The sequence below is a fragment of the Devosia rhodophyticola genome (assembly GCF_028816475.1).
Classification (GTDB): Bacteria; Pseudomonadota; Alphaproteobacteria; order Rhizobiales; family Devosiaceae; genus Devosia; species Devosia rhodophyticola.
Window position 1 is genome coordinate 1 of the sequence record NZ_CP118247.1, and the last position, 114305, is coordinate 114305.

The window sequence follows — 114305 nt, forward strand, 5'->3', positions numbered from 1 at the left end:
ATTGGCGTTCAAACCATTGATGCTGGTTTCGATGCCAACATTGCCGAATTCGTACTTTTCGCCCTCATTGACCGTAAAGTTAATGAAATAGGCGTTTTTCGACGCATCAAATTCACCAACCGAGGTTACCTGCGCATCGGGAAAGCCACGATTGGCATAATATAGCCGAACCCGTTCGCGATCGACAGCGAGCTTTTGTTCGTCATAGGTGTCATCGCGGAACAACCAGCTCAGGAAACCGGTTTCCTTGGTGGCGATAGCGCTTTTGAGATTGCCACCGTTGATTGAATTATTGCCGGTAAAATTGATGGCCGCGATGCCTGCCCGATCACCTTCGTCAACAACGAACGTTACGCGGACGCGTCCACTTTCCTGCGGCTCCAGCCGGGTCGTAACCGAAACCTTGTTGAAACCGTCGCGGTCGTAGGCTTGGCGAATGCTCTCAACATCTGACTGAACGCGCTGCTGGCTGAAAATCCCTGAGCCGGAAACGTCAACCATGGTGAGCAGCTGCGCGTCTGAAAAGCGCCTGTTGCCCTCGAACAGCACCGAAGACACAAGCTGATCCTGCGCCATTGTTGCCTGCGTGCCTACCAAGGGAACCGCTGCTCCAACAAACGGTGCAGCCCCCAGGATTGCAAGCGCCAGAACCGCGCTGCGCATCAACTTGGTTGGTTTGATCATATTTTTATTGCCTTCTGCGACCGCGCCCCGAGAATCGCCATGCACAGCACTTCCCCCGAGCAGACTCCGTTGCACCTTTTTACTGCATTTTTAACTAAGGGCAAGGCGGAAGCGCCGCTTGGGTTAGTAAATGATTGGCGTGCTTGTATTCGTGCAACACCTCAAGAACTAAAGTTAACAAGGTCTTAAGCGACGCTGCGCAGATAGGCGAACAACGTATCGTTGAACAAGGTGAACACCATTAGTGCCAAAACCAGCGCAAATCCGATGCGGAACCCGGCCTCCTGCACCCGCTGGCTCAGCGGGCGCCCCCGAATGGCCTCGAACAAATAATAGACAAGATGGCCGCCATCGAGCATCGGCACCGGCAACAAATTGAAGATCCCGATATTGAGCGAGAGCAATGCCGTCAGGTTTATCAGGGCAATTATGCCCAACGACGCGACCTCCCCCGACACTTTGGCAACCTTGACCGGGCCACCCAATTGCTCGACATCGCCCCTTCCGACGAAAAAATCGCCAAGGAATGCGCCGGTTCGGTTGACGATGAAGTGGATTTCTTCAAACGTCATGCCGAACGCTTCGATGGCATTGGGCCGGTATAGCGTTATGTCAGTATTCTCGACATCGCGGCTGACCCCGATCCGTCCGATGCGCTGATTGTTACCAAAGCGGTCCTTGACCTCAACTGCCTCGGGCACAATCGCAAGTTCTTCAGTTCGTCCGTTGCGATCAAGAATGACATCAACATTGCGGGCCGGGCTTGTTGCCACCAGCCGCTGAAAGTCCTCAAAGCCACGAACCTCGTAGCCGTCGACCGATAGTATACGGTCGCCTGCTTCAAAACCGGCAGCTTCGGCGACCGATTGAGGCACAACGGAACCAATCACTGGAGGAATTGTGTAGCGACCATATCCGAGCAGCAGGACATAAAGGATAACGAAGGTCAGAATGACATTGGCCACGGGGCCGGCCAAAACTACCGATATTCGCTGCCACACATTTTTGTTCACAAACAAAAATGGCTGCAACGCCGGATCGATCGCTTCGGCCGAAGCAGGATCGGGGAGGCTGGCGGCATTCATATCGCCAACAAATCGCACGTAGCCACCAAGCGGGATGGCGGAAATACGCCATCGGGTGCCATTGCGATCATAGCGGCCCCATAGTTCGGGTCCAAAGCCCACCGAAAAAGTGTGGATAGCGATGCCATTCCAGCGAGCAACCAGATAGTGGCCCATTTCGTGGACAAAAACGATAACCGTCAGAACCGCGAGAAACGGGATAACGAAAGACAGCAGCCAAGGGATGAATTGCAGCATTTCAGTCCTATTCGTCGCCTGGATAAGGCGGCAGTATTACCAATACAACAGTCCCGCCGCGACATTGGCCAAGTCTGCATGAATCAAACCCAGCACAAAGACGAACAAAACGCCGAATGTGAGGCTATCCAGGCGATCCATCAGACCGCCGTGTCCAGGAATTATATCGCCACTGTCCTTGATACGGAAATGACGCTTAATGGCGCTTTCGCTCAAATCCCCCAACTGCCCCAGAAGCGAGATAATTGCAGACAACAACAGGCCGACCCACCACGCCGACGGGCTAATGAGAATCCAGGCGATGGTGCCACATGTGGTGCCCAAAGCCAGTCCGCCCAGTGCCCCGGACCATGTCTTTGAGGGCGAGATATCGGGCGCCAGTTTTTCGCCGCCGATTTGGCGCCCTGTAAAAAACGCTGCTGAATCCGTGGTCCAGACAACAATGCCCAGATAGATACCAGCAAACATTCCCGCGGTGCCGGTTCCACGCATCGCCAGAACGGCCATGATGACCAGCCCGAAAAAGGCCAGTCCGGACGCACGCCACCAAACGCCCTCCCCGCCAAACGCCACGGCAATACCAGCAGCCACAGCAATAACGGTGGCAACACCGACGATGCCGAATGCGGGAAACGCCAGTGCCGACAATCCAACCAGGCCGATCAATACCATGCCAACGGAGCTGAGCGGCGCGCGGGTAACCATCGTTTCCCACTCTCGATAGGCACCGGCGAAGACTGCGCCCACGACGAGCGCGAACAGATAGCTGCCAAAATACAGTGCGCCAACGGTCAGGATGACGAGAACCAGAGCTGACAACAACCGCGGGCGTAGGTCCGCCCATATGTTGCGTCGCTCTGTCTGCGTTTGGGCCACGGGTTCTTCGGGCTGGCTCAACTCGATTGCGCCTTTACGCTGCCGAACCGGCGTTCTCGCCCGGAGTAAGTCTGCAACACGCGCAGGAAACTGGCCTCGTTGAAATCTGGCCAGTTCTCTTCAACAAAAACGAACTCGGCGTAAGCCGACTGCCAAAGCAAGAAGTTGGAAAGACGCTGTTCGCCGCTGGTCCGAATAATCAGATCCGGGTCGGGCAAGCCGCTCGTGTAAAGCTCTCTTTCGATTGTGGCTTCGGTGATTTCATCAGGGGACAGTGTGCCCGCTTCCACTGCTCGCGCTATGGTCCGACAAGCCTCCGCAATCTCTGCCTTGCCGCCATAGTTGAACGCTACAACCAATGTCAGTCCATTGTTGTGCCGCGTCTTGCATTCGACATCCTCAATCAGCCGGATCAGAGAAGGTTCAAGATCAGATCGTGAGCCAATAATCCGAACGCGCACATTGTTTCGTATCAACCTTTGCAGGTCGGAAACTACAAATCTTCGTAAAAGATTGAAAATAAACGCTATTTCATCCCTGGGGCGCGTCCAGTTTTCTGATGAAAAACTGAAGACCGTCAGGTTGGCCACGCCATGGTTAATACAAAGTTCAACCAGGTTTCGTAGCGCCTTGACGCCCTCCTTATGCCCTTCGGTCCGCATTTTACCGCGCGCCTTGGCCCAACGACCATTGCCATCCATGATCACCCCGAGGTGAGCAGGAATGCGCAAAGGTCCGCCTTGAGCAATAGTGGCAGTTGCAGCTGGATCCATGGACATCCACGCCCTCCCGGCGCAGCCAGAGTTGCGGGCTAAACCTGCATGATTTCTTGTTCTTTGGTGGCCAACACCACATCAATATCCTGCACGGCAGAGTCAGTGGCTTTCTGGACAAGATCAGATTGCACGCGGCTCTCATCCTGACTCAGGTCACCGTCTTTTTCGGCCTTTTTCAACACATCCATACCATCACGGCGAATGTGACGAACGGCAACCCGCGCCTGCTCGGCATATCCATGAGCCACCTTGGCTAGTTCGCGTCGGCGTTCTGCATTCAGTTCAGGTAGGGGAACACGGATCACCTGACCTTCGGTCATCGGATTAAGACCCAACCCGCAATCACGGATGGCCTTTTCAACGGCGCTCGCCATGCTTCGGTCCCAAACCTGAACGCTGAGCATGCGTGGTTCTGGCACCGTTACGGTTGCTACTTGATTCAGCGGCATGCGCGAACCATAGGCTTCCACAGACACTGGCTCCAACAGGCTGGCGCTGGCCCGGCCGGTACGTAATCCAGACAGTTCGCTGTGCAGCGATTCAATCGATTTTGCCATTCGGGCTTTGAGATCATTCAGATCGAATTCGGCGGCCATTGTACTCGTCCTTCTATCTTAACCAGGCTTGCCGACCCGGGTACTGCGGGCACGCCCGGACAGTACGCCAGCCAAACCTTCTTTATCGTTGAGCGCATAGACAATTATGGGCAGCCCGTTGTCGCGGGCAAGAGCAAAGGCTGCAGTGTCCATGACGCGAAGATCTTGCCCAATAACTTCATCGTAAGTCACGGTGTCATAACGGGTCGCCCCCGGCACCTTCATGGGATCAGCCGAATAGACGCCATCAACCTTGGTGCCTTTGAGCAGAACATCACAATCCAACTCAATGGCCTTGAGCGCTGCAGCAGTATCGGTGGTAAAAAATGGATTGCCCGTACCGCCGGCGCAAACCACCACAAATCCCTCTTCGAGCGCAGCTTTTGCAGCACGCGCTGTAAAACTGTCAGCAACGGAGGGCATGTTGAGGGCGCTGAACACGCGCGACTTTACGCCTTGGCGCGAAATGGCATTGGAAAGGGCGAGCGAATTAATGACGGTACCGAGCATGCCCATCATGTCGGCCGTCACGCGATCGGTGCCGCCAGCGGCAACGGCCATGCCGCGGAAAATATTGCCAGCCCCAATCACAATGGCGATCTGGGATCCTGCCTTGGCGGCATCAGCAATTTGTTGGGCTACCGAATGGAGAAATTCTGGCTCGATGCCGAAAGACTGATCGCCGGCAAGCACTTCGCCCGAGACCTTGAGCAGAATACGCTTATAAGCAGGCGCCATCGGCAACCCCTTCCTGAAATAAACTGGGGCGTCGAGATCCGTTGACGCCAGCGGAACCCTAAATCATTTGCCACAAAAGTGGAAACCGGAACACCGCAGGAAAGCGTAACTGGTCAGCTATATTTGTCGACGACAACAACGCTGAACGAAAATGGGCGGACCATGAGGCCCGCCCAACAAATTTATTGCTTGACGCCCGAAGTCGCCGCTACTTCAGCGGCAAAATCGTTGACAGCCTTTTCGATGCCTTCGCCAAGACCGAAGCGCACAAATTTGGTGAGCTTGATTGGAGCGCCGGCGTCCTTTTCGGCAGCCTTGATCGCATCACCGACTTTGGTCTCGCCGTCAATTACGAAGGTTTGAGCCAACAAGGTGACTTCTTCATAATATTTGCGTACCCGACCTTCGACCATTTTCTCTACGATTTCAGCGGGCTTGCCCGATTCACGCGCCTGCTCGGCAAAAATGGCGCGCTCCCGCGCAACAACGCTCTGGTCGAGATCGTCTGGCGAAATCGACAGCGGGTTGGTTGCTGCAATGTGCATGGCCAACTGCTTGCCCAAACTAGACAGCACTTCCTTGTTGCCGGTCGACTCAAGGCCGACCAGAATGCCGATCTTGCCCAGACCCGACCTGACGGCAGAGTGGACATAGCTTTCCACGACGCCGTCCTTGACTGAAACCACGTCAGCGCGGCGCAGGTTCATGTTCTCACCGATCTTGGCAATTGCCTCGGTCAGCTCTGCCGAAACGGAATGACCCGAGCCTGGGAATGGCATTTCGCCAAGCTTTACAACGTCGCCCTCGCTGTCGATCGCAAGCTTTGCAACATTGCCGACAATCGCCTGAAACTGCTCGTTGCGGGCAACAAAGTCAGTCTCGGAATTGACTTCCACTATCGCGGCAGTGGTGCCGCCCGTTGCGATGCCGACCAGACCTTCGGCAGCAACGCGATCTGCCTTCTTGGCGGCTTTGGCCAGGCCACGCGTGCGCAACCAGTCAACGGCCGCTTCCATGTCGCCATTATTTTCGGCAAGGGCTTTCTTGCAGTCCATCATCCCCACGCCGGTGGAGTCGCGCAATTGCTTGACCAATGAAGCTGTGATTTCCATGATTCACCTCTCGGCGGCCCCGCATCGGGGCCGCATGGTTCATATCAATAGTGACAATCGGATGATCCGATTAGCTGGTGGCGCTCTCTTCAGCCAACGCTGGCTCTTCAGGTGCCGTTTCAGCAGCGCCAAGGTCCGCGCCAAGATCGGACGAAGAACGACCAATTCCGTCGATTGCGGCCTTGGAGATCAGCGAAACATAGAGCTCAAGTGCGCGCGACGCATCGTCATTGCCGGGGATGGCAAAGTCGACAACGTCGGGATCGCAATTGGTATCAACGATCGCAATTACAGGAATTCCCAATCGCCGGGCTTCCTTGATCGCGTTGGCTTCCTTGTTGGTATCGATCACGAAGAGAAGGCTGGGCAGATTGCCCATATCCTTGATACCGCCGAGGTCGCGCTCAAGACGTTCCTGCTCGCGGCTCATCATCAAACGCTCTTTCTTGGTGCGGCCTTCAAGCCCTTCAGCACCCATTGCCTCGAGCTCGCGCAGGCGGGCAATCGAATTGGAAATGGTCTGCCAGTTGGTCAGTGTGCCGCCGAGCCAACGAGAATTGACGAAATACTGAGCCGAAGAGCGCGCAGCTTCTGCGACCAGTGGTGCCGCCTGACGCTTGGTACCAACGAAAAGAACGCGGCCGCCATCTGCAACGGTGTCGGAAACCAGCTGCAGCGCGCGGCTGAGCATTGGAACCGTCTGGCTCAGATCCAGAATGTGAATGTCGTTACGCACGCCGAAGATGAACTTTTCCATCTTTGGATTCCAGCGATGCTTTTGGTGGCCGAAGTGAACCCCTGCTTCGAGCAGTTGGCGCATAGAAAAATCGGGCATTGCCATGGGGCAATTCTCCTTTACCGGTTGATGCCGCCACGAGGCCTTGCGACGGAAACCGTCACCGGTTGGACGTCTGATCCAGGATCAGATGGCCTGCCTCGTGTGTGAAATCGCGCTGACACGCAGTCAAACGCAGGCGGCATATAGGCGATAAAACGTCAAAGCGCAAGGGTGATGCCTTGCGATACAGACTAATTCAGCCGCACATCCATCACGCCCTCGAGCGCCTTGATGCCGCCGGCAATCTCGGCATTGAGCCGAAAATTGCCCGGCAGTTCAATTTCGTACTCGCGTGCGCCACCGTCACGAATGACAACGAAGCTAACCGCCCCCTCCCCGCCCCGTTTGAGCTGGGCGCTGATCGGGGGCAGACATTTCTGGTCAGCAGCAAAAACCGTCATCCGCCGCTCCACTTTTTCTGCCGCCTCTTCGATGGCTTGAGCATCCAGAAGCCTGATGCTAACGCCATCGGGGCGTTCGTCGGCTCCCACCTGCAAGATCACCGATTTCCCAACCTGCAAAATGCTCCCGAACTCGTTTATCTGCTCGGAAAAGGCGATGCACTCAAAACTGCCGCTCTGGTCAGACAAATTGAGAATCATCATCGGCGTGCCCTTGCGGGTTCGTCGATCCTGACGACCGGAAATCGTACCCGCCAGCCGTCCAGCCGACGCTCCATCCTTGACGGCGCGCTCAAAATCCATCCAACGCTGCACGCGGAAACGATCAAACAATTCGGCGTAGGCATCAAGCGGATGAGCAGACAAATGAAAGCCGATTGCCGAGAACTCACGTTCCGCCCGCTCCGTCGTGCTCCATGCGGGGATACCTTGCGGCAGTTTAATTGGCTCGGGCGTACCCATGTCGAACATGTTCCCCTGACCTTCAGTGCGTTCTGCTGTTAGCGCCTGAGCCATGCCGATTACCGACTCGATAGCGACGAACGCTTCCTCGCGCCGATCGACGATCTCGTCAAATGCACCCGCATTGACCAGAGTTTCCAACGTGCGCTTCGACAACAGCCGGGGGTCAACGCGCGTTGCAAAATCTCCCAAATCCTTGAAAGGCGTATCGCCGCGCACCTCGACGATATGCTCGGCGACCTGCCGTCCAACCCCTTTGACAGCACAAAGTCCGTAGTGGATGCGCCTGTCCTTGACCGAGAACACGGCTTGCGACCGGTTTACGCAGGGTGGCACGATCTCGATTTCACTCTTGGTGGCTTCGCGCCGGAAATCTGCGAGTTTGTCGGTGTTGCCCATATCGAGCGTCATTGACGCGGCAAAGAACTCATGGGGGTGGTGGGCCTTGAGGTAACCTGTTTGATAACTGACCAAGGCGTAGGTCGCTGCATGGCTCTTATTGAAGCCGTAATTGGCAAACTTGGCCAGCAAATCAAAGATCGTATCAGCCAGACTTTGCTTGAGCCCGTACTTGATTGCCCCTTCGCGGAAACGCTCGCGTTGCGCGTCCATTTCCGCCTTGATCTTCTTGCCCATGGCGCGCCGCAGCATGTCGGCTTCGCCCAGCGAATAGCCCGACAGCAACTGGGCGATCTGCATCACCTGCTCCTGATAGACGATGATGCCATAGGTTTCATCAAGCACCGCCTTAAGCGCCTCGTGGGGATATTCAACGTCCTCGCGCCCATGCTTTCGGTCGCAAAACAGTGGAATGTTATCCATCGGGCCGGGCCGATAGAGCGCCACCAACGCAATAATATCTTCAAATCGGTCAGGCTTCAGATCAACCAGCGCCCGCCGCATTCCCGGACTTTCCACCTGGAAGACGCCAAAGGTGTCGCCCTTTGCATAAAGTTTGTAGGTCGCCTCATCTTCAATCGAGATGTCCTCGATGCGGAAATTGCCGCCATCGCGGTTGATCATCTGGACGGCATATTCAATCGTGGTGAGCGTCTTGAGACCCAAGAAGTCGAACTTAACCAGCCCCGCCGCTTCCGACCATTTCATGTTGTACTGGCAAACAGGCATGTCCGAACGCGGATCACGATAGAGAGGCGCCAGATCCTGCAAAGGCCGGTCACCGATGATAATTCCGGCCGCGTGGGTCGAGGCGTGGCGAAACAGACCTTCAAGATTGCGGGCAATGGCAATCAGCTCGGCGACTGTTTCATCGTCCTCAGCCATCATCTTGAGCTGCGGCACTTCCTTTACGGTACGTTCCAGCGTCCAGGGATCGGCAGGGTTTGCTGGCACCAGCTTGCAGATCCGGTCCACCTGTCCATAGGGCATTTGTAAGACGCGACCGACATCGCGCAAAACCGCACGGGCCTGCAACGTTCCAAATGTGATTATCTGGGAAACCTGATCCGAGCCATATTTTTGCTGGACATAGCGAATGACTTCTTCGCGCCTGTCCTGACAAAAATCGATATCAAAGTCGGGCATCGATACACGTTCAGGATTGAGGAAGCGCTCGAACAGCAAATTATAGCGCAACGGGTCGAGATCGGTGATGGTTGTTGCATAGGCCACAAGCGAACCCGCGCCCGAGCCACGGCCCGGCCCCACTGGAATGCCCTGAGACTTCGACCAGCGGATAAAATCCGCCACGATAAGGAAGTAGCCGGGGAACTTCATGGATTGAATGATGCCCAACTCAAATTCCAACCGGTCGCGGTAGTCCTGTTCGGTCTTGCCCGGCCCTGGCCCGACTGAGGCAAGGCGTCGATCTAGGCCCTCGACGGCCATGACCCGCAATGCCTCCGCTTCAACCGCCACGGCTTCGTCGTCGGTCAGATCCGGTGCCGCGGCAAACTTGGGCAGGATCGGCTTACGCGTGTGCGGCCGATAGCCAATGCGCTGGGCTATTTCGATTGTATTGTCGAGCGCTTCTGGCAGGTCGGCAAAAAGCTCGACCATTTCAGCGCGCGTCTTGAAATAATATTGATCGTTGAGCTTGCGCCGCTCGGTCTGGGCCAGTACCGTGCCTCCGGCAATCGCCAACAGTGCATCGTGCGCCTCAAATTCGGCAACCGAACGGAAGAACGGCTCATTGGTCGCGACCAGAGGCAGCCCCTGCCGATAGGCAAAGTCGATCAACCGAGGTTCGACTCCTGCTTCAATCGGACGGCCATGCCGCTGAATTTCGATATAAAGTCGATCATCAAAGGCCTCGCGCAGCAGGTTCAGACGCTTGATCGCCTGGGCATCGTGTCCCGCTGCAAAACAGGGGTCAATCGCGCCCTCTGGCCCGCCTGTCAGACACAGAATGCCTTCAAGACCTTCGCGCGTCAGCCATTCAAGTCGGGCTCGCGCTGCGCCCTCCCCACCCTGTAGATAGGCCTGGCTAACCAACCGCGACAGGTTACCAAACCCCACTTCAGTCTGCGCCATCAGCACCAGACTGCTTTTTGTGGAAAAACTGTGATTGCCCCGCTCGCTGGTGCGTTCTTCGGCGGCTGCGAAATCGACTGACATTTCAACGCCGACTAGCGGCTGAATGCCTTTCTTTACGGCCTTTTCGGAAAATTCGAGCGCGCCAAACAGGTTGCCGGTGTCAGCAATGCCTAACGCAGGCTGCTCATCCTCCTTGGCCAGTCCCAGAATTTTTTCGAGCTGCAGCGCTCCCTCGAGCAGGGAATATGCTGAATGCACGTGCAGATGGATAAAACCGGGACCGTTCATGATGGACCTTTCCTAGGCCGTCTTTGTGACAGTCTGCGGGCCAGAGGGAAACCTCCGCAGCGCCGCAATCCACAACAGGCTCAACCGAGTCGGGTCAAGACGTCCATCCAGGTCAGAGAGCCCACAGTAAAGGCGCCAATGGTAACGAACGCAGCGAAATCCTTGAGGAAGGTCAACATCTTCTTCTCCTGTGTTTTCGATATGTTCTTATACGTTCCTTGTTTGTTCCTGTCTAGGGATAACAATGAGAATAGCGGGGAGCAACGCCACTTGGTTAAGACTTCGTTAGGTGGTGATTGTCTGGTTGGTCCGCCACCTATAGGTCGTGATCGACAACCAACCCGCCCTTTAAGGTGACGATCCGGTCGGCGCGGCGCGCCAAATCGTGGTTATGCGTCGCGATAAGCGCCGCGGCCCCCTCTTCCTTGATCAGCGTTTTGAGCGCTTCGAACACCAGATCGCTGGTTTCTGGATCAAGATTACCTGTTGGCTCATCCGCCAATATCACACGGGGACGATTGGCGGCCGCTCGTGCAATCGCAATACGTTGTTGCTCCCCGCCCGACAGTTCGGCGGGTCGGTGTGAAGCACGAGGTGCAACGCCCAGAATTTCGAGCAATTCAAGCGAGCGAATATCAGCTTCCTGTTGCGATTTACCGGCAATCAATTGCGGCATCGAAACATTTTCGAGCGCGGTGAATTCGGGCAATAGGTGGTGGAATTGATAAACATAACCCACCGTGCTGCGCCGTAACTGCGTACGGCCACGATCACCGAGCTTGCTGGTCTTGGTGCCAATGATCTCGATTTCACCTGACTGGGGACTTTCGAGCAGGCCACTCAAATGCAGAAGAGTCGACTTGCCAGCTCCGGAGGGGGCGACGAGCGCCACCAATTCACCGCTCAGCACGGTCAGATTGGCCGCTTCCAGTACCCGCACCAGTTTGTCGCCTTCGCCGTAATGCCGGTGGACATCGCGCAGAACCAAATGTGCCTCATTCATAGCGCAATGCCTCTACCGGATCATATTGGGCGGCCCGCCACGCGGGATAAAGCGTTGCCAGAAAGCTCAGACCCAGCGCCAGACAAACAACGACGGTCACTTCCGTCGGGTCAGTTTTTGAAGGCAGCGAGGAAAGGAAGAACACCTCAGGTGGGAAAATGGTGACACCGAGGAAATTCGACACCGATGCTCGCAAACTTTCGGCATTGGCGGCGATAATCAACCCCATCACCAGGCCGCTCAAGGTGCCAATGACGCCGATCGCGGTTCCGGTAATCGAGAAAATCCGCATGATTGATCCGCGCGTCGCCCCCATGGTGCGCAGCACAGCGATATCGCTGCTCTTGTCCTTCACCAACATGATAAGGCTGGAAATAATGTTGAATGCAGCAACCAATATGATCATCGACAAGATGGTGAACATGACGACTCGCTCTACCTGAAGGGCGGAGAAGAACGTCTCATTCCGCTGCTGCCAGTCGGTCAAAACCAGCGGGCGCGTAGAAAAATCGCTTTGCAGCTTCGCGCGCATCGCCGTGACATCGTCTGGATTGTCGATGAATATTTCCGCCGCCGACGCCCGATAGACACGATCATATGCCGCGTCGATCTCCGCGTCCGTCGCCATTGGGTCCAGCGGCTTCTGACCCGGCTTCAGCACGTCTTCATAAAGCTTGAAGTACTCCTGAGCCTCTTGCAACGGCATGTACATGAAGTAGCTATCAAACTCGACCATGCCGAGATTGAAGATGACGCTGACTTTGTATGAGCGAATTTGCGGGGTGGTACCGAATGGCGTTTTTGCGCCATCGGGATTGATGATGGTAACGGAGTCACCGAGGCCAACGCCCAGCGTTTGTGCGAGACGATAGCCAATGGCGACGCCTTTTGAATTGTCCCAACTGTCAAATCCGCCCTGCCCGGCGCCGTTGTAGAGCAGGTCGAGCTTCTTGATATTTTCCTCATCCATCCCGCGAACGGTGACACCGGTCGACTGCCCTGCTCCCGAGGCCAGAACCTGACCCTCGACAAAATAAACAGCAAACTTGACGCCATCCACTTGTTGTAAAGCGTCGATGGTCTCCTGGTAGTCGGTGAACTTCTCTTCGATTGGATAGGCTGTGAAATGCCCATTGAGGCCAAGTATCTTGGTTAGCAGCTCGGCTCGAAAGCCGTTCATGACCGACATCACCACGATCAATGTGGCAACGCCGATGGCAACGCCAACCATGGTCAGGCTGGCAATCACCGAAATAAAAGCTTCCTTGCGCCGGGCGCGCAAATAGCGCCCGGCAATCATCCATTCGAACCGGGAAAAGGCCTTGGTGCCTCGGCTGTGACCCGGCATTGATTGCTCGCTCAAATGTCTGTCCGCCTTTGGGGTTCGATAAGGCCCGTGATGCGGGCCACGGCGTCGCCAATCGGCAGCGTTTCGCGTTCACCGGATTGGCGGTGCTTGATTTCGACTTCGCCGGATTTGATGCCGCGCGGTCCCAGAATGAGCTGATAGGGAATACCGATCAAATCGGCAGTGGCAAACTTGCCTCCGGCGCCCTGATCACGGTCGTCATACAGCATATCAATGCCCGCCGCATTCAACTCACCATAGAGCGCATCACAGGCCGCAGTGCAATCGGCGTCGCCAGCCTTGAGATTGATCAGCACAGCTTCGAATGGTGCGACACTGACCGGCCAGATGATGCCGTCATCGTCATGGAACGCTTCGATAATCGCCGGCACCAGACGCGTTGGTCCAATGCCGTATGACCCCATGTGCACGGTGATTTCCTTGCCATCGGGGCCGGTTACCGTCGCTTTCATCGGTTCGGAATATTTGGTGCCGAAATAGAAAATGTGGCCTACCTCGATGCCGCGAGCAGAAACCCGCTTTTCGGCGGGCACTTCGGCCTCAAATTCGGCCGTATTGACCATTTCCTCGGTCGCGGCATAAAGCGAGGTCCAATCGTCAATGATTGGCGACAGGTCACCGCGGAAATCAGTTCCGGGCGCAGGGATTGGCTTTTCCAGCAGATCCTTGTGGCAGAAAACCTCGCTCTCTCCGGTATCGGCGAGAACAATGAACTCGTGGCTCAGGTCACCACCAATGGGTCCCGTGTCAGCTCGCATCGGGATGGCGGTCAGGCCCATGCGCGCATAAGTGCGCAAGTAAGCCACGAACATCCGCTGATAAGCCTTTACAGCGGAATCCTTATCCAGATCGAAGGAATAAGCATCCTTCATCAGGAACTCACGCGAGCGCATCGTGCCAAAGCGCGGCCGGATCTCATCCCGAAATTTCCACTGGATGTGATAAAGGTTCAGCGGCAAGTCCTTATAGGACTTCACATAGGTACGGAAAATGTCGGTGATCATTTCCTCATTGGTCGGGCCATAGAGAAAATCACGCTCGTGCCGGTCCTCGATGCGCAACATTTCCTTGCCATAGGCATCGTAGCGTCCGCTCTCGCGCCATAGGTCGGCGGATTGAATCGTGGGCATCAACAGTTGAATTGCGCCCGAGCGGTTCTGCTCTTCCTCGATGATCTTTTGCACCTTCATCAGGACCTTGTAGCCGAGCGGTAGCCAGGAATAGAGACCCGAAGCCTGCTGGCGAACCATACCGGCGCGCAGCATCAGTCGATGCGAAACAATTTCTGCTTCCTTGGGCACGTCGCGCAAGACTGGCAGGAAGTACTGGGACAGGCGCATGGCGACTCCAAAAACAGACTACGACTCAAGGCTTTTGTTGATGCCCACTCAAATCCTACTCGTCCATCTGTTGCAAGCATGGATGCTATGCAGATTCTGCGTGACAGCAAGAATTCTTGTGATATGGTCCCCTCAACAAAACAACGGTGGCACGTAAGCCATCGGACGTCGACAACGTCTAGGGAGGAGCGTTGGCTGCCACTATGTGTGCCTAAGACCAGCGTAATTGTCGAACAAACTCATTCTAGCAGGGCTTCGTGCCCTGCTTTTTTTATTTGTTTCTATATGTTTGACGTGAAGTGACGATGTAATGGATGAAGCAGGCCACCCATTGACCTCAATCATTTGAATTAGCTACTTCAGGTGCGACGAGCGCCCTGTTTGTGGCGACGACTTTCCGGACAACGGTCTGCCTGAGAACCAATGCCGGTCATTCGGGTAGTGGAATGACTGGGCAACAAATTTGAATGATGCAGCGAACTTTATGAGAGCCGCGAGCGTTCTGCACTTGGCCGACATTGCTGTGTTTAGCACCCCGGAATCCCGAAACCGAAATTAATGCCAGTATGCCTGAAGCCATGGATTGGTCAGTGCCCAAAACAAGGCCAGGGTGACAACGACCGCGAGGACGGAGGTCATGCCGATTTTGGGCAGCATCCGGGTTACGGTTGGGGCACCCGGCTCAGTGCCAGGGACAACATTGCCGTCTTCAAGCTGGCTGCGCACGCCAATCGGGAGCACGACGAAAAAGCAAAGCCACCAGACGATGAAGTAGACAGCTATGATGCTCGCGATTGGCATGGTCGGTCCTTTCAGACGCGGTGAACGAAGATGGTCACGTTAGGCTTGCGGCCCCAATAGGCGTTAACCTCATTGCGAATGGCCTTGAACAAGGCCGAGTTGAGCACTTCGGTGTCACTACGTCGCTTTGGTGGCACGCTTTTCAGAACGCCGCCGATGGTGTTCTCAAGCAGCTCATTGAGTGACTCGTCCTCCGTTTCGGGCAACCCCTCGATAACGAAATCTGGACCAGCTACGACCTGTCCGCTGCCATTGACGCAAATGCTGACGACAATATGCCCCCCAAACGACAGGCGACGGCGTCCTTTGACGCCACTTTCCTCAGGCGTGCACAGCACCAAGCCGTCGAGATATAGTTCACCCGTGCGCACTTCAGCAGGGAATGCCATCGGCTCGGGAAAGAGCCGCGCCATATCACCATTGCGAATGCTCAATATATTGGCGATGCCTTCGGCCTTGCCAAGTTCGGCATGAGCCTGCAGATGCATTGCCTCGCCGTGAACCGGCACCAGCACGTCGGGTTTGACCCACTCATATAGACGCCGCAACTCGCCGCGCCGAGGATGCCCGGTCACATGCACCATGGCATCATTGCGGGTGATGACGTCAACACCGCGATCAATCAGCAGGTTTTGAATGTCGTTCACTTCACGCTCATTGCCCGGTATGGCCCAGGACGAAAAAATCATCCGGTCGCCTGCATTGAGATCAATCACGGGATGCTCGCCGCGTGCAATGCGGGCGATCGCCGCACGTGGTTCACCCTGACTGCCTGTACACAGCAAGACGACCTTGTTGCGCGGTAACGAGCGATACATGTCTTGATCATGCATTGGTGGCACGCCTTCAAGCATGCCCAATTCGCGTGCAATGCCCGTGATGCGATGCAACGACCGCCCGGACAACACAATTTCTCGTCCCGCCTTGGCTGCCGCCCGCGCCACCGAAATTACCCGCCCCACATTCGAGGCAAACGTGGTGACAGCGACACGATGGGGGGCGCTAGCAATCAACTTTGCCAGATTATCCCCGACTTCACTTTCGCTGGGGCTTTCGCCCTCTTTCATGGCGTTAGTGGAATCACAAACGAGCGCTAGCGGTGTCGAGCGGTCAGCGCCAATCTGCTGTAGACGGGCAATATCGGTCGGCGCGTTTCCTACCGGAGTTGCATCCAATTTCCAGTCGCCAGTGTGCAGTACGCGGGCGACGGGCGTGCTGATTAACAGTGCGTTGCTTTCCGGAATGGAATGGCAAACGTTGATGGCCTCGACGGTGAACGGGCCAACATCGAGCGCCTTACCCGGCTTCATGATGGTAACCGCGACATTATCGATTATGCCGTCGCCTGCCCTTTTGGCCGCGAGCATTGCCGCAGTGAACGGTGTCGCAAAAACCGGACGGTCAAAGCTGGGCCACAGGTCCAGAACGGCGCCATAATGATCTTCATGACTGTGAGTCAGTACCAGCCCGACAACGTCCTCCGCCCGTTCCTCCAGGAATTCGGGATTGGCCATGATCAATTCGATGCCCGGCAGGCTAGGGTCGCCGAACGAAACGCCGCAATCGACAACCAGCCATTTGCGTGATTTTTCCGGGCCGAAACCGTAGGCACCCATATTCATGCCAATTTCGCCGACGCCGCCGAGCGGCACGAATACGAGTTCGTCCCTTTGTGCTTTCGCCATGGGTTTAGATCGTCCTTGTATAATGCGGCAGGCACGCCGGGAAACTGCCCGGTTGCGTTACTGCTACGGTGTTGTTTGGTCAGCTTCGGGCGCTGGCCGTTGCCCCAAAATGTACGTCACCAGCAGTAATTGCGATCCGCGCGTCATTATCAGCGCGCACGATCAGCCGTCCGGTGTCGTCAATTGTTTCAAAAATTCCGCGCACGATTTGGCCATTCTGATTAATGGCCACGGGAGAGCCAATGCCAGCTGCGGCCTCGCGCCAATATTGGAGCACCTGGGCCGTGCCCCGTCCGTCGGCCCAAAGACCAAAGACTTCGACCCAACAATCGCTCAGCGTCTCGAAGACCTGTTGCGCCGTGCGGCCAGTCCCCAATTCGGTCAGGCTGGTGGCAGGATAGGGCAATCCATCTGGCGCCGCGAGGGCGTTGACGCCGCATCCAATCGCAATCGCATGGCGGCCGTCGTCGAGCTTTTGGGCCTCTAATAGTATTCCTGCGAGCTTTGCGCCATCGGCGAGCACATCATTGGGCCATTTAAGCGCAATTCGTGTACCCTGACTTTGTCCGCCGCCATCAGCACCATCTACTCCGATACGGATCGAAGTTTCAGGCAACAGCTGGCAAAGCGCCCGGTTAAGCGCCACCCCAGCGACAAAACCAAGAGTAGCTGCCGCAGAGGCATCAGCATCAGGAATGATTAGCAGCGTTGCCGCCAAGTTGCCATAAGGGGTAGACCATTGGCGTCCGCGACGACCGCGTCCCGCCGTTTGTTGCAGTGCGGCAAACCAGATACCGCCCGGATCGCCAGACGCTGCAGCAGCCAAGGCCTCGCAGTTGGTCGAACCAACAGCATCGAAACCGCGAAGCCGATAGCCTGCCGCGCGCGCCTTGGCCCCGAGGGCAAACGCGGTCACCTAGAACAGGCTTCCCGCTGCCATATGGGCAACGCTGGCAAGCGGTCCACCGACAGTGAAATAATAGGTGACCAGCAAGAATCCCGATATTGCCATGATAATTCCCAACTCGTTGGGCACGGCCGCAAATGTCTGGCGTGGTTCATCAAAATACATCAGCTTGACGATCCGCAAGTAATAGAACGCGCTCACGGCACTGGCCAGCACGCCGATGACGGCCAACAGATAAAGATGCGCGTCGATGGCGGCGAGAAATACATGCCATTTGGCAAAGAAACCCGCCAGCGGTGGCATACCGATCAATGAGAACATGACCACAGCCATAATGGCCGCCACAAAGGGACGGGTCTGTGCCACACCAGCGAAATCCTCAATGGTCTCGATTTCCCCCGCCTCGGTGCGCAGCGAAAGCAAACAGGCGAACAGGCCGACAGTCATTGTCACGTAGATTGCCATATAGATGGCGACGCCCTCGACACCGCCCTGGTTTGCCGCGGACAGCCCAACGAGCGCAAAACCGACATGACCGATGGACGAATAGGCAATCAGTCGCTTGATCGACTTTTGACCGATAGCGGCAAACGCGGCCAACACCATGGAGGCGATTGAAAGGAAGATCAGGATCTGCTGCCAATCATGGGCAATCGGGGCAAAAGTGTTCGACACCAATCGCACCAGCAAGGCCATTGCAGCAACTTTTGGGGCGGTTGCAAAGAGGGCTGTGACCGGCGTCGGGGCGCCTTCGTAGACGTCCGGCGTCCACATGTGGAATGGAACAGCCGAAATCTTGAACGCGACACCAGCCAACAAGAACACCAGGCCAAAAATCAGCCCAATGGAGCGGTCCTCGGCGGTAACTTGAGCCAAAATGGCGGGCAAATTGGTCGTCCCAGTAAACCCATAAATGAATGAGGCACCATAAAGCAGCATGCCCGATGCCAATGCGCCGAGAACAAAATACTTGAGGCCTGCCTCGGTGGCGCGACTATCGTCACGCTTGATTGCCGCAACAACATAGAGCGCCAGTGACTGCAACTCCAGACCGACATAAAGGGTCATGAGATCGTTGGCCGAAACCATCATCATCATGCCAAGCGTCGCCAGCAGCACGAGCACTGCATATTCGAACTTGTGAACGCCCTGCTCTACCGCATTGGGCAAAGCCAACATCAGCGCAAAAGCTGATCCACCCAAAACCAACGCCTTCATGTAACGGCTGAAACCGTCAGCAATGAAGGTGCCATTGAACAATATGCCGTCCTGCCCCTGAAACACCGTCATCGCTGCAACAACCAAAAGGAGCACGATTGCGGCATAGCTGATGCCTACAGAGCGTTCCTTGTTGATAATCACACCTGCGAGCAACAGGACAACCGCACCAATCGCAATTGCCATTTCAGGAAATATTGGTGCCAGGCTGGCAAATGAGGTGACGTCGGAACCCATCTTGGCCCCTCCTAATGCGCTACAGCCGCAGCAACCGCCGCCGGAGCGTCAATTGCAGCACTATATTGGGAAACGAGCGCATTGACCGAGGCCGCAGTGGCATCGAGAATTGGCGCTGGATAGAAACCGAAGAAAATGATCAACACGATCAACGGGTAAAGAGTGAGCTTTTCACGCAAATTCAGATCGAGAATGCTCATGAGGTTTTCTTTGGTCAACGAACCAAAGATGATCCGGCGATAAAGCCACAGGGCATATCCTGCCGAGAAAATCACCCCGAAGGCAGCGCCAAAGGCAACCCATGTATTGATCTGGAAAATCCCGATCATGGTGAGGAACTCGCCGACGAAACCCGATGTGCCAGGCAAGCCAACATTGGCCATGGTGAATACCATGAAGGCAAAGGCGTAACGCGGCATGCGTTCAACGAGGCCACCATAGGCCGTAATATCACGGGTGTGCATGCGGTCATAAATAACGCCAACACTCAAGAACAGCGCCCCAGAAACAATCCCGTGCGAGATCATCTGGAACACGGCGCCCTGAATGCCCAGTGCATTGCCCGCAAAAATGCCCATGGTCACAAATCCCATGTGGGCAACCGACGAATAGGCGATCAGTTTTTTCATGTCCGTCTGAACCAGAGCGACCAACGAGGTCACAATGATTGCGGCGACCGACAGCACGAAGACAAAATTGGCAAAATAGAGCGAAGCGTCCGGGAACATCGGCAGCGAAAAGCGCAGGAAGCCATAGCCACCAAGTTTAAGCAGGATTGCTGCCAGAATGACGGAACCAGCGGTGGGAGCCTCAACGTGCGCTTCTGGCAACCAACGGTGAAACGGCCACATCGGCATCTTGACCGCCAACGAGGCAAAGAAGGCCAACCAAAGCCAAGTCTGCATGCCCGCCGGAAATTCATGGGTCAAAAGCTTGGAAATGTCGGTAGTGCCCGCATTCCAGTACATGCCCATGATGGCCAGCAGCATCAACACCGAGCCGGTGAAGGTATAAAAGAAGAACTTGTAGCTGGCCTGAATACGCCGCTTACCACCCCATATCCCGATGATCAGGAACATCGGCAGCAGCGTGCCTTCAAAGAACACATAGAACATGGCCAGATCGAGGGTGGTGAATACCCCGATCATCAGCGTCTCCAGGATCAGGAACACGATCATGTATTCGCGTACGCGAACCTGAACAGATTCCCAGCTGGCCAGCACACAGAACGGCATCAACAACGCCGACAGCACGACGAACAGCACAGAAATGCCGTCGACACCGACACGGTAGCCGATGCTGTCACCGATCCAGGGTTTGTTGACAACAAATTGGAAACCGGGATTGGAAGCGTCAAATTGCGCCCAGACCATCAGCGACAGTAGTAGCGTCACCAAAGTCGCAATCAGGGCAATCCAACGGATTCGATTGAGCGAGCCTTCATCCTTGCCGTTGATGAACAGCAAGATCAGAGCGCCCAATAGCGGTAGGAACGTGGTGAGCGTAAGGATGGAGTTATCGAAATTCATCAGATCAATCCCCCGGCCGCGATGGCCCAGGTCAAAAGAGCTGCCACCCCAATGAGCATGGCGAAGGCATAATGGTAGAGATAGCCTGACTGCAGGCGAACCACCCAAGCGGTAACATTCTGCACCCGCCGGCCTAGACCTTCAGTGATCGTTTGATCGATGAGTTGATCGTCGAACCGTTTCCAGAGCAAGCGACCAACCCACAAGGCTGGGCGGACAAATATCCGATCGTACAGTTCGTCAAAATACCATTTGTTCAACAGGAACTGGTAGAGGCCCGGATTGGTGTCGGCCAGCCTTTTGGGCGTGCTTGGATCGCGGATATACATATACCAGGCAATGATAAAGCCAAAGACCATGGCAAGGCTTGCCGACCATTTCGCCCATATTGGCGCGGCGTGGGCGCCTTCAAGAATTTCATGATCAATAACGATCGCACCGTTGAAGAAATGCTCGATGTGCTCGATGTCGTGGAAGAATATGCCATAGAATACAACGCCGCTGAGAACAGCACCCGCCGCAAGGAAATAAAGCGGCACCAGCATGACGTTGGGGCTTTCATGGGCATTATCATAGGCGCTGCCATGATCGTTGGCATGCTCATCATGGGCATGATCCTGGCTGGGTGCGTCGTGGCGCGGCTTGCCATGGAAGGTCATGAAAATGAGGCGCCACGAATAGAAGCTCGTGAACAGCGCCGCGATAACCAAACTCCAGAAGGCAAAAACGCCCGCATTGCCGCCAACCGCATAGGCGGCTTCGATGATCGAATCCTTGGAGAAGAATCCGGCAAACCCGAATGAAGTGCCCGGAATACCGACGCCCGTGAGTGCCAACGTGCCGATCAGCATCATGGCATAAGTCACCGGAATCTTGTGGCGCAATCCGCCCATATTCCGCATGTCCTGCTCGTGGTGCATGGCATGAATGACGGAGCCGGCACCGAGGAACAGCAACGCCTTGAAAAAGGCATGGGTAAAGAGGTGAAACATACCGGCAGAATATGCCCCTGCCCCGAGTGCTACAAACATGTAGCCAAGCTGTGAGCAGGTCGAATAGGCGATCACGCGTTTGATGTCGTTTTGCACCAGTCCGACAGTCGCGGCAAAAAAAGCCGTGATGGCGCCGATAATCAGGACAAAAGTCATGGCGGTGGGCGACGCTTCAAACAGCGGCGACAAACGCGCCACCATGAATACGCCGGCCGTCACCATCGTTGCCGCATGGATCAGAGCCGAAACTGGTGTCGGGCCTTCCATGGCATCTGGCAGCCAGGTGTGTAGCAAGAACTGAGCCGACTTGCCCATCGCGCCCATGAACAGCAACAGGCAGACGACCGTCATTGCATCAAGATTCCAGGAAAGAAAATTGATGTTGGTCCCTTTTGCGCCCTCAACCGCGTGGAACGCACCATCGAAATCGATTTGGCCGAGCACCATGAATGCGCCAAAAATGCCGAGGGCAAAGCCAAAGTCACCGACACGGTTGACAATAAAGGCCTTCATGGCAGCGGCGTTGGCTGACGGTTTTGTGTACCAGAAGCCAATGAGCAAGTACGATGCAAGACCTACGCCTTCCCAACCAAAGAACATCTGGAGAAAGTTGTCGGCAGTCACCAGCATCAGCATGGCAAAGGTAAAAAGCGAGAGATAGGCAAAGAAGCGCGAACGATGCGGATCGTCGTGCATATAGCCGATCGAATAGACGTGCACGAGGCTTGAAACTGTATTGACGACGACCAGCATGATGGCGGTCAGTGTGTCAACGCGCAGCACCCAGCGCAAATCCATGTCACCGACCTGGATCCAGCGCATAACCTCGACCTTGGTGGCCTCGACGTGAGCGGCCCCTTCAGCAACCTCGCCGCCGCTAAAGGCGATGGGCAGGAAGATGATCCATGACAGCACCGCACCAACGATCAGCAAACCGGTGGTTATATATTCACTGTTTCGGTGACCAATCTGACGGCCAAAGAGGCCAGCAATAAGCGCGCCGATCAGAGGCAAAAAAACAATCGCTTGAATCATGGCGAGCTACTAGCCCTTCATCATGTTGACATCGTCAACCGCAATCGAGCCGCGGTTACGATAGAAAATTACAAGTATTGCCAAGCCAATCGCAGCCTCGGCAGCTGCCACCGTCAGGATCAAGAGGGCAAAAACCTGCCCTTGGAGATCATTGAGTGCAGACGAGAACGCGACGAAATTGAGGTTCACCGCCAACAGGATCAGCTCGACCGACATCAGGATAATGATGACGTTCTTGCGGTTGAGGAAAATGCCGAACACGCCCAGCGTGAACAGGATTGCTGCTACGGTCAGATAATGACCGAGCCCGATTTCCAAGCCCATGTTCGCCCCCTACAGTCCTTGACCGCTTTTGACTTTGACAATCTTCATCGCATCGGCTGGCCGACGCGCTGACTGAACGGCAGGATCTTGCCGCTTGACGTTGACCTTGTGGCGCAATGTCAGAACGATGGCGCCAATCATGGCGACCAGCAAAACAGCCCCGGCACCCTCAAACAGGAAGGCGTAGCGCGTATAAATCACCAGACCGAGTGCCTTGGTGTTCTGTACACCCATATCTATTGGTACGGTTGCAACGCCACTGAGTTGCGGCGCTATCACAAAGCTACCTGCGACCAACAATAGTTCGAGCAGGAATATGATGCCGATGACCACGCCGATGGGCATGTATTGCAATATGCCCTGTCGCATAGATCCAAAATCAACATCGAGCATCATCACAACGAACAGGAACAGCACCATCACCGCGCCGACGTAGACCACGACCAGCAACAGGGCCAGAAATTCAGCGCCTGCCAGCAGAAACAGGCCCGATGCGTTCAAAAATACCAGGATCAGGAACAACACCGAGTGAACCGGATTGCGCGAGGAAATCACCATCAGTGCGGAAATTACCGCGATAGTTGAAAAGACATAGAAAAAAATTGCGGAAGGCTCATCGTCTTCCCTCTCAGCGATAAGGTGCGTCGGCGAGCAGATTGTGCGCAATCTCGCGCTCCCACCTGTCACCATTCGCCAAGAGCCGCTCTTTGGAAAAATAGAGCTCTTCGCGTGTTTCTGTTGCAAATTCGAAGTTCGGACCTTCAACGATGGCGTCTACCGGGCAGGCTTCCTGACAGAAACCACAATAGATGCATTTGACCATATCGATGTCATACCGAACCGTGCGGCGCGTACCGTCGTTCTGGCGCGGCCCGGCTTCGATAGTAATCGCCTGAGCCGGGCAAATGGCCTCGCACAGCTTGCAGGCAATACAACGCTCCTCACCGTTGGGATACCGACGAAGCGCATGCTCGCCGCGAAAACGAGGGCTGACGTGCCCCTTTTCGAAGGGATAGTTGATGGTCGGCTTTGGCTTGAAGAAATAGCGCATCGACAGAAAGAACGTCGAAACGAATTCCCTGAGCAGCAGCGCGTTAAGGAATTGGACAGCACGCATCAGGCAACCCCTCCGTGCCAGCCCCAGCCGGTCAACTGAAGAATGAAAGCTAAAATGATGACCATCGCCAGCGACAGCGGCAGGAAGACTTTCCAGCCCAAGCGCATCAGTTGGTCGTAGCGATAACGAGGAACGAATGCCTTGACCATGGCAATCATGAAGAACACCAGCGAGGTCTTCAAAATGAACCAAATTGCTCCCGGTATCCAGGTAAAGGGCGGCAAATCAATCGGTGACGCCCATCCACCTAAAAACAGGATGGTGGTCAAGGCACACATCATGATGATCGAGATGTATTCGCCCAGCATGAACAGCAGATAAGGTGTTGAAGCGTATTCGACCATGAAACCGGCAACCAGTTCAGATTCGGCCTCAGGTAAATCGAATGGAGGACGGTTTGTTTCTGCCAGTGCGGAGATGAAGAACACAACGAACATGGGGAACAACGGCAGGAAGAACCAGTTGAGGAACGCCAGTTGCGGCAACCCGATCAAATGAGCCAGCCCCATTTCCTTTTGGGCAATCACAATGTCGGTCAGGTTCAATGAGCCAACGCAGAGCAAAACCGTGATAATGACGAGGCCAATTGAGACTTCATAACTGACCATCTGCGCTGCAGACCGCAGTGAACCCAAGAACGGATATTTCGAGTTGGAGGCCCACCCCCATTATGACGCCGTAAACACCAAGCGAAGAGATTGCCAAGAGATAGAGAATGCCCACATTAAGATCGGTAAGGGCCCAGCCTTCATCAATCGGGATCACGACCCACGCTGCGAGCGCCAGCATTGCCAGCACAAATGGCGCCAATAGGAAGACCGCCTTGTCCGACCCCGCCGGAATTACCGGTTCCTTGAGTACAAATTTGAGCAAGTCGGCAAAAGACTGCAACAGGCCGAATGGGCCGACTACGTTGGGGCCGCGCCGAATTTGCACGGCGGCCCAGATCTTGCGGTCAGCCAGTAGTATGTATGCAGTGAAAATCAGCAGGGCAACGAGCAGTAGAAGGCCCTTGTAGACAAAGCCGATCTGTGTGCCGCCCAAGCCGGGCACACCTAGCAGATAGTCGAGCACTGAAAGAATAAAGTCCATAACGCTCCCCTACTCCGCCGCCTGTCGCAGACCGGCAGCGGTCGCGGCGCACTCACCCATTGTGGCCGAAGCCCGGGCGATCGGATTACTCAGATAAAATTCGCTAATCGGCGAAGCAAAACTCGCCTTACTGACCTTTGCCGACGCATTGGCAAGCTTTTTGACCTGCGCCAGTTTGCCTGGCTCGATAGTGTCGATGCGTGCGAGATGCGGGAAGGTCGCATAAATGGCGGCGCGCAGCTGGGCCAACGAGTTGAATGGCAACGGATTGCCCAACACGCCGGACAGCGCCCGAACGATTGCCCAGTCTTCCTTAGCTTCACCGGGCGGAAACACGGCTCGGGCCGTCATCTGAACGCGACCTTCGGTATTAACGTAAGTTGCGCTTTTTTCGGTGTAGGTTGCGCCGGGCAGAATGATATCGGCGCGGTGAGCCCCGTTGTCACCGTGCGTGCCGATATAAACAACCAGCGTGTCGCCAAGCGTGCTCAGATCATATTCGTCTGCGCCCAACACAAAGAGAACGTCAGCGTCGCCTTTGAGCAAGGTTGCGGTGTTCATTCCGCCCTTGCCCGGCACAAAACCAATATCGAGTGCGCCTACGCGAGCAGCACCATTGTGGAGAATAGCCAGCCCGTTCCAATCCTCGGCGATGTCATTGCCCGACGTTGCCAATGCTGCGGCTTGCGCCAGGACTTCGGCCGTTGCAGCGCCTTCCCCGACGATCACGAGCGGGTTCTTGGCCTTCGCCCAGGATTCCGCGAATTCTCCTTTGCCAGCGGCCAGGTCGGCCAAGCTCTGCCCGCCGACACCCAGATGCGTGTAGCTATAGGTCAAATCATTGGCCTGCCCAATAACGCCGATTGGCAAGTTGCTAGCGCGCCAGGCCTTGCGAATACGGGCGTTCAACACGCTTGCTTCGTGGCGTGGGTTGGTGCCAATCAAAAGGATCGCGTCAGCCTGTTCAATTCCAGCGATCGTCGGATTGAAAATATAGCCAGCACGTCCCTTGTTGGGGTCAAGTGCCGAACCTGCAGGCCGTGCGTCTATGCTGGTGGAACCGAGCGAGGCGAGTAACGCCTTGAGCGCGAACATTTCTTCTACACCCGCCAGATCGCCTGCGATCGCGCCAATTTTTGCGCCCGGCTTCTTAACGGCCTTGGCAATGGCCGCAAAAGCCTCGTCCCAACTGGCAGCGGCAAGTTTTTTGCCTCGCCGCACGTATGGACGATCCAGACGCTGGTTTTTCAGGCCGTCCCAGATATAGCGGGTCTTGTCAGAAATCCATTCTTCGTTGATCGCTTCATTGACGCGCGGCAGGATGCGCATGACGGCGCTACCGCGGCTATCAACACGAATGCTGGAGCCCAGAGCATCCATCACATCGATGGATTCTGTCTTGGTCAGTTCCCAAGGGCGGGCATGAAAGGCATAGGGCTTGGACGTCAGTGCACCAACCGGACAAAGATCAACAACATTGCCTTGCAATTCGCTCGATAGTGCCTTTTCGAGATAGGTGATGATCTCCATGTCTTCGCCACGCCCGATTGCGCCCATTTCGGCGACACCGGCGACTTCGGTCGTAAAGCGGACGCAACGCGTGCATTGAATGCAGCGCGTCATGGAGGTCTTGACCAGCGGGCCCATATATTTGTCTTCGACGGCGCGCTTGTTTTCATCAAAACGCGAGCCGGAAACGCCATAGGCCATGGCCTGATCCTGCAGATCGCATTCACCACCCTGATCGCAAATCGGGCAATCGAGGGGATGGTTGATCAACAGGAATTCCATCACGCCTTCGCGGGCCTTCTTGACCATGGGCGTGTTGGTGAACATTTCGGGCGGCTCGCCGTTCGGGCCGGGCCGCAGATCCTTGACGCCCATGGCGCAGCTTGCCGTCGGCTTGGGCGGTCCGCCCTTCACTTCGACAAGGCACATGCGACAGTTGCCAGCCACGGACAGACGTTCGTGATAGCAAAAACGCGGAATTTCTGCGCCCGCAGCTTCAGCCGCCTGCATTAGCGTATAGTGGTCTGGAACCTCGACGAGCTGGCCGTCAATCTTGATTGAAGTCATGAGCCTTACTCCGCCGCAATCGAGGGCACGGCGCCATCGGAGGTGGAACTATAAGTGTATTGGTCGATCCGCTCCTCGATCACATGCCGAAAGTTTCGGATCAACCCCTGGATCGGCCACGCCGCGGCATCGCCCAAGGCACAAATGGTATGGCCTTCGATCTGTTTGGTTACTTCGAACAGCATGTCGATTTCGCGCTTTTGAGCGCGCCCTTCGACCATGCGCGCCATGACGCGCATCATCCATCCGGTCCCTTCGCGGCAAGGCGTGCATTGACCGCAACTCTCATGCTTGTAGAAAGCCGACAGGCGCCAGATGGCTTTGATGATATCGGTCTGCTTGTCCATGACGATCACGGCAGCCGTGCCCAACGAAGACCCCACTTCCTTAAGGCCATCAAAATCCATGACCGCATGGCGAATTTTTTCGCCTGGAACGCATGGTACCGATGCACCACCCGGGATCACGGCCAGTAGATTATCCCAGCCGCCGCGAATACCGCCGCAGTGCTTTTCAATCATTTCCTCGAAGGTGACACCCATGGCCTCTTCGAATGTTGCTGGGGTATTTACGTGACCCGAAACGCACATCAGCTTGGTGCCGGTGTTGTTGGCGCGGCCAATGGAAGCGAACCAGGCACCCGAGCGACGCAGGATTTCGGGAACGACGGCAATTGATTCAACGTTGTTGACGGTTGTTGGATTACCATAAACGCCCATGCCCGCCGGAAACGGTGGCTTGAGTCGTGGCTGGCCTTTTTGCCTTCCAGTGACTCCATAAGCGCCGTTTCTTCGCCACAAATATAGGCGCCAGCGCCGTGATGGACGATAATATCCAAGTCCCAGCCATGGATATTATCCTTGCCGATCAGCTTGGCCTCATAGGCCTCTTCAACGGCACGCTCAAGGTTTTGCCGCTCACGGATGAACTCGCCGCGGACATAGATAAACGCCAGGTGCGCATCCATGCCGCGCGCCGCCAACAAACATCCCTCGATCAGATGCTGAGGGTCGTGCCGCAGGATTTCGCGATCCTTGCAGGTGCCCGGCTCGGACTCATCGGCATTGACCAGCAGGTAATGTGGGCGTCCATCATTGACCTTGGGCATGAATGTCCACTTCAGGGCGGTTGGAAAGCCGGCACCGCCGCGTCCGCGCAACCCCGAAGCCTTGACTTCACTGGTAATCCAGTCGCGTCCGGCGTCGATAAATTCTTTCGTACCGACCCAGGCACCGCGTTCGCGTGCGCCGGCCAGGCTCCAGTCACCACGACCATAAAGATTGGTGAAAATGCGATCTTTGTCAGCGAGCATCGTTCACTCCTACCGTGGCTTCTTGCCGAAGACACGGACATATTCGGCCTCACCACCCCGAGCGAGCGCGTCGGCCTGCTTTAGCCAATCGTCGCGGGTAATCCGACCTTTGAAACTCAAAACATCTTCAACCCGAACCAAATCGTCGGGCGTAAAAGCTGCAACCTGCGACCATTTGGTAATGCCCAATTGGTTGAGTTTGCGTTCCAGCACCGGCCCCACGCCTGAAATCAGCTTGAGATCATCGGCTGGCCCCTTTGGCGCTGCAAACAGCGGCGCGGTCGTCGATCCAGCTTTTTCCTGGCGCATCGTCAGAACTTGCCGACTGCCTTGCCACCATTGACTTTACCGGCCTTGGACTCGGCACCAACTGTCTTTTCGCGCATCGCCTTGTTGGGCTTGCCGTTTGCCTTTGCGCTGGCGGCGCTGGCCGCCCGCTCGCTCTCGGCCTTTGTCTCGGAAACCTTCGCCCGCTTCGGTGTTCCCTTTAGCGCGGGGGCTGATTCTTCAGTGACTGCCTGCTTTTTTGTCGATACCGCAGCGCTTGGCGCAGCAGGTATTGCTGGCTCATTTCCGCCCGTTGCAGGTGGCACAAATTTGCTTCGTTTGGCGCTTGGCTTTTCCGTCAGCGTTGTTGCGCCACCCAAAGCTGCCGAATACTGCCGATCAACTTGCGGTCCAGGCTTGATCGTATCGCCCTTGCCAGCAGCAAAAGCATCGACGATTTCATCGAAGCGTTCAGCGGACAGATCCTCGTACGTGTCGTGGAAAATCGCCACCATAGGCGCATTGACACAGGCGCCCAGACATTCAACCTCTTCCCAACTCATGGTGCCTTCGGCATTGAGATGGTGCGGTTCGGGATGGATTTTTGACTTGCAGATATCGATCAGTGCTTCAGACCCGCGCAGCATGCACGGGGTCGTGCCGCAAACCTGTATGTGGGCTTTGCTGCCCACCGGTGCCAACTGGAATTGCGTATAGAATGTAGCCACTTCCAGAACACGGATATAGGCCATGCCCAACATGTCGGCGACAGTCTCGATCGTGGCGCGGCTGATCCAGCCATCCTGATCCTGCGCCCGCATCAAAAGCGGGATGACAGCCGACTGCTGACGACCGGCGGGATAGAGCCCGATTTTCCATTCAGCCCATTTGGCATTGTCATTACTGAAAGCGAATGCAGCCGGTTGAACCGACTCATCTGCAAGGCGACGCGCAACCATCAGCGATCAACCTCTCCAAACACGATATCGAGTGAGCCAAGAATGGCGGCGACGTCTGCCAGCATGTGGCCACGACAGAGGAAGTCCATGGCAGCGAGATGGGCGAAACCGGGGGCCCTAATTTTGCAGCGATACGGCTTGTTAGTGCCGTCCGAGACAAGATAGACTCCGAATTCTCCCTTGGGTGCTTCGACGGCGGCATAAACTTCGCCCGCTGGCACCTTGAAACCCTCAGTATAGAGTTTGAAGTGATGAATCAGGGCTTCCATCGACTGCTTCATTTCAGAGCGCTTGGGCGGCACAACCTTGCCGTCGGCCGACGATACCGGCCCCTTGCCCTCTGACTTGTTCAGCTTGGCGATGCACTGTTCCATGATGCGGACGGACTGGCGCATTTCTTCCATGCGAATGAGGTAGCGATCATAGCAGTCGCCGTTGGAGCCGACTGGAATGTCAAATTCCATCTGGTCATAGCAATCGTATGGCTGGCTCTTGCGCAAATCCCAGGCAGCACCGGAACCGCGAACCATGACACCCGAAAAGCCCCAGGCCCAGGCTTCCTCAAGAGTAACAACACCAATATCAGCATTGCGCTGCTTGAAAATACGGCTCTCAGTAATGAGCCCATCGATATCTTCAAGCGCCTTGGGGAAGGTCTTGCAGAAATTGGCTATGTCGTCGACCAGATCCTGCGGCAGATCCTGGTGCACACCGCCGGGACGAAAATAGGCTGCGTGCATGCGCGCGCCCGATGCCCGCTCATAGTAGCCCATGAGAATTTCGCGCTGCTCGTAACCCCAAAGCGGCGGCGTCAGAGCGCCAACATCCATGGCCTGCGATGTCACATTAAGCAAATGCGACAACAGGCGACCTATTTCCGAATATAGTACCCGGATCAATTGGCCGCGCATCGGCACTTCCAGGCCCAGCAGACGCTCAACGCCAAGCGCAAATGCATGCTCCTGATTCATCGGAGCCACGTAATCGAGGCGATCGAAATAGGGCACTGCCTGCAAATAGGTCTTGTGCTCGATCAGCTTTTCGGTGCCGCGATGCAGCAAACCGATATGAGGATCGACCCGATCAACAATCTCGCCATCAAGCTCCAGCACCAGTCGCAACACACCGTGGGCAGATGGGTGCTGTGGACCAAAATTGATATTGAAGGTACGGACTTCAGCTTCTGCGGTCATTGCTTCGCCTTCTCGTCACCGGGCAGCACATAGTCGGTACCTTCCCAAGGTGACAAATAGTCAAACGAACGAAATTCCTGAGCCAATTTCACCGGCTCATAAACAACCCGCTTGCGCTCTTCGTCATACCGCACTTCAACGTACCCGGTCAGCGGGAAGTCCTTGCGCAATGGATGACCATCGAAACCGTAGTCAGAAAGAATACGACGCAGATCAGGGTGCCCCGAGAACATCATCCCATAGAGGTCATAGGCTTCGCGCTCGAACCAGTCCGCACCGATAAAAACACCGGTAAGGCTAGGAACCGGGTCCACGTCGTTGGCGGCCAGTTTGACACGTACGCGTTGGTTCTTCTTGGGGCTGAGGAAATGATAGACAACCTCGAAGCGCTGATCACGCTCAGGGAAGTCCACCCCGCAAATATCGATGAAATTGATGAACTGACATTGCGAGATCGTCGCGCAGGAATGTTGCGACGTCGACAATGGATTCACGAGTGACCGTGACCGTAAGCTCACCAAAGCTGATCCTGTGATCGAGAACCGCCTCGCCTAGTGCGCTAGCGATATGCTCGCCGAGCGCGGCTAGCGGATCGACCTGAACTGCCTCATCCATGGGCCGAAATCCTAACGCTCAATGGTGCCGGTGCGGCGGATTTTCTTTTGCAAGAGCAAAACGCCATACAACAGGGCTTCCGCCGTCGGGGGGCAGCCCGGCACATAAATATCGACAGGCACAACGCGATCACAACCGCGAACCACCGAATATGAATAGTGATAATAGCCGCCGCCGTTGGCGCAACTTCCCATCGAGATGACATAGCGCGGCTCGGGCATCTGGTCGTAAACCTTGCGCAGCGCAGGTGCCATTTTGTTGGTCAGCGTGCCCGCCACAATCATCACATCAGACTGACGTGGGGAAGCACGTGGAGCGAAACCGAAGCGTTCCGCGTCATAACGCGGCATCGACATCTGGATCATTTCAACGGCGCAACACGCCAGTCCAAAAGTCATCCACATCAAGCTTCCGGTGCGCGCCCAGTTGATCAAATCGTCGGTTGCAGTAACCAGAAAACCCTTGTCGGCCAGCTCGTCGTTGATGTCGGTGAAGAACGGGTCGTTAGCACCAATTGGCTTGTTTGTGCGCGGGTCGATAATGCCCTTGGACTGTGGGGCGACCAACGTGCCGGTGTGTTCGCTCAATCCCATTCCAGGGCTCCCTTACGCCATTCATAAATAAACCCGACTGTCAGCACGCCGAGAAAGATCATCATCGACCAGAAACCGAACCAACCCACGTCCCTGAACGCAACTGCCCACGGGAAGAGGAAGGCGATTTCAAGATCAAAGATGATGAAGAGGATCGACACCAGATAGAATCGGACGTCGAATTTCATGCGGGCGTCGTCAAACGCATCAAAGCCACATTCGTAGGCGGATACTTTTTCCGGATCGGGGTTTTTGACCGCGAGGATAAATGGCGCCACCAGCAGGGCTAGCGAAATCAGCCCGGATAACCCAAGGAAAATGACAATCGGTAGATAGTCGCTGAGCAAATCAGTCATGCGGCAGCCCATGTTAAATGCCGGCCTGGCGACCGGGGCGCGGCCAGGCGAGCAATTGGGGCAAGCCGGGCGATGCAAATATGTTGGGTAGGGCTTAGCCCTTCCCAAACCGTGTTTCAAGGGAAAGAATATATGACAAAAATTATCATGTTAATTTCCGAACTGGGGGTAGCATTTCGTTGCTATGGTCGACGGAAATCCGGCACATAATCATGCCACCGGCTCCTTATGGCGAAATCTCGGCCCTCTGCTCCGTCCTCGCGGCGCCTGATTGAACTCAGCGCCTTCAGTATCGCACAAAACAAAACGGCCCCGCCGTGGCGGAACCGTTTTACTTCAAACCATTTCGACGAATCGCCGCGGCGATTCGTCGAACGGAGTTTGCAAGACATCATGGTTTTGACCCCGGCAATCAGCCGAGGTCAGAATTGCGTTGTCGCAAATTAGAAGTGGTAGAATACACCGACGGTTGCCTTGGCGGATTCAAAGAAGTCGTCGCTGCCGCCGTCAAAGTCGCCGAGGCCGAGGATTTCGCCACGAACCGACACGCTGTCGGTCACAGCAACATCAACACCGCCGCCCAGAGCATAAACGCCAGTCGAAGTGCCTGAATTGGTGACTGCACCAGCACCGGCTGCCGCGTAAACCAGCACATTGTCGGTCGCTACAACGCCAACATGCGCGAGAGCCAGGAACAAGCCAGAGTCGTTGCCGCTGCCGAAGACGTAGTCGCCCTGAACTTCGAGGCCGAGAACGATTGGATCAGCAACGATGAAATTCACGCCGACGATACCACCGATAACACCTTGGGTGTTACCTGCAGAAAGACCAACAACACCGGGAGTGCCGTTGAATACGCCGCCAGCTTCGATACCAGCATAGAGGCCTTCCCAGCTAAAACCGTTAGCCTGATAAACTGGCTGCGGGGTAGTTGGGATCATCAGATCTGCAGCCTGAGCGCCGGAGACCATAAGTGCTGCCGCAGCAACACCAAACGAGAGAGAACGTACAAACATATCTTGCACTCCATAGATTTAATCGTAGTCGTCATGATAGATGACTCAGCAGCCCCCTGCATGCAACCCCGCGCGAGCCCAAATTGAGTAGCGCGGATAACATTTTGTGACCATTTCGGGGTGGGTGTTGCGCGAATGAAACGCATTTGGCCCAATTTGAGACAAACTTTATCAAATGGCTCACCCAACACGCCTGTTTGCGTGATCATTTTGGATGGTGAACCACCTTGTAACACACGCAATGAATCGAAAGATTCGGGCACCGTGGCCGACCGTTACGCGCTAGAAGTGGTATGCGGCACCGATGGTAAATTGATCCTTGGCGATGCTGCCCTCTCCTGGGAAAGCGTGCACATACTGCCCGCGGAGCGAGAAGTCGTCTCCAACCGCTATTTCAACGCCGGCACCTGCCAACCAATCCTGCTCGTCAGGCACGCCCAGATCGACGCCATATCCGGCCGCGCCGTAGACCAGCACGTTGTCGGCAACTATCACGCCCGCGCGTCCTAAAATTTCCGCATAACTTGTGGACCCTGGACCGCCGGTCAGACCTTCGATGTTCACTTCACCGCCCACCAGATAGAAACCGAATGCGGCATTGACGCCCAGATTGACGCCCAGTCCATATTGGGTTCCGCCAATCGCATTCGTCTGGATGCCTGTAAAGATACCGGAATAGAACCCGTTCCAGTCAAAAGCTGGCTTCGAATAGTTGGAAACCTGCACTGGCAAGGTTACGGGAATGGAACTTTGCTCGGCACCAAGCCCTGAAGCCCCAGAAAAACTGGCCACCAGTACAGAAAGCAACACTGCTCCGAACATCCGCACGGCTGTTCTCCATCATTCCACAGCGGCCCAACGCATCTTCGCAATGGCGGGTTCCGCTTCTTCGCATACTCCCAGTTTCGCCGACCTTTGTGAGTGAAGTGAGGTCAGCCGACGGCAGAAAAGTGATAGTGTCAGCCCAAAGATGGCCCACTCTCAAATCAAAGCAAAGTGATTAGCGCTTCAGAGGCACTATTCTCTCACTCGTGACTTGATCTGCGCTCACCGAGAACTGCGACCTTGGATGGCTGGTTGCGCCGGAATTGACCAACGCCGCGCATTGAGTCGCTGCAAGCTCGATCCGCGCCAAAATCGTTGGGTCCGTCGGCTCCCCGCCGGTGAAGCTGGTATCTTCCGCATAGATGGCCGTGGGGATGGTCAACGCAGAGAAAAATCCGAACAACGGGCGCAACTGATGTTCAACCATCAGGGAGTGCCGCTGCCCGCCCCCGCTGGCGGACAAGATGACAGGACGCCCGATCAACGCCTCGAATTCAACAAAGTCGAACAGATGTTTGAAGAGGCCGGTATAGGAACCCTTGTATACCGGACTTGTCACAACCAAAATATCGGCGCGCTCGATGGCTTCGATTATCTCCAACGCTTCGGACCCAAGCTGATTGCGCAGATAAGCGCCAGCCAGTCCCGCGCCCGCATCGATTATGTCGTAGTGGATGATATTGGCGGGCACATGCGCCTGCACCCTGCGGGCGATCAATTCAGCCAGGTTCCAGGATCGTGAAGGTCTGTGAGTATTGCCGCTAATTGCTACGATCTTGAGCCGGGCCGATGGCACTGCCGCCATAAAGAAATTCCTGTACTTGTTCGACAGTACAATAGGGACGGTCCGACCCTAAACCAAGCCTTGGTAACAAAAATGTCCGGCAACGTATTGGCGGTGCCGGACACAGATCTGGTACGAAATTGAACTCTATCGCTGGCTGACCAGTACGGGCTTGACTGAGTACGCGTTCGGGAACATCGCCTTGAGGTTCTCGATTTTCGGCAGATCGTTGTAAACGATATAGGGGTAGGTTGGATTGTTGATCAGGAAGTCCTGATGATAGTCCTCAGCCGGGTAGAACTTTTTGCCAGTTTCAATCGTTGTCACGATTTTCCCCGGAAAGGTGTCAGTGCCGCCCAGCTGATCAATGTAAGCCTTGGCGACCTTTGCCTGTTCACCATCAACCGCGAAAATGGTCGACCGGTACTGCGTGCCGCGATCCGGCCCCTGATAGTTCAACTGCGTTGGATTATGCGCCACCGAGAAGAAAATCTGCAGCAATTCGCCATAGCTGACCTTGTTTGGATCATAAGTGATCTGCACAGTTTCGGCGTGCCCGGTGCGACCTGTCCCGGTGGTTTCATAGTTGGCCGTGTCCGCGCTTCCGCCTTCATAGCCTGAAACCGCATTCTTGACGCCAACAACATGCTGAAAGACCCCCTGCACGCCCCAGAAACAACCGCCGGCAAATGTTGCAACGGCCGTTGATCCGCTCGCCGCGATATCCATGCTAGGCGCCGGGATTTCGTACGCCGGCTCTGCCGCTAAAACCGAGACCTGATTAATCGAGAGCGTCACGACAGACACCAACAAAAGCCCAGCCAGCAATTTGGTTATTTTGGTGTGCCCCTGGGCAGCACTTTGGGGAATCTCAACCGTTGTCATCACATTCTCCTCTGGCGACAATTGGGGTAAACCCGCCTTGCCGCGTTCTGACCGACATCGCGTCGGCAGGTGTTGTTAATCACTGAATCATATTGACCGTCAGCGCCCAATAAGATCACGCCGAAATGAAAGCGTCTCCGCGTTCAGATCTTGTTATGACTGACCATTCGTATCGAAGTGAGGATTGGTTACAGACCACACGGACCTGTTACATTGAGCACCGTATGGCGACGTGCTGTTCCCTCAATGAGGGCAGTAGCAATGTTTGAATTGCAAAATTCAACACCCCGTCCGGGCGGCGCGACCACTTTTCAGAAATTGCAATAATTTCAATGAGAAAAGTGGCGCGAGAGACGGGGCTCGAACCCGCGACCTCCGGCGTGACAGGCCGGCACTCTAACCAACTGAGCTACTCCCGCAGCGGCAAACTAGGCGTCTGCGCAACGTGGGTGTCGTGTACCGATGCCCCAGAATTAAGTCAAGCACACATGTGCATTCTTTATGACATTTATTGCTTCGTCCCCCGATCAACGCATTGCGGGATCAGGCGAGCATGCGCATCGGTCATAAAATCCAGCCAACAATGTCTACGGCGCTAATCCACCGTTCAAAATGGTGATGTTGGGAGAGGATTGGTTCTCACCGAGGAAAATGGCGGGCGGTGACGACCTCGAACCGCCGAAATCTTCGTTTACAAGAGTTCCCTTATTTCATCAGTTGAAACTATGCCGGATCGAAGACACGGAGAGCTGCTGATCATCCCCGCGCTGGCTCACCATGGAGTTGGCGTTGTGATCTTCGGGCTTAGGCGCGGACGATGTACCAGGCTATGCCGCCTCCATGAAGGACTTACTTCATTCTCACTTCGAGGGCTTTGCGCCACTAGGCCATGGGAACTACGCCCTATATCGCCTTTTATATCGCGCCAGTTTCCAATATCCATGCATGCGCGAAGTTAAGGCGCTTGATTGACACACAAAGCCGCGACAATATGCAAGAAAAGGCAAGTCTATTTGGCAATGGCAATGGATGGAAACAATATGCGCTTTGCAATCTACCTGCTTACGTTGGTATTCGGTCTTCTGTTTTGTGGCACGGCATTCGCCCAAACTGCGACACCGATGGCCAACCCCAGCGAGGCGCTGGACACGATGATTGCAGCAGTCGCCGCGCGCGACGCCGATGCGATTGCGGCGCTCTATACCGACGATGCCCTGTTGCTTGGTTCAAACTCCAATGCACTATCTGGACGAAAAGCGATCCGAGACGTGTGGGCGAACAATTTTTCTGGCGGGTATTCCGTTCTCGAAACCGGCAACCCGCGCACGGAACGCGGCACGGATCGGGCGGCAGTGATCTTTGTCTGGCAGGCGACCATCCGCCCGAACGGAGCGGCCGAGACATTCATCCAGGGTCGTACGATGTTATATTTCAGGCTCGCTGAGGGCGGATGGTTGATATCCGCGGATATGTGGCAGCCTACGCCTTAAAATCAGTGACCTTGGTATTTTTTCGGATGGGGTAATAAACTTACCGATACCTGTTTCTACAACGTCACCAAAAAGTGGGTAGGAATGATGAAAACAAAGGTGGGATAATGGTGGGCGATGACGGACTCGAACCGCCGACATCCTCGGTGTAAACGAGGCGCTCTACCAACTGAGCTAATCGCCCGAAGCACCATCACTGCTGTTCGGTGGCTCTGATTAGGGCCAGCGCCGCGCGGCGTCAACCCATCAAAATCAGGAAAAGCAATGGCCCCGGCTTAAATCGCTCGGGGCCAATCGGCACGTCGCAATATGACGTGCTCAGTCTGGAAGAATATCAGGGGCAAAGCTCGTCTGTTGTGCGGCCTTGCACCAGATTTGGATACAGGCCAGATTGGCAGCGCCGCGGTCGATCCTGAATAAATTCTTCCAAGTCTTCTTAGTTGATAGCGTCTTTAAGACCCTTGCCGGGCTTGAATTTTGCCTGGTTGGAAGCCGGGATCTGGATTTCTGCGCCGGTAGCCGGGTTGCGGCCGGTGCTGGCCTTGCGAGCGGAGACGGCGAAAGTGCCAAATCCAACCAGACGAACTTCTTCCTTTGCTTTGAGCGAAGCGGTGATTGCCTCAAATACCGCATCAACGGCTTCGGCAGCCTGAGCTTTGGTCAGGGTTGCCTTTTCGGCAACGATGCCGATCAGATCATTTTTGTTAGCCATAGTGTTTTCCTCACTGTCGAATGCCCGCCCAAGCTGGCGAACCAAAACGCCGCCACCTTTTTGCGATTCTGCGTGAAAGGCAAGGAAATCCGGGCGCTTTGGAATTTTCGAGCGTGTATTTCTGTGAATGAAAGCGAAAAATGAGCTTTTGACAGCTATTTTGCCTATCTGCCCTGTTTCCGGGCGTTACAGGCGGTCCAGCTGGGTACTTGCCGGGTCGCGCCGTTTCACACTCAGAATTAATGGCAGGGCAAGCAAATAAATAGCAGCGCCGATGATCCAGATCGAGCCTGGCCAGCCGGGCCGAACAAGGAAGTAGGAGAGCCCGAAAAACAATGGTCCAAATACGGCCGCCAGACTGACAAGGCTTGCCAGAACGCCCTGCAGTTGCCCCTGCTTGTCGGCGCCAACCTGTGAGGTAGTCAAGGATTGCAATGCCGGCATGCCGATGCCCCCCAATGCAAACAGCGGCGCCATCGCAAAGACAACCCACCCTTCAGATGTCAGGCCGAGCGTCACCAAAGCGATAATCTCAAATCCCATGCCAGCGACCAAGGCCCACCGCTCACCCATCCATTTTACTGCCGGTCCAGTTAGAAACGCCTGAGCGCCGGCATGGAAAAATCCGAACGTACCAAGCGACAGGCCAATGGCTAACCCGTTCCAGCCAAATTTGTCCTCTCCAAAGAGTGCCCAGACGGTGCCGTACATGGTGCCGACGAAGTTCATGATGGCGAAGATAGCCATCATCGGCACGAGTGCCCTGAAGGTCAGTGCCCAACGCAGGGGAATGAATGGATTGAGTGCCCGCCACTCGAACCGGCCGTTACGATCCCCTGCCCGCGATTCGGGCAAAAGAAATAGTGCCAGCGCGAAATTGAGCCCATTCAGCACGGCGGCTGCCACGAATGGCGCGCGCACCCAAAAATCGCCCAGCAATCCGCCCAATATCGGCCCAATGATGAAGCCGACACCAAACATTGCGTGGAAATAACCGAACCGACGCGCACGATCCTTCTCGGGCGAAATATCGGTGATATAAGCGGTTGCCACCGCCATATTGGCGCTGGTGATGCCCGCAATGGCGCGCCCCAAGACTAGCATCCAGAGTTCTGGCGCCACGGCCATCAGCACATAGTCGGTGGCCGCACCCGCCAGCGACAACAGCAGAATTGGTCGACGACCAAATCGATCACTCAATACGCCAAGCACCGGTGAAAACAAGAACTGCATGGCCGAATAAAGTGCCAGCATGATGCCAAACAGCGTGGCGATCTGGGCTGTATGGGTGACGTCCCGCAATAGCGCGGGGAGAATGGGAAAAATCAACCCAATGCCGATAGCATCGAGCATGACGGCGGCCAAAATCAATACCAGTGGCCTGTTCATGTTTTCCGCTCAACATTTCGTCCCGCGGACCATACTGAGTTCGCGGTTCGCGATCAAGCCGATGTTCTGCTTTTATTCCGCCCAGTCACAACGCGATCCAACCGGGGATCGAAATGCAAAACGGCAGCCCTCGGGCCGCCGTCTGCAGTCACGTCGAAGCCGAAATCAGTGCGGCAAACCGCCTACGACTTCTTCGGTATCAACGGCAACGGGTGTTGCCGGTTGTTCGTCAAAATTCCATTCAATCGGTTCAGGCTCGCGTACCAGCGCCCGCTTGATCACCTGATCCATGCGGCTAACCGGCACGATCTCCATGCCTTCCTTGACGATATCGGGAATCTCGGCCAGGTCGCGCATGTTCTCTTCGGGAATCAACACAGTCTTGATGCCGCCTCGAAGCGCTGCCAGAAGTTTTTCCTTCAGCCCGCCAATTGGCAGCACCCGGCCTCGCAGCGTTATCTCGCCTGTCATGGCGATATCATTGCGAACGGCAATGCCGGTCATGACCGAAACAATGGCGGTCGCCATACCGATACCGGCGGACGGTCCATCCTTGGGCGTTGCCCCTTCGGGCAAATGCACGTGGATATCGCGCGTATCGAACATCGGCGGCTTGATGCCGAAATCAATCGAACGCGAGCGCACATAGGCGGTCGCGGCCGTCAGTGATTCCTTCATTACTTCCTTGATGTTGCCCGTCACCGTCATGCGCCCCTTTCCGGGGGTCATTACGCCTTCGATGGTCAGCAATTCGCCACCGACCGAAGTCCAGGCAAGTCCGGTTACCAAGCCGACCTGCGCTTCGGCTTCGATTTCGCCGTGCGTGTAGATGTCAGCGCCGAGGAACTTGGTCAAAAGCTCCTCATCGATTGTCACCGATTTGACCTTGGTCCGCAGGATTTCGGCCACCGACTTGCGCATCAGCTTGGAAATCTCGCGTTTCAGGCTACGCACCCCGGCTTCGCGGGTATAGCGCTGGATCAGGGCCGTCAGCATTTCATCGCTAAGGATGAATTCCTTGGCCTCAAGGCCGTTTTCCTTGAGGGTTTCCGGCATCAAATGCTGCTTTGCAATCGCATGCTTTTCCTGCTCGGTGTAGCCGGACAGCCGGATGATCTCCATGCGGTCCATTAATGGGCCTGGAATGTTCAGCGTGTTCGAGGTGGTCACGAACATCACATCAGAAAGGTCATAGTCGACCTCAAGATAGTGATCGGCAAATGTATGGTTCTGTTCAGGATCCAACACTTCGAGCAGCGCCGAGGACGGATCGCCGCGGAAATCCTGACCCATCTTGTCGATCTCGTCGAGCAGGAACAGCGGATTGGATTTTCCAACCTTCTTGATCGACTGAATTACTTTGCCAGGCATGGAGCCGATGTAGGTGCGGCGGTGCCCACGGATTTCGGCTTCGTCCCGAACCCCGCCCAGCGCCATGCGCACGAACTCGCGGCCTGTCGCCTTGGCGATGGACTTGCCCAGAGATGTCTTGCCGACACCTGGAGGGCCGACAAGGCAGAGGATTGGCCCCTTGAGCTTGCCAGTACGGCTTTGCACCGCCAGATACTCGAGAATGCGTTCCTTGACCTTTTCGAGACCATAATGGTCCTCGTCGAGGACTTTTTCGGCCAGCAGCAGGTCACGCTTGACCTTGGTTTTCTTGCCCCATGGCAGCCCCAGCAACACATCGAGATAGTTGCGTACGACCGTGGCTTCGGCCGACATCGGGCTCATCGCCTTGAGCTTCTTGAGCTCTCCGTCGGCTTTGGCGCGGGCTTCCTTGGAAAGCTTGGTTTTCTTGATGCGTTCCTCGAGTTCGGTCAGCTCGTTGGAGCCTTCCTCGCCATCGCCGAGTTCGCGCTGGATCGCCTTCATTTGCTCATTGAGATAATATTCGCGTTGGGTCTTTTCCATCTGGCGCTTGACGCGGGAACGGATACGCTTTTCCACCTGCAGGACGCCAATTTCGCCTTCCATCAGGCCCAAAATTTTGGTGAACCGGTCAGCAACCGAGACGGTTGCCAGCAGGTCTTCCTTTTCGTTGATCTTGATCACCAGATGGCTGGCGATGGTATCGGCCAACTTGGAGTGGTTTTCGATCTGGCTGACGGCAGCTACGACCTCTGCATTGATCTTCTTGTTGAGCTTGACGTAATTCTCAAACTCGGACTGAGCCGAACGAGCCAGAGCTTCAAGCTCGGTGGCATCATGTTCGGGCTCAGACAAAACGCTTGCCTCAGCCTCAAAATAATCGACGGTCTGCAAATAGCGATCAATCGTGGCGCGGCTCAGGCCTTCGACCAACACCTTGACGGTGCCGTCGGGCAGTTTGAGCAGCTGCAGCACGGTGGCGATGGTGCCTGTGTCATAGATCTGGTCGGGCGCAGGATCATCATCCTGTGCGTTTTTCTGGGTTACGACGAGAATGTGCTTGTCGTCGCGCATGACCTCTTCGAGCGCTTTGACCGATTTTTCGCGACCAACGAACAGCGGCACGATCATACCGGGGAACACCACGATATCGCGCAGGGGGAGAACAGGATAAACCCGATCCCGGCTGGTATCACCGCCGGCGGGATTGAGGTCCGACATCTCTTTTCCTTTCCGGGGCGCGCTGGAAGGAAGGAGGGAAGCGCGCCCGTAAACAGACAGCCCTAGACCATATCATGGGCTGATTCCGATTAATAAATAGGGCTAAGTGCGGTTAGGACAAGGTAACCCCCATTATTTTGTACCAAATCAATAGCCGCAAGGCCTGGACCTGCCGACCAAACGGATTAATCACTGAAACCGGAAATCGACATCCCTTGATTCACAGCGTGCTAACAATATGCAGCGAGACAAAATCTCGGTCTTTGGCCGGATTGTGCTAGCGTGATGTTCGACCGACATCCAGGATTTGCCCATGAACGCCACCCCCCCAGAGCAAGCACCCTCCCCCTTCAAATTGACCTACTCGGCATTCCCAGCGATGCCGGCGCTTCGCGTCGTGGTTGCAGCATGGGGCCGGAGGCGCTGCGGGTGGCTGGATTACGCGAAACGCTGGTAAGCCTGGGCCATGATGTTGCGGATTTGGGCGACCTGCGCAAGGAAAGTGGCCTGAACCAGCTCTCTGTCGCCGCCCGACAGGCAGAAGTGTTGGCGCTTGCGGCGCAAAGCAGCGAAAAGGGTCTGGCCTCCTTGCAGCGCGGACGCCTGCCAATATTCCTCGGTGGCGATCACAGTCTGTCAATGGGTACGATTTCCGGCGTCGCGCGCCATTGTGCTGCGGCCAAAAGGGCGCTGCATGTGCTTTGGATCGACGCGCATGGTGATTTTAACACGCCAGCAACTTCGCCCTCAGGTAACCTGCATGGCATGCCATTGGCGCTGCTGTGCAATGAACCGGAATTTGGCGAAGCGTTTCGGGGTGACTGGCGCGGTAGCGTCGATCCACAAAATGTAACGATCCTTGGCGCACGATCAATTGATCGCGCCGAACGTCAATTGCTGGAAACGCGCGGTGTCGATGTCGTGGATATGCGTCGCATCGATGAGTTGGGCGCCGCTGCTCTCATGCGCGAGATTATTGAGAAAGTGCAGGCAACCGATGCGCATTTGCACGTTAGTCTGGATGTTGATGCCATTGATCCTGCGATTGCGCCAGGTGCGGGCACGCCGGTTGCTGGTGGGTTAACCTATCGGGAAGCCCATATTGCCATGGAAATGCTGCACGACGCGCAATGCCTGGGTTCGCTCGATATTGTCGAACTCAACCTGTTCCTCGACCATGCCGGGCGGAGCGCCGAAATCCTGGTGGATCTGACCGCGAGCCTTTTCGGCCGTCAGATTATGCCGCGCCAACCGACGCGCCGCTTAATTGTGGCGACGCCGGTTGCACACTAGGCGCCAGACTACTCAGCCATGGCGTGCGTTGGGTCGGGCTTATCAGCTTTGCCGCCTGATTTGAGAAAAAACACAATCGGGATCGACACCAGCGTCACCAGCATCATCAGCTTAAAATCATCAAGATAGGCAATCATGGCCGCCTGCTGTTGCACCAGTCCATCCAGCATTGCCATGATGGAATTGTTACCACCGACAGCACCAATTGCCTGTTGCATTGCCGGCGAACTCAGATCAACGCGCTCGCCGAGTTCGGCGTGGTTAACCGCAAGCATTTGCGCCAAAACAGCGGTCACCATCGAGATGCCGACACCGGATCCAACGTTACGGACCAAACTAAAAAAGCTTGTCGCATCAACGCGGAACTGCGGCTTGATCGTCACAAAGGCCAAGGTTGAAAGGGGAACAAACACCATGCCCAGGCCGAGCCCCTGCAGGGCCCCACTTGTCATGATCAGCGTTTGATCCATTTCCAGATTGAAGCCAGTCATCATGTAGAGCGACCAGGCGGAAATAACCAGCCCCGCGATTACCATGATCCGCGGGTCGAATTTTCCCATCAGGCGGCCAACCAAAATCATCGACACAAAGGTGCCAACTCCGCGTGGGGCCATAACCATTCCCGTTTCGATCACGGGATATCCCATCAGTGACTGCAGGAGCGGCGGCAGCAGGGCCAATCCCGAAAAGGTGGTGATGCCAACGACGAAGATAAAAATCAGGCCGGTCGCGAAATTGCGGTCCTTGAACATGGCGAGGTCAATGAATGGGTCCTCTGCGGTCAGGCAATGAACAATGAATACCCAAAGCCCGCTGATGGACACACCCAGATATATCCAGATTTCCACCGCATCAAACCAATCAACCACCTGCCCCCGGTCCAGCAGAAGTTGCATGCAGGCGATTGAAATTGCCAGCATCGAAAAGCCGAAAAAATCAAAACGCCGCAGATTGATTTTGCTCTTGGGCATGAACAGGGCCAGCGCGGTCAAAGCCGCAATCCCAACGGGCAAATTGACCAGAAAAACAGCGCGCCAATTGAAAGTTTCGGTCAACCAGCCGCCCAGCGTAGGCCCGATGATCGGGCCGACCATGATACCCGCCCCGAAAATTGCCATGGCCTGGCCAAATTTTTCGCGCGGATTGATGTCGAGTAGTGTCGACTGTGCGAGCGGCACCATCACTGCGCCGCATATGCCCTGAAATACTCGGAACATGACCATTTCCGGCAAGCTTTGAGCCAGTCCGCACAATCCCGATGATATTGTGAACCCGGCAACTGCGCCCAGGATCAGAACACGCCGTCCCAGCCGATCCGCCAACCACCCCGTCAGCGGAGTCGCAATGGCCGCAGCCACGATATAGGACGTCAGCACCCAGTTGATTTCGTCCTGCGAGGCCGAAAGGCTTGAGCGCATATGCGGCAGCGCCACATTGGCGATGGTTGTATCGAGAACCTGCATGATCGTCGCCAGCATGATGGCGAAGGTCAACAGACCCTTGTTCGCCACCACAACGGCGGGTGCTGAAACGGTTTCGGGGGCAGCCATAATGATGCGCCTTCCTGCTGGATCAGAGCATCTTTTCGAGCGTTGTTCTGCCGGTATCGACGGCAACCGTGGCGCTCATGCCTGAGCGCAGTTCGGGCATATTGGCCTCATTGGCCTCATCCAGCTTGACACGCACGGTAATGCGCTGAGTTACCTTGACCCAGTTGCCCGTGGCGTTCTGAGCCGGGATAAGCGCAAACTGCGAACCTGTAGCCGCGCCAATGCTGTCAACGGTGCCATGCAGTTCAAGGCCGGGATAGGCATCAACACCGACATCGACTGGCAACCCAGCCTTGAGCCCTTCAATCTGGGTTTCCTTGAAGTTGGCATCAATCCAGGTGTCAGTGGATTTGATTAGACTGGCAATTGTGCTGCCGGTAGCGATGAACTGACCGACGTTGAGGCTGGCCATCTGGCTGACTATGCCTCCGGCCGGTGCCCTGACCGTAGTCTTTTTCGAGATTACGCTGGGCATTGTCGCGTTGGGCGATCGCCGTACGCACCGTTGGATGATCATCGGTCTTGATGTCAGGATTGCCCGCAAGCGCTGCAGTTGCGGCCGCCAGTTCCTGATTGGCCAGCGACAGGGTCGATTTGGCCGTCTGCAGCGCCAGCGCGACATCGTCCAGACTTGCCGTCGCCGAAATGCCCTGATCAACAGAAGATTTGCGCCGATCAAATTCGCGCTGCCGCAAGTCCAACGCCAGGCGAGCAGAATCAAGTTTTGCCTGCGCCGTGCCATAGGCGACCCGCAATTGCTCAACATTGGCGCGCGCCGCTGCCAGGCCTGCCTCGGCCTGTTCCAGCGCTATGCGATAAGGTTCAGGATCAATTTGAAACAGCACATCGCCTGCGGCGACTTTCTGGTTTTCGCGCACGTCGACTTCAATCACCCTGCCCCCGACATCGGCGGAGAGGGAGACCTTGACCTGTTGGACATAGGCGTTATCGGTGTCGATATATCGCCCGCCTGTCAACCAGACGTATGCACCACCGCCGGCCAACACCAGCGGCACAACGATCATCAAAGCAGTGCGACGACCGCGCTTTTTCGCCGGGGGTGCAGCGTCAACGGGTTCGGCTGTGGCTTCAATGTCTTTTTTCAGTGGGGCGTTCATTATTGATCCTCGCGCCGGGCCAGATGACCGGACAAATTTTGCGATACTTTGGTCAGAGCGCTGACCAACAGGGTGCGTTCGCTCTCCGATACACCGGCAAATGCGTCTTCGCTGACGCTGACCGCCAGAACCTTGAGCTCTTCGATCAGTTTCAACGCCGACGGCGCGGCGCTCGCTATTTTTGCCCGGCTGTCATTGGCGTCGGCGGTCCGCACAACCAGTCCGCGCGTTTCCAGACGATCCAGGACGCCGCTAACCGTCATGGGATCGGTTTCAACGAGGCTGGACAGTGTTGCTTGGGTCAAACCGCCAGACGCGGCCAGCTGCGCCAGCACGCGCCATTGCGGCAGTGTCAGGTCGTGACGCTTGGCGTGCATCTCAAATGCCCGCCGAAACTGCTTTGCAACAGCGACAACAAGGAAGCTCCTGGGCGCGATGTCAGCCATACTCAATGGCTTCAGATCTTCTGCAAGCGGTTCTGGTGCACGTTTCATATGCGCACATATAATAAGGACGCTTATAAAGTCAATGCAAATGTCGCATGCTTTGGACCCAGAGCTTTGCGCATCGGGGTCAATGATTAACGGATGGTAATGCAACGTCATTTTTGGGGGACGCGTTGAACAACATCAAACAATCAGGAGATAACAATGCTAAAATTGATAGCAGGTCCCGAAAACATTCTTGCGACCAAATTGTCTGGCGAGGCCGGTTTGGAGGACGTCAAGACGTTCTACGAAGCGATTGATTCCAAACTCCAGGCAAACAAGACCATCGGGGTGGTTATCGATATCACCGAATTCGAGGATGCGTCACGGGATGCCGTCGTGGCCGACGTAAAAAATGAAATTGGGCTACTGGGCAAGTTAGGGCAGTTCCACCGGATGGCCTTACTCACCGAAAAAAGATGGATTGCCTTCCTGGCTGAACACCTGGACCCAATCGTTCCATCATTGAAAATGAAAATATTTGCACCCGGGCAAACCCAGGCCGCGATCGAATGGGCCAGACAGTCTTGAGGCTGAAGTTGCCGAATCGCGAACCGTTAAACAAACATGCCGGGCAAGGTGCCCGGCATTAGTCTAGAACTCAAAAAGAGTTTGGTGCGGTCGAGAAGACTCGAACTTCCACGGGTGTTACCCCACAGCGACCTCAACGCTGCGCGTCTACCATTCCGCCACGACCGCACGCCATGGTAATGCTTGCCCGGAGGCGAAGCGTGCCAGCATGTAGCAAAGCTCAATGCCAACCTCAAGCGATTAAATCTGTTTTATCCAGACAGATTTGGGACGTCAGTCGCGTTTGAAAATCTTGTCGGTAACGCGGACGCGCAAATTGCCGCCCTCAATGTCGACTTCGCCATGGGCGACAAGCGTGTTGTTCGCATAAACCCGCATCGGATCGTTCTCGGATGTATCCAGTTCGATCACCGCGCCGCGCCCCATGCGCAGCAAATGGTGCACGGGCATGGTTGCCGCACCAAGTTCGACGGTGATGTTCACTTCAATATTCTCTAATGTGCTCATAAATAGATGTCTGGAACCTCGGGCCGGTCCGGCGCATGGTGCGCCCAACGGAATCTCGTGGGCAATTGTTTGGCGACTATGGTTATGGAAGCGTTAACACCCGATACAATAAGGCAATCTGCCCCAACCAATTTACGACGCTCAGACGGCGCGCCTGCCCAATGGATAACATCAGAACCGCTGGTTCCCTATCCTCTTGCCCTCGAAACCATGCGGGCACGTGCCACGGCGATTGCCGCCGAAGAAGCTGGCGAAGCCGTTTGGCTGGTGGAGCACCCTCCCCTTTACACTGCTGGCACATCGGCGGTGCACTCGGACCTTTTATCGGATCGGTTCCCAGTCTATGACGCGGGCCGTGGCGGGCAATATACCTATCATGGGCCTGGGCAGCGCGTCGCCTACGTGATGCTGGACCTGCGTCAACGTGGGCGCGACATTCGTCGTCTGGTTGAAGGACTGGAAAGCTGGGTAATCGACACCTTGGGCGCTTTCAACGTTCGCGGGGAACGTCGGGCTGGCCGGATCGGGGTTTGGGTTCAGCGACCCGACAAGGGTCCGGGGCGCGAAGACAAAATTGCCGCCATCGGCGTACGCGTATCCAAATGGGTGACGTTCCACGGCATTTCGCTCAATGTTTCACCGGATCTTTCGCACTATCAGGGCATTATCCCCTGCGGCATTGCTGATCAGGGCGTCACCAGCTTTGAGGATTTGGGCCAGTTGGCCTTGATGTCAGAAGTTGATGTGGCACTCCGCCTTGCCTTTGAGACCAATTTTGGCCCGGTTGTAGTCAGCGATGCAGAAGGCCTTGTCAGCGCGCCCAAGCTTGGTCACCTTCAAGCATAATCGAATCGATATAGGAGCCGACCATGACTCTTGATGATCTCAAACGTCTGTTTACCCGCCAAACGCTGTTCCGGCTCGATGCGATATTGGCACCCAAGCTTGTCCCAATTCTTTACGCGTTGGGATTGGCCAGCATACTGCTGTGGGTGATCAGCTCAATCTTTTTCAGCTTCAGCTTCGGTTTTGGCAGCGGGCTCTGGGGTTTACTTGAAATTCTCGTCTTTGGGCTTCTCGCCTGGATTGGCCTGCGGATCGGCTGCGAAGCGCTTCTGGTCTTTTTCAAGGCTCATGAAGTCGCTGGCGAAACAGTCAATAGGTCGCGGTTTTCTGCGTCCCTGCTCGACGAAGTACGCGATGCCATTCGCGACCTCGCCGAACAGGGCGGGGAGGATGAAGACGACGACGAAATAACCCCCGCCACGGAACCTGCTCCTTTCGTTGCCGCTCCGGCGACGGCGCCGGGGAACCGTTCAAGCCAAAGCGGACGGCAAAACGTGCACCGCCCAAGCCCAAAGACGTTACCTGATCCAAAACATAAGAAATGCCCGCCACGAAGCTGTCGTGACGGGCATTTTGACGACGGTATCAGCGACTATTTACGGTTGACGCTCCAAGCGCCCGGCCCGGCAAACACCAGATAGAAAAACACGAAGCAGAAAAAGATTACCACCTCTCCGCCATTGTTGGCGGGGTATAAGCTCATCGGCGCATGGATCATGAAATAGGCAACAGCCATGGTGCCCGAGGCCACGAAGGCGGCTGGCCGCGTGTAAAAACCGACAAGCATCATCAAGCCGGTTACAATCTCTATTATTCCCGCAAGGCCAAATAGGCTCATAAGCGGCGGTTGCATTTCGGTGGCGGGGAAACCCAAAAGTTTTTGCGTCCCGTGCATGACGAAGAGCAGCGCCACAACGACACGCAGGGCGCACAGTACCTGCGGAGAATATTTGGAAACTCGGTCAAACATTGAATATTCCTTTCGAACCGACCATCGACGGTGATCACCGCTCCTCCTCTAGCCGTCTGCGTCGTTTCCGCAAACCGCTCTCTGTTGAAAACACCGTTCGCCGTATCGCTCCAAACTCGTCATATTGACCATTCAGTACATTCCAGACCTACCGCTGACGCGGGGCCCACGCATTGCGCTTTGGGCCGGAAATCTGTATGACGCGCGCTCAGTTACCAAAAGAGACTATTGGAATATGACCCAAGCGCCAAAAATTGGCCTGGTCAGCCTCGGCTGCCCAAAAGCCCTCGTAGATAGCGAACGCATCATGACGACGTTGCGAGCGCAGGGTTATTCCTTCAGCCGTGACTATGCGGGGGCCGATGTTGTTCTGGTCAATACCTGTGGCTTCCTGGATAGCGCCAAGCAGGAAAGTCTTGAGGCGATTGGCGAAGCGCTTAACGAAAATGGCCGCGTCATCGTTACCGGCTGCCTGGGCGTTGAGGAAGAACTGATCCGCAAGACCCATCCCAGCGTCTTGGCGATTTCGGGACCGCATCAATACGAAAGCGTCGTGAGCGCGGTGCACGAGCACCTGCCGCCAGTGCCCAACAAGTTCGTTGATCTGTTGCCCGAACAGGGGCTGAAACTGACGCCACGTCACTACGCCTATCTCAAGATTTCAGAAGGCTGCAACAATCGGTGCTCGTTCTGCATCATTCCCCAGATTCGCGGCGATCTCGCTTCGCGACCGGCGGCGGGCATTTTGGGCGAGGCCGAGGCCCTTGTGCGCGGCGGCGCCAAGGAGCTATTGGTCATCTCGCAGGACACCAGCGCCTACGGCGTTGACATCAAATATGCGACGTCGAACTATCGAGGCCGTCCGGTTGCGGCTAAATTTTACGATCTGGCCAAGGAACTGGGCGAGCTGGGCGCGTGGGTTCGCCTGCACTATGTCTATCCCTACCCCCATGTCGATCAGGTCATCCACCTCATGGCCGAGGGCAAGGTCTTGCCCTATCTCGATATTCCGTTCCAGCACGCGTCCCCGTCCGTGCTCAAGACCATGCGCCGCCCCGCCAATCAGGTCAAAACGCTGGACCGCATCCACAAGTGGCGCGCCGAGTGCCCTGACCTCGCAATCCGTTCCAACTTCATCGTCGGCTTCCCCGGCGAAACCGAGGAAGATTTCGAATTTCTTCTGGACTGGATCGAAGAGGCAGAGATCGACCGCGCTGGCTGTTTCAAATACGAGCCGGTTACTGGTGCTCCCGCCAACGAACTGGAAGGCATTGTGCCCGACGACGTCATGCAGGATCGCTTTGAGCGCCTCATGGAGGTAGCCCAGCACGTTTCAACCGGTCAGCTGGCCAAGAAGGTTGGTCAGACCATTGATGTTTTGGTCGACGATGTTGACAAGGACAACAACCGCGCTATTGCTCGCTCCAAATGGGACGCGCCTGAAATCGACGGCCAGGTCATCGTCAACAATGCCACCAATATCAAGCCGGGCGATCTTGTCTCGGTGCTGGTGACCGACAGCGATGAATACGATCTGTTCGCCGAGCCCAGTCAGGCGAATTGAGAGTCGTTTCAAGCGTTTAGAGGTGCCGGTTCAGGTTTTGATTCATGGCGCGGCGCCTCAAAGCATCACGCCTAGGCCCAACTCTTCAATCCCAACAACTTCTCGCCCAGCGGGTTTAGCACCGCTGTCTTAGCGTGCTTCTTTTCCCACTGGCGCGGGTCACCCGGAAATGCATCACGCTTGGGCGAGTCCATTTCGCGCCATAGCCGCACGCGCTCGTCCCTATCCGCCTGATCGCCCTCATTGGCAGGATACATCGAAATATATTGCGCCATCCGCACGCGGTCTCTGGAATGGTTTGGGCGCACGCCATGGGCCAGTAAGGTATTGAAGATCATCAGATCGCCGGGTTCCAACTCTATGTTGGTGATGGTCAGGCCGGTGGTGTCGGGATGCATGGGGTCGCGGTCGGCGGGTTGGGTTTTGACCCATTCGTCAAAGTTGTAGAACAGTTCCGGAATGCACTGAAAACCGCCAACGTCCCCATCCTGCTTTACAAGGCTGAGTACGCCCTGCACGCCGATTGGCAGCGGATCGAGCGAGGTGTCGCTGTCCCAATGTATAAAGCCGTTTGGATTGCCATGCACTTTTTTGGGCACGTTGAGATTGGCGCGATCAATTCCGACCCAGAGTTCTTCCAAGTCCCAAATGTCTACAAAGGCGTCGTGGACGCGCTGCACCATGCGATTGTCCCAAAGATATTGGTGGTTATAGATTTCTACCATGCCGGTGCCGTTGAGTTCTTTCATAATGTGGTCGCGGCGCTGCGGCGCATACCATGTTGAGGGATCGTTCGGGTCCTTCTCATCAAATTCCCAGAGCAAGGCCTTGAGCCGCTCGACATTCTCCTCGGGAACCGCATTGCGCACAATTACATAGCCTTTGGTTGTCCAATGCTCCCAGTCGGCCGGACTGAGCACGCGCAGCGGCAGCCTTTTGACCATGTCCTTGAGTTGGGTTGAAACCACGCTGGTTGTTGGATGGCTGTCGCGACTGGTTTGCGTCTGCATTAGTCTCTCCCATTGCTCCCCTCTGGGGTCATTGATAACCACCACACTAGCCCTCATCCGCCCGAACCGCTTGCCGCCAAATGGCAAATATTGATACTATCTTGGCATAACGTTTGTCGTTGGTGCCACATGAAGCCATTTCTGGAACGCGTTAGTGTTGAGGACGGAACGTCTTGGACATTGTTCGACCGTCAACTTGCGGACGGCATTCCGTTTCAATGGCACCATCACCCCGAGTTTGAACTGACACTGACGCTCAACTCGAGCGGCCAGCGGTTTATCGGTGACCATATTGATCGCTATGATGATGGCGATCTGGTTTTGATCGCGCCCTACCTGCCACACACGTGGCATTCGCTGTCCCGTCTTGACCCACACCGTCCGCACCGCGCCCTGGTTATCTGGTTCGACAAGCTTTGGGCAGAGCGGTTGACCGGCAATTATGCCGAATTGGGCGGTACCGCCTTGCTTCTGCAAAGGGCTTCGACCGGTTTGATGTTTTCGCGCCCAATTTCGCAAGCGGTTCGGCCGCGGATAGAGGCGCTGTTTGACCTACCACCGTTCGAGCGGTTTTTGGCGTTGCTGGGCATTCTGGGCACATTGTCACTGGATGGCGGATCCCGTCCGCTGGCGACCAGTGGTCCCGAAGTCGTCGGGCCGAGCGCCGAAAGGACGCGGCTGGATCGGGTGCTCGACTACATTCACCGGAACTTTGCCGGGAAGCTCAGCATCGCTGGACTCGCAGATATCGCCGCGCTCAGTCCCTCCGGGTTGCATCGCAGCTTTCGACGACAAACTAATCAAAGTATCAGTCAGTATCTCATCCGACTTCGCATTGGGCGTGCCTGCGCCCTGCTCTCTTCGGGCACTGTGCCGATTGGCACCATCGCTGGCGAAGTTGGCTACGACTCGCTCGCCAATTTCAACCGACAGTTTAAGGCACTCAAAGGTTTGACACCCAGCCAGTATCGTCAAAACTTTCAAGCGACGCGGTAGATATTGGACTATCAATGGATTGCGATGTCATTGACCCTCCCCACGAGACCGGACGACCTATGCATAAACACTACGATATCAATCTCGCTGATGGACGCTCGCTAGCGCTTGGCCGCAACCCGGTGGTAATGGGGATACTGAATGTCACTCCGGACAGTTTTTCAGATGGCGGTGCTTTCAACTTGCTCGATGTTGCCGTTGCACACGCACAACAGATGATTGCGGATGGCGCCGATATCATCGACATTGGTGGCGAAAGCACCCGTCCCGGTGCCGCTCCCGTGTCGACCCAGGAGGAGTTGGACCGCGTCATCCCGGTGATCGAGGCGCTGATCGCCGCCGGCGTAACTACCCCACTTTCAATCGACAGCTACAAACCGCTCGTGGCCGATCAGGCCATTCAGTCCGGTGCCACGATTATCAACGATGTGCATGGCCTGCTGCGCGCGCCGCAAATGGCTCAGGTGGCAGCTCTTCATAATGCCCCGGTCATCGCTATGCACTGGGATAATGATCGCGATCAAGCCAAACCCATCCTCTCCGAGATCGAACGATATTTCACCAGAACTATAGCAGTCGCCGAATCGGCGGGGGTAAGTCGGGAAAAACTGATCCTTGATCCCGGTTTTGGCTTCGGCAAGTCGTTGGGCGACAATTATGCTACGCTCAACGCTACCCGGATGTTAACCGATTTTGGCTTTCCGTTACTGATAGGTACCTCGCGCAAATCAATGATTGGCAGGCTCTTGAACAACACCACCGAGGACCGTCTGGCCGGCACAATTGCCACCAATGTTCTGGCATACGCCAATGGCGCTCACATCTTTCGTGTGCACGATGTTCGCGCCAATCGCGACGCCCTTCGCGTCGCCGCTGCAACGCTGTATGGTCCCCCTGAAGAGATAAGGTGACGCCATGGGCAAGAAGTTTTCGGGCGACCGCATCATATTGAAAGACTTGGGTTTTTACGGCTATCACGGCTTGATGCATGAAGAGATGAAACTTGGCCAGCGATTCTTTATCGACCTCAAATGCGGCGTCGACCTTTCAGCCCCCGCCTCCACCGATCAGGTCAGCCAAACCGTTTCCTATGCCGAAATTTACGATGCCGTTAAATTCGCATTTGAAAACAAAAGGATGCATCTGATCGAGGCCGTCGCACAGAACATTGTCGACGGCCTGTTCAACACCTTCCCCGAAGTCCAATGGGTCAAGGTTCGTGTCCGCAAACCCGAGGCGCCCATTGCCATGGTCCGTGGCGAAGCCGCTATCGAACTACGCCGTCACCGGAGTTCGTAAATGAAAGCAAAGGCTTGGCTCAGTTTAGGAGCCAATATCGGCGATCCGGTTGCTCAGCTGACCGAGGCCATCGAACGCCTGGATGCTCACGCCAAAATCGCCGTAACGGCCCGCTCGGGCGTCATCATCACCAAGGCATGGGGAAAGACCGACCAACCCGACTTCGCCAACATGGCAATTGCCATCGAGACTGACATTACACCGCTGGACCTGTTGACGTTTTGTCTAACGACTGAACTGGCAATGGGGCGGGTGCGCGAAGAAGTTTGGGGCCCTCGGCGCATCGATATCGACATAATTGCCTATGATCGCCTGACATTGAAATCCTCCAACCTCAACTTGCCTCATCCCCATGCACACATGCGAGATTTTGTGCTTGATCCGCTACGCGAAATCGCACCCGACGTTGTGGATTGGGTCATCGAAATGGCGGACGGTCGGGGCTAATTGCGCAGCGCATCCAATACTTTGACAGCGGTGTCGAATTCAAGACGGCGCATGCGGCGCCGTTCAGCGGCCTCCTCGTCAATACCCCATTGCCGGTTCTGAAAATCCTCATCAACGTGAGCGGCCGTCCACAATTCGTCCGGCGTAAAAAGCTTATGCCACAGACCGATAGCAAGGATTCCTGAGCCAGAGATTCCGGTAATCGAAACCAGCGCTGTCATGACCAACAAATTTTCGTGCTGCAGCACTTCAGCCAACCGCGCAAGCGTAGGGGGCGGTTGGTCCTGATGCATAACGCCCACGGTGGGCTGAAATGAAACGCCAAAGTGCCGGGCAACCTTGACCAGGGCCGCGTCCCAATGCGTCTCCTGCTCGGCAACCAGTTCGCTTGGATAATCGGCCCGGTACAGCAGCAGGTCATTGCCGGCAAACTTGACCACTTCGTCTCGAAACGCGGGCACCAGTGCCTCGCCACTTTCGAGTGCGGAATTGATAAGACGTACCATCGGCATTTTGGCCGGATCGATCAATTCGCCCTGCGCAGCCCATTCGTCGGCCATATGCATGGCAATATCGGCGTGCGGGACAACCACAGGAAGCTTCAGTGCGGGCGTTCTGGTGGCGCGTCCATCGAGCGTAACGCTAAAACCGCCATCGACAGGCGAAACGCCGGTTTGACTGTAAAAGCGCTTGGGCAACTGGGTTTTGACATGATGCTGGGCACGGCCGTAACCGTCATCGCGGTGCTTACCCGCTTCCTCTAACTGATCGCGCATGGTTTATTACTCCAATAGCCGCTGGATGGCGTCGTCGAGATCATCGTAAGCATCAATCATCGTGTCTGCGAAGGGGATGAGTTCGCTCGGTTCGTGATAACCCCAGGTAACGCCGATCGTTCTGACCCCGGCTGCCCGCCCCATTTCCAGATCGAATGTCGTGTCCCCGATCATGATCGTCTCGCTTGTCCCCGAACCTGTCTCGTCCATCGCCGTTAATAGCATGCCCGGATTGGGCTTTGAGGGATTGTGGTCGGGCGTTTGCAGGGTGGCAAAATATTGGGTCAGACCATGAAGTTCCAGAATGCGATTGACGCCTGCAAGACCTTTGCCGGTGGCAATCCCCAATGTCTTTGTCGGGTCCTGCCGAAGCCGGTTCAAGGCCTGTAATGCACCCGGAAACAACGCTTCGCGGTTCGCATCGCTGACAACAGAGGCCCGATAGTGGTTCCGGTAGCTTTCGACTAGTCTCGAAACCAATTCGTGATCATCCGACTTCGCCAACCGCGAGAGGGCGATTGGCAAGGATAAACCAATCACCCGGCGTGATTCTGCCGCGGTCGGGGCCGACAACCCTGCCCCGGCGAAGGTTGCGGACATGTGTTCACTGATCAACCCTTGCGTATCGATCAGAGTGCCATCCATATCAAAGACAATGAGGCTCACGCCTCTTCCTCCGGATCGCCAGCCTGGGCGTCATACCGGCCCGCATCGAACCCGAGAGCGTCAAAGGTTTGCTGCATGTGCGGCGGCAAGGGGGCAGATACATCGAGCCTTTTGCCGGAGCGCAGCGGTAAAGCAATGCGACGCGCATGCAAGTGCAGTCCCTCACCCAATCCAACTGCTCCCTGCCAGTTCTCAATATTGAAGTAACGTGGGTCGTTGATGATCGGCGTACCAAGCTGGGCCGTATGGACGCGCAATTGGTGGGTGCGACCGGTCACAGGTTTAAGCGTAAGCCAGGCAAAACGTCGGCTGGCAGTGTCTGTCGTCGAATAGTAGCTCATCGAGTGCTGTGCGCCCGGTGTGCCATTTTTAACAACAACAACCTGCTCGCCGTCCGGCGTCTTCCGCTTTCCCAGGAAACAGGAAATTTCGCCCTGCCGGGGCGTAGGATTGCCCGCGACAACGGCCCAGTAAATTTTTCTGGCCGAGCGGGACCGGAACACCGCGCCAAAGTGACTGGCGGCAGCGTGAGTCTTGGCAACAATAAGGCAGCCCGATGTATCACGATCCAGCCGGTGAACCAGACGCGGTGCTTCACCCTTCTTGTTCGGCAGACTCTTGAGCATCCCGTCGAGATGCCGAAATGTGCCACTACCGCCCTGCACAGCAAGGCCAAAGGGCTTGTTGAGGACATAGATGTCGTCATCCTCATATAGGATCAACGTTCGAATGAAGTCAGCATCCTCATTGTTGAGCTTGATCGGTTTTACCGTGTCCGGGTCATCAATGGGCGGGATGCGTACGACCTGCCCCGGCGAAAGACGGGTACTTGTTGCAACCTTTGATCGATCGACTTTAACTTCGCCGTTGCGAATGAGCTTTTGCAGCCGCCCGAAACCAAGTTGCGGAAAATGCAGGGCAAACCAGCGGTCAAGCCTCATGCCGTCTTCGTCGCTATGTACTTTGCGCTGTTGAACCGCACTCATGCGGGCATTCCCCGGGTTAGCAAAAGACCCAGATATAGGCCCGCCACTGAAACAGCAACCGACAAGGCAATATAGAGCGCGGCAGAGACTATTTGGCCACGCTCAAACAAGGCAATTGTATCGAGTGAAAAGGACGAAAAGGTCGTAAACCCGCCGAACATGCCGATTGCTACAAACAATCGCGCCTCAGGTGCCCAAGCCGGCATCGCTTTGACCAGCCAACCGATAAATATTCCCATGGCCAAGGAACCCAGAACGTTCACCAATAGCGTCGCAAGTGGAAACTGGCTGGGCCAGAATTTGCCGATTACACTCGACGCACCAAAACGCCCCATAGCGCCAATCGCCCCGCCAGCGCCAACCAATAAAAATGCCTGCAAGATGCGTCCTTTCAGTCGTCGTTCCGTTCGGTTTTTGCAGCACGCAGTCGGCCGAAATAGTCCATGCGCTTGCTCAGTTCGCGCTCAAATCCGCGTTCAACCGGTTGATAGAAAGCCTGGCGACCAATCTTTTCGGGAAAATATTGCTGGCCAGAAAATCCTTCAGGGGTGTCGTGATCGTAAACATAACCATCGCCGTATCCTTCGCCCTTCATCATTTTGGTTGGCGCGTTAAGAATGACCATGGGTGGCATGGGCGACCCCGTTGCCTTGGCAATGCTGGTTGCCGCCTTGAAACCGACATAGACGGCATTGGATTTTGGTGCCAACGCCAAATAGACCACGACCTGAGCCAGCGCAAGTTCGCCCTCGGGTGAACCGAGCATTTGAAAGGCATCGCGCCCTGCAACTGCCTGCGGCAGCGCTTGTGGATCAGCCAGGCCGATGTCTTCAACTGCCATCCGGATCAGCCGTCGCGCAAGAAACAGGGGGTCCTCACCCGCGTCAAGCATTCGGGCGAAATAGTAGAGCGCCGCATCAGGGTCGGAACCGCGGATGGTTTTGTGCAGGGCCGAGATCAGATTGTAATGGCCATCCTGAGCTTTGTCATAGATCGGGGCCCGCCTCTGAACCACCGTCAGCAGTCCAGCGCCGTCGAGCGTTTCATCGTCTCCAGCTGATGCAAGGATTTCTTCAATTAGCCCGAGCAGAGCACGCCCGTCGCCATCGGCAAGGGTCATTAGCGTTGCGCGTGCCTCGGGTGTGAGCGGCAATTGCGCGCCGGTTAGAGCTTCGGCCCGTTGCGCCAGGGATTCGAGGTCCCCTAGGGACAGCGATTCAAAGCGCAACACCTGACTGCGCGACAACAGAGCAGCATTCAACTCAAAAGACGGATTTTCGGTGGTTGCGCCAACAAGGACGACTGTTCCATCCTCCATGACCGGCAGGAACCCGTCCTGCTGAGCACGGTTAAAGCGATGAATTTCATCGACGAACAGCAACGTTTTTTTCCTGATAGACTTTCAAAGCGAGCTTTTTCAAAAACCTTCTTGAGATCGGCAACACCTGAAAACACGGCAGATATCTGTTCGAAACGGTAACCAATTTCGTCAGCTAGCAGTCGGGCAACTGTTGTCTTGCCGGTACCGGGTGGGCCCCACAGGATCAATGAACCCAAACGTTTCGAGCCGATCATGCGCCGCAGCGTTCCTTGAGGGCCGAGCAAATGCGTTTGGCCGATGACCGCATCGAGCGACCGCGGCCGCAATTGGTCGGCCAGTGGGCGGGCACCCGGGGGCTCGTCCGTTGGGTCTATCGGATCGGGGGTGAACAGATCACTCATCAGCCCGCCACAATGGTCCTGATGGTGCGTCCGCCGCGCTGAAGCACGATCTGCCACGTGCGGGTGCGTTGCGAAGCCAATTTCAAAAATGCGTTCGCATCGATAAATTTCTGGTCGTTCAGCGATATGATGATGTCGTCCACGGCCAATCCCATTTGTTCTGCTGGCGAACCGGATTTAATTGCAGTCACAATAACCCCAGAGGCGTCGTAGGGCAGACCCTTTTCTTCTGCAAGGGCTGGCGTGATGGCGGCGACGCTGGTGCCGGCAAATCTGCTGTCGCCCGAGACTGACGCGACCGAGGCAGAATCCGAGGGTGCTGGCTCGACGGTTATTGTTACATCTTCAGCCTTCCCGTTGCGGAGGCGTGAAAGCGTTGCCGTTTTTCCAACTTGCCGCGTTGCCAGGCGGAAGTTGAAGGCGCTCGGATCATCGATGGCAATCCCGTCGACCGCCAGGATCGCGTCGCCCACTGCAAACCCGTCGCGCTCGGCAGGTCCATCGGGCGCCAGATCGGTTATCAATGCGCCGTGGGGGGCGGACATGCCCATGCTGGTCGCAATATCGGTCGTTACTGCCTGCAGCTTTGCCCCAAACCAAGGCCGAACTATCTTGCCACCCGATATGCCGGCGTTGGCAACAACACGCACCATGTTAGCCGGGATGGCAAAGCCGATGCCGACAGAGCCACCACTCTTGGAAAATATGGCGGTATTGATGCCCACCAGATTGCCGTCCAAATCGACCAGAGCGCCGCCGGAGTTGCCCGGATTGATCGCCGCATCGGTCTGGATGAAGAATTCATAGTCACTGCTTTCCACCCCGGTTCGCGCAAGAGCCGAAACGATACCGCTAGTGACGGTTTGACCTACACCAAACGGATTGCCGATCGCCAGAACCAGGTCGCCCACCTGCAGTGCATCAGAGTTTGCAAATTTCAGTGCGGAAAAAGTCTGCCCTTTGGGATCACGAATCTTGAGCACCGCCAGATCGGTCTTCTTGTCGTCCAGCACAACGTCGACAGCAAATTCGCGTCCGTCCGACAGCGATATGCGCACTTCGGTACCGCCATCGACCACGTGACTATTGGTCAGGATAATGCCCCGGCCATCGACGATCACACCTGACCCCAGAGACTGGGACTCTCTTGGCCTTGTCTGGAACTGCCCTCGTTGGCCAAAGAAACGCTGAAAAAACGGATCATTGGCAAAAGGAGAAACGCTTTGCTGCTCAATGCGGGTCGAATAAACATTGACCACCGAGGGCGCCGCCATCTTAACCACGGGGGCAAAGCTCAATTTGACCTGGGCTGTCGTTTGAGGAACACTTCGTTCAACGGGATCAGGAAGGGCGATCGCAGGCGGCGGCGTTGCAGCGGCTTGGGCAATGGCTTTATTTTGATTTTGATTTGAAAGGGTAGTGGCAAAATAGCCCAGCCCCGCCAACACCAGAAGGGCGATGGCGGCAAGGGAGAAGCGACGAAATGTCATAATAATCACCAAGGACAGTTTCAGGCTGGCGGACTCAATATTGCCCACCGTGACATCAGAGGCAAACGCGCAAAATCGGGCGCCATTAAGGTGTCACGTGCATTGGTAATGTTTCAGCAAAATATTCATTTGCTGCAACGGGCAAGTGACCTTATATGCAGCGCTTCTTTATAACCACCTCAGCCACAGAAAGGCGTTTCGCCAATGGCCGACGAGCCCCTCCACGTTTTCCCGAACACATCAGCGCTAATTGCTGCTGAAGCACCTGATTTTCCCAGCTTTCTGTTTTCTGAACGTGAATTGCACAAGGCCGCCAAGGTCTTTCGCAAGGGCTTTGATGGGCTCCTGACTTATGCGGTTAAATGCAATCCGTCGCCACACGTTATCGCGCAGCTACATCGCGAAGGTTTGAAGGCGTTCGATGTTGCCTCCAACACCGAAATGGAATTGGTGCGGGATCACGCGCCGGGCGCGGCAATGCACTACAACAATCCGATCAAGAACAAGCGCGAGATCGCTCGCGCCTATGATGAATTCGGCATTCGCTCCTTTACCATTGATCATCCCCAGCAGTTGGACCAGTTGGCGGCTGTCGTTTCGCCTTCGCGAGATGTCGAAGTCACAACCCGCTTCAAGGCAGGCAAGGCGCTCAAATCCTATGATTTTGGCATCAAGTTTGGCGTCATGGAGCAAGGCGCCGCCGAAATCGTGTCGATGGTTGATCAGATGGGTTACACACCGAGCCTCTGCTTTCATGTCGGCAGCCAGTGCGAAGACGCCTATGCCTATGAACGCCACATTGCAGCGGCGGCGCGGATCGTTGAAGAATCCGGCATAGAACTCAAACGCCTCAACATCGGCGGCGGCTATCCGGCCCCCTACCCGACCAGCGAAGCGCCGCCAATGGACTACTATTTTGAAACCATCGCGGCTGCGGTGAACGACCATTTTGGCGAAAAGAAGAAGCCCGAACTTATTATCGAACCCGGCCGGGCGCTTGTAACCTCCTCGACGTCTCTCCTGCTCCGCGTCAAACATCAGCGCGGTGGGCAGGCAGTCTATGTCAATGACGGCGCCTATGGTTCGCTGATGGAAGTCAAGTTCATGCATTTCACCCCGCCGGTCCGGGTTTGGCGCGGCGCACGTGTGCACGACAATGAAGGGCAGTTTGAAAACTTTACAATCTGGGGCCCTACCTGCGACAGCTACGATGTGCTGCCGCAAACCTTCACGTTACCGGCAGATATTGACGAAGACGACTGGATCGAATTCGGCTTGATGGGTGCATATACCCAGGCATCACTAACGCCGTTTAACGGCTTTGATCGCCGAGACCAATTCTGGGTCGATGAGGTCTATACCGGCAAGGACGTGCAGCCGGAATAATTTGATCGAGATGCCGCAGGCCATTATGTTGAAATTCCCGCTTTGGCGGGAATTTTTTGCGCAAGTCTCAGCTACATATCGAAAATTCGATGCAAGACACCCCCACCCTCGATAACAAAAAGGGCGGCCACAGGATGCTGTGGCCGCCCAAATGCTCAAAACTGAAAATCGGCCTACGCCGCTTCAGACTCTTCATCGCGAACCGGGACCGGGCCGCTATCGAGGCCCTTGGCGTTGACGTCGCGGTCAACGAATTCAATCACAGCCATTGGTGCGTTGTCACCGAAACGGAAGCCGGCCTTCATGATGCGGATATAACCGCCCTGACGTTCCTTGTAACGGCCACCAAGAACCGCAAACAGCTTGCGGACCTGATCCTCGTCGCGGATCTGGGCAATCGCCTGACGGCGCGCATGCAGATCGCCACGCTTGGCAAGCGTCACCAGCTTTTCAACGATTGGGCGCAATTCCTTTGCCTTGGGCAAAGTCGTTACGATCTGCTCGTGTTTGATGAGCGCTGCGGACATATTGGCAAACATCGCCTTACGATGGCTGGCCGTCCGATTGAGTTTGCGACCTGAATTACCGTGGCGCATGGTTGTCTCCTGTAGATCTTATCGGCGCGAGATCAATAATGATCTTCGTAGCGCTTGGCGAGGTCATCGATGTTCTCGGGTGGCCAGTTAGCAACGTCCATTCCGAGATGAAGGCCCATTTGCGCGAGCACTTCCTTGATTTCGTTGAGCGACTTGCGGCCGAAATTGGGGGTCCGCAACATTTCCGCTTCAGTTTTCTGGATCAGATCACCAATATAGACAATGTTGTCGTTCTTGAGGCAATTGGCCGAACGGACCGACAGTTCGAGCTCGTCGACCTTTTTGAGCAGCGCAGGATTGAATGCCAGTTCCGGAACGGCATCCTGGGTCTTTTCCTTGCTGGGCTCTTCGAAATTCACAAAGACCGACAGCTGATCCTGCAGAATGCGCGCTGCAAAGGCGACAGCGTCGTCCGGCGAGATCGCGCCATTGGTTTCAACCTGAAGCGTCAACTTGTCCTTGTCGAGGCTTTCGCCCGCACGGGTTGCGTCGACCTTATAGGATACGCGACGGACCGGCGAGAACAGCGCATCGACCGGAATGTAACCAATCGGTGCGTCTTCGGGGCGGTTCTTGTCCGCTGCAACATAACCTTTGCCGGTATTGACCGTGAACTCAATGTTGATCTCGGCGCCATCATCGAGGTGGCAGATGACGAGTTCAGGATTGAGTACTTCGATGTCGCCGGTGACCTTGATGTCGCCTGCAGTAACCGAACCGGGCCCCTGCTTGGAAAGAGCCAAACGCTTGGGACCTTCTGATCCCATACGCAGTGCGATTTCCTTGACGTTGAGCACAAGGTCGGTAATGTCTTCCCGTACGCCGGGAAGCGACGAAAATTCGTGAAGAATGCCGTCGATCTGGATTGCCGTTACTGCCGCGCCCTGAAGCGACGACAGCAGCACACGACGAAGGGCGTTACCAAGAGTAAGCCCATAACCGCGCTCAAGCGGCTCGGCTACAACCGAGGCCACGCGCGCGTTGTCGCTGCCCGAAACAATCTCCAGCTTGGTCGGCTTAATAAGTTCTTGCCAGTTCCTCTGGATCGTCACAGGTAATGTCCTTTCAAAATCGCGGCCCTTGCCCGGCCGCTCCGCCGCAAACACAATAAGACTCCCGGCCCGGAGGCCAGGAGTTGAAAAACTTGGTTAGACGCGGCGCCGCTTGCGCGGACGGCAACCATTGTGCGGGATCGAAGTAACGTCACGGATCGATGTAACGTTAAAACCCGCTGCCTGCAAAGCACGAAGCGCTGATTCACGGCCCGAACCCGGACCACGAACTTCAACCTCAAGGGTCTTCATGCCATGTTCCTGCGCCTTCTTGGCAGCATCTTCAGCAGCAACCTGGGCTGCATAAGGGGTCGACTTGCGCGACCCCTTGAAACCCATCACACCAGAAGACGACCAGGAAATAGTGTTTCCCTGCATGTCAGCAATCGTGATCATGGTGTTGTTGAAGGATGCGTTCACATGGGCAACGCCGGATGTGATATTCTTACGTTCCTTGCGGCGAACGCGAGTTGTTTCAGTCTTAGCCATTTACGTCCTCAATTCGATATCCGCGCTGCCGTTAGCAATATGCCCCGGCAGCTACATCGAAGAACCCGATACGGGTTCTTACTTCTTCTTGCCTGCGATAGCTTTAGCCGGACCCTTGCGCGTACGCGCATTGGTATGGGTGCGCTGACCGCGAACGGGCAGTCCACGACGGTGGCGCAAGCCGCGATAGTTGCCCAGGTCCATCAAACGCTTGATGTTCATCGCCACGCCGCGACGAAGATCACCTTCAACAACATAGTCGCGGTCGATCGTTTCGCGAATCTGGATAACTTCGGCGTCGGTCAATTCATTGACGCGACGGTCGGCTGGAATTCCAACCTTGTTGCAAATATCCTCGGCGAACCTGTCACCGATCCCATGGATATACTGCAGCGCGATGATCACGCGCTTATTAGTCGGGATATTGACGCCAGCAATACGAGCCACGTCTGCACTCCTTCATTCACACCTTGGCCGCTGCGGCCTGTGTCCTAAAACAACAAGGACCGGATTTCGACCCCAACCTACTTGAGAAACCGAATCCAGCCCAATAATGCATGAGACTGACGCGGTTCATAAAGGACAAGCCATGCCGGAGTCAACCGGCAAGACTTATCGAATTTTCTAACTGCCGATGGCAGCCTTGATCGAAGCGGTAACTGTTTCCACCGGCTCCATACCATCAACGGACTTAAGCTGCCCTTTGTCGGCATAATATTTTACCAATGGTGCGGTCTGCTGATTGTAAACCTCAAGCCTGTTCCGCAACACCGCCTCATTATCGTCAGCGCGCCCTCCGGCTTCCTTGCCCCGACTGACCACGCGTTGAACCAGCACATCGACATCAGCTTTGATCTCAACAACGGCGTTTAGCTCCATGGACTTTTCTTTCAACATGGTGCTGAGCGCTTCGGCTTGTGCAATCGTGCGGGGAAATCCATCCAGAATAAAGCCAGGCTTGCAATCGGGTGCATCTAGGCGCTCTGACACAATGCCGTTGACGATGGTGTCGGAGACGAGATCACCGCGATCCATGACTTCTTTAGCTGCAAGGCCCATTGGCGTTTTGGCAGCAATGGCCGACCGCAGGATATCGCCAGTGGAGAGCTGCGGAATACCGTAGTCTTCAACTAGTATCTTTGCCTGCGTGCCCTTGCCTGCACCCGGTGGACCGAGAAGGATCAGCCTCATCGACGCTTTCCTCCACCGAGACGGGATTTTTTGACCATGCCCTCATATTGTTGGGCGATGAGATGACTTTGGACCTGGGAGATCGTATCAAGCGTCACAGTCACCATGATCAGCAGCGACGTGCCACCGATGAACTGGCTGACTGCGAGTTGGTTATGCACAATCTCTGGGATCAAAGCCACAACCGTCAAATAGACAGCGCCGGCCACCGTAATGCGGGTCAACACATAGTCGATGTGTTGAGCAGTCCGTTCGCCGGGACGAATACCCGGAATGAACCCGCCCGAACGCTTCAGATTGTCAGCGGTCTCGGTGGGGTTGAAGACAATTGCGGTGTAAAAGAACGCAAAGAAAATGATGAACACGGCAAATAGCGTCAGATAGAGCGGCTGGCCGCGGCCAAGCATGGCCGTAATCACCTGCAGCCATTGCGGTGAATTTCCCTGGGCGGCAAATGACGCAATGGTCGCGGGCAAAAGCAGTAGTGAGGAACCAAAGATCACTGGGATAACACCAGATGTGTTCAGCTTGAGCGGTAGATGAGAGCTTTCGCCCTGGAACATCTTGTTGCCCACTTGTCGCTTCGGATATTGAATCAGCAACCGGCGCTGTGCCCGTTCAAAGAACACGATTACTGCCACAACCACAACCGATAGCAACAATATGCCGACCGCAGCCAATGTGGGCAGCGCCCCAGTGCGGCTCAGTTCCATCGTCTGGACAACTGTGGCTGGCAAATTGGCGACAATACCGGCGAAAATGATCAGCGAAATGCCATTGCCGACGCCGCGCGAGGTGATTTGTTCACCCAGCCACATCAGGAACATGGTACCGCCGACCAAGGTTATGACCGTTGAAATACGGAAGAACCAACCAGGATTGAGAACAACGCCCTGACTTGCTTCCAACCCGACGGAAATGCCGTAGGCCTGGATCGTGCAGAACACCACTGTCAGATAGCGCGTGTACTGATTCATCTTGCGACGACCAGCCTCACCCTCTTTCTTCATTTCTTCGAGGCGCGGAGAAGCGGTCGAAACGACCTGCACCACGATAGAGGCAGTAATATATGGGATCAGATTAAGTGCGAAAATCGCCATGCGCTGAACGGCACCACCCGAAAACATGTTGAACATGCCCAAGATGCCCTGCTCCGATTGCTCGAAGGTCGCGCGGAATGCGTCCGGGTCAATCCCCGGCACTGGAATAAAAGTACCCAGACGATAAACAAGCAGCGCTCCTAGTGTGAACCAGATGCGCTGCTGGAGTGCTTTCGCCTTTGAAAACGTCGAGAAATTAAGATTTCTAGCCAGCTGTTCGGCTGCGGACGCCATGTGTCGCTCCCTATGGCTTAAAGGCCAGGCGCGTTAGGCCGAGAATTACTCGGCCTTTGCGTCTTTTGCTGTCGAAGTTGCTACATGCAATTCGACTTTACCACCGGCAGCCTCGATTGCTGCCAAGGCACCCTTGGTGGCGTAATCCACCTTGAAAGTGACCTTCTTGGAAGTGAAACCTTCCGAACCCATCAGGCGCACGCCATCCTTGGCTCGACGCACAACGCCAGCAGCAATCAATGCCGCGACGTCAATCACGCCCTTGGCGTCCAACTTACCGGAATCGATGTAAGCTTGGATACGGTCGATGCGAACCTGGTTCCATTGCTTTGGATTATGCGAGTTAAACCCACGCTTTGGCATACGCATGTGGAGCGGCATCTGACCGCCTTCAAAACCATTGATCGCAACACCAGAGCGCGAAGTCTGGCCCTTAACGCCGCGGCCAGCGGTCTTGCCCTTGCCCGAACCGATGCCGCGACCAACACGGGTACGAATCTTGTAGGAGCCGGGATTATCACGAAGTTCGTTCAAACGAGTCATGTTGAACACCTTTTGCCTTTTACTCGCCGACGACGCGGACGAGGTGCGGGAGTTTGTTGATCATGCCGCGAACTTCGGGCGTATCAAGCAGCTCACGCTTCTTGTTCATCTTATTGAGCCCGAGACCAACCAGGGTTGCGCGCTGCACCTTGTCGCGGCGGATCGGCGAACCGATCTGCTCAACAATGAGGGTTTTCTTGACTGCCATCTTATCTCTCCGTCAGCCTGATCAAGCTTCGACCGCAGTTTCGCCGCGGCGAGCCTGCAATTCCGAAACCTTCAAACCACGACGCGATGCGACCGAACGCGGGCTATCGACACGCTTGAGCGCGTCGAACGTCGCGCGAACCATGTTGTAAGGGTTAGCCGATCCCTGCGACTTCGCCACAATGTCGTTGATCCCGAGGGTCTCAAACACTGCGCGCATCGGACCACCGGCGATAATACCGGTACCGGGTTCTGCTGCACGCAAGATGACCTTGCCGGCGCCGTGGCGGCCATGCACATCATGATGCAATGTACGTGCGTCGCGCAGCGGTACACGGATCATTGTGCGCTTAGCCGCTTCAGTGGCCTTACGGATTGCTTCTGGAACTTCGCGGGCCTTACCGTGACCAAAGCCAACGCGGCCCTTTTGATCGCCAACCACAACCAAGGCGGCGAAACCGAAACGGCGGCCACCTTTGACAACCTTGGCAACACGATTGATGTGGACCAGGCGGTCGACGAATTCGCTATCGCGATCTTGAACGTCTCTGCTCATAATATCTTCTTTCTCGCGCCGTGGATCAGAACTGCAGGCCGCCCTCGCGGGCAGCTTCTGCCAGGGCCTTGACCCGGCCGTGATAAATGTAGGCACCGCGATCGAAAATGACTTCGACCACTCCTGCCTTGGTGCCACGCTCAGCGATCAACTTGCCGATGGTCGATGCGGCTTCAGCCGTTCCACCATTCTTGACAGATGCCTTGACGTCGGTATCGAGCGTCGAGGCAGAAGCCAATGTACGGCCAGTCGAATCATCAATGATCTGCGCGTAGATATTTTTGTCCGAACGGTAGACCGACAACCGTGGCCGACCGAAAGCACGAGCCTTAAGCGCCTTGCGAACGCGGGCTTTGCGGCGCTCTGCGCCCTTATTGCTGATAGCCATCGCAGGCGCTCCTTACTTCTTCTTGCCTTCTTTGCGGAAGACGAACTCGCCATCGTAGCGAACGCCCTTGCCCTTGTATGGCTCTGGCTTGCGGAATTCGCGAATATTGGCTGCAACCTGGCCAACGGATTGCTTGTCAACACCGCTAATCACGATTTCAGTTGGGGCTGGCACCGCCAGCGTGATTCCCGCTGGTGCGGTGTAAATCACTTCGTGACTAAACCCAAGCGAAAGCTTGATGTCTTTGCCCTGAAGCGCAGCGCGATAACCCACACCCTGAATCTGCAGCTTGCGCTGGAAACCGGTGCTGACACCAGTCACCATGTTTTGGATAAGTGCGCGGGTCGTGCCCCATGCAGCGCGGGCCTCACGGGTGTCATTGGCAGGTGTTACCAAAACGCCTTCAGGCGTCTGCTCAACCTTGACAATATCCATGAGCTCAAGGCTCAATTCGCCTTTTGGGCCCTTAACCGCGACGTTGCGACCATTCAAAGTCACATTTACGCCGCTGACAGGAGCAACCGGTTGTTTACCCGTACGGGACATTTTGTTCTACCTTCTTGAGTAATCGTCATACCGCCTACCGATAATTGAAGCTGAAACTTCAAACATCAGAATACGCGGCAGAGTACCTCGCCACCAACATTTGCTGCCTTGGCTTCGTGATCCGCCATTACGCCCTTGGGCGTGGACAGAATTGAAACACCAAGACCGTTAGCTACCTGCGGAATATTCCGCACCGATGCATAAACGCGACGGCCGGGACGCGAAACGCGTTCGATCGTGCGGATGACCGGATCATTTTCCGCGTACTTGAGTTCAATCTCGTACTCGGCAGCGCCGTTCTCGAACTTTGTCTCAGAGTATCCGCGGATAAATCCTTCGGACTGGAGAACGTCCAGCACGCGACCGCGTAGGGTCGAGGCTGGTGTCGAAACGGAATTCTTGTGACGCATCTGCGCATTGCGGATACGGGTCAACATATCTCCGATGGGATCGGTGAAGCTCATCTTCTTCTCTCCTTACCAGCTCGACTTTACCAGGCCTGGAATCAGACCCAGATTGCCCAACTGGCGCAGTGCAATACGGCTCAGCTTCAGCTTGCGATAATAACCACGGGGACGTCCGGAAACTTCACAACGGTTGCGAACGCGAACTGGTGCCGAATTGCGTGGCAGTTCCGCGAGTTTGAGCTGTGCGCCAAACCGAACTTCAGCCGATGCCGAAGCATCCTTGCTGAGGGCTTTAAGTGCTGCCCGCTTGCCAGCATATTGCTTGGCAAGGGCGGCGCGCTTGTTGTTTTTAGCGATGGAGCTGGTCTTGGCCATGTCCTGATCCTTATTCCTTCCCCTGCCCGCTTACTGGCGGAAAGGGAAGTTGAAAGCCTTGAGAAGCGCGCGGGCTTCGTCATCCGTGTTGGCGGTCGTACAAACCACGATGTCCATACCCCAGATTTGATCAACCTCGTCGTAGTTGATTTCAGGGAAAATGATATGTTCCTTGATGCCCATTGCGTAGTTGCCCGCACCATCGAACGAATTCGGGTTCAGGCCGCGGAAATCGCGAACGCGCGGCAAAGCAATGTTCACCAGACGATCGAGGAATTCATACATGCGCGCCTTGCGCAATGTAACCTTGACACCCAGCGGCATATCTTCGCGAACCTTGAAGCCGGCGATCGACTTGCGTGCATGGGTGATAACAGGCTTCTGGCCAGCAATCTTTTCCATGTCACCAGCAGCCGACTTGACCTTCTTGGAGTCGTTCACAGCTTCGCCAACGCCCATATTCAGCACGATCTTGTCGAGCCGGGGCAATTCCATGACGTTCTTGTAACCGAACTGCTCGGTAAGCGCCTTCTTGATGGTCCCGTCATATTCGACGCGAAGCCGTGGGATGTAAGCTGTCTCAGCCATCGATCACATCTCCGGTGCTCTTGGCGACGCGCGATTTAACGCCGTCTTTAATCTGGAAACCAACGCGGCTGGGCTTGCCATCCTTGTCGGCGAGCGCGAGGTTCGACAGATGTATCGACGCTTCCTTGGTGAAAATACCGGCATCGTTCGACGCGGTCTGCTTGGTGTGACGACGAACAAGATTGATACCCTGAACGAGTGCACGAGTTTCAGTTGGGATGACTGATAGGACCTGGCCGGTTTTGCCTTTGTCCTTGCCAGTCAGGACGACGACTTTGTCGCCCTTCTTTATTTTGGCGGCCATTACAGCACCTCTGGTGCGAGCGAGATGATCTTCATGTGGTTCTTGGCGCGAAGCTCACGTGGAACTGGTCCGAAGATACGAGTGCCGATTGGTTCTTTTTGATTGTTGATCAGAACCGCGGCGTTTTTGTCAAAGCGAATAACCGTGCCATCGGGGCGACGGATATCGAACGCGGTGCGTACAACGACCGCCTTCATAACCTGACCCTTCTTTACGCGACCGCGTGGAATAGCGTCCTTGACCGACACAACAATAATGTCGCCAACAGAAGCGTATTTACGATGCGAGCCGCCCAGCACCTTGATGCACATGACGCGACGCGCGCCGGAATTATCCGCGACGTCGAGATTGGATTGCATCTGAATCATGACTGGATGCCTTCTTGTTTATGCCGACCGCCGTCCCCGGCGCGCCAACCTTAAACCCTAAATTTGTTTACGCGGACGGAACGAGTGTCCAGCGCTTGTTCCTGGAGATCGGTGCGCATTCCTCGATCTGTACAATGTCCCCGACCTTGGCAATATTTGCCTCATCGTGGGCCTGGTACTTCTTGGACCGACGCACTGTCTTTTTCATAACCGGATGTGTAAAGCGGCGTTCGACGCGCACAACAACCGTCTTCTCATTGGTATCGGAGACAACAGTCCCCTGTAGAACGCGTTTTGGCATGGCCGCCGCTCCTTACTTCGCTGCGCTTTTTTCAGCCAGGATGGTCTTGATCCGCGCGATATCGCGGCGGACCTGCTTGACCCGGGCTGGTGATTCCAACTGCTGGGTAGCACGCTGGAAACGCAGATTGAATTGTTCTTTCTTCAGGCCAACAAGCTGATCTTTCAGCTCGTCCGGGGTCTTCGCCCGCACATCCTTGGCAGTCGTCATTGCCTTGACCCCTTAGTCTGCAATGCGGGTAACAACCCGCGTCATGATCGGCAGCTTCATAGCGCCGAGGCGCAAAGCTTCCTTGGCAACGTCCTCGGGGACGCCGTCGATTTCGAATACGATGCGGCCGGGCTTCACACGAGCCGCCCACAGTTCAACCGAACCCTTGCCCTTACCCATGCGGACTTCAGTCGGCTTTTTGGTGACTGGCACATCCGGAAAGATGCGGATCCATACACGGCCCTGACGCTTCATTTCGCGGGTGATTGCGCGACGAGCCGCTTCAATCTGCCGCGCTGTAACGCGCTCTGGTTCAGTTGCCTTAAGAGCATATTGCCCAAAAGCAAGATCAGTACCGCCCTTGGCAACGCCATGGATACGACCCTTGTGAGCCTTGCGGAACTTGGTTTTCTTAGGTTGCAGCATAACGAGTTACCTTCTTATGCGCGTTCGCGGTCGGACCGCTGGCTACGCTGACCGCCACCATCGCCACTACCTTCGGTAGCCCGACGCTCATGCGCCGATGGATCATGTTCAAGCACTTCGCCTTTGAAAATCCAGACTTTGATGCCGATGATGCCGTATGTCGTTGCGGCTTCAGCAGTACCATAATCAATGTCAGCACGCAGTGTGTGCAATGGAACACGACCTTCACGATACCATTCAGTACGCGCGATATCGGCACCGCCAAGGCGACCACCAACATTGACGCGGATACCACCGGCACCCATGCGGATCGAAGTCTGCACAGCGCGCTTCATGGCGCGACGGAATGCCACTCGGCGTTCCAGTTGCTGGGCAATACCCTGAGCAACGAGAGTCGCATCAGTTTCCGGCTTGCGCACTTCAACGATGTTGATGTGCACTTCGCTGTCGGTGAACTTCTTCACACTGGCGCGGATCTTGTCGATGTCTGCGCCCTTTTTGCCGATCACAATGCCCGGACGGGCGGTGTGGATCGAAACGCGGCACTTACGGTGCGGACGCTCGATGACAATCTTGGAGACTGCAGCTGCCTTCAATTCCTTGAGCAGCATGGTACGAATCTTCAGATCTTCCTGAAGCAATGAACCGTACTCAGCCTTGTTGGCGTACCAACGCGAGTCCCAGGTGCGGTTGATGCCGAGGCGAAAACCGATTGGATTGATCTTCTGACCCATTATGCGGCCTCTTCAACTTGACGGACAACGATCGTCAGGTGGGCGAATGGCTTCTGGATCTGTGAAGATCGGCCACGTCCACGCGCCGTGAAGCGCTTCATGACAAGCGAATTGCCTACAAATGCTTCGGCAACGACAAGAGCGTCGGTGTCGAGGCCATGATTGTTTTCGGCGTTGGCAATGGCGCTTTCAAGCACCTTTCTTACCTGGCCGGAAATGCGCTTGTGGTTGAACTCGAGATCGGCCAAAGCCTTCTCTACCTTCTTGCCACGGATCAACTGAGCAACAAGGTTCAGCTTTTGCGGGCTAATGCGTAGCATCCGCAGTACTGCCTTGGCTTCGTTGTCCGCAAGCGCGCGCTGGGTTTTTGGCTTGCCCATGTTACTTCCTCTTGGCCTTCTTGTCGGCCGCGTGACCGTAATAGGTACGGCTTGGCGCGAATTCGCCGAACTTGTGGCCGATCATGTCTTCGGTCACTGAGACCGGAACATGCTTTTGACCATTGTGGACACCGAAGGTGATGCCGACGAACTGGGGCAGAATCGTCGAACGACGGCTCCAGATCTTGACGACTTCGTTGCGGCCCGATTCACGGACCTTTTCGGCTTTCTTGAGCAGGTAACCGTCGACAAACGGGCCTTTCCAAAGCGAACGGGTCATGGCTTATCTGCCCTTCTTCACGTGACGCGAGCGAACGATGAACTTGTCCGTCGCCTTATTGCTGCGGGTCTTCTTACCCTTAGTCGGCTTGCCCCAAGGCGTAACCGGATGACGGCCACCCGAGGTACGGCCTTCACCACCACCATGAGGGTGATCGATTGGGTTCATGGTCACACCGCGGTTGACTGGCTTGCGACCCAACCAACGTGAACGACCAGCTTTACCGAGTGCGGTATTGGAGTGATCCTGGTTCGAAACCGCGCCAACGGTTGCGAGACATGAACCATGAACACGACGCTGTTCGCCAGAACTGAGGCGAAGGATCGCCCAACCCTGATCGCGACCAACATACTGAGCATAAGCACCAGCAGAACGGGCAACCTGAGCGCCCTTGCGGGGCTTAAGCTCAATGTTATGAACGATCGTGCCAACCGGCATGCGTTCAAGCGGCATGGCGTTGCCGGGCTTCACGTCAACCGAACCCGTTGAAGAGATGACCTTGTCGCCCGCAGCCAAACGCTGTGGTGCAATGATGTAGGCCTGCTCACCATCCGAATAGGTAATCAGAGCTATAAACGCAGTCCGATTGGGATCATATTCCAACCGTTCAACCGTTCCAACCACGTCAAACTTGACGCGCTTGAAGTCAATCATGCGATAGGTGCGCTTGTGACCGCCACCGCGATGGAATGCAGTGATACGACCACGGTTGTTTCGTCCACCAGATTTGGTCAGACCCTGGGTCAGACCCTTTACCGGCTTACCACCCCAAAGCTCGGACCGATCTGTCGTAATCAGATGACGGCGACCTTCTGAGGTAGGATTATATTGCTTTAAAGCCATTCTTATCTCTCCCTCACAGGCCGGTCGAAATATCGATCGACTGACCGTCGACAAGGGTCACAACAGCCTTCTTGATGTCGTTGCGGACACCAAGCTTGCCGCGGAAGCGCTTTACCTTGCCCTTGCGGACAATGGTATTGACTGCCTTGACCTTGACCGAGAACAGCTGCTCGACGGCGGCTTTGATCTCTGGTTTGGACGCATCGATGGAAACATCGAAAACGACCTGATTATATTCCGAAGCCATCGTCGACTTTTCGGTCACGACCGGATTACGGATGATGTCGTAAGCGCTGAGCTTATTCATGCGAACCTTGCCTCGAGCGCTTCGAGCGCTGCTTTGGTAAGGACGAGCTTCCGACGACGGAGGATGTCAACAACGTTGATCCCCTGCACAGGCAGCACGTCGATATGCGGAATGTTGCGAGCCGCCAGAGCAAAATTCTGGTCAACCGTCGCACCATCGATGATCAGCGCATTCATCCAGTCAAGCTTACCGAACGTGATGCGCAGGGCCGAAGTTTTCGGATCCTTCTGGGCAACGCTGTCCAGAACGATCAACTCGCCGGCCTTGGCCTTGGCAGAAAGCGCATGCTTGAGAGCAAGAACGCGAACCTTCTTAGGCAGATCGATCGCATGGCTGCGGGTCTCGGGACCAAATGCACGGCCACCACCACGGAATTGCGGAGCCTTGCGATCGCCGTGACGGGCGCCGCCCGAACCCTTCTGCTTAACATATTTCTTGCCGGTACGAGCGCCGTCGGAACGATGCTTTACCTGATGCGTGCCGGCCATAGCCTTGAGCTGCTGGTAACGGACCATCCGGTGAAGAATATCTTCGCGAACTTCAAGACCGAAGACGTCATCGGCTAGCGATACGCTGCCCTTGGACTTCCCGTCGAGAGAGGTAATCTGGAGTTCCATTATTCACTCTCCCCCTGAACAGAGGCTGCTGCTGGCTTGAACGAGCCAGGAAGAGCTGCATCCTTGGGAGCAGGCTTCTTGACGGCATCCTTGATCATGATCCAACCGCCCTTGGCGCCGGGAACAGAACCTTGGATCATGATAAGCCCGCGTTCCACATCGGTCTTGACGACCTTGAGGTTCTGGGTGGTAATACGCGCATCACCCATGTGGCCAGGCATCTTCTTGTTCTTGAAAGTCTTGCCGGGATCCTGACGACCACCAGTAGAACCAATAGAACGGTGAGAAACAGAAACACCGTGGGAAGCACGCAAACCACCAAAGTTCCAGCGCTTCATACCACCGGCAAAACCCTTACCAATGGACGTTCCGGTCACATCGACCAGTTGCCCTTCAGCAAAGTGATCAGCCTGCATCTGTGCGCCTACCTCAATGAGGTTTTCCGCATCAACGCGAAACTCGGCGACGTGACGCTTGGGCTCAACCTTGGCAACAGCGAACTGGCCGCGTTCTGCCTTGGTCGTATTTTTTGCCTTGGCCTGTCCAGCGCCCAACTGAAGCGCGACATAACCATCTTTTTCCGACGTCCGCTGTCCTACCACCTGGCAGTTTTGCAGCCCGAGCACCGTGACAGGCACGTGAGCGCCGTCGTCGGTGAATATGCGGGTCATGCCCAGCTTCTGTGCGATCAAACCAGAACGCATCGGTTGTTACCTTTTCAAATAGGCGCTGAACCGGGTCATTTTCAAGAGGACCCTATGGATGGTTAGCGCGAAAACTCAGTCACTTAGAGCTTGATTTCGACGTCGACACCGGCGGCAAGATCGAGCTTCATCAGCGCATCAACCGTCTGTGGAGTCGGATCAACAATGTCCAGAAGACGCTTGTGGGTCCGGATCTCGAACTGTTCGCGCGACTTTTTGTCGATATGCGGCGAGCGGTTCACGGTAAACTTATCAATTCGCGTCGGCAGAGGGATCGGACCACGGACCTGAGCACCAGTACGCTTGGCCGTCGAAACGATCTCACGCGTTGATGCGTCAAGGACGCGATGGTCAAAGGCCTTAAGCCGTATGCGAATGTTTTGACCGTTCATGTTGCAATCCTAAGGAAAAATGAACCGCAGCGCGCTTTAGACGCGCTGCGCAATTCGAAGGCTGAATTACTTCAGGATCTTGGCGACGACGCCGGCACCAACGGTACGGCCACCTTCGCGGATAGCGAAGCGAAGCTTTTCTTCCATGGCGATCGGCACAATGAGCTGAACGTTCATGTTGATGTTGTCACCAGGCATAACCATTTCGGTGCCTTCTGGCAGCGTAACAATGCCGGTCACGTCAGTCGTACGGAAGTAGAACTGAGGACGATAGTTGCCAAAGAACGGCGTATGACGGCCACCTTCTTCCTTGGTGAGGATATAGGCCTCAGCAACGAAATCAGTGTGGGGGGTCACGGAACCGGGTTTGCACAGAACCTGACCACGCTCAACCTGAGTACGGTCAATACCACGGATCAGAGCACCAATGTTGTCGCCTGCTTCACCCGAATCGAGCAGCTTGCGGAACATTTCAACGCCGGTAACGGTCGTCTTCTGGGTGTCCTTGATGCCGACGATTTCGACTTCTTCACCAACCTTGACGATACCGCGCTCAACGCGACCGGTAACAACAGTACCACGACCCGAGATCGAGAAAACGTCTTCGATCGGCAACAGGAACGGCTGATCGACTGGACGCTCTGGCTGCGGAATGTAGCTGTCAACAGCGGCCATCAGTTCGATCACGGCATCATGTCCGAGCTTGGCATCGCCACCGTTCAGAGCTTCGGTGGCCGAACCCTTGATCAGCGGGATGTCGTCGCCCGGGAATTCGTAGGAGCTGAGCAGTTCGCGAACTTCAAGCTCAACCAGTTCAAGCAGCTCTGGGTCATCGACCATGTCGCACTTGTTCAGGAAGACAACCAAAGCAGGCACACCAACCTGACGGGCAAGCAGAATATGCTCGCGGGTCTGAGGCATCGGGCCGTCGGCGGCGGACACCACCAAAATGGCACCATCCATCTGGGCCGCACCGGTGATCATGTTCTTCACATAGTCAGCGTGACCTGGGCAATCAACGTGAGCGTAGTGACGGTTAGCGGTCTCATACTCGACGTGCGAGGTATTAATGGTAATACCACGGGCCTTTTCTTCAGGAGCAACGTCGATCTGCGCGTAGTCCTTGAAGGTTGCGCCACCGGATTCGGCGAGCACCTTGGTGATCGCAGCAGTCAGCGACGTCTTACCATGGTCAACGTGACCGATGGTACCGATGTTGCAGTGAGGCTTATTGCGGGAAAATTTTTCCTTGCCCATCGCTATTCTCCGTATTCGTTAGCCAGAAGGCCAATCTTGAGTTGAGTTTGGTTAGGCGTATTTGGCCTGGACTTCGTCGGCAACTGCCTGCGGAACCTGGTCGTAATGATCAAATGTCATTGAGTACTGCGCACGACCCTGGCTCATTGAGCGCAGCGAGTTCACATAACCGAACATGTTTGCAAGCGGTACGAAAGCATCCACAACCTGAACAATCCCACGGCTTTCAGTGCCCTGGATCTGACCACGTCGTGAATTAAGGTCACCGATAACGTCGCCCATGTATTCCTCTGGCGTCGTAACTTCAACCTTCATGATCGGTTCAAGGATCTTTGGCGATGCTTTGCGGATGGCTTCACCGAAACCAGCACGACCGGCAATTTCAAAGGCAAGAACCGAAGAGTCGACGTCGTGGTATGCACCTTCAGTCAAGGTAACCTTGATGTCGACAATAGGGAAACCGATCAACGGCCCAGCGGCCATCACCGATTTCACACCCTTTTCAACACCCGGAATGTATTCCTTGGGAACTGAACCACCAACGACGGCATTTACAAATTCGAGGCCCTTGCCCACTTCGCCCGGCTCAATGGAGAGCTTGACGCGAGCAAACTGGCCCGAACCACCCGACTGCTTCTTGTGGGTATAATCCACATTGGCAGCGCGAGTAATGGTTTCACGGTAGGCAACCTGAGGTTGACCAATGTTAGCCTCGACCTTGAACTCCCGACGCATACGGTCAACGAGAATATCGAGGTGCAATTCGCCCATACCCGAAATAATCGTCTGGCCGGACTCTTCGTCTGATTTGACGCGGAAGCTTGGATCTTCAGCAGCAAGGCGATTAAGGGCAAGACCCATCTTTTCCTGATCGGCTTTTGACTTCGGCTCAACCGAAATATCGATAACTGGCTCAGGGAAGATCATACGCTCAAGAATAACCTGCGAACTGCCGACGCAAAGCGTATCGCCCGTTGTCGTGTCCTTTAGACCAACAATCGCCACGATGTCACCGGCGAAAGCCTCAGTGATCTGCTCACGGCTGTTGGCGTGCATCTGGAACATGCGACCGATACGTTCGCGTTTTTCCTTGACGGTGTTTTCCACCATCGCGCCCTGCTCTACCTTGCCCGAGTAAATACGACAGAAGGTCAATGAACCCATGTGCGGATCGTTGGCAATCTTGAACGCCAGCATTGACAAAGGTTCTTCGTCATCAGCGTGACGCTCAATAGGCTCTTCAGTGCGCGCGTCAATACCGCGAATAGCTGGAATATCAGCAGGCGACGGCAAGAAGTCGATAACGCCATCAAGCAAAGGCTGAACGCCTTTGTTCTTGAATGCCGAACCTGCAAAGACCGGGAAAAATTTCACGTCAACAGTACCGCGACGCAGCAAACGACGGATTGTGTCGTTATTAGGCGCTTCGCCGTTCAGGTAAGCTTCCATGGCGTCATCGTCGATCTCGACGGCGGCTTCAACCATAAGCTCACGATATTTTGCGGCAGATTCTTTGAGATCATCAGGAATCTCAACGATGTCCCACTGAGCGCCCAGTTCTTCATTACGCCAAACGAGAGCATTCATCTCGATCAGATCAACAACGCCCTTGAATTCGTTCTCGGCGCCGATTGGCAGCTGAACAACAACGGCCTTGGCGCCCAATCGCGAGCCGATCATTTCGACGCAGCGATAGAAATCGGCACCGATCTTGTCCATCTTGTTGACGAACACGAGGCGGGGCACATTGTATTTGTCGGCCTGACGCCAAACAGTTTCGGTCTGAGGCTCAACGCCAGCATTGGCATCCAGCAACGCAACCGCACCATCGAGCACGCGCAGCGAACGCTCTACTTCAATGGTGAAGTCCACGTGTCCTGGTGTGTCGATAATATTAAAGCGGTGCATAGTGCCATCACGACCCTTCCAGAAGGTCGTCGTGGCCGCGGACGTGATCGTAATGCCACGCTCCTGCTCCTGCTCCATCCAATCCATAGTGGCAGCGCCGTCATGGACTTCACCGATTTTGTGCGACTTGCCCGTGTAGTACAGGACGCGCTCGGTCGTGGTGGTCTTGCCAGCATCAATGTGAGCCATGATGCCGAAATTGCGATAGTGGTCGATTGCGTATTCGCGTGCCATTTTAAGCTCCAACTACCAGCGGTAGTGCGAGAATGCGCGGTTGGCGTCAGCCATCCGGTGAGTATCTTCGCGCTTCTTGACGGCCTGACCACGCCCGTTGAGCGCATCCATCAGTTCGCCCGAGAGGCGTTCACGCATGGTGTTCTCGCCGCGCTTACGAGCGCTATCGATTAACCAGCGAATGGCCAATGCCTGCTGACGGTCCGTACGAACTTCAACAGGGACCTGGTAAGTTGCACCGCCGACGCGGCGCGAACGCACTTCAACCGATGGGCGGATGTTTTCAAGCGCAGTATGAAAGACTTCGATCGGGTTCTGCTTGGTCTTGCCCTCGACAATGTCGAAAGCACCATAAACAATACCTTCGGCAGCGGACTTCTTGCCATCCTTCATGAGTGAATTCATGAACTTGGTGACAACCAGATCGCCAAACTTGGGATCAGGAATAACGTCGCGTTTTTCAGCGCGGTGACGACGGGACATATCTCGATCTCCTTACTTCGGACGCTTCGCGCCGTACTTCGAACGGCGTTGTCTGCGGTCCTTGACGCTCTGCGTATCGAGAACGCCGCGCAAGACGTGGTAGCGGACGCCGGGAAGATCGCGAACGCGACCGCCACGAATCAGCACAACCGAGTGCTCCTGGAGGTTATGTCCCTCGCCGGGGATATAGGAGATCACTTCACGCTGGTTGGTCAGGCGAACCTTAGCAACCTTGCGCAATGCAGAGTTCGGCTTCTTTGGTGTCGTTGTATAAACACGCGAACACACACCGCGCTTCTGCGGATTGGCTTCCATTGCCGGAACTTTGTTCCGCTTTGGCTTGCTGGCGCGTGGTTTGCGGATCAGCTGATTAATGGTGGGCATTGAGCTCTTTCCATCGTCCAAATTCATTGCGATCACAACAAAGCAAACCAAAACGGCGCTCGCGCATGCCCTACAGGGAACGGCGGCGCCTTAGTTGCAGCGGACCGGGCTCCGAAAGGAGCTACGTTCTTGCGCACAAGGATTTGCTTCGTCTATCTACCCACCAGTGTGTTTGAGTGTCCTGGATGCCCGCGCAAGATGGCAGGAACCCATAGCGACATTCACGACCGACCGCTAAGGTAGGCGCTGTTTACTGCGGGTGACTCGTTCCGTCAAGGATTCTTTCCCAAGAAAATGCGTAGCTGTCATGCTTTTGGAAGTGATGGCCTTCAAATCCCGCCGCTGGACGGATAATTCACAATCCGTCCATAGGATTTGGCGGTTCCCAGCCCCAATTCGGTGGCTGTCGCCGTTCTTCATCGTCAGCGTAGATCCACGCGTTGCAGTGAACTCAACTGCTATCGTACGATACCGATTGCGAATCCGTCGTATCCCTTGGCACCCACCGTCTGCAGGGCCGTCGATTCAATTCGGTTCTGGCGACTCAAAGTGTCGAATGCAGCTCGCGCGCCATTGATGTTGGCGTCGGTACTTTCCGGGTCAATTACCCCTCCGCCCCGGATCACATTGTCACAGACAATGACGGTACCCCGACGAGATAGCTTCATCGCCCAATCAAGATAATCGGGGTTACTCGGCTTGTCAGCATCAATGAAAATGAAGTCGAATGGTTCGGCGACCTCGCTGGCCAGAAGTGGCAGCGTATCGACTGCATTGCCGACACGGATGTCGACCATAGAGCTTAGGCCCGCCCGTTCAATATTGGTTTTGGCCACTGCGACGTGGTGCGGCTCAAATTCCAGTGTTGTGACTTTACCGTCAGAGGGCAACGCCCGCGCCATCCAGATAGTTGAGTAGCCGCCGAGCGTACCGATTTCGAGCACGCGGCGCGCTCGGCACATACGGACCAACAAGTGGAGCAGTTTCCCCTGCGCGGCCGAGACATCAATGGCCGGAAGTCCCTCGGCATGATTGCTTGCCAATGTTGCATCCAGTGCGGCATTGGCAGGTATCAACTTTTCCGCAATGTAGCGGTCCACATCGGCCCAAAGTTTTGCGCTCACTTACTTTTCCTCCCCAAGTCAGAAATAAAAAAGGGGGCCTAGGCCCCCTCTTCCAAATCATGTTTGCTATCGCTATTCAGCGGCAGTTTCTTCAGCTTCTGCCTCAGCGGGTGTCGACGCCTCTGGTGCAGCGAGTGCGGCTGTATTTGCCTGACGACGACGTTCATCAAGGATCAGATCGTCACGCTTCGTAGCAATCATCTTGGCCGACGAAATTCCAGCACCGGTACCGGCCGGGATCAGTCGTCCAACAATCACGTTTTCCTTGAGACCTTCCAACAGGTCGGCTTTGCCAGAAACGGCTGCTTCAGTCAGTACACGGGTCGTTTCCTGGAAGGACGCCGCCGAGATGAATGATCGTGTCTGCAGCGAGGCTTTGGTGATACCAAGCAGGACCGGATTGGCCGTTGCCGGCTTCTTACCTTCAGCAACCAGGGCGTCGTTAAGTTCGTCAAAGTCGAGCTTATCGAGCTGCTCATCCTTGAGAAGACCACTTTCACCCGGATCAACGATCTCGACCTTCTGCAGCATCTGACGAACAATCACTTCAATATGTTTGTCGTTAATCAGAACGCCCTGCAAACGATAAACTTCCTGGATTTCATTGACGAGGTAACGAGCAAGCTCTTCGACGCCCTTGATGGCCAGAATGTCGTGCGGCGCTGGATTGCCGTCGAGAATATATTCGCCCTTTTCGATGGTATCGCCTTCCTGAAGATGGAAAGGCTTGCCCTTCGGGATCAGATATTCGACCGGATCGGCACCTTCGTCGTGCGGCTTGATCACGACGCGACGCTTGTTCTTGTAATCGCGCCCGAAGCCAATGATGCCGTCGATTTCGGCGATGATGGCGTGATCCTTGGGACGACGTGCCTCGAACAGTTCCGCCACGCGCGGCAGACCGCCCGTGATGTCCTTGGTCTTGGCACTTTCCAGAGGAATACGGGCCAACACGTCTCCGGGCGAGACTTTCTCACCTGGCTCAACATTGAGAACCGCATCGACAGAAAGCAGATAGCGAGCTTCGCCGCCTCGATCAACCTTGACCACCTCACCCGAGCGGGCAATGGCCAACGCTGGACGCAGGCCGTCACCACGCTGGTTGGTCCGCCAGTCGATAACAACGCGCTTGGTGAAGCCCGTTGCCTCATCGGTATTTTCTGCAACCGATGAGCCGTCGACAAGATCCTCAAACAGCACTTCCCCGTCGACTTCAGCAAGAATTGGACGGGTGTACGGATCCCATTCAGCCAGACGCTGGCCGCGACGAACCTGATCATTTTCCTTGACCAGTAGCTTGGAACCATAAGCCACCTTGTGGCTAGTCCGTTCCTTGCCGTCGGCATCAAGGATCGCGAGGGACACGTTACGGGCCATGACGACCAGTTGCCCGCCAGCGACCTTGACCACATTCGGATTACGAATTGTAATCTTGCCTTCCGCACCCGACTCCAGGAACGAACTGTCAACAACCTGTGCGGTACCACCAATGTGGAACGTACGCATGGTCAACTGGGTGCCGGGTTCACCGATCGACTGCGCCGCAATAACACCAACGGCTTCGCCCATGTTCACCGGAGTACCCCGGGCCAGATCGCGACCATAGCAAGCCGCACAGGTGCCCTGACGCATATCGCAGGTCAGAGGCGAACGGATGCGGATTGACTGGATGCGGGCATCTTCGATGACGTCGATATGCTTTTCTTCCAGTAGAGTGCCCTTGGCGGCAATCAGATCACCAGTCAAAGGATGGTTGATGTCGTCGGCCGCCGTACGGCCGAGTACGCGTTGCCCAATCGAGGCAACGACCTGGCCTGCATCGACGATTGGCTCCATGGTCAGGCCGCGCTCGGTGCCGCAATCGGTAGCGACAATGATTGCGTCCTGAGCCACGTCGACCAAGCGACGGGTCAGATAGCCAGAGTTTGCCGTTTTCAACGCCGTATCCGCCAGCCCTTTACGCGCACCGTGGGTGGAGTTGAAGTACTCAAGAACGGTCAGACCTTCCTTGAAGTTTGCGGTAATTGGCGTCTCAATGATCGATCCATCCGGACGAGCCATCAGACCACGCATGCCGGCTAGCTGCTTCATCTGGGCAGGCGAACCGCGCGCCCCGGAATGGCTCATCATGTAAACCGAATTGATCGGCTTTTGACGTCCGGTTTCCTTGTCGATCTGAACGGTACGAATAGCGTCCATCATCTCATCGGCGACCTTGTCACCACACTTGGCCCAGGCATCGACGACCTTGTTGTACTTTTCGCCCTGAGTGATCAGGCCGTCATTGTACTGCTGCTCGAATTCCTCAACCTGCTTACGGGCCGCATCAACGATCGTATATTTGGAAGGCGGAATGACCATGTCATCCTTGCCGAACGAGATACCAGCCTTACATGCGTTGGTAAAACCAAGCTGCATGACGCGGTCGCAGAAAATAACTGTCTCTTTCTGACCGCAGCCACGGTAAACCGTGTCGATCATCTTGGAGATCATCTTTTTGGTCATCAACTGGTTGGCCGTTGAGAACGGAACCGCCGGATGATTAGGCAGGATCTTGCCGATCAGCATACGACCGGGGGTTGTTTCCACGATCTCTGTACGCGGATTGCCTTCCTCGTCAAAGGAATGCACACGACCCTTGATCTTGGTGTGCATGGTAACAATGCCATTTTCCAGCGCCTGCTCCAATTCGCCCATCGACGCAAAGGCCATGCCTTCGCCGGGTTCATTGTCGTTCATCAGCGACAAATAATAGAGCCCCAGCACGATATCCTGACTCGGCACAATGATCGGCTGACCATTGGCGGGGTGCAGAATATTGTTGGTCGACATCATCAGCACGCGTGCTTCGAGCTGCGCTTCGAGAGACAGCGGCACGTGAACAGCCATCTGATCTCCGTCAAAGTCAGCATTGAAGGCCGAACAGACGAGTGGATGGAGCTGAATGGCCTTACCTTCAATCAGGATGGGCTCAAACGCCTGAATACCAAGACGATGCAGCGTGGGTGCACGGTTCAGGAGAACCGGATGCTCGCGGATCACTTCGTCAAGGATATCCCAGACTTCGGGCTTTTCCTTCTCGACCAGCTTTTTGGCCTGCTTCACCGTCGAAGAGAAGCCTTTGGCTTCCAGACGCGAGTAGATGAATGGCTTGAACAACTCGAGCGCCATCTTCTTGGGCAACCCGCACTGATGCAACTTGAGGTTCGGACCAACGGTAATAACCGAACGTCCCGAATAATCGACGCGCTTGCCGAGCAGGTTCTGACGGAAACGGCCCTGCTTGCCCTTGAGCATGTCGGACAGTGACTTGAGCGGACGTTTATTGGCGCCAGTAATAGTGCGGCCACGGCGGCCATTGTCGAACAGAGCGTCAACGGCTTCCTGCAGCATGCGCTTTTCGTTGCGGATGATGATGTCAGGCGCACGCAACTCGATCAGGCGCTTCAAACGGTTGTTCCGGTTGATAACGCGGCGATAAAGATCGTTCAGATCAGACGTTGCAAAGCGACCGCCATCCAGCGGCACCAGCGGGCGCAACTCGGGCGGAATGACGGGAATGACCGTCATGATCATCCATTCAGGCTTGTTGCCGGAAACGATGAACTGTTCGACGATCTTGAGGCGCTTGGCCAGCTTCTTTGGCTTCAGCTCGGTGGTTGCTTCAGCGATTTCGATACGCAGCTGCGCAGCAATCTTTTCCAGATCAAGTGCCAGAAGAATATCGCGGATGGCTTCAGCACCAATCTTGGCTGTGAAGCTGTCGCCGCCGTATTCGTCCTGCGCATCGAGAAACTGTTCTTCGCTCATCAGCTCGTGCTGGGTGAACGGGGTCAGGCCCGGATCGAGAACCACATAGTTCTCAAAGTACAGGATGCGTTCAATGTCCTTCAGAGTCATATCGAGCAGCAGCGCGATACGGGAAGGCAGAGACTTCAGGAACCAGATATGCGCAACGGGCGCGGCCAATTCAATATGGCCCATGCGCTCGCGACGAACGCGGCTCAGCGTAACTTCAACGCCGCACTTCTCGCAGATAACGCCCTTGAACTTCATCCGCTTGTACTTGCCGCATAGGCATTCATAGTCCTTTACGGGGCCAAAAATGCGCGCGCAAAACAGGCCGTCACGTTCTGGCTTGAACGTACGATAGTTGATGGTTTCAGGCTTTTTGATCTCGCCGAAGGACCACGAGAGAATTTTCTCGGGGCTGGCGATATTGATCTTCATCTGATCGAAGGTCTGCGCCGGAACCGCTGGATTGAATGGGTCCATGACGTGGGAATGATGATTCATCAATTCTCTCCTCTTTCCGTCAGGTCCGGGCCGCAACCCGGACCCTTTCGGAAGTGAATGTGGTTAGGAAGTGCCGGATTATTCCGCCGCTTCCTGAGGAGGTGCGAGCTCCGCTTCCGCCGCGTCGTCATCCGGTGCTTCGATCTCGCGCATGTCGAGTTCGACGTTGAGGCCAAGAGAACGGATTTCCTTGACCAGAACATTGAAGCTTTCCGGGATGCCAGCGTCGAATGTATCGTCGCCGCGTACGATGGCTTCGTAGACCTTGGTACGGCCCGCCACGTCGTCCGACTTGATGGTCAGCATTTCCTGCAGGGTGTAGGCAGCGCCATAGGCTTCGAGCGCCCACACTTCCATCTCGCCGAAACGCTGTCCGCCGAACTGCGCCTTGCCGCCCAGCGGCTGCTGGGTAACGAGCGAGTAAGGACCGATCGAGCGCGCGTGGATCTTGTTGTCAACAAGGTGGTCAAGCTTGAGCATATAGATATACCCAACCGTAACCTGCCGATCGAACTGTTCACCGGTACGACCGTCGTAGACTGTGGACTGGCCCGAGCCCTTAAGCCCTGCCCGCTCCAGCATTTCCACGATGTCCGCTTCCTTGGCACCATCGAACACTGGCGTCGCAATTGAAACGCCTTTGCTCAGATGCTCACCGAGGCGGACCATGCTGTCATCGTCGAGATCAGTGATGCTGGTATCGCCGTCAAACAGGTTCAGCACTTCAGTCTTGAGCGGTTTGAGATCGCCCTTGGCATGATAGACGCGCAACATCTCATCGATCTTGCGACCCATGCCGGCACAGGCCCAACCCAGATGGGTCTCAAGGATCTGACCAACATTCATGCGCGACGGCACACCAAGCGGGTTAAGCACGATATCAACGTGCGTTCCGTCTTCAAGGTAAGGCATGTCCTCAACTGGCACGATGCGGCTAACCACACCCTTGTTGCCGTGACGACCAGCCATCTTGTCACCGGGCTGAATCTTGCGCTTGGTGGCGATGAAGACTTTGACCATCTTCATGACGCCGGGCGACAATTCGTCACCGCGCTGCAGCTTGTCGACCTTGTCGATAAATCGCTGTTCCAGCAGACGACGGCTTTCCTCATACTGGGCGTGCAAGGCTTCCATCTCGGTCATGACCCTGTCGTCTTCGACTGCAAACTGCCACCATTTCGAGCGGGGCTGAGCCTCAAACATCTGGTCATTGAGCTTGGTGCCGACAACGTAGCCCTTTGGACCGGCCGTTGCGGCCTTGCCGAACAGCATTTCCTTGAGACGCGCGTAGACGTTGCGGTCAAGAATGGACTGCTCATCGTCACGGTCCTTGGCCAAACGCTCGATTTCCTCGCGTTCGATGGCCATGGCACGTTCGTCTTTGTCGATGCCGTGGCGATTGAACACGCGCACTTCAACAACAGTACCAGCATCGCCCGGAGGAACCCGCAGCGAGGTATCACGGACGTCAGAAGCCTTTTCACCGAAGATGGCGCGCAGAAGCTTTTCTTCCGGCGTCATCGGGCTTTCACCCTTTGGCGTAATCTTGCCGACCAGAATATCGCCAGGCGCAACCTCCGCGCCAATGTGCACGATTCCGGCTTCGTCCAAATTTTTCAGCGCTTCTTCCGACACATTGGGAATGTCGCGCGTGATTTCTTCAGGACCAAGCTTGGTGTCGCGGGCCATAACTTCATATTCCTCGATATGGATCGAGGTGAAGACGTCCTGCATGGCGATTTTTTCGCTCAGAAGGATGGAGTCTTCGAAGTTGTAGCCATTCCAAGGCATGAACGCGACCAGCACGTTACGGCCGAGAGCCAAATCGCCCAAATCGGTCGAGGGACCATCAGCGACGATATCGCCAGCATTGACGTGGTCACCAACCACAACCAGCGGACGCTGATTGATGCAGGTGGACTGGTTTGAACGCTGGAACTTCATCAGATTGTAGATATCAACGCCGGTCTTGGAGGCGTCGGTCTCTTCAGTGGCCCGAATTACGATACGGGTCGCATCAACCTGATCAACAATACCCTTGCGCTTGGCGACAATCGCCGCGCCGGAATCACGAGCAACCACAGCTTCCATGCCGGTGCCAACGAAAGGGGCATGTGCCCGCAACAGTGGCACGGCCTGACGCTGCATGTTCGAACCCATCAGAGCACGGTTGGCGTCGTCGTTTTCGAGGAACGGGATCAGCGAAGCGGCGACCGAAACCAGCTGCTTTGGCGACACGTCCATCAAGTCGACGGTTTCGCGCGGCGTCAGGATCACGTCGCCCGCATGGCGCGCGGTCAGCAGATCGTCGGCAAACTCGCCGCCTTCATTGATCGACGCATTGGCTTGAGCGACGTAGTGCTTGGCCTCTTCCATCGCCGACAGATAAACCACGGTATCGGTGATTTTGCCGTCAATGACCTTGCGATAAGGCGTTTCGATAAAGCCATACTTGTTGACGCGCGCAAATGTTGCCAGTGAGTTGATCAGACCAATGTTTGGTCCTTCTGGTGTTTCAATCGGGCAAATACGACCATAGTGGGTCGGATGCACGTCACGCACTTCAAATCCGGCACGCTCGCGGGTCAAACCACCTGGCCCAAGAGCCGACAGGCGGCGCTTGTGGGTGATTTCGGACAGCGGATTGGTCTGATCCATGAACTGGCTGAGCTGCGATGATCCGAAGAACTCACGAACAGCGGCCGCGGCCGGTTTGGCATTGATCAGATCCTGAGGCATTACCGTGTCGATTTCGACCGATGACATGCGTTCCTTGATCGCACGCTCCATGCGCAGCAGGCCGAGGCGATATGAATTTTCCATAAGCTCGCCAACTGAACGCACCCGGCGATTGCCAAGGTTGTCAATGTCGTCGATCTCGCCGCGGCCGTCACGCAGGTCAACCAGCGTACGGACGACTTCAACAATATCTTCCTTACGCAAGGTGCGCTGCGTATCGGGCGCATCAAGCTCAAGACGCATGTTCATCTTGACGCGACCAACTGCGGACAGGTCATAGCGTTCGCTGTCAAAAAACAGCGAATTGAACATGGCTTCTGCCGTTTCAATGGTTGGGGGCTCGCCCGGACGCATGACACGGTAGATATCGAAGAGCGCGTCTTCGCGGCTCTCGTTCTTGTCAACGGCCAAAGTATTGCGGATGTAGGCACCAACCGTGATGTGGTCGATATCGAGCAATGGCAGCTCGGTGAACCCGGCTTCCATTAGCGTGACCAGATTGCCTTTGCGCTCCCCAGTCTTGGGGTCCACTACCAGCTCCAGCTCATCGCCGGCTTCGACATAAACTTCGCCGGTCTGCAGGTTGATCACATCTTCAGCAATATACATGCCGATGAGATCTTCATCGACTGCCATGAGATGGGTCAAACCATTTTCAGCAAGTTTCTTGGCCTGACGTGGCGATAGCTTCTTTCCACCTTCGTGGACAACATCACCAGTCTTGGCGTCGATCAGATCATGAGTGGGCTTTGCGCCCTTCATTTTCTCTGGATCGTAAGGCTTCCGCCAACCCTTGTCGGTCTTTTCGTAGATAACCTTGTTGTAATAGGTGTCGAGGATTTCCTCGGCATCCATGCCAAGGGCCTTGAGCAACGAGGTAACCGGGATCTTCCGGCGGCGATCGATGCGCGCAAAGACAACGTCCTTGGCATCAAATTCGATATCGAGCCAGGAACCGCGATAAGGAATGATCCGACCAGCAAACAACAGTTTGCCCGACGAATGGGTCTTGCCCTTGTCATGGTCAAAGAACACGCCGGGCGAACGGTGCATCTGGGAGACGATAACGCGTTCGGTGCCGTTGACAATAAAGGTACCATTAGACGTCATGAAGGGCATGTCGCCCATATAGACGTCCTGCTCCTTGATGTCCTTGACGGACTTGGCGCCAGTTTCTTCGTCAACTTCAAATACGATCAGCCGCAATGTGACCTTGAGTGGCGCGGCGAAAGTGATATCGCGGGCGCGACATTCATCAATGTCATACTTGGGCGCTTCAAATTCGTAGCGAACGAATTCGAGCGAGGCCGTGCCCGAAAAATCGGTGATCGGAAATACGGATCTGAAGACGGACTGAAGCCCCTCGTCGCCGCGCCCGCCAGCGGGCTCGTCAACGAGAAGAAACTGATCATAGGAGGCTTTCTGGACCTCGATCAGATTGGGCATCTCCGTGACTTCGCGAATGCTGCCGAAAGATTTGCGTACCTTGCGGCGGCCGTTGAAAGTGGTAGCCATAAAAGCTCCTGTTTCTCTGCGATTGTCTCGGAGGCAAATGTCCAAAGACCCGACTATCAGCCGTCGGATATCGGGACATTTGCCCTTGTGAAAGGGTAGTTAAACGCGTTCCGCAACTCTCGTCCCACGCCCCTGAGCGCGACGATCCGTCCAAATATTCACGCGGACGGAGGGATCGGAGCGGCGCCGAAACGCCGCCCCAGAATTAGACAAGACGAACTACTTGAGTTCAACCTTGGCACCAGCTGCTTCCAGCTTGGTCTTGATTTCTTCAGCTTCAGCCTTGGATGCTGCTTCCTTGATGGTCTTTGGAGCAGCTTCAACCAATGCCTTGGCTTCACCCAGGCCGAGGCCGGTGATGCCACGAACTTCCTTGATGACGTTGATCTTGTTGTCGCCGAACGAGGCAAGAACAACATCAAATTCGGTCTTTTCTTCGGCGGCAGCAGCAGGAGCACCGCCTGCGGCAGCAACAGCAACTGGTGCGGCAGCCGAAACGCCCCATTTTTCTTCAAGCATCTTGGAAAGCTCGGAAGCTTCCAGAACGGTCAAGGCAGACAGGTCGTCGACGATTTTGGCGAGATCAGCCATTTGATAAATCTCTCTTTGTACAGGTTGTTACGGTATGAACCGTGGAAAGCCCCGAGGGGCCCAGGTTTAAGCTGCTTCGTTGCTCTTTTCCGCGTGAGCGGACAACAGACGGGCGATACCACCAGCCGGTGCCACGACAACCGAGGCGATACGCGTAGCGGGCTGCTTGAGCATCCCGGCAAGCGTGGCGCGAAGTTCGTCGAGCGACGGCATGGTCGACAGTGCCTTGACGCTATCGGCGTCAAGTGCGGTTTGGCCCATGGCGCCACCAAGAACGACATATTTAGCGTTCTTTTCAGCAAACTTTGCCGCAATCTTCGGCGCAGTCATGGGGTCATCCGCATATGCAATGACGATCGGCCCGGTAAACAGGGCCGACATGTCCGCATTGTCGGTTTCGTTAAGAGCAAGCTTGGCAAGACGGTTTTTTGCGATCTTGACCTGTCCACCAGCCTGTTTGATGTCGCGGCGAAGCGATTCAAGGGCGGCGACATTCAGACCGGCGTTCTGCGCAAGTACGATCGATCCAGCACCCGAAAGGGTTGACTGAAGCGATGCGACAAGCTCACGCTTTTCCGCTCTATCCACTGCAAGTCTCCACATTAAGCCCGGCTAAAGTACACCGGACCGTTGCCAATTATTGTCCTGCGTCTCGAAAGACAGTCAAAACAACGGTTTAACGCCTGTCAACCGATGCCCCGAAGGACAACTGGCCTGGTTCGTACCGCAAAACACCGGCTCCAAAAGGAGCTGAAATCTTGTGGTCTTCACCCCATCTATGCTGGCACCAAATTGGCATTAAGCTAACCCGGATCGGTTAGCACCGGCAGTCTCGGACAGGACTTTTCGTTAGCATCTGCTAGCAGAGTGCTAACGTTTCGGGCGGCATCGCCGCCCAAAACTGCTAATTAATGCGCCGAAGCTGGTTCGACGTGTACGCCTGGGCCCATGGTCGAGGACACAGCTACGCGTTTTACGTAAGTACCCTTGGCACCAGCTGGCTTTGACTTGTGAACCGCGTCGGTGAAAGCCTTGATGTTTTCAAGCAGGGCTTCTTCGGTGAACGAGGCTTTACCAACACCGGCGTGCAGGATACCGGCCTTTTCGACGCGGTATTCAACGGCACCGCCCTTGGCGGCCTTGACCGCACCAGCGACGTCAGGCGTAACCGTGCCAACCTTTGGGTTCGGCATCAGGTTGCGTGGCCCGAGGATCTTACCGAGACGACCAACGAGGGGCATCATGTCCGGGGTAGCAATGCAACGATCGAAATCGATCTTGCCAGCCTGAATCTGTTCCATCAGGTCTTCAGCACCAACGATATCGGCGCCAGCGGCCCTGGCTTCATCTGCCTTGGCATCCTTGGCGAACACGGCAACGCGAACATTCTTGCCCGTGCCGTTCGGCAGGGTGACGACGCCACGGACCATCTGGTCGGCGTGACGGGGATCAACACCAAGATTGATGGCAATCTCGATGGTTTCATCGAATTTCGAGGTAGCGCGCGACTTGACCATCTTGACGGCCTCGTCGAGCTTGTAGAGCTTGTTGCGGTCGATGCCTTCGCGGGCCTTGACCAATTTCTTACCGACGTGTGCCATCTATCAACCCTCGACCTGAATGCCCATGGAACGGGCAGAGCCAGCAATCATCGATACAGCAGCATCGACGTTATCGGCGTTGAGATCCTTCAGCTTCTTTTCCGCGATTTCGCGCAGCTGAGCGACAGTAATGGTGCCGGCGCTTTCCTTACCTGGCAGCTTGCTGCCGGACTTGAGGTTAACGGCCTTCTTGATGAAGTAGCTGACGGGCGGCTGCTTCATGGTAAAGGTGAAGCTCTTGTCAGCATAGGCAGTGATCACGACCGGAATGGGCGAACCCTTTTCCATTTCCTGCGTCGACGCATTGAAGGCCTTGCAGAATTCCATGATGTTAAGACCGCGCTGACCCAATGCGGGGCCAATTGGCGGGGATGGTGTAGCCGAAGCGGCAGGCACCTGAAGCTTTACGTAGCCAACGATTTTCTTTGCCATAATCGTCCTATCCAATTTTGTCCGCTGTCAGGCGAACCGTTTGACGCTGTGGTTCGAGTTGCATGCGAGCGCTTGGCAGCGACCGCCCTCTCCCACAGATTTTGCCGGAACATACGCCCCGGCAGTTTGATCAGACCTTTTCGACCTGACCATATTCGAGTTCGACCGGTGTCGGCCTCCCGAAAATTGAAACCTCAACCTTGAGGCGTGCCCGCTCTTCATCAACTTCCTCAACCACACCGTTGAAGCTGGCGAAGGGACCATCCGAAACGCGGACGCTTTCGCCCACTTCGAAGCTGATCGAAGGTTTTGGATGCTCGACGCCGTCCTGCACCTGCTGCAGGATCGACATGGCTTCCTTTTCCGAGATCGGCATCGGCTTGTTGTCCGAGCCCAAAAAGCCCGTGACTTTTGGCGTATTCTTGATGAGGTGGAAGGCCTGATCGGTCATTTCCATCTTCACCAGAACATAGCCTGGAAAAAACTTGCGTTCCGCATCAACCTTGCGGCCACGACGAACTTCGACGACCTTTTCGGTCGGGACAATCACATCTTCGAAAAGATGCTCAAGCTTGGTTTGGGCAACCTTTTCGAGGATTGCCTCTTTTACCTTGCGTTCAAAATTGCTGTAAGCCTGAACGATATACCAGCGTTTGGCCATGCCGCGTCGCCGCTCCTGATATTAGTATTGGCCGCCTTAGCGGATCGACAGCATCAACGAGACCAACCACGAGATGATCTGATCTGCCAACAGAAAGAATAAGCTAGCCGCAATAACGAGCACCAGAACCATGATGGTGGAAACGACCACCTCGTTGCGTCCGGGCCAAGTAACCTTGGAAACTTCCGTGCGGACCTGTTGAAAAAAATAATCGGGTTCGTACGGGCCATAAGCAGAATCAACTCGTTTGAGTTTTAATGCAAAACCAAAGGCCGCGCAGTTAACCGCACGGCTGGAAATGGGGTATCTAGAGAAGTTACGCGTCAAATGCAACAGTTGGCATCGGAAATTATCCCCAAATTGTGCACGCAGCAACTGTAGATGGTCGCTGACGAGACAATTTCAAGTCATCGGCGCTCAAATCCGGAGAAGAGGTCAACCGGGGCGGCGGCGTTGCACCGCAGCTTTACCCTGCCCCACCTTACGCCGCCAATTTCGATAGGGCGCGTAGGAACTGGGCTTCAGGGGATGGAGCACCTGCCCCATGAAACCGGGCGCCATGTCATCGGACACGCCAAGGGCAATGTCGCAAGGACCGGGTACACGACGGGTGCCGAACATCAGGTCGATAAATGAGAACACGGTGGTGAAATTGGTGTTGAAGGCCGCCGGATCAAGTGCGTGGTGCCAACGATGCATGGCGGGGGATACGAAAATCTTGCCGAAGATCTTGCCATAGGTCCACGGCAAGTCGGCGTGGATGAAGGCGCCATAATAGTGACGGACCAGCCCGTTGACCAAAATAGCGTAAGGCGGCAGGCCGAGGGCCATCAAAATGGTCGCGTCTATAATGAAGGTGGAAAGCCGATTGAACGGATGAAACCGGAATATGGCCAGCCAGGTCATGGCCGTGTCGCTGTGATGAATGGCATGGGAGGGCCAGAGGAGCGTCGTGTGCTCCAGCCGATGCCGCCAATATCCGATCATGTCACCTAAGAACACGGCCAACAGCGCGACGACGGCAGGTGGGGCGGCAAGCCAAATCGCTGCGAGCGCATGGGTCGGGCCGAACTGCTGGACGATCCCTGCCATGGCGAGTGAAATGAGAACAAGAACGGGCGCCACCAGTGCTGCGTCCAACGTCAACATCAGCACCGCAATTTTGGATTCGGGCGCGTAGTTCCTGATATCGGCAATGACGCTACGCCCTTTGGTTGCCAGGGCAAGCAGAATGAAAACGGGCAAGGGAAGCAGCGCATAGATCACCTGACCCAATTGCTGGCCTGCGTAATTCCAAATGTCCTGCATCCAATTGATTCCCAAAATTCGATAGAAATGCATTTTGATCGCAAAACTATTGCGATTTGATCAATCGAGAAGATCAGCATGGCAACCCAGCCGGGCGGGGTCCGGTCGCTAGGACATCCCTGCCCTTTTGATAGTGCTATTGCCGCTCTGATAGAAAAAGGTGATTTTCCGCGCCTGCAGAAGCGTAGGCACCGCTTCACGGAACTTACATCTACGCCCCTCTCCCACGAACAGCGAGCACCCAATGGTCATTTTTCAGCAAGACAGCGCAACCAATACGCCGCAGCAAAGGAGACTTTATGCAATATACGAGCTGTTTTACACACTCGTCGATGCGATGGCGGCCATTCTGTTTTTGATCGGGTCGGTTCTGTTTTTTTACGATTCGCTACAAACGCCGGCTATCTGGCTGTTTGTCTGTGGATCTGCCTGCTTCGCCCTGAAGCCCGTATTGCGGGTGGTGCGAGAATTTCACCTACTCGCGCTTGGCGACATCGACTCGCTTGCAGATCGATATCAATAGAAGCGGTTAACTAATTGAGGTTCTCTTGAGCAAACCACCTGACTTTTTTGCGGCCCTGACAGTCGGCTCAGCATTGCTGCTCGAGTGGCTGGCCCCCCTGAACCTCCTGCCGGACCGGGCATTCCTCAGCCCTGTTGTGCCAATAGGTACCGGAATTGCCGTCGCTGGACTCGGATTGGAAATTCTTGCGGCGCGCGTACTTGTTGGGGCGGGCACAACGGCACGTCCATTTCGTGAACCAAGCAAACTGGTGACCAACGGTATTTTCTTGATCAGCAGGAACCCATTTTACATCGGAATGATACTGCTGATCAGTGGAACTATGGTCGCGTTCAGCCTGGACTGGGTTGTCTTAACGATACCCGTTTTCTGGTTTGCGCTGGACCGAATGGTAGTGCCGATAAAGGAGCAACAACTCCTTGAAGCGTTTGGTTCCAGATATCAGGCATATGCTCAGAAAACACCGCGGTGGCTGTTCCGCCGTTCGACGGTTCGACCACGATGAGACGAGCAATCAAATGAATGATGGACTTAGGCCTGGCAGGGGCGGGGGGACTCGAACCCACGACCCTCGGTTTTGGAGACCGATGCTCTACCAACTGAGCTACACCCCTGCAGGCGATGCCGTGTCTAGTCGGAAAGCTGGCTATGTGCAAGGCCCAGTTGTGTGCTTAGGCCCATATATGCGGAATCAAGGGGATCGCCGTCAGGAGCAGACCGATCAAGGCAATCATGAAAGCCACAGATCGCCATGGACTCAGTGCCTTGAGATAACAGACAACATGACCCACCCGACCAATCAAAAACAGAGACGCGCCAACGAGCGACAGCCACCCCTGCTCACCCAGAACAATGGACAGCACGGACAAAGTCAGGAACACGGGCAAGGTTTCATGGAAATTTCGCAGGGCGTTTTGGGCACGCGATAATTTTGGCGTTGGCGGGGGAGGTTATCCCGTGGCCCCATCTGCGATTCAGGGCCAACTTGATCAACCAGATATTTTCCCGGCAGAAACGCCTGAAATAACGCCAGAATAAGAACGAGAAAAATAATCAGCAGCATAAATCGTTTTCCAGCTAAGAAGTCTCAGCCAAGTTTGCCCTGCCGCGCCTCTATCTGCAATGGTGCATGTTTACACCTTGCGAAAGAGGCGCGCTAAATCTCTACCCCGCCGTGTTCAGAAATTGAATCCGGCAAGTCACCCAAACTGTTGAACCAAGTGGCATTTGGACGGGTTCTACGTCGAAAGGCTGAATCGAAAAAATCGACTGTTGAAGGCATACTGTGATGGGCCGGTTGGGAACCGGGTTCACCATATGGCAGTTTTGTAAAACTGCAGATGGACAGGCGATCAAAATTGATATTCGCTAGCTGAGCGAGCAAGGGAGAGCGAGCGATGAAACCCATGACGGATACAATTCTCGAGGGTGTCAAACCATCGGACTTTCGGCACATGCAGGACATCAGCGAAGGGCGCCTTGGCGCGCTTGGTATGGATGTCGTCGACAGGCTGGTTGCCAACGGTTGGGTGCAGCCGGTATCGGGGACTTATCTTATTACGTTGACCGGGCGTACTTTGATGGATCATCCGCGCGGTGCGCGCGCCTGAAGGGCTAATTAAATGCGAAACTGAGGCGCAGTTAGTTTAGAAAAACCGTGACTGCGTCGCCACGGCCTTCGGCATCAATGACCGAGAGTGTAACGTAGCCCGGACCATCTGGGGTCCAGCTTTCCTGCCGACCAAATTCGGCGTGGCCAAACGGGGCGCCATTGGCAAGGAAGGTAAACGGTGGCACGCCGTTGCGCACTTTGACGAACAAAGGTGCCGCTGCTCCGGTAGCCAAGCCAAGATCGACCTCCACCCCATTGGTGGGGAAGGCAATTTGAGGCGCCGCATCACGCGCCACCATATCATCATCGGGATGCCGGAATCGGCGCAGCGGCGCTGGCAGTTCGGTATTTGACGCAAGAATGGCCCCGGACGGCGGACGCGGCAGCGGTGCGCGGCGGCTACCCAGCCGATCAAAACTTTCAAAAAGGATTGGAGCGGCGCCCGTAATGCCGGTGAGGCCGGGTACGGGTGCGCCATCGGGTCGGCCGACCCAAACGCCAACGACGGTTTTGCCGTCAAAGCCGATGGCCCAGGCGTCGCGATAACCATATGAGGTTCCAGTCTTGTAGGCGATGCGGCCGGGAGAGCCATTTAGTGGTGGCGGCACGTCGGCAAGAATATCGGAAACGTACCACGCCGCGACAGGATCGAGCACCGGCATGGTGAGGGGTGATTTGGGTGTCGGTTCGGGCGCGATGCCGTCCTCAAGCCGAACGGATTTACCGCCGTTGGCAAGGGCTGCATAGACCGAAACCAGATCATGCAGGGTAATGCCGACGCCGCCTAGGCCAACTGCAAGACTGGGCGCTGTATCGACCGGAAGGCGCGGTTCGGCGTAGGCGCGGCGCAAGCGGGCGACAAGGCGGGCCGGACCGACAGCGTCAAGCACGACGATAGCGGGAATATTGAGTGACTGGGTGAGCGCATCATGGATAGACACCGTGCCACGATTGAAGCCATCAAAATTAACCGGGATATAGCTGCCAAAGGCGGTCGGGCGATCTTCAATCAGGCTTTGCGGATGGGCAAGGCCTAGTTCGAAGGCAAGGCCATAAATCAGGGGTTTCAGGGTCGATCCGGGCGAGCGGACGGCATTTGTCATGTCGAGAAAGCCGTCGCTTTGCGTGTCAAAGAGACCGGCGGAGCCGACCGAGGCGAGGACTTTGCCGGTGGCTATGTCGGCGGCGACGATACCGACCGAGACTTTGGGGTCCAGACGCCGAGCGCGGGTGGCGCCGAGATGCTCGAGGGCGTCTTGCAGGCGACGATCAATCGTCAGAGGAATTGTGCGGGCCAGTGGCTGGGCCTTGACCGCCTGTTGGGCCATATGGGCAGCGAGCATGGGGAATTCGCGGCGCGCTTTGGGGACTGGTTCGAGCTTGGCAGCGCGGGCTTCCTCAAGGCTGATGGTGCCCGATTGGGCCAAACGGTCGAGGACCATGTTGCGGCTATTGCGGGCGGCGGCTGGGTCACGGTCGGGTCGACGGGCCTCGGGCGACTGGGGCAAGGCCACAAGCAAGGCTGATTGTGCAGTAGTCAGGCGGTTTGGCTCCTTGCCGAAATACGCAAGGCTGGCGGCGCGGATGCCTTCAATGTTGCCACCGTAGGGAGCAAGGGTAAGGTAAAGATCAAGGATCTGATCCTTGCTGAGGCGGTGTTCCAGCTGGTCGGCGTGGACCATCTGGCGCAGCTTTCCCCATAGATTGCGGGTGGGTTCGCCCTCCACGAGCCGGGCGACCTGCATGGTGAGGGTCGATCCACCCGACACGACGTGGCCGCCGGCGGCGACAAACTGGGCGGCGGCGCGGAACATGGAAGACCATTCGATGCCGCCGTGGGTGGCAAAGCCGCGATCCTCGTAGGCCAGGAGCATCGCGATGAATTGCGGATCGACGTCGGTGCGATTGACTGGCAGGCGCCAGCGACCTTCAGCAGTGGTGAAGGGGCGCAACAGTTGGCCGGAACGATCAACAACGGCGACCGAGACCGGCATTTGGTTGAGATTTGGCGTGGCGGGTAGTTTGTTGGTGATGTCGATGAGGATCGAATTGAGTTGGATGGCGCCGGCGGCCACAAGGACGAACAGCGAGAACGCGGCAAGGACGAGCCGCCGCGCCCAAGGGCGCAGCGGGGTTTCGCTGTTTGTTGGGCCGGGCTTGTTCATGGCCCGGTCGCGGTAACCTCAAGCGTGCCTGAGGCAGTATTGGCCCGGAACTGGGGTCGATACATGTCTTCGACGGTGGCGCCTGGGAGGACGAAATTACCCGGCGATACGGCGCGGACCAGATAGGCCGTGGTTATGCTGGGTCTTTCGGTCGAATAGCGGAAGGCGGCGATATATTGATCGGTGCGCGATTCTACATGGTTGGGCTGATTGAGCTTGAGCCAACGATAGTCGGCGGCCCCGCCACCCGCTGAGAGGTCTGGGTTTTCGATTTCAAAACCAGCCGGCAGCGGATCAGCGACCAGATATTGGCCGGAACCAAGGTTTTCGGGCTGGATGGTGAGCACCACAACCAGACGGGTATTTTGAGCAACCGGGGTCAATTCCGGGTCGACCCGAGAGCCGTCGGGCAAGAAATACTCGCGCGACAAGGCAAAGCCATTGCTGGTGGCATCTGGCGGGGTGGTTGGGTAGCCCGAAACAGTGACATTGACCTCGGTTTCAGCGTCACCCTCGTTGGCAATTTCATGAGCGGTGAAGCCGGTTCGGTCAAAGCGACGATAGAGCGGGCCTGTCAGCGCCTCACCATCCAGAGTGATAGAGCCTTGCGTGCTGTTTTCGCCGAGAGCGGCGGCAGCCAGGAGCGTCCAGCTGTCTTCCTGAGTGGAGGTATAAAGAATGGCATCACGTAGATTTCCGAGCTTTTTTGCCAAAGATACCAGGTCGACATTGTTCGGGCTGAATTCGGCAGCCAGCGCCAGAACACCGGCGGTGTCGCGCAGGCGACTGCCATAGTCGGAGCGGTAGCCTGTACTGTCTTTTTTCCCTTCAAGACCGGCGAGCGCAGCTGTAAAGGCGACGGCGGCACGCTGGTTGTCGCCATAAAGGGCAAGGGCGGCGCCAAGTTGGGCCTGAGCCAGTGGCGAGCCGAAGGCGTTTAGCCGGGCTTCGACATAATAGCGCAAATCACCCATGGATGCCCGCCCTGCCCGCGCCAGATCATAAAGCGCATAGGCCACGTCCTCGCCGCCATTGTCGAAATCGGAAGCATAGGAAAGCTGGTTGGCCAAATTATCGAGCGCCATGTTGAGCGCCAATTCGGGCACCACATATCCCTGTGCCTTGGCGCGCAGGAGGAAATCGGTGACGTAGCCGTCAAGCCAGGGATCGCCACCGCTAAAGGGTCCCCAAAGGCCAAAACCGCCGCCCGAAGTCTGTTTGGAGAGCAGACTGGCAATGGCATCGACAACGGTCTGGTTGAGTTTGGAATCTTCATCCAGCCCCATCAACCGTGCAACATCGTTGAGGTAGAGTAGAGGCAAGGCGCGACTGGAGGTTTGTTCAGCGCAACCATAGGGGTAGCGGTCCAGCGCGACCAGCAATCCGGGGACGTCGAGCCGCGCAATTGGGCCGACAGCCAAAGTCATCAAGGCGTCATCGGCGATGTAGCCATCGAAGAATCCATCGTCGATGGTGAGCCTCTCCCCGGCCTTGAGTGGCAGGAGTCGACTGGTCGTCACCATGGCGCTGGCGGGACGCACACCAAGGGTCAGTTCCTTGGTTTGAGTGGTCCCGTCAGGCGCCGTCAGAGTGAGAACGAGCGGCCAATCGCCTAGCGCTGTGCCGGTTAGCGACAGATCAAGGCTGGTTCTTGCGCCTTGTTCGAGATCAACATCGGACGCAGTGGCAGTCGTTGTCATGCCTTGGCCGGTCAAGAGATCAACCTTATAGGCTCCGGCGGCACCACCAACATTGTTGACCTCAACCAAAAGCCGGGACTGATCGCCAATGCGCAGAAAGCGCGGCGGGCTGAGAGTGACAACGACCGGATCACGCACGATCACATCGGCTGAGGCGTGTCCGACGGCAGTATCCGTCCAGGCCATGGCCATGACGCGTACCGTACCCGCAAAATCAGGCATGTCGAAATTTACGGTCGCGTTGCCATCGGCATCGACTTCAACGATACCCGAATGAAGTGCCACGAGCACCGAAGTGGGCGGTGGTGTGCCAAGTCGCGCAGCGGCACCGTCGCCGCCCGAACGCATGGCGCCAGTCAAACCCTGGGTCGGATCAATCAGTTGGCCATACAGGTCGCGCACTTCAACACCGAGTTGACGCTGACCGAAATACCAGTCGTCGGGGCTTGGAACCTTGAAGTTCGTGAGGTTGAGAATGCCCAAATCAACTGCGGCGACCGCGACATAGGCTTGCTGACCCGCGGCCAGATTGCCCAGTTTGATGGAGGCGGAAAAACTTTGGCGGGGCAGCGAAACGCGCGGGGTTTCAAGCGCTACGTCCAGCTTGCGGTCGCCGGGATCGACGTCGGCAAATGCTAGGCCCAGAGCTCTGGATGGCATCCGCTTTTCGGCAGCATTGGCGGGTCGGTAAAGAACCGCCGTGACATAGGCGCCCGGCCCCCAATCATCCGTTACAGGCAGGTCGATGGTCGTGCCACCGTCGGGCACGTCAACCGTTTGCATATTGATGATGGTATGGTCCATGACCATGACCAGCGCTGTACCGGCAAATTGCGGATCGAGCTTGAGCTGTGCCGTTTCGCCGACGCGATACGAGGTCTTGTCGAGAGCAACCTGCAGCGTGTCGGGCGTATCGCTACCGGCGTCGGCGTAATAGTAACCAGCGTAAAATTCGTAGCTAGACGAGGTCGCGTCAGAGCCGGTGGTTTCGACTTCGATCTGATAGCGGCCCCAATCGACGTTGGCGCCTATGGTCACCGGGCCACCCGCAGGCGTATCGGCGGTACCAGCGGCAACTTTATTGGTGGTGGAAATGGCTTCCCACTTCCAGGTGCTGCCGTCGCTATACCATTGATAGTTCGTTTTGATCCGCGAAAGCGTCCAGTTAAGCCCATCGGCGGCAACTGCTGTTCCGTCTGGCGCAACCACGACGATTTCGAATTTCGCTTCACTTCCTTCAGCCAAGCCAGTTGGGTCGGAAAAGACTGGCTTGATGCCGATTCGATTGCCATCGGCCAGCAAGGGACGCGTCAAGCTGCGTTCAAGCGTGCGGCCATTGGTATCCACAAGTCGGAAAAGCAACTGGGCGTCAAGCGGCCGCGTAGTCGCCTGTGGTTCAGGGATGGTCAATTCGGCCACGGCATCGCCAGATTCGTCCGTGGTGGCGACGATGCCCAAAGGTTCCCGGCTGGTTTCGATGGTGTCATCAAGGCGGCCAAACGTGTAGCCGGGAAAACCCTTCAGAGATGTACGTGGGGTCAAAACGACGTCCGCTTCGACATCAAGATCGGGGGCTGTGGCGCCGTAGAGATATTTGGCGTTCAAATCCACATGGCTAACGGCGCCAGCCGCGAGCGGAACATCCGGGGCGTTCAATTCAAACGCCAACCTTTCGGGTTCGAAATCTTCGACCAGAAAGGCAGTTGTCGCCAATGCCTCGGCTTTTGGATCAGCATAGAGGCGGAGAGTCCAGGAACCGCGCATGGCTTCTTCGACCATTGGAAGGGCGACAAAATAGCCCCCGGCGCCGCTATCCTTGAGAACCTGCTTCCTGGCAACGACGCCATCGGGGCGCTCAACTTCGAGCGTCAGAGGCATATCGGGCACGGTTTTTGCCTGCGCGTCACGCAGCAGAGCCGTTAAAAAAACGGTTTCGCCCGGGCGATAGACGCCGCGTTCAGTGGTTGCAAACAGATCAAGGGGGCCAGGGGACGGACGGCCTTCGACGCCGCGATCCGTCAAGTCAAAGGCGGGTTTGGACAGATCGAGGAAGGCATAGTCGCCGTCGCCGGTTTCGGCAGTCAACAGCTGGGGTGCCCTGCCCCCCATGCCGCGCGAGAGGCCGGGCGCAAAGGTCGCGCGCCCGTTAGCGTCGGTCGTGGCCTGACCAAGGATGTCGTTATTAACGGCAACCAGCCGCACGGTTGCGCCTGCTATCGGAGCGGCATCGCCCAGGCCGCGCACGAAGGCGCTGATCCCATCATCGCCAGCGAAAGTGGTCAGGCCCAGATCGGTCACGATGAACCATTGAGTCGCCATTTCGGTCCAATATTCGCTCTGCTGACCTTTGACGCGTGCAGTAATGACGTAGGCACCCGCCGCCATATCACCAAGCGTGTCCGCAACCGGAATTGCCGTTGTGGTCATGTCATTGGGCTGGCCCTGGGCCAAATCGACCTCACCGGACCAAACCTGCTGCCCGACTCTGTCGGCGATGTCCTCGGCTGAATATTGGGTCAAATTGCCCTGAAAGATGCTGTCGCGAACGGCGGTGGCAATAGCGCGGTCACCAATGCGATAGATCATGACGTCGGCAGTTTGTGCGTTGACCGAGGTGATCGGCAGACCGCCACCCAATCCGGCGGGCATCACATAGGCGTTGTTGGCGAAGCCGACAAATGGCGTGCGATCGGGGACATAAACATCGAGATCAACGTCCTTGGCCAGCGTCTCCCCATCGGCGGAGGGTAGACCGGCCCGCAGGCGGATGGCATAGCGGGCGCCGTGGGCTACACCATCGACGCAAATCTGGTTTTGTTCAGTTTCCACCGCGACCTGGGGCGCATTTTCAACGACGACAAATGCCGACAGATCATCGCCGAGCGCCAGGGGATTTGAAAACACGGCGCAGATACGTGGCGCGGCCGACTCTGCGTCAACGACGTGATCAACCACGCGAAAGCCGTGTAGCGCGACGATTTTTTCTAGATGTGCGGCAATTTTTTGACTATCTGCCAACCGCTGCGACAGGCGATAGGTGGCAATGACCTCGCGCCAGTTTTGGCGATATTCCATGCCCGCGGCTAGAGACGCCAGCGCATTGGCACGGTTTTTCGGCTTTTCGGCGCGCAAGAAAGCGTTCATTGCCGCCGATGTCGCGGTGGCTCCCAATTCATAGCTGTTGTCGCCGCTGGATTTGCCTGCAACGGCGGCAGCGCGCGCCAATGTTGAATCCGCCAAGGCCTGCCACACCGCAAAACCGTTGGCGTTGATTGCCAAGGCTTGCCTGTAGGCGGTGCTTGCGCCCGCCGGGTTGCCCGCCGCCACGGCCAGATTGCCAGTTTCGATCAGATCGGCGTAACTGGTATTGGGCGGCGGCGCGTCAGACTGCGGCAATTCGCGCGCAAGCCGTTTGGCAGCGTCAATCAGGCTGCCGGCCGGAAACGGCAATTCGGCGCGGCGCAGGGATTCGATGGTTTGATCGGAGGGCGCGCGGACAACAATGCCCGAGATGGCACCATCAAACGGCGTCGCATCGCCTACGCTACCTTTTAAAAAGCACCAGTTGGAGCGCTGATTGAAGGTGAAGGCATGGCAAATATTGTCCCCGACGCACGCGGCACTGCATGCGTTCTGATCGGTATTTTTAATGATGGCATAGTCGGCGCCGGGCAGGTCAATATTTTCCTGCTGGTCAACCTGGGGCTCCGCCGCAGAGGCATTGGTCAGGGCAAAGCCCATGACAACGACGATGGACAAATACAACCAACGGATCGAGCTAACCCACTGCAACATCATGGCCTCCCGTGTGCATCGGTCGCTATTAGGGAGCGTGAACGCAACGAATGCAAGAGTGCAATGGGGTATGGATAAAATTGCGCCGATCAAAAGAGCGGCGGATTAACCGGGATTACAGCAATGGCGCGCACCCGCGCTTTGGACCGGGCGCAAAAGGTGCGCCCAGTCGGGTTCGCCTCGTACTACAGACCTGCTCCTGCGTAGATCTCGTCAAAGCGCTGCTGTGGCTTCCGTGGCACTTTTACGGCCTTTGCGGCGTCCAGATTGGCTAGGTCATCACCAACGAAGACCATGCCAATCATGCCCATGGCAAAGTGCGGTGTGCATTTGAAGCCATAGGCGCCGGGCACATCAAACGTCATGGTGAACGGCTGGCTGATCTTGCCTTTGAACGCCTCAACCCCCTCGGGCAGCATCCCCTTGATGCTCTCAACGTCATGACCCTTGTCGGTCGGCACGAAATTGACGGTGTCGCCGGGCTGGATTTTAACGAACGCAGGCTCGAACACCATGGCACCGGCCGCGCCCTTGTTGAGCATCTTAATTTCAAATTCGGCCGCGAACGCTGGCGCGAGTGTCAAACCGACGAGTCCGAGGGCGACGATGGCGGTTTTTATGACGGTGCGCATATCAATTCTCCTTGCAATTGCGGCGCCCAAATGGGTCCGACTGGTTGGGCTTTTAGGCGCGAGCCGTTGACAGTTCTTTGACTTGGGTCAATCAAATCAAAAATTTCTTAAACGCGATATTTGTTTGCGCTTGATCAAAGATCATTGCGCAACCGAGGATTAAACGTCCGTCATCGAGCAAGCGTTGTGTCGTGCTCAAGACGAAGGAAAATGAAATGGAAAATCGTTCCGTACTCTCCCGGCGTGCTTTACTGGCTGGGGCTGCTGCCATCGGCACTGTTGCTCAATTATCAACAATACTGACGGCTTCTGCTAAAGAAGTAATGACCCCGGCTGCCGAAACCAACGTTGCTGGGCTCAAACGAGAGAAAGTTGAACTAGTTGCGCCGCCATTTGTGCATGCACATGAGCAAATGGCGACCGGTGGGCCCAAAATCGTCGAGTTCACCCTGGTGGTCGAAGAAAAGCAGCATGTTGTCGATGACGAGGGCACAACGCTATGGGCGATGACCTTCAACGGGACAGTGCCCGGACCACTGATGGTTGTGCACGAGGGCGATTATGTGGAACTGACGCTGGTCAATCCAGACACCAACCAATTGGGTCATAACATCGACTTTCATGCTGCCACCGGCGCGCTGGGTGGTGGCGCTTTGACCGAGGTGAGCCCCGGCCAGAAAGCCGTATTGCGGTTCAAGGCCACGCGCTCTGGCGTGTTCGTATATCACTGTGCCCCTGCGGGCATGGTACCCTGGCACGTTACATCCGGGATGAACGGCGCAATCATGGTGTTGCCGCGCGAAGGGCTGACCGACGGCAACGGCACTACGCTGCACTATGACCGGGTCTATTATGTCGGTGAGCAGGACTTTTACGTGCCCAAGGATGAAACCGGCGCTTACAAGCAGTATGAGAGCGTTGTCGAGGGCTATGACGATGCCCTGACAGCGATGCGCACATTGACGCCAAGTCATGTGGTGTTCAATGGCCGCGTGGGCGCACTGACCGGTGAGAACGCGCTGACAGCAGCAGTCGGTGAAACTGTACTGGTCGTACACTCTCAGGCTAATCGCGATACTCGACCGCATTTGATCGGGGGGCATGGCGATTATGTCTGGCCGGGCGGCAAGTTTGGCAATGCACCCGATGTTGGACTGGAAACCTGGTTTGTCCCCGGAGGGGCCGCGGGCGCCGCACTCTATACCTTCCGACAACCAGGTATTTACGCCTATGTGAACCACAATTTGATCGAGGCGTTCGAGCTGGGTGCCGCTGGGCATTTCAAGGTTATCGGCGACTGGGACGACGATCTGATGACCGGGGTGATTGCCCCGAGCCCCATCTAGCAGAGGCCAGTGGTAGGCGCCGCCGGAACGGTGGCGTCCACCCAAATCTGATGGAGCGTGCGATGACGGCAGTGGCAAAGATTCTGACCGCGATTACAAATTCCGTCGCTTTGCCGGCTGTGATTCTGCTGGCGGGCCTGGTGGGGATCGGTTGGCAGCTGGATCTGCCGCGATTTGTGCGCCCACCGACATTGCCGTCGCCCGAAACTGTCACGATTGCGCCCACCGAGTTCAGATATCACGCCTATGGGCAGTATTTCCGGGACGGCGTGCCAATCGATCCACCTGTGATGGTGGACCGCTTGGCCGCACCGCTAACAATCATGAAATATCAGGTAAGTCGGAGCGACTACGCGCGTTGCGTCGGTGCAAACGCCTGTTCAGCCGCCGAGCCGCGCACCATTGGCCAAGGCAATGTGCCAGTGACGGGCGTCAATTATGATGATGCGATGCGTTATGCCGACTGGCTATCGGCGCAAACAGGGGAACAATGGACCTTGCCTGACGACAGGCAATGGGTGTTTGCGGCTGGTGTCGATTTTCGCCAAGACAGTCTCGACATCGCCGAGGATCGCGCCAACCCTGCCCTGCGTTGGTTGGCCAATTATGAAAAGGAAGCCGCCAGATCCAGCACGTTGGACCGCGTGCCAATGCCCCTTGGCACTATTGAGCCAAACCAGAACGGTTTGGCCGATGTTGCCGGTAATGTATGGGAATGGACGCAAAGTTGCTATCGCACTGTGCACGTGGACGAATTGGGCAGGCGGATCAGCGAAACCAGCTCATGCACGATCAAGATGGTGGCTGGCGAGCATCGGGCCCCGATTAGCTATTTCGTTCGTGATGCGCGCGGGGGTGGCTGCTCGGTTGGCGTCCCGCCGGCAAATTTGGGTTTCCGACTGGTGCGACGTTCACAGTGGTATGAACGGTTAACCGGCCTGCTGCCTTGGTCCGCTGCCCCTATCTGAGGGTATGGCGGCTTGCCCAATACCCTCGGAACCCTCTATGAGGTAGGGCGGTGTTTGGGGAAAAGGGCTTCGGTTTGGCAGAAGTTGATCGCAGTTTGGTGCGTGCGTTACCGCTATTTGAAAAAATGAGCGATGCGGATCTGGACGTATTGCTGCAGCGGGCCAGTCTGCGCCGGGTTGTTGTCGATGAAGCCGTCTTTGAGCAAGGCCAGCCAGCCACGGCGTTCTTTGTGTTGTTGCACGGGCGACTGAAGGTCAATCAGATTACCAGTGATGGTCAGCAAATTATTGTTCGCATGGTCAACCCCGGTGACATTTTCGGCTTCGCCAAGGCGTTGCAACGAAGCGATTATCCCGGCACGCCGACAGCGGCAGTCGAAAGCCTTGTGTTGAGCTGGCCCAATACTGATTGGGACATGTTCATGGAAAAGAATCCACACATGGCCATCAACACAATGCACGCCATTGGCCAACGCCTGCAGGAAGCCCATACGCGCATACGCGAGATGTCGACTGAGGAAGTCGAGCGCCGGGTCGCGCACGCCGTACTGCGCCTGATCGGTCAGGCTGGCAAAAAGGAAGACAAGGGCATTCGCATCGATTTTCCTATTTCGCGACAAGACATCGCTGAAATGACCGGCACCACCCTGCATACTGTTTCGCGGATATTGAGCGCGTGGGAGGCAAAGGGGTTGGTGGAAGGTGGACGCCAAAAGCTATTGGTGCGCGATGCCCACGCGCTTCAGGTGCTGGCGGACCGTTCGGCCGACTAGCCGATCAGCGCGTCTTGTCATCAATAGCGGCTGAAATTGAGGCCATTAGAGTTGGTACATCCAAACCATGGGCCAGTGCGGCGTCGTACAAGGAATGCAGGCGACCAACCGGGCAGCCAACACAGAGCATATGGTGGTGAATGAAGACCGGTATGGCGTTTGGCCATTGCCGCATCACGTCGTCGACACTCATATCGGCGTTCGGCTCCTCACGCACCTGAATATCCTCCAGCAAAATATCCTTCAGACAACATCGCGAAAAATCGCGCGTCGTTGCGCTAGCGCAAGGACGGCGTGAAATCGCCCACCTAAACCAAGCGTCGAACAATTTCAGGAATCGGCGCAATGGCAGCAACAATTGAAGGTCAACCAAGGCGCCAGCCAGTGCCGCGCGGCATAGCGCGCACCGGGCCAGTCCTGTTTTCCTATGGATTTCGGCCGTTTTTTCTGACGGCTGGTTTATGGGCAATTGCCGCGATGGGGCTGTGGATTGGCGCCCTGATCCTCGACTGGCCGGTCGGTGGAAGTTTTGGGGCGCCCAACTGGCACGCCCACGAAATGCTGTTTGGATATACGTCGGCGGCACTTGCAGGTTTTTTGCTAACGGCGGTGCCAAACTGGACCGGCAGGTTGCCGGTTTCGGGTACCCCACTAATAGGTTTGTTTTCCGTTTGGATAGCCGGGCGACTGGCAATGCTTTGGCCAGATGCGCTGCCGCCTTATTTCGCTGTGGTTATCGATGCAGCATTTTTGCCCTTGCTGCTGGCAATTTGTGCGCGTGAAATCGTTGCCGGACGTAAGTGGAAGGATGTCAAAATCCTGGCTGGTGTCGGGGCGTTGGCACTGGCCAACATTGGCTACCATGCCGTGGCCGCCAACGGTGGCGACATTGGCATGGCCAACCGGGCGGCCATCAGCGCCTACATCATGCTGATCAGCATCATGGGTGGACGGGTTGTTCCCAGCTTTACCCGCAACTGGCTGGCGAAACGGGGCAAGACCGCCCTGCCCGCGCCTTTCTCCCGATTTGATACCGTTGTGTTGCTAATCGCTTTGCTGGCGCTGATCGGTTGGACGGTTGCCCCAGATGCAGTTTGGGTTGCGGCACTGGCCGCAACTGCGGGCGTATTGCATGGTATTCGGCTGGCGCGGTGGCGCGGTTGGAAAACCTGGGGCGAAAAACTGGTGTCGGTTCTCCATGTCGGCTACAGCTTTGTTCCGTTAGGATTTTTTGGCATTACTCTAGCCCAGATGGGTTGGCTAAACGCCATTTCGGCCTTGCATCTTTTCACTGTGGGAGCGATCGGGGTGATGACGCTGGCCGTCATGACACGCGCAACACGTGGGCACACGGGTCTGCCGCTGGCAGCCTCAAAAACCACAGCCATCAGCTACGGCCTGTTAATTCTCGCCGCAATCGCCCGTCCGCTGGTTGATGTCTGGCCAGACCTGACCGTGGAGCTATTGGCAATCGCCGGCACTTTCTGGATTCTTGCATTTGTACTCTACGCACTGGAATACGCGCCGATCCTCCTTCGGCGTCGAAGGGAACGCGGCGAATAGGGAGCAATCAATCATTTCGGATTTTTTTGGAATGCGCAGATTGGTCTGATCAAGACCAGCCTCGATTGATTCAAGTTTATAGCTGGTCGGGCGCTGCCGACGAACAATCCGAACCTCCGGTCTAAGCAGCTTTTTCCTGCTCGCAAATATTGGGCAGCAGGAACAAGCCGTAGAGAAACAGAGGTGTTACCAATAACACCGGCGCTAGAAACATGAGCGGTGACGGCTGAGGCACCGCCTCGCCCCGAGGCCGCACCGTATTTCGTACAGCGCCCAAAAGCATGAATGTCGCGGCATCCTAAAGTCCATGGAAAATGATTAAGGGCAGAATGGAGCGTTAGATGGCCATCCCACAACTCGATCTGCCGCGCGCGAAATTTTCTGATAGAACCACTTGCAACGCGTGCCAAACCGGTTCGGCCGCGAAGTGTTGGGAGTTTGTCTTTGGCCGCCGCCAATATCCGTCGAATTTTGCCATTTTCTAACATTGTCCCTGCGCGCACGCTAATCGCCCTGGTGCTGGTTTTGGCGTTGGTATTGGCGCTGAGCACTGGTTCACGGGCTCAAAGCACGTTTGAGGGCCAGGTGGCTGCCTGGGATCGGGTCGCTTCGCGCGCTGAAGATGTGTTGCAGCAGGCGCAGGCCTCCAGCCAAGCGTTAGAAATCCTGCGGCTCGAGGTAGCCGAGCAGCGAGCAGAGGCGCAAGCTATTGTCGAGCGTGGCAGCGTTTCGGTGCGCAGTCTACGCGCCCAGATGGCCACGTTGGGCCCGGCCCCTGCCGATAGCGAGACCGAAGCCGAGGCGATCGCTGCTCAGCGCTCTGCTTTGCGCGATAAAATAGCGGCAGCAAATGCCCCCGTTCTGGCCGCACAGCAGGCCTACGAGCGAGCGGAAGTCATCATCAAGGAAATCGATATTCTCGTGCGCTCCGGCATTTACGAGGAACTGCTGAACCGGGTGCCCTCGCCGCTATTTCCCGGCAATTGGGTGCTCGCCGTCCAGGAAATGGGTTCCTATTTCGGCGTTTTGGGGCGTGAGGCGCAACAAGGGCTAAGCCGAGCTGATCGGTCCGCGCGGTTTTTTGGCCAGTTACCTGCCGCCCTGACACTTGGCGCTGCGGGCCTATTGGTCCTTTTGGTCTTCTTTCCGTTCGTGCAACGGCGGTTGGACAGGCACTTGCTGAGGGCCACCAAGACCTCACGGCTGGTGGGCGGACTGGCACGGACAATCCGGCTAGTCGTGCCATTGATTGGCGGCGAGCTTTTGGCCATTGCGATCCTGGTGCTGCAGCTGGACAGCTTTGGCGCGCGCAATTTGCTCGTCCTCTTGCCCGTTCTGCCAATATTGATCGTTCTGGCCTATTGGCTCAGCCATCTGGTTTTTGCACCAAATCTTCCAAAATTTCGCCTGGTTGCAATGGGTGACGACCAAGCACGTCGCGGATTCTGGTGGGCGACGGCGCTGGGCCCGGTGCTGGCCATCGAATCAGTTGTTGAGAGCGTACAGACGGACTTCGCATTTTCAGATGGTGCTAGCTCGGTTCTGTCAAGTCTGGTGGTTCTGGGCGGCGCTGCCATTTTATGGCAGTTGGCAGCGGTGCTATTGCAAGGCAATGCGGAGAGCGAGGATCGCCCCTCGGCGGAGGGCGACGTCAATTTTTCCGCGCTGGTTGCCCGGCTGTTGCAGGTTATTTCGCTGGTCGCTACTGTTTGTGTGCTGTTGGGATATGTGCAGCTTTCAAAGCAGTTCTTTATTCCCGCCATTCTCTCGCTGGGGCTGATTGCCTTTGGCATGACGTTGCACAGAACGCTGGTATCGGGACCCGGCTCATTGCTCGGCACGCGTTTACACAATGATCAGCTGACGACTTTGCTACCAATATTGGTGGCAATGGTCCTTGCCATCGCATCCCTGCCCCTGCTCGCCCTCATTTGGGGCGCACGCGTAGCCGATCTTTCCGAGTTTTGGATCCTGATTACCCAAGGCGTCGACATTGGCGGTATTCGGTTGTCGCTCAACGGCGTTGTACTACTGATTATTGTTTTTGGCATTGGCCTAGTGATTACCCAATGGTTGCAATTGGTGTTTCGAACCAGTGTCTTGTCGAAAACGCAAATAGATGCAGGTGCGCGTAATGCGGTCGTTACCGGAGTTGGCTACTGCGGCATCACGATTTCGGCGGTGGCGGCCATTGCGGCAGCCGGACTGGATCTGTCCAATCTCGCTATAGTCGCAGGCGCCTTGTCGGTGGGCATCGGGTTTGGACTTCAAGCGATTGTTTCTAACTTTGTCTCAGGCATAATCTTGCTGATTGAACGACCCGTTAAACAAGGCGACTGGATCGAGGTATCGGGTTATTCCGGCATTGTGCGCAAGATTGCGGTTCGTTCGACGCGGATCGAGACCTTTGATCGCCACGATGTCATTGTGCCCAATTCCGATCTCATTACCGGCACGGTAAAAAACATGACGCTGTCGTCCAACGTTGGGCGTGTAATCCTACAGATTGGGGTCGCTTATGGTAGCGAAGTGGAGGCAGTCAAAACTGTGCTGGAGTCCGCTGCCCATGCACACAAATTGGTAATGAGTTATCCTGAGCCGTTGGTTCTGTTCAAGGATCTGGGTGCAAGTTCGCTCGATTTCGAGTTGCGCTGCTTCATCAGTGATGTCAGCTCCACTCTAAATGTTCGCTCAGATTTGCTATTTGATATTTATGCAAAGCTTTCCGAGGCAGGAATCGAGATTCCATTCCCGCGTCAAGACATCACCATTCGCAATGTCGGCGAACTGAAGAACACAATTGCACTGGCCCAGTCAAATCAAACTGACGAATAGCTAATTGCCATTCACATCTTGATGACCAGGCCTTTGTAGATTCTGAAAAAGGCGTGCTGCGCTGCCTGCAAATCAATGGGATGATACTTGGGAATTTCAAAAGTATCCTGTTGATCGCAACCGCCAAATCCCCGGTGTTTCGCGCCACTTGTCCCCAATAACAACGGCGCCGTTGGGCACCTAAGCCAATTTTATGTTAGTAATGAGCGGAGCCACTTCTTGAGACGTCAACGCCTGGTGGCGTTTAGCCTCGCAATTCAACTGCTGGAGAACCAATGAGCATCGACAATGACGATCCGTCAGACGTCCGAGCCCCAGAGGGACCAACCGAAATTATCGAAACAGATTATGAGGTTGGGCAGGACAACTATGTTCGAGAGACGGGCTGGCTCAAAGTCGATATCCACAATCCGGTTTTTCTGATTTCAGGACTGGCGATTGTTGGTTTTGTGATTCTTACGCTGTTCACCGGCCCCGTTGCGACCGATGCATTTGTCGGCCTGCGCGATTTCCTGACTGGCACTTTCGACTGGTTCTTCCTGTTGGCTGGCAACATCTTTGTTCTGGTATGTGTCGGACTTCTTATCAGCCCCTTGGGGAAAATCCGGATCGGTGGCCGCGACGCCACCCCCGACTATTCCTATACCGGCTGGCTGGCGATGCTGTTTGCCGCTGGCATGGGCATCGGGTTGGTGTTTTACGGCGTCTCTGAACCCGTTTCACATTTTACGTCGTCCATGGGCGGCGTTCTCGCCGATGGCGGTGCGCGCACGGATTGGGCCCCGCTAGGTGGCGCCATCGGCGATGCCGATGCGGCGCGACGCTTAGCGATGGCGGCTACCATTTTTCACTGGGGACTGCACCCTTGGGCGATCTACGCGGTCGTTGGTCTGTCGCTAGCGATATTTACATACAACAAGGGCCTACCGCTGACCATGCGGTCGATCTTCTATCCGCTGCTGGGCGAGCGCATCTGGGGCTGGCCCGGTCATATCATTGATGTTCTGGCCGTTTTCGCCACGCTATTCGGGTTGGCGACTTCACTCGGTATCGGGGCTGGCCAAGCCGATGCTGGACTGGCGTTTCTGTTCGGCCTGCCGACGAATAATTTGACTATGGTGTTGCTAATCGCCGCCATAACCGGGGTGGCACTGGCATCAGTGCTTGCCGGCCTGGATGCCGGGGTGAAACGACTCTCCGAAATCAACATGGTGCTGGCAGGCGTACTGTTGTTGTTCGTGATTCTAGTTGGGCCGACGCTACAGATCCTGAGTGGCTTTTTTGCCAATCTGTGGTCCTACGCTAGCCATTTGCCAGCCCTTTCCAATCCCTTTGGCCGTACCGATGATAATTTCCGGCAGGGCTGGACCTCGTTCTACTGGGCTTGGTGGATTTCCTGGTCACCCTTTGTTGGCATGTTCATTGCGCGGGTCAGCCGTGGCCGTACGGTCCGCGAATTTCTGATCTGTGTGATGCTGGTCCCGGCCCTGGCCAGCGTACTTTGGATGACCACGTTTGGTGGGACGGCGATCAGCCAAATCGTCAACGACGGCTATCAGGCGGTAGCCGACGCCAGCCTGGAACTGCAGCTCTTTGCAATGCTGGCGGCTCTGCCCCTCACCCAGATATCGTCGTTCGTGGGCATTGTGCTTGTTATCGTGTTCTTCGTGACATCCTCGGATTCTGGCTCGTTGGTGATCGACACGATCACTGCGGGTGGCAAGCTTGACGCACCCGTTGGGCAACGCGTGTTTTGGGCCGGCTTTGAAGGCCTG

At 55.9% G+C, this 114305-nt stretch carries 111 protein-coding genes, 4 tRNA genes and 6 pseudogenes (1 of these 121 running past the window's edge); 20 read left to right on the top strand and 101 right to left on the bottom strand.

Annotated features, from left to right (window positions below; genetic code table 11):
• Positions 1-72 precede the first annotated feature (72 nt).
• The 35 genes and pseudogenes from PSQ90_RS00005 to PSQ90_RS00170 all read right to left on the bottom strand — a co-directional run.
• Positions 73-684, bottom strand: a pseudogene (locus tag PSQ90_RS00005) (POTRA domain-containing protein); the annotation flags it as partial.
• A gap of 185 nt (positions 685-869) precedes the next feature.
• Complete coding sequence (gene rseP, locus PSQ90_RS00010; RefSeq protein WP_282211419.1) at positions 870-2006, bottom strand: RIP metalloprotease RseP; 1137 nt, start codon at positions 2004-2006, stop codon at positions 870-872.
• 36 nt (positions 2007-2042) lie between these two features.
• Positions 2043-2903 (bottom strand): phosphatidate cytidylyltransferase, encoded by an 861-nt coding sequence (locus PSQ90_RS00015; protein WP_282211420.1) that lies wholly within the window; start codon positions 2901-2903, stop codon positions 2043-2045.
• On the bottom strand, positions 2900-3661 hold the full coding sequence (locus PSQ90_RS00020; RefSeq protein ID WP_282211421.1) for an isoprenyl transferase: 762 nt from the start codon (positions 3659-3661) through the stop codon (positions 2900-2902). The genes PSQ90_RS00015 and PSQ90_RS00020 overlap by 4 nt, the downstream gene beginning before the upstream one ends.
• Before the next feature lie 32 nt (positions 3662-3693).
• Entirely contained in the window at positions 3694-4254 is a 561-nt protein-coding gene (gene frr, locus PSQ90_RS00025; RefSeq protein ID WP_282211422.1) for a ribosome recycling factor, read from the bottom strand.
• 18 nt (positions 4255-4272) lie between these two features.
• Positions 4273-4992: a UMP kinase gene (gene pyrH / locus PSQ90_RS00030; RefSeq protein WP_407648139.1), complete on the bottom strand. Its 720-nt coding sequence runs from the start codon at positions 4990-4992 to the stop codon at positions 4273-4275.
• Positions 4993-5174: 182 nt separating this feature from the next.
• Positions 5175-6104: a translation elongation factor Ts gene (gene tsf, locus PSQ90_RS00035; protein ID WP_282211424.1), complete on the bottom strand. Its 930-nt coding sequence runs from the start codon at positions 6102-6104 to the stop codon at positions 5175-5177.
• 70 nt (positions 6105-6174) lie between these two features.
• Complete coding sequence (gene rpsB, locus PSQ90_RS00040; protein WP_282211425.1) at positions 6175-6945, bottom strand: 30S ribosomal protein S2; 771 nt, start codon at positions 6943-6945, stop codon at positions 6175-6177.
• Between the two features lie 188 nt (positions 6946-7133).
• Entirely contained in the window at positions 7134-10589 is a 3456-nt protein-coding gene (gene dnaE, locus PSQ90_RS00045) for a DNA polymerase III subunit alpha (RefSeq protein WP_282211426.1), read from the bottom strand.
• Between the two features lie 316 nt (positions 10590-10905).
• Positions 10906-11592: an ABC transporter ATP-binding protein gene (locus PSQ90_RS00050; RefSeq protein ID WP_282211427.1), complete on the bottom strand. Its 687-nt coding sequence runs from the start codon at positions 11590-11592 to the stop codon at positions 10906-10908.
• On the bottom strand, positions 11585-12940 hold the full coding sequence (locus tag PSQ90_RS00055; protein ID WP_282213111.1) for an ABC transporter permease: 1356 nt from the start codon (positions 12938-12940) through the stop codon (positions 11585-11587). Before PSQ90_RS00055 ends, PSQ90_RS00050 begins: the two co-directional genes overlap by 8 nt.
• An 11-nt stretch (positions 12941-12951) precedes the next feature.
• Complete coding sequence (gene proS, locus PSQ90_RS00060) at positions 12952-14301, bottom strand: proline--tRNA ligase (RefSeq protein WP_282211428.1); 1350 nt, start codon at positions 14299-14301, stop codon at positions 12952-12954.
• A 555-nt stretch (positions 14302-14856) separates the two neighbouring features.
• Positions 14857-15102: a DUF1467 family protein gene (locus tag PSQ90_RS00065; protein WP_282211429.1), complete on the bottom strand. Its 246-nt coding sequence runs from the start codon at positions 15100-15102 to the stop codon at positions 14857-14859.
• Between the two features lie 11 nt (positions 15103-15113).
• Positions 15114-16787, bottom strand: coding sequence for a ribonuclease J (locus PSQ90_RS00070; RefSeq protein ID WP_282211430.1), 1674 nt, complete (start codon positions 16785-16787; stop codon positions 15114-15116).
• A gap of 79 nt (positions 16788-16866) precedes the next feature.
• On the bottom strand, positions 16867-17703 hold the full coding sequence (locus tag PSQ90_RS00075) for a biotin--[acetyl-CoA-carboxylase] ligase (protein ID WP_282211431.1): 837 nt from the start codon (positions 17701-17703) through the stop codon (positions 16867-16869).
• A complete protein-coding gene (gene nuoN / locus PSQ90_RS00080; RefSeq protein ID WP_282211432.1) occupies positions 17704-19149 on the bottom strand; it encodes an NADH-quinone oxidoreductase subunit NuoN in 1446 nt (481 codons plus the stop codon).
• Positions 19150-19160: 11 nt separating this feature from the next.
• Entirely contained in the window at positions 19161-20678 is a 1518-nt protein-coding gene (locus PSQ90_RS00085; protein WP_282211433.1) for an NADH-quinone oxidoreductase subunit M, read from the bottom strand.
• The gene (gene nuoL / locus PSQ90_RS00090; protein WP_282211434.1) at positions 20678-22705 is read right to left on the bottom strand and encodes an NADH-quinone oxidoreductase subunit L; all 2028 of its coding nucleotides are present in this window, start codon (positions 22703-22705) and stop codon (positions 20678-20680) included. The genes PSQ90_RS00085 and nuoL overlap by 1 nt, the downstream gene beginning before the upstream one ends.
• 9 nt (positions 22706-22714) lie before the next feature.
• Positions 22715-23023: an NADH-quinone oxidoreductase subunit NuoK gene (gene nuoK, locus PSQ90_RS00095; protein WP_282213112.1), complete on the bottom strand. Its 309-nt coding sequence runs from the start codon at positions 23021-23023 to the stop codon at positions 22715-22717.
• 15 nt (positions 23024-23038) lie between these two features.
• Positions 23039-23686 carry an NADH-quinone oxidoreductase subunit J gene (locus PSQ90_RS00100; protein WP_282213113.1) on the bottom strand — a complete coding sequence of 216 codons (648 nt, stop codon included), beginning with the start codon at positions 23684-23686 and terminating at the stop codon, positions 23039-23041.
• Positions 23658-24146, bottom strand: a complete 489-nt coding sequence (nuoI, locus tag PSQ90_RS00105) for an NADH-quinone oxidoreductase subunit NuoI (RefSeq protein WP_282211435.1) — start codon at positions 24144-24146, stop codon at positions 23658-23660. The genes PSQ90_RS00100 and nuoI overlap by 29 nt, the downstream gene beginning before the upstream one ends.
• A pseudogene (gene nuoH, locus PSQ90_RS00110) lies at positions 24146-25238 on the bottom strand (NADH-quinone oxidoreductase subunit NuoH). Before nuoH ends, nuoI begins: the two are co-directional and overlap by 1 nt.
• Positions 25239-25247: 9 nt before the next feature.
• Positions 25248-27314, bottom strand: a complete 2067-nt coding sequence (gene nuoG, locus PSQ90_RS00115) for an NADH-quinone oxidoreductase subunit NuoG (RefSeq protein ID WP_282211436.1) — start codon at positions 27312-27314, stop codon at positions 25248-25250.
• A gap of 5 nt (positions 27315-27319) precedes the next feature.
• Positions 27320-28626, bottom strand: a pseudogene (nuoF, locus tag PSQ90_RS00120) (NADH-quinone oxidoreductase subunit NuoF).
• Between the two features lie 9 nt (positions 28627-28635).
• On the bottom strand, positions 28636-28935 hold the full coding sequence (locus PSQ90_RS17070) for a hypothetical protein (protein WP_407648140.1): 300 nt from the start codon (positions 28933-28935) through the stop codon (positions 28636-28638).
• Positions 28936-29248: 313 nt separating this feature from the next.
• A pseudogene (gene nuoE / locus PSQ90_RS17075) lies at positions 29249-29852 on the bottom strand (NADH-quinone oxidoreductase subunit NuoE); the annotation flags it as partial.
• On the bottom strand, positions 29852-31045 hold the full coding sequence (locus PSQ90_RS00130; RefSeq protein WP_282211437.1) for an NADH-quinone oxidoreductase subunit D: 1194 nt from the start codon (positions 31043-31045) through the stop codon (positions 29852-29854). The pseudogene nuoE and the gene PSQ90_RS00130, both read right to left, overlap by 1 nt.
• Positions 31042-31660 (bottom strand): annotated as a pseudogene (locus tag PSQ90_RS00135) (NADH-quinone oxidoreductase subunit C). The gene PSQ90_RS00130 and the pseudogene PSQ90_RS00135 overlap by 4 nt, the downstream one beginning before the upstream one ends.
• 11 nt (positions 31661-31671) lie before the next feature.
• Positions 31672-32253, bottom strand: coding sequence for a NuoB/complex I 20 kDa subunit family protein (locus tag PSQ90_RS00140; RefSeq protein WP_282211438.1), 582 nt, complete (start codon positions 32251-32253; stop codon positions 31672-31674).
• Complete coding sequence (locus PSQ90_RS00145) at positions 32244-32609, bottom strand: NADH-quinone oxidoreductase subunit A (RefSeq protein WP_282213114.1); 366 nt, start codon at positions 32607-32609, stop codon at positions 32244-32246. The genes PSQ90_RS00140 and PSQ90_RS00145 overlap by 10 nt, the downstream gene beginning before the upstream one ends.
• Before the next feature lie 443 nt (positions 32610-33052).
• A complete protein-coding gene (locus PSQ90_RS00150) occupies positions 33053-33625 on the bottom strand; it encodes an outer membrane protein (RefSeq protein WP_282211439.1) in 573 nt (190 codons plus the stop codon).
• A 282-nt stretch (positions 33626-33907) separates the two neighbouring features.
• A complete protein-coding gene (locus PSQ90_RS00155; RefSeq protein WP_282213115.1) occupies positions 33908-34447 on the bottom strand; it encodes an outer membrane protein in 540 nt (179 codons plus the stop codon).
• Positions 34448-34625: 178 nt separating this feature from the next.
• Entirely contained in the window at positions 34626-35255 is a 630-nt protein-coding gene (gene msuE / locus PSQ90_RS00160) for an FMN reductase (RefSeq protein ID WP_282211440.1), read from the bottom strand.
• 126 nt (positions 35256-35381) lie between these two features.
• Positions 35382-36119 carry a peptide-methionine (S)-S-oxide reductase MsrA gene (msrA, locus tag PSQ90_RS00165; RefSeq protein ID WP_282211441.1) on the bottom strand — a complete coding sequence of 246 codons (738 nt, stop codon included), beginning with the start codon at positions 36117-36119 and terminating at the stop codon, positions 35382-35384.
• 342 nt (positions 36120-36461) lie between these two features.
• Positions 36462-36538, bottom strand: a tRNA-Asp gene (locus PSQ90_RS00170).
• A gap of 621 nt (positions 36539-37159) precedes the next feature.
• On the opposite strand from PSQ90_RS00170, the gene PSQ90_RS00175 reads away from it, so the two are divergent.
• Positions 37160-37609: a YybH family protein gene (locus PSQ90_RS00175; protein ID WP_282211442.1), complete on the top strand. Its 450-nt coding sequence runs from the start codon at positions 37160-37162 to the stop codon at positions 37607-37609.
• Between the two features lie 108 nt (positions 37610-37717).
• Here the strand turns inward: PSQ90_RS00175 and PSQ90_RS00180 are convergent.
• The 4 genes from PSQ90_RS00180 to lon form a co-directional block, all read right to left on the bottom strand.
• Positions 37718-37793, bottom strand: a tRNA-Val gene (locus PSQ90_RS00180).
• Between the two features lie 252 nt (positions 37794-38045).
• A complete protein-coding gene (locus PSQ90_RS00185; RefSeq protein ID WP_282211443.1) occupies positions 38046-38321 on the bottom strand; it encodes an HU family DNA-binding protein in 276 nt (91 codons plus the stop codon).
• A 186-nt stretch (positions 38322-38507) separates the two neighbouring features.
• Positions 38508-39710: a TCR/Tet family MFS transporter gene (locus tag PSQ90_RS00190; RefSeq protein ID WP_282211444.1), complete on the bottom strand. Its 1203-nt coding sequence runs from the start codon at positions 39708-39710 to the stop codon at positions 38508-38510.
• A 165-nt stretch (positions 39711-39875) separates the two neighbouring features.
• Positions 39876-42302 carry an endopeptidase La gene (gene lon / locus PSQ90_RS00195; RefSeq protein WP_282211445.1) on the bottom strand — a complete coding sequence of 809 codons (2427 nt, stop codon included), beginning with the start codon at positions 42300-42302 and terminating at the stop codon, positions 39876-39878.
• A gap of 285 nt (positions 42303-42587) precedes the next feature.
• Between lon and rocF the strand changes: the two genes are divergently transcribed.
• Entirely contained in the window at positions 42588-43595 is a 1008-nt protein-coding gene (rocF, locus tag PSQ90_RS00200; protein ID WP_407648225.1) for an arginase, read from the top strand.
• 8 nt (positions 43596-43603) lie between these two features.
• Here the strand turns inward: rocF and PSQ90_RS00205 are convergent, their stop codons facing one another.
• From PSQ90_RS00205 to PSQ90_RS00220, 4 genes are read right to left on the bottom strand one after another with little or no spacing between them, the layout of a single operon-like run.
• Positions 43604-45145, bottom strand: coding sequence for a DHA2 family efflux MFS transporter permease subunit (locus tag PSQ90_RS00205; protein WP_282211446.1), 1542 nt, complete (start codon positions 45143-45145; stop codon positions 43604-43606).
• A 22-nt stretch (positions 45146-45167) separates the two neighbouring features.
• Complete coding sequence (locus PSQ90_RS17175; RefSeq protein ID WP_456077336.1) at positions 45168-45557, bottom strand: HlyD family secretion protein; 390 nt, start codon at positions 45555-45557, stop codon at positions 45168-45170.
• On the bottom strand, positions 45487-46263 hold the full coding sequence (locus PSQ90_RS17180) for an HlyD family secretion protein (RefSeq protein WP_456077338.1): 777 nt from the start codon (positions 46261-46263) through the stop codon (positions 45487-45489). Before PSQ90_RS17180 ends, PSQ90_RS17175 begins: the two co-directional genes overlap by 71 nt.
• On the bottom strand, positions 46263-46757 hold the full coding sequence (locus PSQ90_RS00220; RefSeq protein ID WP_282211448.1) for a MarR family winged helix-turn-helix transcriptional regulator: 495 nt from the start codon (positions 46755-46757) through the stop codon (positions 46263-46265). The genes PSQ90_RS17180 and PSQ90_RS00220 overlap by 1 nt, the downstream gene beginning before the upstream one ends.
• A gap of 165 nt (positions 46758-46922) precedes the next feature.
• On the opposite strand from PSQ90_RS00220, the gene PSQ90_RS00225 reads away from it, so the two are divergent.
• Positions 46923-47282 (top strand): SpoIIAA family protein, encoded by a 360-nt coding sequence (locus PSQ90_RS00225; protein ID WP_282211449.1) that lies wholly within the window; start codon positions 46923-46925, stop codon positions 47280-47282.
• Positions 47283-47364: 82 nt separating this feature from the next.
• Here the strand turns inward: PSQ90_RS00225 and PSQ90_RS00230 are convergent.
• Together PSQ90_RS00230 and PSQ90_RS00235 are read right to left on the bottom strand one after the other, a co-directional pair.
• Positions 47365-47450, bottom strand: a tRNA-Leu gene (locus PSQ90_RS00230).
• Between the two features lie 105 nt (positions 47451-47555).
• Entirely contained in the window at positions 47556-47789 is a 234-nt protein-coding gene (locus PSQ90_RS00235; RefSeq protein WP_282211450.1) for a FliM/FliN family flagellar motor switch protein, read from the bottom strand.
• Positions 47790-47873: 84 nt separating this feature from the next.
• Between PSQ90_RS00235 and lipB the strand changes: the two genes are divergently transcribed.
• Complete coding sequence (gene lipB / locus PSQ90_RS00240) at positions 47874-48635, top strand: lipoyl(octanoyl) transferase LipB (RefSeq protein WP_407648141.1); 762 nt, start codon at positions 47874-47876, stop codon at positions 48633-48635.
• 23 nt (positions 48636-48658) lie between these two features.
• The gene (locus tag PSQ90_RS00245) at positions 48659-49276 is read left to right on the top strand and encodes a DUF4282 domain-containing protein (RefSeq protein ID WP_282211451.1); all 618 of its coding nucleotides are present in this window, start codon (positions 48659-48661) and stop codon (positions 49274-49276) included.
• On the opposite strand, the gene PSQ90_RS00250 is transcribed toward PSQ90_RS00245, so the two are convergent.
• Positions 49228-49605 (bottom strand): DoxX family protein, encoded by a 378-nt coding sequence (locus PSQ90_RS00250; protein ID WP_282211452.1) that lies wholly within the window; start codon positions 49603-49605, stop codon positions 49228-49230. The genes PSQ90_RS00245 and PSQ90_RS00250 overlap by 49 nt on opposite strands.
• Positions 49606-49840: 235 nt before the next feature.
• On the opposite strand from PSQ90_RS00250, the gene rimO reads away from it, so the two are divergent.
• On the top strand, positions 49841-51169 hold the full coding sequence (gene rimO / locus PSQ90_RS00255; RefSeq protein ID WP_282211453.1) for a 30S ribosomal protein S12 methylthiotransferase RimO: 1329 nt from the start codon (positions 49841-49843) through the stop codon (positions 51167-51169).
• Positions 51170-51240: 71 nt separating this feature from the next.
• Here the strand turns inward: rimO and PSQ90_RS00260 are convergent, their stop codons facing one another.
• A complete protein-coding gene (locus PSQ90_RS00260) occupies positions 51241-52179 on the bottom strand; it encodes a phytanoyl-CoA dioxygenase family protein (protein ID WP_282211454.1) in 939 nt (312 codons plus the stop codon).
• A 129-nt stretch (positions 52180-52308) separates the two neighbouring features.
• Here PSQ90_RS00260 and PSQ90_RS00265 point away from each other — a divergent pair, with 129 nt between their 5' ends.
• From PSQ90_RS00265 to folK, 4 genes are read left to right on the top strand one after another with little or no spacing between them, the layout of a single operon-like run.
• Positions 52309-53175: an AraC family transcriptional regulator gene (locus PSQ90_RS00265; protein WP_282211455.1), complete on the top strand. Its 867-nt coding sequence runs from the start codon at positions 52309-52311 to the stop codon at positions 53173-53175.
• A gap of 59 nt (positions 53176-53234) precedes the next feature.
• Positions 53235-54086, top strand: coding sequence for a dihydropteroate synthase (folP, locus tag PSQ90_RS00270; protein ID WP_282211456.1), 852 nt, complete (start codon positions 53235-53237; stop codon positions 54084-54086).
• A gap of 4 nt (positions 54087-54090) precedes the next feature.
• On the top strand, positions 54091-54474 hold the full coding sequence (gene folB / locus PSQ90_RS00275; protein ID WP_282211457.1) for a dihydroneopterin aldolase: 384 nt from the start codon (positions 54091-54093) through the stop codon (positions 54472-54474).
• Positions 54475-54921 carry a 2-amino-4-hydroxy-6-hydroxymethyldihydropteridine diphosphokinase gene (gene folK / locus PSQ90_RS00280; RefSeq protein WP_282211458.1) on the top strand — a complete coding sequence of 149 codons (447 nt, stop codon included), beginning with the start codon at positions 54475-54477 and terminating at the stop codon, positions 54919-54921.
• Here the strand turns inward: folK and PSQ90_RS00285 are convergent.
• The 6 genes and pseudogenes from PSQ90_RS00285 to PSQ90_RS00310 all read right to left on the bottom strand — a co-directional run bounded on the left by PSQ90_RS00285 (position 54918) and on the right by PSQ90_RS00310 (position 60561).
• A complete protein-coding gene (locus PSQ90_RS00285; RefSeq protein ID WP_282211459.1) occupies positions 54918-55697 on the bottom strand; it encodes an ATP12 family chaperone protein in 780 nt (259 codons plus the stop codon). The two genes, folK and PSQ90_RS00285, sit on opposite strands and share 4 nt — an antisense overlap.
• A gap of 6 nt (positions 55698-55703) precedes the next feature.
• Positions 55704-56363, bottom strand: a complete 660-nt coding sequence (locus PSQ90_RS00290) for an HAD-IA family hydrolase (protein WP_282211460.1) — start codon at positions 56361-56363, stop codon at positions 55704-55706.
• Positions 56360-57349 (bottom strand): RluA family pseudouridine synthase, encoded by a 990-nt coding sequence (locus tag PSQ90_RS00295; RefSeq protein ID WP_282211461.1) that lies wholly within the window; start codon positions 57347-57349, stop codon positions 56360-56362. The genes PSQ90_RS00290 and PSQ90_RS00295 overlap by 4 nt, the downstream gene beginning before the upstream one ends.
• Positions 57346-57729 (bottom strand): fluoride efflux transporter CrcB, encoded by a 384-nt coding sequence (gene crcB, locus PSQ90_RS00300; protein ID WP_282211462.1) that lies wholly within the window; start codon positions 57727-57729, stop codon positions 57346-57348. The genes PSQ90_RS00295 and crcB overlap by 4 nt, the downstream gene beginning before the upstream one ends.
• Before the next feature lie 11 nt (positions 57730-57740).
• Positions 57741-59071 (bottom strand): annotated as a pseudogene (locus tag PSQ90_RS00305) (replication-associated recombination protein A).
• Positions 59071-60561, bottom strand: coding sequence for a Do family serine endopeptidase (locus PSQ90_RS00310; protein ID WP_282211463.1), 1491 nt, complete (start codon positions 60559-60561; stop codon positions 59071-59073). The pseudogene PSQ90_RS00305 and the gene PSQ90_RS00310 overlap by 1 nt, the downstream one beginning before the upstream one ends.
• Before the next feature lie 204 nt (positions 60562-60765).
• Between PSQ90_RS00310 and PSQ90_RS00315 the strand changes: the two genes are divergently transcribed.
• Positions 60766-61947, top strand: coding sequence for a type III PLP-dependent enzyme domain-containing protein (locus PSQ90_RS00315; RefSeq protein WP_282211464.1), 1182 nt, complete (start codon positions 60766-60768; stop codon positions 61945-61947).
• A 173-nt stretch (positions 61948-62120) separates the two neighbouring features.
• Here the strand turns inward: PSQ90_RS00315 and rplQ are convergent, their stop codons facing one another.
• The 41 genes from rplQ to PSQ90_RS00520 form a co-directional block, all read right to left on the bottom strand.
• Positions 62121-62543: a 50S ribosomal protein L17 gene (rplQ, locus tag PSQ90_RS00320; RefSeq protein WP_282211465.1), complete on the bottom strand. Its 423-nt coding sequence runs from the start codon at positions 62541-62543 to the stop codon at positions 62121-62123.
• Positions 62544-62575: 32 nt separating this feature from the next.
• Positions 62576-63595: a DNA-directed RNA polymerase subunit alpha gene (locus PSQ90_RS00325; protein ID WP_282211466.1), complete on the bottom strand. Its 1020-nt coding sequence runs from the start codon at positions 63593-63595 to the stop codon at positions 62576-62578.
• 96 nt (positions 63596-63691) lie between these two features.
• Positions 63692-64084, bottom strand: coding sequence for a 30S ribosomal protein S11 (rpsK, locus tag PSQ90_RS00330; RefSeq protein ID WP_046136760.1), 393 nt, complete (start codon positions 64082-64084; stop codon positions 63692-63694).
• A gap of 78 nt (positions 64085-64162) precedes the next feature.
• Positions 64163-64531, bottom strand: coding sequence for a 30S ribosomal protein S13 (gene rpsM, locus PSQ90_RS00335; RefSeq protein WP_282211467.1), 369 nt, complete (start codon positions 64529-64531; stop codon positions 64163-64165).
• Between the two features lie 177 nt (positions 64532-64708).
• Positions 64709-65275: an adenylate kinase gene (locus tag PSQ90_RS00340; RefSeq protein WP_282211468.1), complete on the bottom strand. Its 567-nt coding sequence runs from the start codon at positions 65273-65275 to the stop codon at positions 64709-64711.
• Positions 65272-66609 carry a preprotein translocase subunit SecY gene (gene secY, locus PSQ90_RS00345; RefSeq protein ID WP_282211469.1) on the bottom strand — a complete coding sequence of 446 codons (1338 nt, stop codon included), beginning with the start codon at positions 66607-66609 and terminating at the stop codon, positions 65272-65274. Before secY ends, PSQ90_RS00340 begins: the two co-directional genes overlap by 4 nt.
• Before the next feature lie 45 nt (positions 66610-66654).
• A complete protein-coding gene (gene rplO, locus PSQ90_RS00350) occupies positions 66655-67152 on the bottom strand; it encodes a 50S ribosomal protein L15 (protein ID WP_282211470.1) in 498 nt (165 codons plus the stop codon).
• A gap of 19 nt (positions 67153-67171) precedes the next feature.
• Positions 67172-67360 (bottom strand): 50S ribosomal protein L30, encoded by a 189-nt coding sequence (gene rpmD / locus PSQ90_RS00355; protein ID WP_282211471.1) that lies wholly within the window; start codon positions 67358-67360, stop codon positions 67172-67174.
• 21 nt (positions 67361-67381) lie between these two features.
• On the bottom strand, positions 67382-67915 hold the full coding sequence (gene rpsE, locus PSQ90_RS00360) for a 30S ribosomal protein S5 (RefSeq protein ID WP_282211472.1): 534 nt from the start codon (positions 67913-67915) through the stop codon (positions 67382-67384).
• Positions 67916-67940: 25 nt separating this feature from the next.
• Complete coding sequence (rplR, locus tag PSQ90_RS00365; protein ID WP_282211473.1) at positions 67941-68303, bottom strand: 50S ribosomal protein L18; 363 nt, start codon at positions 68301-68303, stop codon at positions 67941-67943.
• A 12-nt stretch (positions 68304-68315) separates the two neighbouring features.
• On the bottom strand, positions 68316-68849 hold the full coding sequence (gene rplF / locus PSQ90_RS00370) for a 50S ribosomal protein L6 (protein ID WP_282211474.1): 534 nt from the start codon (positions 68847-68849) through the stop codon (positions 68316-68318).
• 65 nt (positions 68850-68914) lie between these two features.
• Positions 68915-69313 carry a 30S ribosomal protein S8 gene (gene rpsH / locus PSQ90_RS00375; RefSeq protein WP_282211475.1) on the bottom strand — a complete coding sequence of 133 codons (399 nt, stop codon included), beginning with the start codon at positions 69311-69313 and terminating at the stop codon, positions 68915-68917.
• Positions 69314-69325: 12 nt separating this feature from the next.
• Positions 69326-69631 (bottom strand): 30S ribosomal protein S14, encoded by a 306-nt coding sequence (gene rpsN, locus PSQ90_RS00380; protein WP_282211476.1) that lies wholly within the window; start codon positions 69629-69631, stop codon positions 69326-69328.
• Positions 69632-69661: 30 nt separating this feature from the next.
• Entirely contained in the window at positions 69662-70219 is a 558-nt protein-coding gene (rplE, locus tag PSQ90_RS00385; protein ID WP_282211477.1) for a 50S ribosomal protein L5, read from the bottom strand.
• A complete protein-coding gene (gene rplX, locus PSQ90_RS00390) occupies positions 70212-70523 on the bottom strand; it encodes a 50S ribosomal protein L24 (protein ID WP_282211478.1) in 312 nt (103 codons plus the stop codon). Before rplX ends, rplE begins: the two co-directional genes overlap by 8 nt.
• Positions 70523-70891 (bottom strand): 50S ribosomal protein L14, encoded by a 369-nt coding sequence (rplN, locus tag PSQ90_RS00395; RefSeq protein WP_035102635.1) that lies wholly within the window; start codon positions 70889-70891, stop codon positions 70523-70525. The genes rplX and rplN overlap by 1 nt, the downstream gene beginning before the upstream one ends.
• A 67-nt stretch (positions 70892-70958) precedes the next feature.
• On the bottom strand, positions 70959-71192 hold the full coding sequence (gene rpsQ, locus PSQ90_RS00400; protein WP_282211479.1) for a 30S ribosomal protein S17: 234 nt from the start codon (positions 71190-71192) through the stop codon (positions 70959-70961).
• Between the two features lie 12 nt (positions 71193-71204).
• The gene (gene rpmC, locus PSQ90_RS00405) at positions 71205-71402 is read right to left on the bottom strand and encodes a 50S ribosomal protein L29 (protein WP_282211480.1); all 198 of its coding nucleotides are present in this window, start codon (positions 71400-71402) and stop codon (positions 71205-71207) included.
• A gap of 12 nt (positions 71403-71414) precedes the next feature.
• Positions 71415-71828: a 50S ribosomal protein L16 gene (gene rplP, locus PSQ90_RS00410; protein WP_212657690.1), complete on the bottom strand. Its 414-nt coding sequence runs from the start codon at positions 71826-71828 to the stop codon at positions 71415-71417.
• 14 nt (positions 71829-71842) lie between these two features.
• Entirely contained in the window at positions 71843-72562 is a 720-nt protein-coding gene (gene rpsC / locus PSQ90_RS00415; RefSeq protein WP_282211481.1) for a 30S ribosomal protein S3, read from the bottom strand.
• Positions 72562-72942 carry a 50S ribosomal protein L22 gene (rplV, locus tag PSQ90_RS00420; protein WP_282211482.1) on the bottom strand — a complete coding sequence of 127 codons (381 nt, stop codon included), beginning with the start codon at positions 72940-72942 and terminating at the stop codon, positions 72562-72564. Before rplV ends, rpsC begins: the two co-directional genes overlap by 1 nt.
• A 1-nt stretch (position 72943) precedes the next feature.
• Positions 72944-73222, bottom strand: a complete 279-nt coding sequence (gene rpsS / locus PSQ90_RS00425; RefSeq protein ID WP_282211483.1) for a 30S ribosomal protein S19 — start codon at positions 73220-73222, stop codon at positions 72944-72946.
• A gap of 3 nt (positions 73223-73225) precedes the next feature.
• Entirely contained in the window at positions 73226-74065 is an 840-nt protein-coding gene (gene rplB, locus PSQ90_RS00430) for a 50S ribosomal protein L2 (protein ID WP_282211484.1), read from the bottom strand.
• Positions 74066-74078: 13 nt separating this feature from the next.
• Positions 74079-74372: a 50S ribosomal protein L23 gene (locus PSQ90_RS00435; RefSeq protein ID WP_282211485.1), complete on the bottom strand. Its 294-nt coding sequence runs from the start codon at positions 74370-74372 to the stop codon at positions 74079-74081.
• On the bottom strand, positions 74369-74989 hold the full coding sequence (gene rplD / locus PSQ90_RS00440; RefSeq protein WP_282211486.1) for a 50S ribosomal protein L4: 621 nt from the start codon (positions 74987-74989) through the stop codon (positions 74369-74371). The genes PSQ90_RS00435 and rplD overlap by 4 nt, the downstream gene beginning before the upstream one ends.
• Positions 74989-75693, bottom strand: coding sequence for a 50S ribosomal protein L3 (gene rplC / locus PSQ90_RS00445; protein ID WP_282211487.1), 705 nt, complete (start codon positions 75691-75693; stop codon positions 74989-74991). Before rplC ends, rplD begins: the two co-directional genes overlap by 1 nt.
• 83 nt (positions 75694-75776) lie before the next feature.
• Complete coding sequence (gene rpsJ / locus PSQ90_RS00450; protein ID WP_056232628.1) at positions 75777-76085, bottom strand: 30S ribosomal protein S10; 309 nt, start codon at positions 76083-76085, stop codon at positions 75777-75779.
• A gap of 66 nt (positions 76086-76151) precedes the next feature.
• Positions 76152-77342 carry an elongation factor Tu gene (tuf, locus tag PSQ90_RS00455; protein WP_282211488.1) on the bottom strand — a complete coding sequence of 397 codons (1191 nt, stop codon included), beginning with the start codon at positions 77340-77342 and terminating at the stop codon, positions 76152-76154.
• A gap of 51 nt (positions 77343-77393) precedes the next feature.
• Positions 77394-79484, bottom strand: a complete 2091-nt coding sequence (fusA, locus tag PSQ90_RS00460) for an elongation factor G (RefSeq protein ID WP_282211489.1) — start codon at positions 79482-79484, stop codon at positions 77394-77396.
• A 12-nt stretch (positions 79485-79496) separates the two neighbouring features.
• Complete coding sequence (gene rpsG, locus PSQ90_RS00465; RefSeq protein WP_282211490.1) at positions 79497-79967, bottom strand: 30S ribosomal protein S7; 471 nt, start codon at positions 79965-79967, stop codon at positions 79497-79499.
• A gap of 12 nt (positions 79968-79979) precedes the next feature.
• Positions 79980-80351, bottom strand: coding sequence for a 30S ribosomal protein S12 (rpsL, locus tag PSQ90_RS00470; protein ID WP_282211491.1), 372 nt, complete (start codon positions 80349-80351; stop codon positions 79980-79982).
• 458 nt (positions 80352-80809) lie between these two features.
• Positions 80810-81475 carry an O-methyltransferase gene (locus tag PSQ90_RS00475; RefSeq protein ID WP_282211492.1) on the bottom strand — a complete coding sequence of 222 codons (666 nt, stop codon included), beginning with the start codon at positions 81473-81475 and terminating at the stop codon, positions 80810-80812.
• A gap of 72 nt (positions 81476-81547) precedes the next feature.
• Positions 81548-85771 carry a DNA-directed RNA polymerase subunit beta' gene (gene rpoC, locus PSQ90_RS00480; RefSeq protein WP_282211493.1) on the bottom strand — a complete coding sequence of 1408 codons (4224 nt, stop codon included), beginning with the start codon at positions 85769-85771 and terminating at the stop codon, positions 81548-81550.
• A 78-nt stretch (positions 85772-85849) separates the two neighbouring features.
• Positions 85850-90025, bottom strand: a complete 4176-nt coding sequence (gene rpoB / locus PSQ90_RS00485) for a DNA-directed RNA polymerase subunit beta (RefSeq protein WP_282211494.1) — start codon at positions 90023-90025, stop codon at positions 85850-85852.
• A gap of 219 nt (positions 90026-90244) precedes the next feature.
• The gene (gene rplL / locus PSQ90_RS00490; RefSeq protein WP_282211495.1) at positions 90245-90616 is read right to left on the bottom strand and encodes a 50S ribosomal protein L7/L12; all 372 of its coding nucleotides are present in this window, start codon (positions 90614-90616) and stop codon (positions 90245-90247) included.
• 66 nt (positions 90617-90682) lie between these two features.
• Complete coding sequence (gene rplJ / locus PSQ90_RS00495) at positions 90683-91204, bottom strand: 50S ribosomal protein L10 (RefSeq protein WP_282211496.1); 522 nt, start codon at positions 91202-91204, stop codon at positions 90683-90685.
• 320 nt (positions 91205-91524) lie between these two features.
• Complete coding sequence (gene rplA, locus PSQ90_RS00500) at positions 91525-92217, bottom strand: 50S ribosomal protein L1 (protein WP_282211497.1); 693 nt, start codon at positions 92215-92217, stop codon at positions 91525-91527.
• A 3-nt stretch (positions 92218-92220) separates the two neighbouring features.
• Positions 92221-92649: a 50S ribosomal protein L11 gene (gene rplK / locus PSQ90_RS00505; protein WP_282211498.1), complete on the bottom strand. Its 429-nt coding sequence runs from the start codon at positions 92647-92649 to the stop codon at positions 92221-92223.
• Between the two features lie 130 nt (positions 92650-92779).
• Positions 92780-93310: a transcription termination/antitermination protein NusG gene (gene nusG, locus PSQ90_RS00510; protein WP_282211499.1), complete on the bottom strand. Its 531-nt coding sequence runs from the start codon at positions 93308-93310 to the stop codon at positions 92780-92782.
• A 36-nt stretch (positions 93311-93346) separates the two neighbouring features.
• On the bottom strand, positions 93347-93685 hold the full coding sequence (gene secE, locus PSQ90_RS17080) for a preprotein translocase subunit SecE (RefSeq protein ID WP_407648142.1): 339 nt from the start codon (positions 93683-93685) through the stop codon (positions 93347-93349).
• 60 nt (positions 93686-93745) lie between these two features.
• Positions 93746-94618 (bottom strand): sterol desaturase family protein, encoded by an 873-nt coding sequence (locus PSQ90_RS00520; protein WP_282211500.1) that lies wholly within the window; start codon positions 94616-94618, stop codon positions 93746-93748.
• A gap of 244 nt (positions 94619-94862) precedes the next feature.
• On the opposite strand from PSQ90_RS00520, the gene PSQ90_RS00525 reads away from it, so the two are divergent.
• Complete coding sequence (locus PSQ90_RS00525) at positions 94863-95141, top strand: YrhK family protein (protein WP_282211501.1); 279 nt, start codon at positions 94863-94865, stop codon at positions 95139-95141.
• A 25-nt stretch (positions 95142-95166) separates the two neighbouring features.
• Positions 95167-95646, top strand: a complete 480-nt coding sequence (locus PSQ90_RS00530) for a methyltransferase family protein (RefSeq protein ID WP_282211502.1) — start codon at positions 95167-95169, stop codon at positions 95644-95646.
• A gap of 33 nt (positions 95647-95679) precedes the next feature.
• Here PSQ90_RS00530 and PSQ90_RS00535 read toward each other — a convergent pair.
• From PSQ90_RS00535 to PSQ90_RS00545, 3 genes are all read right to left on the bottom strand, one after another.
• A tRNA-Trp gene (locus tag PSQ90_RS00535) sits at positions 95680-95755 on the bottom strand.
• Positions 95756-95812: 57 nt separating this feature from the next.
• Entirely contained in the window at positions 95813-96028 is a 216-nt protein-coding gene (locus tag PSQ90_RS00540) for an MAPEG family protein (protein ID WP_328517516.1), read from the bottom strand.
• A complete protein-coding gene (locus PSQ90_RS00545) occupies positions 96013-96204 on the bottom strand; it encodes a hypothetical protein (RefSeq protein WP_282211504.1) in 192 nt (63 codons plus the stop codon). The genes PSQ90_RS00540 and PSQ90_RS00545 overlap by 16 nt, the downstream gene beginning before the upstream one ends.
• A 334-nt stretch (positions 96205-96538) precedes the next feature.
• Between PSQ90_RS00545 and PSQ90_RS00550 the strand changes: the two genes are divergently transcribed.
• Positions 96539-96751: a hypothetical protein gene (locus PSQ90_RS00550; RefSeq protein WP_282211505.1), complete on the top strand. Its 213-nt coding sequence runs from the start codon at positions 96539-96541 to the stop codon at positions 96749-96751.
• Between the two features lie 31 nt (positions 96752-96782).
• Here the strand turns inward: PSQ90_RS00550 and pbpC are convergent, their stop codons facing one another.
• The 3 genes from pbpC to PSQ90_RS00565 form a co-directional block, all read right to left on the bottom strand.
• Positions 96783-98918 (bottom strand): penicillin-binding protein 1C, encoded by a 2136-nt coding sequence (gene pbpC / locus PSQ90_RS00555; RefSeq protein ID WP_282211506.1) that lies wholly within the window; start codon positions 98916-98918, stop codon positions 96783-96785.
• Entirely contained in the window at positions 98915-104416 is a 5502-nt protein-coding gene (locus PSQ90_RS00560; RefSeq protein ID WP_282211507.1) for an MG2 domain-containing protein, read from the bottom strand. The genes pbpC and PSQ90_RS00560 overlap by 4 nt, the downstream gene beginning before the upstream one ends.
• Positions 104417-104598: 182 nt before the next feature.
• Positions 104599-105045 carry a pseudoazurin gene (locus PSQ90_RS00565; RefSeq protein WP_282211508.1) on the bottom strand — a complete coding sequence of 149 codons (447 nt, stop codon included), beginning with the start codon at positions 105043-105045 and terminating at the stop codon, positions 104599-104601.
• Positions 105046-105260: 215 nt separating this feature from the next.
• Here PSQ90_RS00565 and nirK point away from each other — a divergent pair, with 215 nt between their 5' ends.
• From nirK to PSQ90_RS00580, 3 genes are all read left to right on the top strand, one after another.
• Complete coding sequence (gene nirK / locus PSQ90_RS00570; protein WP_282211509.1) at positions 105261-106391, top strand: copper-containing nitrite reductase; 1131 nt, start codon at positions 105261-105263, stop codon at positions 106389-106391.
• A gap of 62 nt (positions 106392-106453) precedes the next feature.
• A complete protein-coding gene (locus tag PSQ90_RS00575; RefSeq protein WP_282211510.1) occupies positions 106454-107359 on the top strand; it encodes an SUMF1/EgtB/PvdO family nonheme iron enzyme in 906 nt (301 codons plus the stop codon).
• Positions 107360-107484: 125 nt separating this feature from the next.
• Positions 107485-108132 carry a Crp/Fnr family transcriptional regulator gene (locus PSQ90_RS00580; protein ID WP_282213118.1) on the top strand — a complete coding sequence of 216 codons (648 nt, stop codon included), beginning with the start codon at positions 107485-107487 and terminating at the stop codon, positions 108130-108132.
• Positions 108133-108136: 4 nt separating this feature from the next.
• On the opposite strand, the gene PSQ90_RS00585 is transcribed toward PSQ90_RS00580, so the two are convergent.
• The gene (locus tag PSQ90_RS00585; protein WP_282211511.1) at positions 108137-108349 is read right to left on the bottom strand and encodes a DUF1858 domain-containing protein; all 213 of its coding nucleotides are present in this window, start codon (positions 108347-108349) and stop codon (positions 108137-108139) included.
• Positions 108350-108477: 128 nt separating this feature from the next.
• Between PSQ90_RS00585 and PSQ90_RS00590 the strand changes: the two genes are divergently transcribed.
• The 3 genes from PSQ90_RS00590 to PSQ90_RS00600 all read left to right on the top strand — a co-directional run.
• Positions 108478-109695, top strand: a complete 1218-nt coding sequence (locus PSQ90_RS00590; RefSeq protein WP_282211512.1) for an NnrS family protein — start codon at positions 108478-108480, stop codon at positions 109693-109695.
• A gap of 444 nt (positions 109696-110139) precedes the next feature.
• Positions 110140-112530 carry a mechanosensitive ion channel family protein gene (locus PSQ90_RS00595; RefSeq protein ID WP_282211513.1) on the top strand — a complete coding sequence of 797 codons (2391 nt, stop codon included), beginning with the start codon at positions 110140-110142 and terminating at the stop codon, positions 112528-112530.
• A gap of 275 nt (positions 112531-112805) precedes the next feature.
• Positions 112806-114305: the 5' portion of a BCCT family transporter gene (locus tag PSQ90_RS00600; RefSeq protein ID WP_282211514.1), read on the top strand. 138 nt of this gene lie beyond the right edge of the window; 1500 of the gene's 1638 nt are visible here — the first part of the coding sequence; its start codon is at positions 112806-112808; the stop codon falls past the right edge of the window.

Excerpts from the sequence above, each read along its gene's own strand:
- rseP (WP_282211419.1), bottom strand. The coding sequence starts at position 2,006 with ATGCTGCAATTCATCCCTTGGCTGCTGTCTTTCGTTATCCCGTTTCTC.
- PSQ90_RS00020 (WP_282211421.1), bottom strand. The coding sequence starts at position 3,661 with ATGTCCATGGATCCAGCTGCAACTGCCACTATTGCTCAAGGCGGACCT.
- frr (WP_282211422.1), bottom strand. The coding sequence starts at position 4,254 with ATGGCCGCCGAATTCGATCTGAATGATCTCAAAGCCCGAATGGCAAAA.
- pyrH (WP_407648139.1), bottom strand. The coding sequence starts at position 4,992 with ATGGCGCCTGCTTATAAGCGTATTCTGCTCAAGGTCTCGGGCGAAGTG.
- tsf (WP_282211424.1), bottom strand. The coding sequence starts at position 6,104 with ATGGAAATCACAGCTTCATTGGTCAAGCAATTGCGCGACTCCACCGGC.
- rpsB (WP_282211425.1), bottom strand. The coding sequence starts at position 6,945 with ATGGCAATGCCCGATTTTTCTATGCGCCAACTGCTCGAAGCAGGGGTT.
- dnaE (WP_282211426.1), bottom strand. The coding sequence starts at position 10,589 with ATGAACGGTCCCGGTTTTATCCATCTGCACGTGCATTCAGCATATTCC.
- PSQ90_RS00050 (WP_282211427.1), bottom strand. The coding sequence starts at position 11,592 with ATGAATGAGGCACATTTGGTTCTGCGCGATGTCCACCGGCATTACGGC.
- PSQ90_RS00055 (WP_282213111.1), bottom strand. The coding sequence starts at position 12,940 with ATGCCGGGTCACAGCCGAGGCACCAAGGCCTTTTCCCGGTTCGAATGG.
- proS (WP_282211428.1), bottom strand. The coding sequence starts at position 14,301 with ATGCGCCTGTCCCAGTACTTCCTGCCAGTCTTGCGCGACGTGCCCAAG.
- PSQ90_RS00065 (WP_282211429.1), bottom strand. The coding sequence starts at position 15,102 with ATGCCAATCGCGAGCATCATAGCTGTCTACTTCATCGTCTGGTGGCTT.
- PSQ90_RS00070 (WP_282211430.1), bottom strand. The coding sequence starts at position 16,787 with ATGGCGAAAGCACAAAGGGACGAACTCGTATTCGTGCCGCTCGGCGGC.
- nuoN (WP_282211432.1), bottom strand. The coding sequence starts at position 19,149 with ATGGGTTCCGACGTCACCTCATTTGCCAGCCTGGCACCAATATTTCCT.
- PSQ90_RS00085 (WP_282211433.1), bottom strand. The coding sequence starts at position 20,678 with ATGAATTTCGATAACTCCATCCTTACGCTCACCACGTTCCTACCGCTA.
- nuoL (WP_282211434.1), bottom strand. The coding sequence starts at position 22,705 with ATGATTCAAGCGATTGTTTTTTTGCCTCTGATCGGCGCGCTTATTGCT.
- nuoI (WP_282211435.1), bottom strand. The coding sequence starts at position 24,146 with ATGCGTGCTGTCCAATTCCTTAACGCGCTGCTGCTCAGGGAATTCGTT.
- nuoG (WP_282211436.1), bottom strand. The coding sequence starts at position 27,314 with ATGACTTCAATCAAGATTGACGGCCAGCTCGTCGAGGTTCCAGACCAC.
- PSQ90_RS17070 (WP_407648140.1), bottom strand. The coding sequence starts at position 28,935 with ATGCGCCAGGAAAAAGCTGGATCGACGACCGCGCCGCTGTTTGCAGCG.
- PSQ90_RS00130 (WP_282211437.1), bottom strand. The coding sequence starts at position 31,045 with ATGACCGCAGAAGCTGAAGTCCGTACCTTCAATATCAATTTTGGTCCA.
- PSQ90_RS00140 (WP_282211438.1), bottom strand. The coding sequence starts at position 32,253 with ATGGGATTGAGCGAACACACCGGCACGTTGGTCGCCCCACAGTCCAAG.
- PSQ90_RS00145 (WP_282213114.1), bottom strand. The coding sequence starts at position 32,609 with ATGACTGATTTGCTCAGCGACTATCTACCGATTGTCATTTTCCTTGGG.
- PSQ90_RS00150 (WP_282211439.1), bottom strand. The coding sequence starts at position 33,625 with ATGTTTGTACGTTCTCTCTCGTTTGGTGTTGCTGCGGCAGCACTTATG.
- PSQ90_RS00155 (WP_282213115.1), bottom strand. The coding sequence starts at position 34,447 with ATGTTCGGAGCAGTGTTGCTTTCTGTACTGGTGGCCAGTTTTTCTGGG.
- msuE (WP_282211440.1), bottom strand. The coding sequence starts at position 35,255 with ATGGCGGCAGTGCCATCGGCCCGGCTCAAGATCGTAGCAATTAGCGGC.
- msrA (WP_282211441.1), bottom strand. The coding sequence starts at position 36,119 with ATGACAACGGTTGAGATTCCCCAAAGTGCTGCCCAGGGGCACACCAAA.
- PSQ90_RS00175 (WP_282211442.1), top strand. The coding sequence starts at position 37,160 with ATGCGCTTTGCAATCTACCTGCTTACGTTGGTATTCGGTCTTCTGTTT.
- PSQ90_RS00185 (WP_282211443.1), bottom strand. The coding sequence starts at position 38,321 with ATGGCTAACAAAAATGATCTGATCGGCATCGTTGCCGAAAAGGCAACC.
- PSQ90_RS00190 (WP_282211444.1), bottom strand. The coding sequence starts at position 39,710 with ATGAACAGGCCACTGGTATTGATTTTGGCCGCCGTCATGCTCGATGCT.
- lon (WP_282211445.1), bottom strand. The coding sequence starts at position 42,302 with ATGTCGGACCTCAATCCCGCCGGCGGTGATACCAGCCGGGATCGGGTT.
- rocF (WP_407648225.1), top strand. The coding sequence starts at position 42,588 with ATGTTCGACCGACATCCAGGATTTGCCCATGAACGCCACCCCCCCAGA.
- PSQ90_RS00205 (WP_282211446.1), bottom strand. The coding sequence starts at position 45,145 with ATGGCTGCCCCCGAAACCGTTTCAGCACCCGCCGTTGTGGTGGCGAAC.
- PSQ90_RS17175 (WP_456077336.1), bottom strand. The coding sequence starts at position 45,557 with ATGGCCAGCCTCAACGTCGGTCAGTTCATCGCTACCGGCAGCACAATT.
- PSQ90_RS17180 (WP_456077338.1), bottom strand. The coding sequence starts at position 46,263 with ATGAACGCCCCACTGAAAAAAGACATTGAAGCCACAGCCGAACCCGTT.
- PSQ90_RS00220 (WP_282211448.1), bottom strand. The coding sequence starts at position 46,757 with ATGAAACGTGCACCAGAACCGCTTGCAGAAGATCTGAAGCCATTGAGT.
- PSQ90_RS00235 (WP_282211450.1), bottom strand. The coding sequence starts at position 47,789 with ATGAGCACATTAGAGAATATTGAAGTGAACATCACCGTCGAACTTGGT.
- lipB (WP_407648141.1), top strand. The coding sequence starts at position 47,874 with ATGGAAGCGTTAACACCCGATACAATAAGGCAATCTGCCCCAACCAAT.
- PSQ90_RS00245 (WP_282211451.1), top strand. The coding sequence starts at position 48,659 with ATGACTCTTGATGATCTCAAACGTCTGTTTACCCGCCAAACGCTGTTC.
- PSQ90_RS00250 (WP_282211452.1), bottom strand. The coding sequence starts at position 49,605 with ATGTTTGACCGAGTTTCCAAATATTCTCCGCAGGTACTGTGCGCCCTG.
- rimO (WP_282211453.1), top strand. The coding sequence starts at position 49,841 with ATGACCCAAGCGCCAAAAATTGGCCTGGTCAGCCTCGGCTGCCCAAAA.
- PSQ90_RS00260 (WP_282211454.1), bottom strand. The coding sequence starts at position 52,179 with ATGCAGACGCAAACCAGTCGCGACAGCCATCCAACAACCAGCGTGGTT.
- PSQ90_RS00265 (WP_282211455.1), top strand. The coding sequence starts at position 52,309 with ATGAAGCCATTTCTGGAACGCGTTAGTGTTGAGGACGGAACGTCTTGG.
- folP (WP_282211456.1), top strand. The coding sequence starts at position 53,235 with ATGCATAAACACTACGATATCAATCTCGCTGATGGACGCTCGCTAGCG.
- folB (WP_282211457.1), top strand. The coding sequence starts at position 54,091 with ATGGGCAAGAAGTTTTCGGGCGACCGCATCATATTGAAAGACTTGGGT.
- folK (WP_282211458.1), top strand. The coding sequence starts at position 54,475 with ATGAAAGCAAAGGCTTGGCTCAGTTTAGGAGCCAATATCGGCGATCCG.
- PSQ90_RS00285 (WP_282211459.1), bottom strand. The coding sequence starts at position 55,697 with ATGCGCGATCAGTTAGAGGAAGCGGGTAAGCACCGCGATGACGGTTAC.
- PSQ90_RS00295 (WP_282211461.1), bottom strand. The coding sequence starts at position 57,349 with ATGAGTGCGGTTCAACAGCGCAAAGTACATAGCGACGAAGACGGCATG.
- PSQ90_RS00310 (WP_282211463.1), bottom strand. The coding sequence starts at position 60,561 with ATGACATTTCGTCGCTTCTCCCTTGCCGCCATCGCCCTTCTGGTGTTG.
- PSQ90_RS00315 (WP_282211464.1), top strand. The coding sequence starts at position 60,766 with ATGGCCGACGAGCCCCTCCACGTTTTCCCGAACACATCAGCGCTAATT.
- rplQ (WP_282211465.1), bottom strand. The coding sequence starts at position 62,543 with ATGCGCCACGGTAATTCAGGTCGCAAACTCAATCGGACGGCCAGCCAT.
- rpsK (WP_046136760.1), bottom strand. The coding sequence starts at position 64,084 with ATGGCTAAGACTGAAACAACTCGCGTTCGCCGCAAGGAACGTAAGAAT.
- PSQ90_RS00340 (WP_282211468.1), bottom strand. The coding sequence starts at position 65,275 with ATGAGGCTGATCCTTCTCGGTCCACCGGGTGCAGGCAAGGGCACGCAG.
- secY (WP_282211469.1), bottom strand. The coding sequence starts at position 66,609 with ATGGCGTCCGCAGCCGAACAGCTGGCTAGAAATCTTAATTTCTCGACG.
- rplO (WP_282211470.1), bottom strand. The coding sequence starts at position 67,152 with ATGACTCGTTTGAACGAACTTCGTGATAATCCCGGCTCCTACAAGATT.
- rpmD (WP_282211471.1), bottom strand. The coding sequence starts at position 67,360 with ATGGCAGTCAAGAAAACCCTCATTGTTGAGCAGATCGGTTCGCCGATC.
- rpsE (WP_282211472.1), bottom strand. The coding sequence starts at position 67,915 with ATGAGCAGAGACGTTCAAGATCGCGATAGCGAATTCGTCGACCGCCTG.
- rplR (WP_282211473.1), bottom strand. The coding sequence starts at position 68,303 with ATGGCTATCAGCAATAAGGGCGCAGAGCGCCGCAAAGCCCGCGTTCGC.
- rplF (WP_282211474.1), bottom strand. The coding sequence starts at position 68,849 with ATGTCCCGTACGGGTAAACAACCGGTTGCTCCTGTCAGCGGCGTAAAT.
- rpsH (WP_282211475.1), bottom strand. The coding sequence starts at position 69,313 with ATGAGCTTCACCGATCCCATCGGAGATATGTTGACCCGTATCCGCAAT.
- rpsN (WP_282211476.1), bottom strand. The coding sequence starts at position 69,631 with ATGGCCAAGACCAGCTCCATCGCTAAAAACAACAAGCGCGCCGCCCTT.
- rplE (WP_282211477.1), bottom strand. The coding sequence starts at position 70,219 with ATGGCTGAGACAGCTTACATCCCACGGCTTCGCGTCGAATATGACGGG.
- rplX (WP_282211478.1), bottom strand. The coding sequence starts at position 70,523 with ATGGCCGCCAAAATAAAGAAGGGCGACAAAGTCGTCGTCCTGACTGGC.
- rplN (WP_035102635.1), bottom strand. The coding sequence starts at position 70,891 with ATGATTCAGATGCAATCCAATCTCGACGTCGCGGATAATTCCGGCGCG.
- rpsQ (WP_282211479.1), bottom strand. The coding sequence starts at position 71,192 with ATGCCAAAACGCGTTCTACAGGGGACTGTTGTCTCCGATACCAATGAG.
- rpmC (WP_282211480.1), bottom strand. The coding sequence starts at position 71,402 with ATGACGACTGCCAAGGATGTGCGGGCGAAGACCCCGGACGAGCTGAAA.
- rplP (WP_212657690.1), bottom strand. The coding sequence starts at position 71,828 with ATGCTGCAACCTAAGAAAACCAAGTTCCGCAAGGCTCACAAGGGTCGT.
- rpsC (WP_282211481.1), bottom strand. The coding sequence starts at position 72,562 with ATGGGTCAGAAGATCAATCCAATCGGTTTTCGCCTCGGCATCAACCGC.
- rplV (WP_282211482.1), bottom strand. The coding sequence starts at position 72,942 with ATGGGCAAGCCAAAAACCCAGCGCGCGCTTGCGGACAACGAAGCCAAG.
- rpsS (WP_282211483.1), bottom strand. The coding sequence starts at position 73,222 with ATGACCCGTTCGCTTTGGAAAGGCCCGTTTGTCGACGGTTACCTGCTC.
- rplB (WP_282211484.1), bottom strand. The coding sequence starts at position 74,065 with ATGGCTTTAAAGCAATATAATCCTACCTCAGAAGGTCGCCGTCATCTG.
- PSQ90_RS00435 (WP_282211485.1), bottom strand. The coding sequence starts at position 74,372 with ATGAATAAGCTCAGCGCTTACGACATCATCCGTAATCCGGTCGTGACC.
- rplD (WP_282211486.1), bottom strand. The coding sequence starts at position 74,989 with ATGGAACTCCAGATTACCTCTCTCGACGGGAAGTCCAAGGGCAGCGTA.
- rplC (WP_282211487.1), bottom strand. The coding sequence starts at position 75,693 with ATGCGTTCTGGTTTGATCGCACAGAAGCTGGGCATGACCCGCATATTC.
- rpsJ (WP_056232628.1), bottom strand. The coding sequence starts at position 76,085 with ATGAACGGTCAAAACATTCGCATACGGCTTAAGGCCTTTGACCATCGC.
- tuf (WP_282211488.1), bottom strand. The coding sequence starts at position 77,342 with ATGGGCAAGGAAAAATTTTCCCGCAATAAGCCTCACTGCAACATCGGT.
- fusA (WP_282211489.1), bottom strand. The coding sequence starts at position 79,484 with ATGGCACGCGAATACGCAATCGACCACTATCGCAATTTCGGCATCATG.
- rpsG (WP_282211490.1), bottom strand. The coding sequence starts at position 79,967 with ATGTCCCGTCGTCACCGCGCTGAAAAACGCGACGTTATTCCTGATCCC.
- rpsL (WP_282211491.1), bottom strand. The coding sequence starts at position 80,351 with ATGCCCACCATTAATCAGCTGATCCGCAAACCACGCGCCAGCAAGCCA.
- rpoC (WP_282211493.1), bottom strand. The coding sequence starts at position 85,771 with ATGAATCATCATTCCCACGTCATGGACCCATTCAATCCAGCGGTTCCG.
- rpoB (WP_282211494.1), bottom strand. The coding sequence starts at position 90,025 with ATGGCTACCACTTTCAACGGCCGCCGCAAGGTACGCAAATCTTTCGGC.
- rplL (WP_282211495.1), bottom strand. The coding sequence starts at position 90,616 with ATGGCTGATCTCGCCAAAATCGTCGACGACCTGTCTGCCTTGACCGTT.
- rplA (WP_282211497.1), bottom strand. The coding sequence starts at position 92,217 with ATGGCACACGTCGGTAAGAAATTGGTCAAGGCCCGCGAAGGCATCGAC.
- rplK (WP_282211498.1), bottom strand. The coding sequence starts at position 92,649 with ATGGCAAAGAAAATCGTTGGCTACGTAAAGCTTCAGGTGCCTGCCGCT.
- nusG (WP_282211499.1), bottom strand. The coding sequence starts at position 93,310 with ATGGCCAAACGCTGGTATATCGTTCAGGCTTACAGCAATTTTGAACGC.
- PSQ90_RS00520 (WP_282211500.1), bottom strand. The coding sequence starts at position 94,618 with ATGCAGGACATTTGGAATTACGCAGGCCAGCAATTGGGTCAGGTGATC.
- PSQ90_RS00525 (WP_282211501.1), top strand. The coding sequence starts at position 94,863 with ATGGTCATTTTTCAGCAAGACAGCGCAACCAATACGCCGCAGCAAAGG.
- PSQ90_RS00545 (WP_282211504.1), bottom strand. The coding sequence starts at position 96,204 with ATGCTGCTGATTATTTTTCTCGTTCTTATTCTGGCGTTATTTCAGGCG.
- PSQ90_RS00550 (WP_282211505.1), top strand. The coding sequence starts at position 96,539 with ATGAAACCCATGACGGATACAATTCTCGAGGGTGTCAAACCATCGGAC.
- pbpC (WP_282211506.1), bottom strand. The coding sequence starts at position 98,918 with ATGAACAAGCCCGGCCCAACAAACAGCGAAACCCCGCTGCGCCCTTGG.
- PSQ90_RS00560 (WP_282211507.1), bottom strand. The coding sequence starts at position 104,416 with ATGATGTTGCAGTGGGTTAGCTCGATCCGTTGGTTGTATTTGTCCATC.
- PSQ90_RS00565 (WP_282211508.1), bottom strand. The coding sequence starts at position 105,045 with ATGCGCACCGTCATAAAAACCGCCATCGTCGCCCTCGGACTCGTCGGT.
- nirK (WP_282211509.1), top strand. The coding sequence starts at position 105,261 with ATGGAAAATCGTTCCGTACTCTCCCGGCGTGCTTTACTGGCTGGGGCT.
- PSQ90_RS00575 (WP_282211510.1), top strand. The coding sequence starts at position 106,454 with ATGACGGCAGTGGCAAAGATTCTGACCGCGATTACAAATTCCGTCGCT.
- PSQ90_RS00580 (WP_282213118.1), top strand. The coding sequence starts at position 107,485 with ATGAGCGATGCGGATCTGGACGTATTGCTGCAGCGGGCCAGTCTGCGC.
- PSQ90_RS00590 (WP_282211512.1), top strand. The coding sequence starts at position 108,478 with ATGGCAGCAACAATTGAAGGTCAACCAAGGCGCCAGCCAGTGCCGCGC.